General features: G+C 61.5%; 111 protein-coding genes (1 of these 111 only partly in view). 76 read left to right on the top strand and 35 right to left on the bottom strand.

Annotated features, from left to right (window positions below):
- Positions 1-361 precede the first annotated feature (361 nt).
- On the bottom strand, positions 362-1378 hold the full coding sequence (locus tag AB4Y87_RS09645; protein ID WP_442004129.1) for a LacI family DNA-binding transcriptional regulator: 1017 nt from the start codon (positions 1376-1378) through the stop codon (positions 362-364).
- 211 nt (positions 1379-1589) lie between these two features.
- Here AB4Y87_RS09645 and AB4Y87_RS09650 point away from each other — a divergent pair, with 211 nt between their 5' ends.
- The 19 genes from AB4Y87_RS09650 (at position 1590) to AB4Y87_RS09740 (ending at position 24362) form a co-directional block, all read left to right on the top strand.
- Positions 1590-2435 (top strand): sugar phosphate isomerase/epimerase family protein, encoded by an 846-nt coding sequence (locus AB4Y87_RS09650; protein WP_442004130.1) that lies wholly within the window; start codon positions 1590-1592, stop codon positions 2433-2435.
- A gap of 51 nt (positions 2436-2486) precedes the next feature.
- Positions 2487-3494 (top strand): Gfo/Idh/MocA family protein, encoded by a 1008-nt coding sequence (locus AB4Y87_RS09655; RefSeq protein WP_442004131.1) that lies wholly within the window; start codon positions 2487-2489, stop codon positions 3492-3494.
- A gap of 244 nt (positions 3495-3738) precedes the next feature.
- Positions 3739-5274 carry an ABC transporter substrate-binding protein gene (locus tag AB4Y87_RS09660; protein WP_442004132.1) on the top strand — a complete coding sequence of 512 codons (1536 nt, stop codon included), beginning with the start codon at positions 3739-3741 and terminating at the stop codon, positions 5272-5274.
- A gap of 6 nt (positions 5275-5280) precedes the next feature.
- Positions 5281-6222 (top strand): ABC transporter permease, encoded by a 942-nt coding sequence (locus tag AB4Y87_RS09665; protein ID WP_442004133.1) that lies wholly within the window; start codon positions 5281-5283, stop codon positions 6220-6222.
- Positions 6219-8123: a dipeptide/oligopeptide/nickel ABC transporter permease/ATP-binding protein gene (locus AB4Y87_RS09670; RefSeq protein WP_442004134.1), complete on the top strand. Its 1905-nt coding sequence runs from the start codon at positions 6219-6221 to the stop codon at positions 8121-8123. The genes AB4Y87_RS09665 and AB4Y87_RS09670 overlap by 4 nt, the downstream gene beginning before the upstream one ends.
- Positions 8120-9007, top strand: coding sequence for an ATP-binding cassette domain-containing protein (locus AB4Y87_RS09675; RefSeq protein ID WP_442004135.1), 888 nt, complete (start codon positions 8120-8122; stop codon positions 9005-9007). The genes AB4Y87_RS09670 and AB4Y87_RS09675 overlap by 4 nt, the downstream gene beginning before the upstream one ends.
- Positions 9008-9069: 62 nt before the next feature.
- Positions 9070-9930, top strand: a complete 861-nt coding sequence (locus AB4Y87_RS09680; RefSeq protein ID WP_442004136.1) for a sugar phosphate isomerase/epimerase family protein — start codon at positions 9070-9072, stop codon at positions 9928-9930.
- A 44-nt stretch (positions 9931-9974) separates the two neighbouring features.
- Complete coding sequence (locus tag AB4Y87_RS09685; protein ID WP_442004137.1) at positions 9975-11141, top strand: Gfo/Idh/MocA family protein; 1167 nt, start codon at positions 9975-9977, stop codon at positions 11139-11141.
- Between the two features lie 76 nt (positions 11142-11217).
- Positions 11218-12264, top strand: a complete 1047-nt coding sequence (locus AB4Y87_RS09690; protein ID WP_442004138.1) for a LacI family DNA-binding transcriptional regulator — start codon at positions 11218-11220, stop codon at positions 12262-12264.
- Between the two features lie 93 nt (positions 12265-12357).
- A complete protein-coding gene (uxaC, locus tag AB4Y87_RS09695) occupies positions 12358-13764 on the top strand; it encodes a glucuronate isomerase (RefSeq protein WP_442004139.1) in 1407 nt (468 codons plus the stop codon).
- Positions 13761-15125: a mannitol dehydrogenase family protein gene (locus AB4Y87_RS09700; RefSeq protein WP_442004140.1), complete on the top strand. Its 1365-nt coding sequence runs from the start codon at positions 13761-13763 to the stop codon at positions 15123-15125. Before uxaC ends, AB4Y87_RS09700 begins: the two co-directional genes overlap by 4 nt.
- A gap of 138 nt (positions 15126-15263) precedes the next feature.
- Positions 15264-16493: a D-mannonate dehydratase ManD gene (gene manD, locus AB4Y87_RS09705; RefSeq protein WP_442004141.1), complete on the top strand. Its 1230-nt coding sequence runs from the start codon at positions 15264-15266 to the stop codon at positions 16491-16493.
- Positions 16483-17013, top strand: a complete 531-nt coding sequence (locus AB4Y87_RS09710) for a gluconokinase (protein ID WP_442004142.1) — start codon at positions 16483-16485, stop codon at positions 17011-17013. Before manD ends, AB4Y87_RS09710 begins: the two co-directional genes overlap by 11 nt.
- A gap of 321 nt (positions 17014-17334) precedes the next feature.
- Positions 17335-18459: a multiple monosaccharide ABC transporter substrate-binding protein gene (gene chvE, locus AB4Y87_RS09715; protein ID WP_431117898.1), complete on the top strand. Its 1125-nt coding sequence runs from the start codon at positions 17335-17337 to the stop codon at positions 18457-18459.
- A gap of 114 nt (positions 18460-18573) precedes the next feature.
- Positions 18574-20103, top strand: coding sequence for a multiple monosaccharide ABC transporter ATP-binding protein (gene mmsA, locus AB4Y87_RS09720; RefSeq protein ID WP_442004143.1), 1530 nt, complete (start codon positions 18574-18576; stop codon positions 20101-20103).
- A gap of 5 nt (positions 20104-20108) precedes the next feature.
- Entirely contained in the window at positions 20109-21392 is a 1284-nt protein-coding gene (gene mmsB / locus AB4Y87_RS09725) for a multiple monosaccharide ABC transporter permease (protein ID WP_442004144.1), read from the top strand.
- 157 nt (positions 21393-21549) lie between these two features.
- Positions 21550-22575, top strand: a complete 1026-nt coding sequence (locus AB4Y87_RS09730; protein WP_442004145.1) for a LacI family DNA-binding transcriptional regulator — start codon at positions 21550-21552, stop codon at positions 22573-22575.
- A 5-nt stretch (positions 22576-22580) separates the two neighbouring features.
- Positions 22581-23165: an orotate phosphoribosyltransferase gene (pyrE, locus tag AB4Y87_RS09735; RefSeq protein ID WP_216922127.1), complete on the top strand. Its 585-nt coding sequence runs from the start codon at positions 22581-22583 to the stop codon at positions 23163-23165.
- A gap of 60 nt (positions 23166-23225) precedes the next feature.
- Complete coding sequence (locus AB4Y87_RS09740; RefSeq protein WP_442004146.1) at positions 23226-24362, top strand: alpha/beta fold hydrolase; 1137 nt, start codon at positions 23226-23228, stop codon at positions 24360-24362.
- A 40-nt stretch (positions 24363-24402) separates the two neighbouring features.
- Here the strand turns inward: AB4Y87_RS09740 and AB4Y87_RS09745 are convergent, their stop codons facing one another.
- Together AB4Y87_RS09745 and AB4Y87_RS09750 are read right to left on the bottom strand one after the other, a co-directional pair.
- Entirely contained in the window at positions 24403-25134 is a 732-nt protein-coding gene (locus tag AB4Y87_RS09745) for a tyrosine-protein phosphatase (protein WP_442004147.1), read from the bottom strand.
- A 17-nt stretch (positions 25135-25151) separates the two neighbouring features.
- A complete protein-coding gene (locus AB4Y87_RS09750) occupies positions 25152-25982 on the bottom strand; it encodes an HAD-IIA family hydrolase (protein WP_223935648.1) in 831 nt (276 codons plus the stop codon).
- A 116-nt stretch (positions 25983-26098) separates the two neighbouring features.
- Here AB4Y87_RS09750 and AB4Y87_RS09755 point away from each other — a divergent pair, with 116 nt between their 5' ends.
- The 8 genes from AB4Y87_RS09755 (at position 26099) to AB4Y87_RS09790 (ending at position 34496) form a co-directional block, all read left to right on the top strand.
- A complete protein-coding gene (locus AB4Y87_RS09755; RefSeq protein WP_442004148.1) occupies positions 26099-26626 on the top strand; it encodes a PadR family transcriptional regulator in 528 nt (175 codons plus the stop codon).
- Positions 26623-27327, top strand: coding sequence for an ABC transporter ATP-binding protein (locus AB4Y87_RS09760; RefSeq protein ID WP_442004149.1), 705 nt, complete (start codon positions 26623-26625; stop codon positions 27325-27327). Before AB4Y87_RS09755 ends, AB4Y87_RS09760 begins: the two co-directional genes overlap by 4 nt.
- Positions 27324-29543, top strand: coding sequence for an FtsX-like permease family protein (locus AB4Y87_RS09765; protein WP_442004150.1), 2220 nt, complete (start codon positions 27324-27326; stop codon positions 29541-29543). Before AB4Y87_RS09760 ends, AB4Y87_RS09765 begins: the two co-directional genes overlap by 4 nt.
- Positions 29544-29800: 257 nt before the next feature.
- Positions 29801-31036, top strand: a complete 1236-nt coding sequence (locus AB4Y87_RS09770; RefSeq protein WP_442004151.1) for a hypothetical protein — start codon at positions 29801-29803, stop codon at positions 31034-31036.
- 46 nt (positions 31037-31082) lie between these two features.
- A complete protein-coding gene (locus AB4Y87_RS09775; RefSeq protein WP_442004152.1) occupies positions 31083-31790 on the top strand; it encodes a TrmH family RNA methyltransferase in 708 nt (235 codons plus the stop codon).
- 143 nt (positions 31791-31933) lie between these two features.
- Positions 31934-32866, top strand: coding sequence for a hypothetical protein (locus AB4Y87_RS09780; RefSeq protein ID WP_442004153.1), 933 nt, complete (start codon positions 31934-31936; stop codon positions 32864-32866).
- Positions 32867-33054: 188 nt separating this feature from the next.
- A complete protein-coding gene (gene fbaA / locus AB4Y87_RS09785; RefSeq protein WP_431117919.1) occupies positions 33055-34074 on the top strand; it encodes a class II fructose-bisphosphate aldolase in 1020 nt (339 codons plus the stop codon).
- Positions 34074-34496 carry a DUF3151 domain-containing protein gene (locus AB4Y87_RS09790; RefSeq protein WP_223935654.1) on the top strand — a complete coding sequence of 141 codons (423 nt, stop codon included), beginning with the start codon at positions 34074-34076 and terminating at the stop codon, positions 34494-34496. The genes fbaA and AB4Y87_RS09790 overlap by 1 nt, the downstream gene beginning before the upstream one ends.
- 95 nt (positions 34497-34591) lie before the next feature.
- Here the strand turns inward: AB4Y87_RS09790 and AB4Y87_RS09795 are convergent, their stop codons facing one another.
- Positions 34592-35224 carry a uracil-DNA glycosylase gene (locus AB4Y87_RS09795; protein WP_431117920.1) on the bottom strand — a complete coding sequence of 211 codons (633 nt, stop codon included), beginning with the start codon at positions 35222-35224 and terminating at the stop codon, positions 34592-34594.
- A gap of 269 nt (positions 35225-35493) precedes the next feature.
- On the opposite strand from AB4Y87_RS09795, the gene AB4Y87_RS09800 reads away from it, so the two are divergent.
- The 6 genes from AB4Y87_RS09800 to AB4Y87_RS09825 all read left to right on the top strand — a co-directional run bounded on the left by AB4Y87_RS09800 (position 35494) and on the right by AB4Y87_RS09825 (position 41320).
- Complete coding sequence (locus tag AB4Y87_RS09800; protein WP_442004154.1) at positions 35494-35832, top strand: hypothetical protein; 339 nt, start codon at positions 35494-35496, stop codon at positions 35830-35832.
- 170 nt (positions 35833-36002) lie between these two features.
- Entirely contained in the window at positions 36003-36731 is a 729-nt protein-coding gene (locus tag AB4Y87_RS09805) for a SipW-dependent-type signal peptide-containing protein (RefSeq protein WP_442004155.1), read from the top strand.
- A gap of 48 nt (positions 36732-36779) precedes the next feature.
- A complete protein-coding gene (locus AB4Y87_RS09810) occupies positions 36780-37346 on the top strand; it encodes a signal peptidase I (protein WP_442004156.1) in 567 nt (188 codons plus the stop codon).
- A gap of 7 nt (positions 37347-37353) precedes the next feature.
- Positions 37354-38088, top strand: coding sequence for a hypothetical protein (locus tag AB4Y87_RS09815; protein WP_442004157.1), 735 nt, complete (start codon positions 37354-37356; stop codon positions 38086-38088).
- Positions 38085-39827, top strand: a complete 1743-nt coding sequence (locus tag AB4Y87_RS09820) for a choice-of-anchor G family protein (protein WP_442004158.1) — start codon at positions 38085-38087, stop codon at positions 39825-39827. Before AB4Y87_RS09815 ends, AB4Y87_RS09820 begins: the two co-directional genes overlap by 4 nt.
- Positions 39828-40030: 203 nt before the next feature.
- Complete coding sequence (locus AB4Y87_RS09825) at positions 40031-41320, top strand: adenylosuccinate synthase (RefSeq protein ID WP_442004159.1); 1290 nt, start codon at positions 40031-40033, stop codon at positions 41318-41320.
- Between the two features lie 89 nt (positions 41321-41409).
- Here the strand turns inward: AB4Y87_RS09825 and AB4Y87_RS09830 are convergent, their stop codons facing one another.
- On the bottom strand, positions 41410-42651 hold the full coding sequence (locus AB4Y87_RS09830) for an MFS transporter (RefSeq protein WP_442004160.1): 1242 nt from the start codon (positions 42649-42651) through the stop codon (positions 41410-41412).
- Between the two features lie 97 nt (positions 42652-42748).
- On the opposite strand from AB4Y87_RS09830, the gene AB4Y87_RS09835 reads away from it, so the two are divergent.
- Entirely contained in the window at positions 42749-43324 is a 576-nt protein-coding gene (locus AB4Y87_RS09835) for a TetR/AcrR family transcriptional regulator (RefSeq protein ID WP_442004161.1), read from the top strand.
- Positions 43325-43352: 28 nt separating this feature from the next.
- A complete protein-coding gene (locus tag AB4Y87_RS09840) occupies positions 43353-44282 on the top strand; it encodes an NADP-dependent oxidoreductase (RefSeq protein WP_442004162.1) in 930 nt (309 codons plus the stop codon).
- A 62-nt stretch (positions 44283-44344) separates the two neighbouring features.
- On the opposite strand, the gene AB4Y87_RS09845 is transcribed toward AB4Y87_RS09840, so the two are convergent.
- The gene (locus AB4Y87_RS09845; protein ID WP_442004163.1) at positions 44345-45220 is read right to left on the bottom strand and encodes a nucleotidyl transferase AbiEii/AbiGii toxin family protein; all 876 of its coding nucleotides are present in this window, start codon (positions 45218-45220) and stop codon (positions 44345-44347) included.
- Positions 45217-45819, bottom strand: coding sequence for a type IV toxin-antitoxin system AbiEi family antitoxin domain-containing protein (locus tag AB4Y87_RS09850; protein ID WP_442004164.1), 603 nt, complete (start codon positions 45817-45819; stop codon positions 45217-45219). The genes AB4Y87_RS09845 and AB4Y87_RS09850 overlap by 4 nt, the downstream gene beginning before the upstream one ends.
- A gap of 252 nt (positions 45820-46071) precedes the next feature.
- On the opposite strand from AB4Y87_RS09850, the gene AB4Y87_RS09855 reads away from it, so the two are divergent.
- The gene (locus AB4Y87_RS09855) at positions 46072-46446 is read left to right on the top strand and encodes a MarR family transcriptional regulator (protein ID WP_442004343.1); all 375 of its coding nucleotides are present in this window, start codon (positions 46072-46074) and stop codon (positions 46444-46446) included.
- The gene (locus AB4Y87_RS09860; RefSeq protein ID WP_442004165.1) at positions 46443-47705 is read left to right on the top strand and encodes an MFS transporter; all 1263 of its coding nucleotides are present in this window, start codon (positions 46443-46445) and stop codon (positions 47703-47705) included. Before AB4Y87_RS09855 ends, AB4Y87_RS09860 begins: the two co-directional genes overlap by 4 nt.
- Before the next feature lie 2 nt (positions 47706-47707).
- Here the strand turns inward: AB4Y87_RS09860 and AB4Y87_RS09865 are convergent, their stop codons facing one another.
- From AB4Y87_RS09865 to AB4Y87_RS09885, 5 genes are all read right to left on the bottom strand, one after another.
- Positions 47708-49057, bottom strand: a complete 1350-nt coding sequence (locus AB4Y87_RS09865) for an MFS transporter (RefSeq protein ID WP_442004166.1) — start codon at positions 49055-49057, stop codon at positions 47708-47710.
- A gap of 322 nt (positions 49058-49379) precedes the next feature.
- Positions 49380-50339, bottom strand: coding sequence for a carbohydrate kinase family protein (locus tag AB4Y87_RS09870; protein WP_442004167.1), 960 nt, complete (start codon positions 50337-50339; stop codon positions 49380-49382).
- A 113-nt stretch (positions 50340-50452) separates the two neighbouring features.
- Positions 50453-51247: an ATP-binding cassette domain-containing protein gene (locus AB4Y87_RS09875; RefSeq protein ID WP_442004168.1), complete on the bottom strand. Its 795-nt coding sequence runs from the start codon at positions 51245-51247 to the stop codon at positions 50453-50455.
- Positions 51244-52290: an ABC transporter permease gene (locus tag AB4Y87_RS09880; protein WP_442004169.1), complete on the bottom strand. Its 1047-nt coding sequence runs from the start codon at positions 52288-52290 to the stop codon at positions 51244-51246. The genes AB4Y87_RS09875 and AB4Y87_RS09880 overlap by 4 nt, the downstream gene beginning before the upstream one ends.
- A gap of 18 nt (positions 52291-52308) precedes the next feature.
- Complete coding sequence (locus AB4Y87_RS09885; RefSeq protein ID WP_442004170.1) at positions 52309-53421, bottom strand: substrate-binding domain-containing protein; 1113 nt, start codon at positions 53419-53421, stop codon at positions 52309-52311.
- Positions 53422-53598: 177 nt separating this feature from the next.
- On the opposite strand from AB4Y87_RS09885, the gene AB4Y87_RS09890 reads away from it, so the two are divergent.
- The 5 genes from AB4Y87_RS09890 (at position 53599) to AB4Y87_RS09910 (ending at position 58251) form a co-directional block, all read left to right on the top strand.
- Positions 53599-54597, top strand: a complete 999-nt coding sequence (locus AB4Y87_RS09890) for a LacI family DNA-binding transcriptional regulator (protein WP_442004171.1) — start codon at positions 53599-53601, stop codon at positions 54595-54597.
- 39 nt (positions 54598-54636) lie between these two features.
- Positions 54637-54930 (top strand): putative quinol monooxygenase, encoded by a 294-nt coding sequence (locus AB4Y87_RS09895; protein WP_442004172.1) that lies wholly within the window; start codon positions 54637-54639, stop codon positions 54928-54930.
- 30 nt (positions 54931-54960) lie between these two features.
- Positions 54961-56046, top strand: coding sequence for an App1 family protein (locus AB4Y87_RS09900; protein WP_442004173.1), 1086 nt, complete (start codon positions 54961-54963; stop codon positions 56044-56046).
- Positions 56047-56192: 146 nt separating this feature from the next.
- A complete protein-coding gene (locus tag AB4Y87_RS09905) occupies positions 56193-57161 on the top strand; it encodes an alpha/beta hydrolase (RefSeq protein ID WP_442004174.1) in 969 nt (322 codons plus the stop codon).
- 91 nt (positions 57162-57252) lie between these two features.
- Positions 57253-58251, top strand: coding sequence for a helix-turn-helix domain-containing protein (locus AB4Y87_RS09910; protein WP_442004175.1), 999 nt, complete (start codon positions 57253-57255; stop codon positions 58249-58251).
- An 86-nt stretch (positions 58252-58337) separates the two neighbouring features.
- Here AB4Y87_RS09910 and AB4Y87_RS09915 read toward each other — a convergent pair whose 3' ends face one another.
- The 3 genes from AB4Y87_RS09915 to AB4Y87_RS09925 form a co-directional block, all read right to left on the bottom strand.
- The gene (locus tag AB4Y87_RS09915; RefSeq protein ID WP_442004176.1) at positions 58338-58769 is read right to left on the bottom strand and encodes an SRPBCC family protein; all 432 of its coding nucleotides are present in this window, start codon (positions 58767-58769) and stop codon (positions 58338-58340) included.
- The gene (locus tag AB4Y87_RS09920) at positions 58766-59230 is read right to left on the bottom strand and encodes a hypothetical protein (RefSeq protein ID WP_442004177.1); all 465 of its coding nucleotides are present in this window, start codon (positions 59228-59230) and stop codon (positions 58766-58768) included. The genes AB4Y87_RS09915 and AB4Y87_RS09920 overlap by 4 nt, the downstream gene beginning before the upstream one ends.
- 68 nt (positions 59231-59298) lie before the next feature.
- Positions 59299-60396 (bottom strand): LacI family DNA-binding transcriptional regulator, encoded by a 1098-nt coding sequence (locus AB4Y87_RS09925; RefSeq protein WP_442004178.1) that lies wholly within the window; start codon positions 60394-60396, stop codon positions 59299-59301.
- 181 nt (positions 60397-60577) lie between these two features.
- Here AB4Y87_RS09925 and AB4Y87_RS09930 point away from each other — a divergent pair, with 181 nt between their 5' ends.
- The 6 genes from AB4Y87_RS09930 (at position 60578) to AB4Y87_RS09955 (ending at position 65911) form a co-directional block, all read left to right on the top strand.
- Entirely contained in the window at positions 60578-61444 is an 867-nt protein-coding gene (locus AB4Y87_RS09930) for an ABC transporter substrate-binding protein (RefSeq protein WP_442004179.1), read from the top strand.
- A 110-nt stretch (positions 61445-61554) separates the two neighbouring features.
- Positions 61555-62343, top strand: a complete 789-nt coding sequence (locus AB4Y87_RS09935; RefSeq protein WP_442004180.1) for an amino acid ABC transporter permease — start codon at positions 61555-61557, stop codon at positions 62341-62343.
- A 44-nt stretch (positions 62344-62387) separates the two neighbouring features.
- The gene (locus tag AB4Y87_RS09940; protein WP_442004344.1) at positions 62388-63173 is read left to right on the top strand and encodes an amino acid ABC transporter ATP-binding protein; all 786 of its coding nucleotides are present in this window, start codon (positions 62388-62390) and stop codon (positions 63171-63173) included.
- Complete coding sequence (locus tag AB4Y87_RS09945) at positions 63173-64216, top strand: Gfo/Idh/MocA family protein (protein ID WP_442004181.1); 1044 nt, start codon at positions 63173-63175, stop codon at positions 64214-64216. The genes AB4Y87_RS09940 and AB4Y87_RS09945 overlap by 1 nt, the downstream gene beginning before the upstream one ends.
- Before the next feature lie 47 nt (positions 64217-64263).
- Positions 64264-65376, top strand: a complete 1113-nt coding sequence (locus tag AB4Y87_RS09950) for an NAD(P)/FAD-dependent oxidoreductase (RefSeq protein WP_442004182.1) — start codon at positions 64264-64266, stop codon at positions 65374-65376.
- 94 nt (positions 65377-65470) lie between these two features.
- Positions 65471-65911, top strand: a complete 441-nt coding sequence (locus tag AB4Y87_RS09955) for an iron chaperone (RefSeq protein ID WP_442004183.1) — start codon at positions 65471-65473, stop codon at positions 65909-65911.
- A gap of 111 nt (positions 65912-66022) precedes the next feature.
- Here the strand turns inward: AB4Y87_RS09955 and AB4Y87_RS09960 are convergent, their stop codons facing one another.
- Entirely contained in the window at positions 66023-67495 is a 1473-nt protein-coding gene (locus AB4Y87_RS09960) for an aminotransferase class I/II-fold pyridoxal phosphate-dependent enzyme (protein WP_442004184.1), read from the bottom strand.
- 89 nt (positions 67496-67584) lie between these two features.
- Between AB4Y87_RS09960 and AB4Y87_RS09965 the strand changes: the two genes are divergently transcribed.
- From AB4Y87_RS09965 to AB4Y87_RS09980, 4 genes are all read left to right on the top strand, one after another.
- Positions 67585-69030: a M20/M25/M40 family metallo-hydrolase gene (locus tag AB4Y87_RS09965; RefSeq protein WP_442004185.1), complete on the top strand. Its 1446-nt coding sequence runs from the start codon at positions 67585-67587 to the stop codon at positions 69028-69030.
- A gap of 293 nt (positions 69031-69323) precedes the next feature.
- Positions 69324-69878, top strand: a complete 555-nt coding sequence (locus AB4Y87_RS09970; RefSeq protein WP_442004186.1) for an RNA polymerase sigma factor — start codon at positions 69324-69326, stop codon at positions 69876-69878.
- Positions 69875-70717 carry a hypothetical protein gene (locus AB4Y87_RS09975; protein WP_442004187.1) on the top strand — a complete coding sequence of 281 codons (843 nt, stop codon included), beginning with the start codon at positions 69875-69877 and terminating at the stop codon, positions 70715-70717. The genes AB4Y87_RS09970 and AB4Y87_RS09975 overlap by 4 nt, the downstream gene beginning before the upstream one ends.
- Before the next feature lie 9 nt (positions 70718-70726).
- A complete protein-coding gene (locus AB4Y87_RS09980) occupies positions 70727-71152 on the top strand; it encodes a CoA-binding protein (RefSeq protein WP_442004188.1) in 426 nt (141 codons plus the stop codon).
- 44 nt (positions 71153-71196) lie between these two features.
- Here the strand turns inward: AB4Y87_RS09980 and AB4Y87_RS09985 are convergent, their stop codons facing one another.
- The gene (locus tag AB4Y87_RS09985; RefSeq protein ID WP_442004189.1) at positions 71197-71511 is read right to left on the bottom strand and encodes a hypothetical protein; all 315 of its coding nucleotides are present in this window, start codon (positions 71509-71511) and stop codon (positions 71197-71199) included.
- Positions 71512-71554: 43 nt separating this feature from the next.
- Here AB4Y87_RS09985 and AB4Y87_RS09990 point away from each other — a divergent pair, with 43 nt between their 5' ends.
- The 6 genes from AB4Y87_RS09990 (at position 71555) to AB4Y87_RS10015 (ending at position 76910) form a co-directional block, all read left to right on the top strand.
- Positions 71555-72127 carry a polysaccharide deacetylase family protein gene (locus AB4Y87_RS09990; protein ID WP_442004190.1) on the top strand — a complete coding sequence of 191 codons (573 nt, stop codon included), beginning with the start codon at positions 71555-71557 and terminating at the stop codon, positions 72125-72127.
- A gap of 128 nt (positions 72128-72255) precedes the next feature.
- The gene (locus AB4Y87_RS09995) at positions 72256-72666 is read left to right on the top strand and encodes an MmcQ/YjbR family DNA-binding protein (protein ID WP_442004191.1); all 411 of its coding nucleotides are present in this window, start codon (positions 72256-72258) and stop codon (positions 72664-72666) included.
- A gap of 115 nt (positions 72667-72781) precedes the next feature.
- On the top strand, positions 72782-73408 hold the full coding sequence (locus AB4Y87_RS10000) for a hypothetical protein (protein WP_442004192.1): 627 nt from the start codon (positions 72782-72784) through the stop codon (positions 73406-73408).
- Positions 73409-73585: 177 nt separating this feature from the next.
- Positions 73586-74995, top strand: coding sequence for an N-acetylglucosamine/diacetylchitobiose ABC transporter substrate-binding protein (gene ngcE / locus AB4Y87_RS10005; protein WP_442004193.1), 1410 nt, complete (start codon positions 73586-73588; stop codon positions 74993-74995).
- Positions 74992-76017, top strand: a complete 1026-nt coding sequence (locus tag AB4Y87_RS10010) for a carbohydrate ABC transporter permease (RefSeq protein WP_442004194.1) — start codon at positions 74992-74994, stop codon at positions 76015-76017. Before ngcE ends, AB4Y87_RS10010 begins: the two co-directional genes overlap by 4 nt.
- Positions 76017-76910 (top strand): carbohydrate ABC transporter permease, encoded by an 894-nt coding sequence (locus AB4Y87_RS10015; protein ID WP_442004195.1) that lies wholly within the window; start codon positions 76017-76019, stop codon positions 76908-76910. Before AB4Y87_RS10010 ends, AB4Y87_RS10015 begins: the two co-directional genes overlap by 1 nt.
- Positions 76911-76992: 82 nt before the next feature.
- Here the strand turns inward: AB4Y87_RS10015 and AB4Y87_RS10020 are convergent, their stop codons facing one another.
- From AB4Y87_RS10020 to AB4Y87_RS10045, 6 genes are all read right to left on the bottom strand, one after another.
- A complete protein-coding gene (locus tag AB4Y87_RS10020; protein ID WP_442004196.1) occupies positions 76993-77517 on the bottom strand; it encodes a flavin reductase family protein in 525 nt (174 codons plus the stop codon).
- Position 77518: 1 nt separating this feature from the next.
- Positions 77519-77890, bottom strand: a complete 372-nt coding sequence (locus AB4Y87_RS10025) for a cupin domain-containing protein (protein ID WP_223947844.1) — start codon at positions 77888-77890, stop codon at positions 77519-77521.
- A gap of 2 nt (positions 77891-77892) precedes the next feature.
- Positions 77893-79380 (bottom strand): 4-hydroxyphenylacetate 3-hydroxylase family protein, encoded by a 1488-nt coding sequence (locus tag AB4Y87_RS10030; RefSeq protein WP_442004197.1) that lies wholly within the window; start codon positions 79378-79380, stop codon positions 77893-77895.
- Positions 79377-80063: a DUF2848 family protein gene (locus AB4Y87_RS10035; protein ID WP_442004198.1), complete on the bottom strand. Its 687-nt coding sequence runs from the start codon at positions 80061-80063 to the stop codon at positions 79377-79379. Before AB4Y87_RS10035 ends, AB4Y87_RS10030 begins: the two co-directional genes overlap by 4 nt.
- Positions 80064-80115: 52 nt before the next feature.
- A complete protein-coding gene (locus tag AB4Y87_RS10040) occupies positions 80116-80910 on the bottom strand; it encodes a carbon-nitrogen family hydrolase (RefSeq protein ID WP_442004199.1) in 795 nt (264 codons plus the stop codon).
- Between the two features lie 90 nt (positions 80911-81000).
- Positions 81001-82344, bottom strand: coding sequence for an MFS transporter (locus AB4Y87_RS10045; RefSeq protein ID WP_442004200.1), 1344 nt, complete (start codon positions 82342-82344; stop codon positions 81001-81003).
- 204 nt (positions 82345-82548) lie between these two features.
- Between AB4Y87_RS10045 and AB4Y87_RS10050 the strand changes: the two genes are divergently transcribed.
- Complete coding sequence (locus tag AB4Y87_RS10050) at positions 82549-83190, top strand: GntR family transcriptional regulator (protein ID WP_442004201.1); 642 nt, start codon at positions 82549-82551, stop codon at positions 83188-83190.
- 51 nt (positions 83191-83241) lie between these two features.
- Here the strand turns inward: AB4Y87_RS10050 and AB4Y87_RS10055 are convergent, their stop codons facing one another.
- Complete coding sequence (locus AB4Y87_RS10055) at positions 83242-83535, bottom strand: DUF503 domain-containing protein (protein ID WP_442004202.1); 294 nt, start codon at positions 83533-83535, stop codon at positions 83242-83244.
- Positions 83536-83664: 129 nt separating this feature from the next.
- Here AB4Y87_RS10055 and AB4Y87_RS10060 point away from each other — a divergent pair, with 129 nt between their 5' ends.
- From AB4Y87_RS10060 to AB4Y87_RS10075, 4 genes are read left to right on the top strand one after another with little or no spacing between them, the layout of a single operon-like run.
- Entirely contained in the window at positions 83665-84099 is a 435-nt protein-coding gene (locus tag AB4Y87_RS10060; RefSeq protein ID WP_442004203.1) for a SipW-dependent-type signal peptide-containing protein, read from the top strand.
- A 34-nt stretch (positions 84100-84133) separates the two neighbouring features.
- Positions 84134-85312: a diguanylate cyclase gene (locus AB4Y87_RS10065; RefSeq protein ID WP_442004204.1), complete on the top strand. Its 1179-nt coding sequence runs from the start codon at positions 84134-84136 to the stop codon at positions 85310-85312.
- Positions 85309-85812 (top strand): hypothetical protein, encoded by a 504-nt coding sequence (locus AB4Y87_RS10070; RefSeq protein WP_442004205.1) that lies wholly within the window; start codon positions 85309-85311, stop codon positions 85810-85812. The genes AB4Y87_RS10065 and AB4Y87_RS10070 overlap by 4 nt, the downstream gene beginning before the upstream one ends.
- Positions 85809-87293: a putative bifunctional diguanylate cyclase/phosphodiesterase gene (locus AB4Y87_RS10075; RefSeq protein WP_442004206.1), complete on the top strand. Its 1485-nt coding sequence runs from the start codon at positions 85809-85811 to the stop codon at positions 87291-87293. Before AB4Y87_RS10070 ends, AB4Y87_RS10075 begins: the two co-directional genes overlap by 4 nt.
- Positions 87294-87377: 84 nt before the next feature.
- On the opposite strand, the gene purL is transcribed toward AB4Y87_RS10075, so the two are convergent.
- Genes purL through purS form a run of 3 tightly spaced genes read right to left on the bottom strand, consistent with a single transcriptional unit; the run spans position 87378 to position 90710 of the window.
- On the bottom strand, positions 87378-89687 hold the full coding sequence (gene purL / locus AB4Y87_RS10080) for a phosphoribosylformylglycinamidine synthase subunit PurL (protein WP_442004207.1): 2310 nt from the start codon (positions 89685-89687) through the stop codon (positions 87378-87380).
- Entirely contained in the window at positions 89684-90457 is a 774-nt protein-coding gene (purQ, locus tag AB4Y87_RS10085; RefSeq protein ID WP_442004208.1) for a phosphoribosylformylglycinamidine synthase subunit PurQ, read from the bottom strand. The genes purL and purQ overlap by 4 nt, the downstream gene beginning before the upstream one ends.
- A 1-nt stretch (position 90458) precedes the next feature.
- Positions 90459-90710 (bottom strand): phosphoribosylformylglycinamidine synthase subunit PurS, encoded by a 252-nt coding sequence (gene purS, locus AB4Y87_RS10090; protein ID WP_011773385.1) that lies wholly within the window; start codon positions 90708-90710, stop codon positions 90459-90461.
- Between the two features lie 272 nt (positions 90711-90982).
- On the opposite strand from purS, the gene AB4Y87_RS10095 reads away from it, so the two are divergent.
- Positions 90983-91168, top strand: coding sequence for a hypothetical protein (locus tag AB4Y87_RS10095; protein WP_442004209.1), 186 nt, complete (start codon positions 90983-90985; stop codon positions 91166-91168).
- Between the two features lie 125 nt (positions 91169-91293).
- Positions 91294-91584 (top strand): DUF1540 domain-containing protein, encoded by a 291-nt coding sequence (locus AB4Y87_RS10100; protein ID WP_089593595.1) that lies wholly within the window; start codon positions 91294-91296, stop codon positions 91582-91584.
- Between the two features lie 85 nt (positions 91585-91669).
- On the opposite strand, the gene AB4Y87_RS10105 is transcribed toward AB4Y87_RS10100, so the two are convergent.
- A complete protein-coding gene (locus AB4Y87_RS10105) occupies positions 91670-92608 on the bottom strand; it encodes a phosphoglycerate dehydrogenase (protein WP_442004210.1) in 939 nt (312 codons plus the stop codon).
- Positions 92609-92717: 109 nt separating this feature from the next.
- Between AB4Y87_RS10105 and AB4Y87_RS10110 the strand changes: the two genes are divergently transcribed.
- Together AB4Y87_RS10110 and AB4Y87_RS10115 are read left to right on the top strand one after the other, a co-directional pair.
- Positions 92718-95744, top strand: coding sequence for an exo-alpha-sialidase (locus tag AB4Y87_RS10110; RefSeq protein ID WP_442004211.1), 3027 nt, complete (start codon positions 92718-92720; stop codon positions 95742-95744).
- 259 nt (positions 95745-96003) lie between these two features.
- Positions 96004-99171 carry a S8 family serine peptidase gene (locus AB4Y87_RS10115; protein ID WP_442004212.1) on the top strand — a complete coding sequence of 1056 codons (3168 nt, stop codon included), beginning with the start codon at positions 96004-96006 and terminating at the stop codon, positions 99169-99171.
- A 62-nt stretch (positions 99172-99233) separates the two neighbouring features.
- Here AB4Y87_RS10115 and AB4Y87_RS10120 read toward each other — a convergent pair whose 3' ends face one another.
- The 4 genes from AB4Y87_RS10120 to AB4Y87_RS10135 form a co-directional block, all read right to left on the bottom strand.
- Positions 99234-99623 (bottom strand): serine protease inhibitor, encoded by a 390-nt coding sequence (locus AB4Y87_RS10120; RefSeq protein WP_442004213.1) that lies wholly within the window; start codon positions 99621-99623, stop codon positions 99234-99236.
- A gap of 64 nt (positions 99624-99687) precedes the next feature.
- On the bottom strand, positions 99688-100554 hold the full coding sequence (locus tag AB4Y87_RS10125; RefSeq protein WP_442004345.1) for a 3-methyladenine DNA glycosylase: 867 nt from the start codon (positions 100552-100554) through the stop codon (positions 99688-99690).
- A 34-nt stretch (positions 100555-100588) separates the two neighbouring features.
- Positions 100589-101224 carry an SSI family serine proteinase inhibitor gene (locus tag AB4Y87_RS10130; RefSeq protein ID WP_442004214.1) on the bottom strand — a complete coding sequence of 212 codons (636 nt, stop codon included), beginning with the start codon at positions 101222-101224 and terminating at the stop codon, positions 100589-100591.
- A gap of 22 nt (positions 101225-101246) precedes the next feature.
- On the bottom strand, positions 101247-101513 hold the full coding sequence (locus tag AB4Y87_RS10135) for a helix-turn-helix domain-containing protein (protein ID WP_223947860.1): 267 nt from the start codon (positions 101511-101513) through the stop codon (positions 101247-101249).
- A gap of 65 nt (positions 101514-101578) precedes the next feature.
- Here AB4Y87_RS10135 and map point away from each other — a divergent pair, with 65 nt between their 5' ends.
- Entirely contained in the window at positions 101579-102349 is a 771-nt protein-coding gene (gene map, locus AB4Y87_RS10140; RefSeq protein WP_442004215.1) for a type I methionyl aminopeptidase, read from the top strand.
- A 161-nt stretch (positions 102350-102510) separates the two neighbouring features.
- Here the strand turns inward: map and AB4Y87_RS10145 are convergent, their stop codons facing one another.
- Positions 102511-102999, bottom strand: a complete 489-nt coding sequence (locus AB4Y87_RS10145; RefSeq protein ID WP_442004216.1) for a MarR family winged helix-turn-helix transcriptional regulator — start codon at positions 102997-102999, stop codon at positions 102511-102513.
- Positions 103000-103085: 86 nt separating this feature from the next.
- Between AB4Y87_RS10145 and AB4Y87_RS10150 the strand changes: the two genes are divergently transcribed.
- From AB4Y87_RS10150 to AB4Y87_RS10165, 4 genes are all read left to right on the top strand, one after another.
- Complete coding sequence (locus tag AB4Y87_RS10150; protein ID WP_442004217.1) at positions 103086-103310, top strand: hypothetical protein; 225 nt, start codon at positions 103086-103088, stop codon at positions 103308-103310.
- Positions 103311-103559: 249 nt separating this feature from the next.
- Complete coding sequence (locus AB4Y87_RS10155; RefSeq protein ID WP_442004218.1) at positions 103560-103760, top strand: hypothetical protein; 201 nt, start codon at positions 103560-103562, stop codon at positions 103758-103760.
- A gap of 862 nt (positions 103761-104622) precedes the next feature.
- On the top strand, positions 104623-105564 hold the full coding sequence (locus tag AB4Y87_RS10160; protein ID WP_442004219.1) for a hypothetical protein: 942 nt from the start codon (positions 104623-104625) through the stop codon (positions 105562-105564).
- A 272-nt stretch (positions 105565-105836) separates the two neighbouring features.
- Positions 105837-106178: a YegP family protein gene (locus AB4Y87_RS10165; protein ID WP_442004220.1), complete on the top strand. Its 342-nt coding sequence runs from the start codon at positions 105837-105839 to the stop codon at positions 106176-106178.
- Positions 106179-106232: 54 nt separating this feature from the next.
- Here AB4Y87_RS10165 and AB4Y87_RS10170 read toward each other — a convergent pair whose 3' ends face one another.
- A complete protein-coding gene (locus tag AB4Y87_RS10170) occupies positions 106233-107915 on the bottom strand; it encodes an amidohydrolase (RefSeq protein WP_442004221.1) in 1683 nt (560 codons plus the stop codon).
- 78 nt (positions 107916-107993) lie between these two features.
- The gene (locus tag AB4Y87_RS10175; protein ID WP_442004222.1) at positions 107994-109319 is read right to left on the bottom strand and encodes an MFS transporter; all 1326 of its coding nucleotides are present in this window, start codon (positions 109317-109319) and stop codon (positions 107994-107996) included.
- 132 nt (positions 109320-109451) lie between these two features.
- Between AB4Y87_RS10175 and AB4Y87_RS10180 the strand changes: the two genes are divergently transcribed.
- From AB4Y87_RS10180 to AB4Y87_RS10195, 4 genes are all read left to right on the top strand, one after another.
- Complete coding sequence (locus AB4Y87_RS10180) at positions 109452-110345, top strand: LysR family transcriptional regulator (RefSeq protein WP_442004223.1); 894 nt, start codon at positions 109452-109454, stop codon at positions 110343-110345.
- A gap of 542 nt (positions 110346-110887) precedes the next feature.
- A complete protein-coding gene (locus AB4Y87_RS10185) occupies positions 110888-112219 on the top strand; it encodes an MFS transporter (protein ID WP_442004224.1) in 1332 nt (443 codons plus the stop codon).
- 62 nt (positions 112220-112281) lie between these two features.
- A complete protein-coding gene (locus tag AB4Y87_RS10190; RefSeq protein ID WP_442004225.1) occupies positions 112282-113370 on the top strand; it encodes an LLM class flavin-dependent oxidoreductase in 1089 nt (362 codons plus the stop codon).
- Positions 113371-113484: 114 nt separating this feature from the next.
- Positions 113485-113898: the start of a flavin-dependent oxidoreductase gene (locus tag AB4Y87_RS10195; protein WP_442004226.1), read on the top strand. The gene runs 831 nt beyond the window's last position; 414 of the gene's 1245 nt are visible here — the first part of the coding sequence; its start codon is at positions 113485-113487; the stop codon falls past the right edge of the window.

Below are 113898 nucleotides of genomic sequence, written 5' to 3' on the forward strand. Positions count from 1 at the left end.
AGGGCTAGGGCTGGTACAACCGCCGCCGACCAAACCGCCGCGCCGGCGGCGTCCCACCAGCCACAGCCCACGCAAACCACCACACCAGCGCCCAGGAACCCCTGGCCGCCTAACCAACAACAACGAGAACTGTCTCAAAAACTTGACGAGCGCAAACCGCCCAAAACCGGCGGGACGTGAGAGGGGAACCGTCCGAAACGGGCAGGACGTGAGAGAGCAACCGCCCGAAACGGGCAGGACGTGAGAGCGGAACCGCCCGAAACGGGCAGGACGTGAGAGAGCAACCGCCCGAAACGGGCAGGACGTGAGAGAGGAACCGCCCAAAACCGGCAGGATGTGAGAGAACGATCACCCGTGGTTGCTAGGCCGGGACGGGGCCTGTGGAACCCCGGACCGTGAGATGGGTGGGCATGACGGAACGGCTCCGGTTACCGCCCCCCGCCAACGGGTTCAGCTGGGCCAGCAGCATGGACACGGCCACACGGCCTGCTTGCTCAATGGGTGAGCTCATGGTGGTGAGCGGGGGATTGCAGAAATCAGCCCCAAAGATATCGTCACAGCCCACTATGCTCATATCTTCGGGCACGCGCAGGCCGCGCTCGCGAAGCCGCTGCAGCATGCCGATCGCTATGAGGTCGTTGAACACAATGCAGGCAGTCACTCCACTGTGGACTGCCGCATCGGCAGCGGCGGCGCCGGACTGTGTCTTCGGCGCAAAAGGTCCGAGGCTGCGGACGTCCACCCCACGGTCCTCGGCGGCTTCGGACAATGCCACCCAGCGTCGGGCGCTCGATTGCGAGACTGCAGGTCCGGCTACGTAGGCCACGGATGTGTGCCCCAGCGAAATAAGGTGATCCAACGCCTGCGGCATGGCCGATGGAGTATCGATGATGACTGCAGGAACGCCGCCGACGTCCCGGTTCACCGTGACCATGGGCATCTTGGCGGCGGCAGCGGCGAGTGACTCGTCATTCAAGCGGGAGGCTGCAACGATCACGCCGTCAGCACTCTTGCGCAGCTGCTCAAGGGTGCTGGCCTCCACTTCATCGGATTCCTCGGTGTCCACCAGTAACTGCGTGTACCCGGCAGCCTTGAGTTGCAACTGCGTGCCGCGAATGAGATCGAAGTAGAACGGGTTGGTGATATCCGGCACCAGCACGCCCACTGCTCCGGTCCGGCCTGAGCTCAGCGCCTTTGCCTGGGAGTTTGGCGTGTAGTTAAGTTCGACGGCGGCAGCTTGGATCCGCTGCCGGGTGCGGATATTGACGCGGTCCGGATTGGTGAGTGCCCGGGAGACAGTGGACGCCGCGACTCCGCACAGTGCGGCAATGTCATGGATGGTGGCGGGCCGGTTTGATGCCACGGGTTGCGTCGCCATGGGTRTTCCTCTCTGAACAACGGGTCATCCGGCTGTGATTGCTGCCACACCGTTTATCAAGAATGCCACAGGATGGCAGATTATGGCAATCGGTTGTCATGAGGATGCCAAGTTAGCTAAACTCAGGGGACAACACCGCCTGTGAACTATGTCACCGCACCCTGCGGCGGCGTCAGGAACAAGCCGCCACAGGCACTATCTAGGAGATTTCGTGACTCAACCCAATGCCGTGTGGAGCCTGTCCGGCTTCGGTGATGAGATAGACCCCGATCCCGCAGTCCAGGCCGCTGTACTCTTGGCCCTGGGCGCCAGCCACATCGAAGTCCGCAGCGCCTGGGACGTCAACGTGTCCGAACTCGAAAAGGAAGCAGTAGAGCGACTCAAGGGGATTTTTGACGAAAAAGGCCTCAAAGTCTCAGCTGTTGCCAGCCCCATAGGCAAGGTGGACGTCAGCCTTCCCGTGGAGCATGAGGTCAGCCGGCTCCGCCAGATCATCTCCGTGGCCAAGGGCCTTGACGCCAAGTACGTCCGGATCTTCTCCTTCTACCGCGCGGAAGGCCAGGGCCAGGAAGAAATCCGGGATGACGTAATGGAACGCATGAGGGCATTGGCCGCAGAGGCTGAAGCCAGTGGAATCGTTCTGCTCCACGAAAACGAAAAAGGCATCTACGGCGATACGCCCGAGCGGGTCCTGGACATCATGGAGACTGTGGCCTCCCCGGCACTCCGCGCGGCGTGGGATAACGCCAACTTCGTACAGGTAGGCGTCAAGCCCTACACCGAGGGCTATGCCATGCTGCGTCCGTACCTTGAGTACTTGCAGGTAAAAGATGCCCTGGCCGATACGGGCGAAGTGGTTCCTGCCGGGCAGGGCGACGGCGAACTTGATGCCACAATTGCCGCACTCCAGGCCGACGGTTTCACAGGCTTCGCGTCCCTGGAGCCGCACCTCGACAACGCCCACGAGCTGGGTGGGTACTCCGGACCCGTAGCCTTCGGCATCGCCGCGCGGGCTTTCGCAGCCCTGGCAGCCAGGAATGGCGTCGAACTGGTCTGACCGCCGGATCGACCGCAAGCCCACCAGCACCATCCTTCAAAGGAGCAGGAAATGCCTACAGCGGCAGTCATCGGTTGCGGTGACATCTCAACGATCCACTTTTCGGCGATCTCAACCTTGGACGACGTCCAACTGGTGGCGGTATGCGATACCGATCCAGGGCGGTTGCAAGCGGCGGCAGCCGCCCACAGCGTCCCGGGGTTCACGGACTACCTGGACATGCTGGAGAAGGCGCGTCCCGACGTCGTACATATTTGTACCCCGCACCACCTCCATGCGTCCCTTGCCGCCGACTGCCTGGAGCGAGGCGTCAATGTAATCGTCGAGAAGCCCCTCGCGCACACGCTTGAAGAAGGGAAGCGGCTCATTGAAGCGGCTGAACGGAGTCAGGCGAAGATCGCCGTCTGCTTCCAGAACCGCTACAACGTGACGTCGCAGGCAATGCGGAAAATGCTCGACGGCGGCGGGCTGGGTCGGGTAATCGGCGCATCGGCCACTGTCATGTGGCATCGGAACGGTGACTACTACCGTGATCGGCCTTGGCGCGGCACCTGGCTGGAGGGTGGGGGTGGGCTGATGATGAACCAGGCAATCCATACTGTCGATTTGCTTCAGTGGTTGGTGGGCGATGTTGCCAAGGTGGAAGGCCGGGCGTCGACCCGCTCCCTGGGCGGCGTGATTGAGGTGGAAGACACCGCGGAGTTTGTTGCCGAGCATGTGAACGGTGCCCGCAGCGTCTTCTATGCAACTTTGGCAAACGCGGTCAATGCGCCGGTCGCGCTGGACATCGTGACCGAAAAAGCGACGCTCAGCCTGCGCGGCGACCTCACTGTGACTTACGACGACGGCACGGTGGAGGTCATCCCGGAGCGGGTGGCGGAAACGGGCGGCAGGTCCTACTGGGGCGTCTCGCATGAGCTGTTGATCAAGGACTTCTACGCCGGACTCAAGAACGACGGACCTTTCTGGATTGGTCCTGCAGAGGCAGGAAAGTCGCTCCGGATCGTCAAGGACATCTATGCACAGAGCTATCCGGACCAGTTGGAACGGGTGAGCTGAACGCAGCAGTGCCTGCCGGCGATTTCGGCCGGGAGCCATTGGGGGTTTCCGGCCGTTTTCGTCTCCAATTCAGGGAACCCCGCCCAGGATCCTGGCAACTTGGCAACATTTTCAGAAACTTTTGACAATCGGTTGCCAAGCCCGGATTACTTCCGTAATGTAAGTCCCACACCCACAAAAATGTGGTTCACACCACACCCTTCGTTCTGATTCGCATCAGGCCAAGATTCAGTAGGAGCCGACAATGAAGTTAGGTCCAAAGGCGGCAGCAGCCGCCCTCGTACTCAGCGCCTCCCTGGCGCTCACCGCATGTGGCGGCGGAGGCGCCGGAGCCGGTTCAAACGCTGGTGGCGGAAAGACTGTCACAGCCTTGACGCTGGGCACGCTCCGTGACATTACTTCGTGGGATCCTGCCCAGGCTCACGTCGGCCACGCACTGCAGCCCTATCAAGCAGCCTATGACTCCCTGATCCTGCGCGAACCGGATGGCAAGCTCAGCCCCATGCTGGCCACGGCGTGGAAGTACAACACCACCAACACCAAGCTCACCGTGGACCTCCGGAAGGACGTCACGTTCAGCGACGGCGCCAAGTTCGACGCCACAGCAGCCAAGGCCAACCTTGACCACTTCAAGAAGGCCAACGGCCCGCAGATGGCCCAGCTCGGATCGGTATCGGACATCGCCGTGGTGGACGAGGACACCATCGACATCAACCTCAGCGCTCCAGAGCCGGCCTTGGAGTATTTCCTGAGCCAGGCCGCCGGCCTGATGGGCAGCCCCGCAGCGCTCGGCACTGATGCGATCAAGACCGTACCGGTTGGTTCGGGACCCTACGTGATGGACAAAGCGGCATCGGTGAAAGACTCCCAGACGGTCTTCACTGCCCGCGAGGGATACTGGAACAAGGACCTGCAGAAGTACAAGAAGCTCACCCTGAAGATCCTCACCGATCCAACGGCCCGCACCAATGCCCTGGTTTCCGGCCAGATTGATGCCACGCTCCTGGATCCCAAGAACGGCAAGCAGGCAGAGGGTGCCAAGATGAAGCTGGAAACCAACCAGGTTGACTGGTCCGGTTTGCTCCTTCTGGACCGGGACGGCACCAAGAACCCGGCACTTGCCAACGTCAAGGTCCGTCAGGCCATCAACTATGCGTTCGACCGCAAGACCATTCTGGACCAGGTCATGCTGGGCCAGGGAACGCCCACTTCGCAGCCGTTCGGCAAGGAAAGTGGTGCCTGGACGGAGGAGCTGGAGAACTACTACAGCTACGATCCCGCCAAGGCCAAGCAACTGTTGAAGGACTCCGGTTTCGAGGGCAAGGTAACCCTTGACGTTCCCACCCTGCCTGGAGCTGAAACCCTTATCTCGGTCATGCAGCAACAACTCGCAGACGTTGGAATCACCCTGAAACCGGGCGCCGCCATCACCAACACGTTCACCGCGGACGTCGCGGCACAGAAGTACCAGGCGCTCTTCTTCAACCTCTTCCAGGGTGAGCCCACCGTTGCGATCGACCAGATCGTCTCCACCAAAGCGTTGTACAACCCCTTCAAGAACACCACGCCTGAGCTTGAGGCGAAGATTCAGGCTGTGCGCACCGGTGGCGATGAGGCCGGCAAGCTGGCCCAGGAAGTCAACAAGTATGTTGTGGAACAGGCATGGTTCGCCCCGCTCTTCCGCGTGAACCAGATGTACTACCACAACGACAAAGTGAACGTCACCCCGCAGGTACAGCAGGCCGTTCCGTCCATCTATAACTACTCGCCCGCCAAGTAGGAACCCATGATCAAGTTCATTGCGAAAAGGCTGGGCAGCGGACTGGTGGTGTTGTTCGTAGTCTCGGCTCTCACCTTCATCCTGCTGTACACCTCCAGCGGAAGCATCGCCCAAAATATCCTGGGTGACCAAGCCACACCTGAACAGGTGGCCATGAAGGAACAGGAGCTCGGTCTCGACCAGCCACTTGCAACGCGCTATTTCGCCTGGTTGGGCGATGCCTTGAGCGGAAACCTTGGAACCTCGTGGTTCACGTCGGAGCCGGTGGCCAACTCCTTGGCCACTCGGATCCCGGTGACCATGACCATGGTTTTCTCCGCAATGATCCTGATCGCCATCTGCGCAGCTCTGATCGGCGTTGCTGCAGCCGTCAAGCGCGGCTGGGTGGACAGGGCGGTCCAGGTGGGCGCCATCATCGGCGAYTCCATCCCCGGATACGTGATCGGCGTGTTCCTTGTGACTATCCTTGCCATCCAGCTGGGCCTCTTCCCGGCCACCAGCACTATCTCGCCCGAGGTGGGACCTGAGGCCTGGGTGTACTCCATGACACTTCCGGTCATCGCCCTGCTCATCAATGGAGTCACCGGCGGGGCTCAGCAAATCCGCAGTGCCGTGATCAAGCAGCTCGAGCGTGACTACGTCCGCACATTGCGCAGCCGGGGGATTGGAGAGCGCGAAATCCTCTTCAAGCATGTGCTCCGCAGCGCCGCTCCGGCCGGCCTCACCGTATTGAGCCTGCAATTGATCGGCATGCTGGGAGGCGTGGTGATCATCGAGCAGATCTTCGCCCTCCCCGGAATGGGTCCCCTCGCAGTTACTGCAACAGGCCAGTCCGATCTTCCCGTAGTCATGGGAGTGGTGATGTACACCGTAGTGGTGGTCATCGTGGTGAACCTCCTGGTGGACATTCTCAATGGTTGGCTCAACCCGAAAGTACGTGTGTCATGAGCGATTCCGTAGATTCAGCGGCAATTTCCGCAAGTCCCGACTCCAGGGGTGTGGCAGCGAAGGTCCCCGATGGACAAAGCGGTACCGTGGTCCGCTCCGGCGTGATGCGCCGCCTCATCAGGAACCCCCTGGGTATCGCTTCGCTGGTCATCCTGGGCAGCATCGCCTTGTTGGCTATTTTCGCCCCGGTCCTGGCTCCCTTTGAGGAGAACTTCGCCAACATCTCCAAAACGTTGGCCGCTCCGGACTCGGTGAATATCCTGGGTACTGACAGCGCAGGACGAGATACCTGGAGCCGCCTGCTCTTCGGCTCCCAGCTCACCCTGGTGTCCGCCCTGCTGTGCGCAGGTGTAGCCATCGCCATCGGCCTCCCCGCGGGCCTGATAGCCGGCTACTACGCAGGCAAGTTCGAAGCGGTCTCCAACTGGGTAGTGAGCATCCTGATGAGCCTGCCCGGCCTGATCGTCTTGCTTACCATCCGCGCAGCCTTCGGCCCGTCCGTGTGGATTTCCATGATTGCGTTCGGCGTCCTCATCAGCCCGTCCTACTTCCGGTTGACACGCACAGCGGTCCAGTCTGTCCGCAACGAGCTCTACGTCGATGCCGCGCGTGTCTCCGGCCTTTCGGACCTGAGCATCATCGCCCGCCATATCTTCTCCGTGGTCCGCGCACCCATTATCATCCAGACCGCAGCAATCGCGGGCGTGGCCATCGCCATCCAGTCCGGCCTTGAATTCCTGGGACTTGGGGATCCCACCAAGGCAACCTGGGGCGTCATGCTCTCGGAAGGCTTCAAGAACGTCTATCTGACGCCGACCCTGCTTCTCTGGCCGGCACTTGCCATGGCACTCACCATCGGTGGACTCGTCCTGCTTGGCAACGCCATCCGCGACGCCCTGGAAGACGGCGAAAAGATCAAGCACCGCAAGAAGAAGGCCGCCAAAGCTGAACGTAATGCTGCAGAACGCACGACGACGGAACCCGCCAAGGCGCGCCAGTCACGTAAGTCCGTGGCCGCCGTCGAGACCGGAACCGAACACCACCTGGTCAAGGTGACCAACCTCGGCGTCGGATATCCGCAGGCTGATGGTTCCATCAAAAAAGTAGTGGACGACGTCTCGTTCCACGTGGACCGCGGCGAAATCCTGGGCATTGTGGGTGAATCGGGTTCGGGCAAGTCCCAGACCGCGTTCTCCATCCTGGGCCTGCTGCCGGACAACGCCAGGATTGTGGGCGGCTCCATCCAGTTCGACGGCAACTACACCGTTGCCCCGGGCGAGGACCGCGTCAGCCAGGAGCGGTTGTCCAAGCTGCGCGGTAAGAGGATCTCCTACATTCCACAGGAACCCATGAGCAACCTGGACCCGGCCTTCACCATTGGCTACCAGCTGGTCACCCCCATGGTCCGTGTCTTGGGAATCTCGAAGTCCGAAGCCCGCCAGCGTGCGCTCAAGCTCCTCACCGACGTCGGTATTGCCAACCCGGAACTAACCTTCAACGCTTACCCGCATGAAGTTTCCGGTGGCATGGCCCAGCGCGTGCTCATCGCCGGTGCCATCAGCTGCGAACCGGACCTGGTCATTGCTGACGAACCCACCACGGCGTTGGACGTCACCGTCCAAGCGGATGTGCTGGACCTGCTGCGCGAGCTGCAGCAGCGACTGAACATCGGCGTGATCCTGGTGACCCACAACTTCGGCGTCGTCGCCGATCTCTGCGACCGTGTTGTGGTCATGCAGAACGGCCGGCTCGTGGAAGAAGGAACCGTCCGGGATATCCTCCGAAACCCGAAAGAGCCGTACACCCAGACCCTTCTTGGGTCCATGCTCGAAGGAAAGACCCCCATGACGATGCTGGTATCCAAGCCTGGATCAGCAGCACAGAAGGAGCCGGTGGCATGAGCATCTCAGTTACATCACCGCAAAGCGCCCCGTTGCTCTCCGTAGAGAACCTGGTGGTCGAGTATCCCAGCAAGCGGTTCCGGGCCAAGCCTTTCCGGGCGCTGACGGACATCAACATCACCATCGGCCAAGGCGAAACCCTTGGTCTGGTGGGGGAGTCCGGCTCGGGCAAGACCACCTTGGGCAGGGCTGTTCTGGGCCTCGCGCCCGTCACTTCCGGAAAGGTGATTTTCGAAGGCAACGACATCAGCAACGCCTCGCGCAAGGAACGGCGAACGCTGAGCCGGGACCTTCAAGTGGTGTTCCAGGACCCCTACACTTCGCTGAACCCGGCACTGGAAATCGGCGACATCCTGGCTGAACCGCTCGGCGTGCAAGGCATGGAATCCGCAGCGGCCAAGAAGCGCGTCAAGGAACTGCTGGACCAGGTGGGCTTGCCGTCGGACGCGATCCACCGACTACCGCGTGAGTTCAGTGGCGGCCAGCGCCAGCGTGTTGCGATTGCCCGGGCTTTGGCGCTGTCACCCAAACTCATTGTCTGCGACGAACCGGTCAGTGCTTTGGACCTCTCCACCCAGGCCCGCGTTCTGGACCTCTTCCTGCAGATCCAGAAGGACACCGGGGTTTCGTACCTGTTCGTCTCCCACGACCTCGACGTCGTACGGCACATCAGCCACCGCGTAGCCGTGATGTACCACGGCGAAATCGTGGAGCAAGGCCCCGCCGAGGTGGTCACCCGCGATCCCGATCACCCCTACACCCAGCGACTGTTGCTCGCCTCGCCCGTGCCCGATCCTGACCGCCAGGAACAACGGCGGGCAGACCGCCATCGTTTGCTCGCAAACCAACACAGCCAAATCGAACAGCAAGGTGCCGTGGCCTGAACGGCCAGGCATCCCATGACACATCCAGGGCCCGGAAGGGCCCGGAAACCCCGGAGGAAAAAGTGGCCACAATAGGCGTCCAAGCCATGATGCTGAAGGACAGTTTTGCTGATGTGGGAGCATTCGAAACGCTCCGCAAGGTCAGTGCGATCGGCTATAGCGCCGTCGAAATTTCCCAGATCCCCATGACCCCGGAGAATGTGGGTGAGCTGGACCGCTCCCGCACGGAGCTGGGTATGGATATCGCCGCGCTTTCGGTCAATATTGAAGGCCGCAAGGGCATGCCCGTGGAATCACTGGCGGACGACTTCGACAAGATCGTGGACGATGCCAAGCGCCTGGATACCTCGTTGCTGCGCATTGGCATGCTTCCGTTCGGGGCAATGAAGTCGTTGGATTCGGTGGTTGAATTCGCCAAGCAAGCCAACGGTTATGCCGAAAGGCTGCAGGAACAAGGCATCAGCCTTTACTATCACAACCACCACGTTGAGTTCGCGAAGTTCGACGGCAAATACATGCTGGACATCATCGCCGAAAACTCCCCGGCCATGGGTATGGAGATTGACGTCCACTGGGTGCAGCGCGGCGGCCTGGACCCCGTCCGCGCCCTCCAAAAGTACGCTGGCAAGACTGCCATGGTGCACCTCAAGGACTACAGGATCGGTCAGATGCCGGAATCGTCCTTCGGGCTCCTGGAGAAGGGCGACTTCCCCGGCTTCATGTCGGAGTTCCGGAATGTAGTGCAGTTCGCTGAAGTGGGCGAAGGCAACCTGGACTTCCCATCCATCATCCCTGCCGCCATGGCGGCTGGTGCCCGGTATCTCCTGGTGGAGCAGGACGAACTGTATGGACGGACCGTCTGGGATGCACTCCAGACCTCGTACGACAACCTGGTGGCCATGGGCCACGCCGACCTTTTCTAGATTTCAACACAGGTTCTAGATTTTCAATACAGGAGATTGCATTCATGAGCACGAAAGTACGCCTCGGCATCATCGGCCTGGGCCAGCAAGGCGGCGCCTACGCCAAGTTCATCACCGACGGCTTGGTCCCGAATATGGAGATCGGCGCCATTTGCGACGTCGATCCTGCCAAGAAGGAACTTGCCGCATCCCAGTACCCGGATGTCCCGTTCTACGACGACTACATAGCCCTGCTGGAAAGCGGTTCGGTTGATGCTGTTATCACCTGCGTGCCGCACTTCCTGCACCCTGAGATGGGCATCGAATCACTCAAGCGAGACATCCATGCGCTGGTGGAGAAGCCTGCCGGGGTCTACACCAAGCAGGTCAAGGAGCTGAACGAGTTCGCCGCTTCGAAGCCTGAGCTCTCCTTCGGCATCATGTTCAACCAGCGCAACAACCCGCTCTACAAGAAGCTCAAGGAAATCGTCGATAACGGCGAGATTGGCAAGATCCGCCGCTCCAACTGGATCATCACCAACTGGTGGCGGCCGCAGGGTTACTACAACTCCAGCGAGTGGCGCGCTACGTGGGGCGGCGAGGGTGGCGGCGTTCTGGTCAACCAGGCGCCGCACCAGCTGGATCTGTGGCAGTGGATCTGTGGCGTCCCGCAGTCCGTCTACTCCAAGGTGGCGTACGGCTTCCGCCGCGACATCGCCGTCGAGGATGAAGTCACCGCAGTAGTGGACTATGGCGACGGCGCCACCGGCGTTTTCGTGACAGCCACCCACGACATCGTGGGAACAGACAGATTCGAAATCCTGGGTGACCAGGGCAAGATCGTGGTGGAGGACAGCAAGGTGGCCACAGTCACCCGGCTGGTCAAGCCGGAGCGGGAAATCAGCGATTCCATGGGCATGGATGATGTCCGCAAGCTCTTTATGGGCCAGCTGAACCGCGAGGAGTTGTACAGCAGCGAGATTATTGAGTTCGAGTCTGCGTGGGGCGGCCAGCACGCCGGCGTCCTGGAGAACTTCGCGGCCAACATTCTGGATGGCACTCCTCTGCTTGCTCCGGGCTCGGACGGAATCAACGGCGTCCGCTTGGCCAATGCCATCCACCTCTCCAGCTGGACCGGCAAGGAAGTTTCGCTGGACTTTGACGAGGATGAATTCCTCCGGGAGCTCAACAAGCGCATCGCTGAAGAGGGCAAGTTCCCCGAGCGTTCTTAACCAGGCTGGGCCGGTTGCCACGATTAATGAATGGCAACCGGCCTGATTTTGTTGCCAAAAGGTCTACGATGGAGCGGTGACCGACGTGACGAACTCCGGAGCAGCCACTACCCCCACCAAACGCGGCCGGGGGGAGAAGTCCTCACCCACCATCTACGACATCGCCAAGCTTGCAGGCGTCAACCCCTCCACGGTGTCCCGTGCCTTGAGCAAGCCCGGGAGGGTGAGTGCCAAGACGCAGAAGATCATCGAGGATGCAGCCGAGCAACTGAATTACCAGGTGAACCCGTTCGCCCGCGCGCTTCCAACAGGAAGGACGCAGACCATTGGGTTGATCGTTGCAGATATCACCAATCCGACCTTCTTTGACATCATCCGTGGCGCTGAAACCACTGGCTCGGCCCGTGATTACACCCTGGTCCTGGCTGAATCCGCAGAGTCGCCAGAGACGGAAGTCACGGCAGGTCGTCGCCTGCTGAACACCGTGGACGGCCTCATCCTGGCCAGCCCCCGCATGGATGACGACCACATCCGCGCGCTGGCTGAGGACAAGCCGGTAGTCGTTATCAACCGCGAGGTCCAAGGCGTCCCATGTGTGGTGCCGGACGTCAACAAGGGCATCAGCCAAGCGGTCAGAAGCCTCGCCGCCAATGGCCATGAGAACCTCGCCTATGTTGCGGGTCCAAAGCAGTCCTGGATGACGGCTCGCCGCTGGGAGGGCGTTAAAGCGGCATGCGATTGGTCAAAGCTGGGTGCAGTCCGCCTGGAATCGTCCAAACCCACAGTCGACGGCGGCCGCCAGGTAGCGCGCGACGTCCTGGAAAGCGGAGCGACCGCGGTCATCACGTACAACGACCTCCTTGCCATCGGCTTGATGCAGGAACTCCAGGCCGGTGGGATGCGGGTTCCAGACCAGATCAGCATCGTGGGCTTTGATGATATCTTCGGCGCGGACTTCACTACTCCAGCCTTAACCACAGTGCGCTCACCCCTTGGGGAGTGCGGAACCCGTGCAGTCACCATTCTGTTGGACATGCTGCAAGGCCACGATGCCCCCAGCGAAGCCGTGAGCGTGGAGACCGAGCTCGTGGTGCGCGGGTCCAGCGGAAGGCTGCTGAGCTAGTCCTCAGTGTTCAGGCAAATTGGCTGTTGCACTGAATTGGCAATTTTTGGCAACCGGTTGACAAAATGGCAAGCTGAACCGCAAGATTGACCTATGTCACAGTCCATCGCAGCACACCCCGACAGGCTCCTGCCCGCAGATCCCGGCACGCGCAGCATCGCGCGATCCTTGCTGGAGCGCGTCCAGGACCTGCCCATCATTTCTCCGCACGGCCACGTTGACGCCGCTGTCATTGAACAGAACACGCCGTTCCCTGATCCTGCAGCGCTCCTGGTCAGCCCGGACCACTACGTCACCCGCCTGATCCACGCCAATGGTGTTCCGATGGATCAGCTGCTGACAGGCACGGCGTCCGCGCCCGATTCGCGGGAGATTTGGAGGCAGTTCGTCCAGGCCTGGCCGCTGTTCGAGGGCACAGCCTCCGGGTACTGGCTGCGCACCCAGTTCAACGATGTCTTCAAACTCGGCGCAGACCTCGGCGACATGCCGGCCGATGCGAGCTACGACGACATCGCCGCGAAGTTGGTGGAGCCGGACTTCCGTCCCCGGCAGCTTTTCAAGGATTTCAACATTGAGGTCCTGGCCACCACGGATGATCCCTTGGACAACCTCGCCAGCCACAAGGCCCTCACCAATGACCCCAGCTTCAACGGCCGGGTGCTTCCCACGTTCCGACCGGATGCATATCTGAATGTGGCGCATCCCAGTTGGAGCACCAACGTTGACCGTTTGATCGAAACTGCGGGCGACGGCGCAACCGGCTATGCCGGATACATCGCCGCCCTGGAAAACCGCCGTCGGTACTTTTTGGAGCATGGCGCAGTATCCGCAGACCACGGCGTGCGCGCACCTGCCACGCTCAAACTGGATGCCGCAGAAGCTGAAGCGCTCTTTGAACTTGCCCGTGCCGGCAAGGCTACCGCGCAGGATCGGGATGCGTTCGAGGCCCACATGATGTACCAAATGGCGCGCATGTCAGTGGAAGACGGACTGGTCATGACCATCCACCCTGGCTCGTACCGCAATCACCACGGGCCCACGTTTAACAAGTTCGGCCCAGACACCGGTCACGACATTCCGTTCGCGGTGAACTACACCGAGGCCATCCGCCCGTTGCTGCAGGACTTCGGCACGGCCAAGGATTTCCACCTGGTGCTCTTCACGCTCGACGAGACCGTGTTCTCCCGTGAACTGGCGCCGCTGGCTGGTTTCTACCCGTCCGTCTTCATCGGTGCGCCGTGGTGGTTCCTGGATGCACCGGATGCCATGTTGCGCTTCCGTTCTGCAGTTACAGAAACCGCCGGTTTCTCGCGGTCCTCCGGCTTCATCGATGACACCCGCGCGTTCTGCTCCATTCCCGCACGGCACGATGCCTCCCGCAGGATCGAAGCGTCCTTCCTCGCGCGTCTCGTAGCCGAGCACCGCGTGACTGAAGCCCGCGCGCACGAGCTGATTCTCGACGTCGTTGATTCCTCGCCACGCAGGGTGTTCAAACTATGAGCGTGGATGGGCTCCCTCGATTGAACCGTGAGGTCAAAGCGGCTGAAAAGGCTCCCGTGCGCATTGTGCACCTCGGACTCGGGGCCTTTCACCGTTCGCACCAGGCCTGGTACACGCAGCATGCAGGGGACGCAGGGGATTGGGGCATCGCCTCCTTCACGGGGCGTCGTCCGGATGCCGCAGCAGTTCTGGCGGAACAGGACGGCCTTTTTACCGTGGTGGAACGATCCGATGCAGGGGATTCCTTCGAGGTTGTAGGCAGCGTTGTAGAAGCCATCGATGGCGCCAACGTTGGACGATTGACCGAACTCGTCGCAGCACCGCAAACAGCGGTGATAACTCTGACCATCACGGAAGCAGCATATGCGCACGGCGCGGATGACCTGCCGCGGCTGGTGGCGGGGCAGCAACCCACGACGCCGTTGGGACGCTTGGTCCTTGGCCTCGCCGCCCGCAGGGACGCCGACGCCGGACCCCTCGCCGTGGTTTCCTGCGACAACCTCTCGGACAACGGAAACGTGGCCCGTGGGGGCGTAGCGGAAATCGCCCTGGGCTTCGACGCCGGACTTGCCGACTGGATCGACCACAACGTCAGCTTTGTCAGCACCTCGGTGGACCGCATCACGCCCCGAACCACAGCCGACGATGTTGCTCTGGTCAGTGAACAGTGCGGGTACCGGGACGAAGCTCCGGTAGTCACTGAACCGTTCCACAACTGGGTGCTGAGCGGTCATTTCCCCTCAGGGCGTCCACGTTGGGAAGACGCCGGAGCCGTTTTTGTGGATGACATCGAACCTTACGAAAACCGCAAACTTTGGCTCCTCAACGGCGCGCATTCCATCCTGGCTTATGCCGGGCAGTTGCGCGGCCACACCACAGTGGCGCAGGCCTTGGGTGACGCCGTATGCCGTGAAGCTGTTGAGGAATTCTGGGACGAAGCTGCCAGGCACCTTTCCGGCGAGGAACTCCGCATCCCCGAATACCGGACTGCCTTGCTTGATCGCTTTGGGAACTCCCGGATCGCACACCATCTGGCCCAGATCGCTGTGGACGGCAGCACCAAGCTCCGAATGCGTGCACTGCCGGTGCTTCGTGCGGAGCGGGCCGCAGGGCGAAGCGGCACAGCCGCGGCGAGAATGATCGCGGTGTGGTCCGCCTACGCCGCCGTCAATCCTGAGCTGCAGGATCCCAGGGCTTCAGCCATTGCAGCTGCCAACGGGCTCTCTGGGAGTGCGCGGGTCGCAGCGTTGCTGAGGCTTTTGGATCCGGACCTTGCCACCGAACCAGAAGTGGCAGAGCTGGTGCAGGAGCTGAGCTCGGATTGGGCCACTGCCCGTGCCGGGACAGGAACTGCAGCGTAGGGGTTTTCCAATCCGTAATGGCAACCGATTGCCAAAAATTGCAAACAATTCTAGACTCAATTTCAGTACCTGTGGTGAACATCGCGTCGAGGCGAGTAGGAACCCTTTCAACCCAGCCCAATCCCGAAAGGAAAAGCTGTGAAAATCATTGCCGCTGAAGTCTTCGTGACCAGCCCCTCCCGGAACTTCGTCACCCTGCGCATCACTACGGAGGACGGTGTAACGGGCATTGGTGACGCGACGCTCAACGGCCGGGAACTCGCCGTCGCCGCGTACCTTAAGGAGCACGTGGCGCAGCTGCTGATCGGGAAGGATCCGCACCGGATCGAAGACACGTGGCAGTTCCTGTACCGCAGCTCCTACTGGCGCCGTGGGCCCGTGACCATGGCCGCGATTGCCGCCGTGGACATGGCGCTGTGGGACATCAAAGGCAAGGTGGCCGGCATGCCCGTCTATCAGCTGCTCGGTGGTGCATCCCGGAACGGGCTGCGTGCCTATGGGCATGCCTCGGGTTCGGACATTCCCTCGCTGTTCGACTCAGTGCGTGAGCACCTGGAGCTGGGTTACAAGTCCATCCGGATCCAGACCGCGGTCCCAGGCATCAAGGCCGTCTATGGAGTTGCCGCCCAGGCCCAGGCATCTGGCGAACGCTACGACTATGAGCCTGCCGGCCGGGGTAACTTCCCGTTGGAAGAGGACTGGGACACCCGTGCCTACCTGCGGCACCTGCCTACCGTGTTTGAGGCGGTCCGGAATGAGTTCGGCCCGGAGATCCCGCTGCTTCACGATGGCCACCACCGGATGACTCCGATCCAGGCGGCGAAGCTTGGCAAGGCGCTGGAGCCGTACGACTTGTTCTGGTTGGAGGACTGCACTCCGGCCGAGAACCAGGAGGGCCTGCGCCTGGTCCGCCAGCACACCACTACGCCGCTGGCCATCGGCGAAATCTTCAACACGGTGTGGGACTACCAGACCCTCATCAAGGAACAATTGATCGACTACGTCCGCGCGGCCTCCACGCACTTCGGTGGGATCTCGCCTTTGAAGAAGGTCATGGACTTCGCCGCTCAGTACCAGATCAAGTCAGGCTTCCACGGGCCCACGGACATCTCCCCGGTGGGCTTCGCCGCCCAGTTGCACGTTGGCCTGGCCATCCACAACTACGGCATCCAGGAATACATGCAGCACTCGGACAAGACCAACGAGGTCTTCCAGCAGTCCATGACGTTCAAGGACGGCTACCTGCACCCGGGGGACGAGCCCGGTATCGGCGTGGAGTTCAACGAGGAAGCAGCCGCTGCCTTCCCGTACCAGCAGGCTTACCTGCCGTACAACCGTCTTGTGGACGGCAYCGTCCATGACTGGTGATTCCGGTTTTGCGGCCAACGCCCATCCGCACATTGTGGTGATGGGCGTGGCCGGTTGCGGCAAAAGCACTGTCGGCGCAGCCGTCGCTGAGCGGCTCGGAGCCGAATTCCTCGACGGCGATTCGCTGCACCCTCAGCGGAACATCGACAAGATGGCCTCGGGTACTCCTCTCAATGACGAGGACCGCGCACCCTGGTTGGCCGAAATCGGCAGGCGATTCACGGCGTCGAACTCTGCTCTTGTCATAGCGTGCAGCGCGCTCAAGCGTTCTTATAGGGACATCATCCGCAGTGGCGATCCGTCAGTGGTGTTCGTTCACCTGCACGGCACGCGTGAGTTGCTGAATGAGCGCATGAACGCCAGGCCCGGCCACTTCATGCCGGCGTCCTTGCTGGATTCGCAACTCGCAACGCTTGAGCCGTTGCAATCCGATGAAGCCGGCTTGGTAGTGGACATCGACCAGCCCGTGAAGAAGATCGTGGACGACGCGTTCTCAGCACTCGAAGGAGCACTGTCCTAGCTCGTTGCACTGGAACGTCCGGCACTGCCCACAAGGCGGTGCCGGGCTCTTCTTATTGGTGCAGAATGCATGAAATGGGAAAGTGTGAACGCTAACAACGTTGTAAATCAAGACTTCCGGACGAGGTTCCCACCTGCAATCATTTTGTGATCCAATCCACTTGACCGGCGGTATTGTTAGCGTTCACAATGGCAGTCGTATCACCTTGAAGTAGCCTGTGCCGCCCCCAGCGCACAGGCAACCCAGCTTCACCGTGCCGGACGCGCAGATGCTCCGGCTGCATCAGAGTTCGCGGCAAAGCTGCCGCGGAAGGAGAGCATCGTGAGATTAAAGAAACTCCTGGGCGCCGTAGCGGTTGTCCTTACCTTGACCGTGGGAGCCACGGGCTGCGGTAGCCGCGGAGGAGCTGCAGAATCCAGCAGCACCGCCAAGCCCAGCGATTCGCTGGTCGGYATTTCGATGCCGACGCAGACGTCCGAGCGGTGGATTGCCGATGGCGCCAACGTTGAGAAGTCCTTGAAGGACCTTGGCTACAAGACTGACCTTCAGTTCGCCAACGATGACATCCCTACGCAGGTTTCCCAGATTGAGAACATGCTGACCAAGGGCGCCAAGGCCCTGATCATCGCAGCAATTGACGGCACCACGCTGACCGACGTCCTGGCCAAGGCCAAGGAACAGAACGTCAAGGTCATCGCCTACGACCGCCTCATCAACGGAACCCCCAACGTTGATTACTACACCACCTTCGACAACTACACCGTGGGTGTCCAGCAAGCTACGTCACTGCTCACCGGCCTTGGCCTCGTGGACGCAAGTGGCAAGAAGGTTGATGGCAAGGGCCCGTTCAACGTGGAGCTCTTCGCCGGAAGCCCGGATGACAACAACGCCAACTTCTTCTGGACTGGCGCCATGGACACCCTCAAGCCGTACCTGGATGCAGGCACCCTGAAGGTTCCCAGTGGCCAGACCAAGTTCGAGCAGGCAGCGATCCTGCGCTGGCAGGCACCCGTTGCCCAGAAGCGCATGGAAGACATCCTGACCTCGGCTTACAGCTCCGGCACCAAGCTGGACGGCGTGCTCTCCCCGTATGACGGCCTTTCCATCGGCATCATCTCGGCCCTGACCAGCACCGGTGGCTACTCCACCGGAAAGCTGCCGGTAGTTACCGGCCAGGACGCCGAAAAGGGCTCCGTGAAGTCCATCATCGCCGGCGAGCAGTACTCCACGATCTTCAAGGACACCCGCCAGCTCGGCGCGCAGGCCGTGAAGATGGTTGACGCCGTGCTCAAGGGTACGGAACCGGAAACCAACGACACCAAGACCTACAACAACAAGGTCAAGGTTGTTCCGGCCTTCCTCCTGAAGTCCGTCATCATCACCAAGGACAACTACAAGAAGGAACTCATCGACTCGGGCTACTACAAGGAATCCGACGTCAAGTAAGCATTTCCTTCGGGTTGTGGTCCCGCTTCTGAAGCGGGGCGGGGCCACAACCCACCATGAGCCGGCCGAATCCCCGGCCAAGCAAAGTTTCCAACCAGTCAGTGGGAATTGACGATGAACGTACCCATTCTTCAAATGCGAGGAATAACCAAGACCTTCCCCGGGGTCMAGGCCCTTCAGGACGTCACCCTGGATGTAAACCGCGGCGAAGTCCACGCCATCTGTGGAGAGAACGGCGCCGGGAAATCCACCCTGATGAAGGTGTTGTCCGGGGTGTACCCGCACAACTCCTTTGACGGCGACATCCTTTTTGAGAACGAACCCTGCGAATTCAACAGCATCTCGGACAGCGAGAAGCGCGGGATCGTGATCATCCACCAGGAGCTGGCGCTTAGCCCGTACCTTTCCATCGCCGAGAACATTTACCTCGGCAACGAACTGGCAAACAACGGCTGGGTGGATTGGCGAAAAACCAACCTCGAAGCCGCCAAGCTGCTTGCCCGCGTAGGTCTGAGCGAAAACCCCGTCACACCCATCCAGCACATCAGTGTTGGCAAGCAGCAGCTGGTGGAGATTGCCAAGGCGCTCTCCAAAGAGGTGAAGCTCCTCATCCTGGACGAGCCAACTGCTGCGCTGAACGATGAAGACTCGGACCACCTGCTGGACCTCATCCTGCACCTCAAGGGCCAGGGCGTCACCAGCATCATCATCAGCCACAAACTCAACGAGATCCGCAAGGTGGCCGATGCCGTCACCATCATCCGCGATGGCAAGTCCATCGAGACCCTGCGGCTGGACCAGGGCCAGATCACCCAGGAACGCATCATCCGCGGAATGGTGGGACGTGACCTTGAAAGCCTCTATCCGGACCGGACTCCGAACATCGGCGAGGAAGTCCTCCGCATTGAAGACTGGACCGTTCAGCATCCCCAGGACCACAGCCGCACCGTGGTGCACAATGCCAACATGAATGTCCGCAAGGGCGAAGTAGTGGGCTTGGCGGGCCTTATGGGCGCGGGCCGCACCGAGTTGGCCATGAGCGTCTTCGGCCGGACCTACGGACGCGCCGTTTCGGGCAAGGTCTACAAGTACGGCGAAGAGATCAACACTTCCACCGTTTCGGACGCGATCGATCACGGCATTGCCTACGCCACCGAGGACCGCAAGCATTATGGCCTGAACCTGATCGAGGACATCAAACGGAACATCTCCATGGCAGCGCTGAACAAGCTGGCCAAACGCGGATGGGTTGATGGCAACAAAGAAACCACCGTTGCCAACCACTACCGGAAGAGCATGAACATCAAGGCGCCGTCCGTTGCAGCCATCACCGGCAAGCTTTCCGGCGGTAATCAGCAGAAAGTGGTGCTGAGCAAGTGGATGTTCTCGGATCCGGACGTGCTGATCCTGGACGAACCAACCCGCGGTATCGACGTCGGCGCAAAGTTCGAGATCTACACGATCATCAATGAACTCGCGGCCGCCGGGAAAGCCGTGATCGTGATCTCCTCGGAGCTTCCGGAGCTCCTGGGCATTTGCGACAGGATCTACACGCTGTCCGCAGGGCACATCACCGGCGAGGTTCCCATCGCCGAGGCCACCCAGGAAACCCTCATGCACTTCATGACTCAAGAGAAGGAATAGCCAACATGTCCGCCCTACGAGAATCCCTTGGCTTTCTCACAAGCCGCCTCCGCCAGGTTGGCATCTTCGTCGCCCTGATCCTGATCGTTATCCTCTTCCAGGTCCTGACCAACGGCATCCTGCTCGAACCGCAGAACGTCAGCAACCTGGTGGTGCAGAACAGTTACATCCTGATCCTCGCCATAGGCATGGTGATGGTCATCATCGCCGGGCACATCGACCTCTCCGTCGGATCCATCGCCGGGTTCATCGGTGCTGTTGCCGGTGTGATGATCGTCCACTGGGGCTGGGCATGGTGGCTCGCCATCCCGGCTTGCCTCCTGGTAGGTGCCTTGGTGGGTGCCTGGCAGGGTTACTGGATTGCCTATGTGGGCATTCCCGCCTTCATCGTCACCCTGGCCGGCATGCTCATCTTCCGCGGCCTTACGCTCATCACCCTTAAGAACCAGCAGATCACCCCGTTCCCCAACGAGTTGCGGGCCCTCGGTGGAGGCTTCCTCCCCGATATCTCCGGCGGCACATCCGTACTTGAATGGTTGACGGTCATCCTGGGCGTTGGCGGCACCGCAGCCATCCTCTTCCAGGCCATCAAGGAACGCCGGGTTCGCCGCAAGTTCAACCTTGAGAATGAGCCGATGGCATGGTTTGCCGTCAAGAACGGCTTCATTGCCGTACTGATGCTCATCATCACGTTCCTGCTGGCCAGCTACCGAGGAACCCCGATTGTGCTGATCGTCCTGGCAGTCCTCGTGATCCTGTACTCGGCATTGATGAACAACAGCATCTTCGGGCGCCACACCTACGCCATTGGTGGCAACCTGCATGCAGCAGAGCTTTCCGGCATCAAGACCAAGAAGGTGACTTTCCGGCTGTTCGTCAACATGGGCGTCCTCGCCGCGTTGGCCGGCCTTGTGTTCACGGCACGACTGAACTCCGCCCAGCCTGCTGGCGGTACCGGCTTTGAACTGGACTCCATTGCTGCCGCATTCATCGGTGGCGCGGCCGTCCAAGGTGGTATCGGTACCGTTGCGGGAGCAATGATCGGTGGCCTCATCATGGGTGTCCTGAACAACGGTATGTCCATCCTTGGCTTGGGAACCGACTACCAGCAGCTCATCAAGGGCCTGGTTCTGCTCCTTGCAGTCGGCTTCGACATCTTCAACAAGAACCGGACCGGTGCTGGTGGAGGGTCCTCAATCAGCCGCCGCTTCAAGTGGAAGACAACGCCTCCGGCAACCGAATCTGCGCCAGCTGCCAAGACTGAACCTGTGCGGGTAGACGCCAAGTAGCAAAAAGCCTTGGGATTGGCCTGCATCCTGCTCCCAGCTGAGCTGACCTGCTCGGTGTGAAGAGCCGGATGCAGGCCAATCCTGCCCAAGCCCGCCATACGAATCCATAAAGTGAGGTGCGATGTCTCCCGGTGCACCATCAAGCAGGCCACCCGTTATGGGGGATGTAGCCAAGTTGGCCGGGGTCTCGCACCAGACCGTTTCCCGTGTCTTGAACAACCACCCCAACGTCAGCGGGAAGACCAGGGAACGCGTGGAATCGGCCATCGCCAGCCTTGGCTACCGGCGTAACACCGCAGCCCGCAGCCTGGTGACGCGGCGCTCCCGGACCATAGGTGTGCTGGCCTGCGAAACCGGCCAGTACGGACCGGCAAATACCTTGCTGGGCGTGGAGCAGGCGGGCCGGGAAGCAGGCTATTTCGTCAGCATCGCCAACCTCCGCGAAGTGACCGGCGACAGCATCAACGACGCCATCACGCATTTTCGCAACCAGGCTGTGGAGGGGGTAGTTATTCTGGTACCGCATCCGGATGTCCTGGCCGCCCTCCGTGACGTCGCCGTCCCGTTTCCCATGGTGGCCGTGGGCGCCGGAACCGGGAACCAGCTGACGGGTGCTTCACTGAACCAGCGTCTGGGAGCGCGGTTGGCCGTGGAACATCTCATCGGGCTCGGACACCGCCACATCGGACACATTTCCGGTCCGCCCCACTGGATCGACGCGGCTGAGCGCATCACGGGATGGCAGGAGGCACTCGGCAACGCCGGCTTGGAGGCCGACGTTCTCCTCCAAGGGGGATGGGACGCCGCCTCGGGATACGAAGCAGGCCTGGCGCTCATTGAACAGCGCAAACCAGACGATCAGCCCACTGTCACCGCCGTCTTCGTCGCGAACGACCAAATGGCGGTGGGAGTCCTTCGCGCCCTGCAGGAAGCTGGGTTGCGAGTTCCGGAAGACATCAGCGTGGTGGGATACGACGATCAGCCTGAAGCTGCGTTCTTCCTGCCGCCACTGACCACCATCAAACAGGACTTTGAAGAACTCGGCCGCCGTTGCATGTCCGCGGTACTCCATCAGTTGGAAAACGAGCCAGGCAGTGAGGAACAGATCGTCAATCCCAAGTTGGTTGTCCGTTCCACCACCGCGGCACCTGCGCTTCGCCCGGCTCCGTCCCCACTAAACTAGAAGCCATGACTTCCACCAGTACCCCCGCAGCAGACACTGCAACTGCCCGTGCCCGCCTTCTTGAACTCATTAAAGAGTTGGCGGTGGTCCGCGGAAAGGTGATCCTCTCCAGCGGCAAGGAAGCTGACTACTACATTGACCTCCGCCGCATCACCCTGCATCACGAGGCCTCCAAGCTGGTGGGTCAGGTTATGTTGGCAATGATCGACGACGCCGGGATCCCGGTTGAGTGCGCTGGCGGACTCACCATGGGTGCCGACCCCGTAGGTACCGCTGTCATGCACGCCGCTGCTGACGCCGGGCGCGCCGTGGACGCCTTCGTCGTCCGCAAGGCCCAGAAGTCGTACGGCATGGGCCGCCAGGTGGAAGGTCCCTCGGTTGAGGGCCGCAATGTGGTTGTCCTCGAGGACACGTCCACCACCGGCGGGTCCGCACTGACCGCCGTCGAGGGTGTCCGTAAGGCCGGCGGCAATGTGGTTGCCGTCGCCGTCATCGTGGACCGCGACACCGGCGCGAAAGAGAAGATCGAAGCCGAAACCGGCGTGCCCTACCTCTTTGCCTTCGGCAAGGATGAGCTGGGCCTCAACTAGGGAGTTTGCAGGCAAACTACGGGGCTGTAAGGCAGTGCCCGCGAAGCCTATGCTAGCTGCGTGGACGTTCAAGTAGGGAAGCTCCAGGCTCCGCCGGAGGTGAACGAAAACCTCCCGGGCCGGGGCTCTGCCATGCCCGGATCAGGAGCAGGGGATGCTGCCGGTCCGGCTGACTGGGCACGGATCCTGCCCCAGGTTTCCCGGATAAAGCGGATATCGCGCCGCGACTTCCTTATCACCGCAGGGGTTTCCGTGGCACTGGCCGGAGACATGCTGTTTACCCGGCGCGTGCAGGCGGAACGGCGGGCCACCAAGATCCTGCGCGTCCCGGACTCGTACTCGGATCTCTACTTTCCGAAGGCCAGCTGGATCCTGTTTCCCGGGTATAAAACCAGTTGGGAAGAGGCACAGTGGATCCTGAACTCACTGCGCCCTGCCCTGCACCAGCGCGGCCGCCTTGCCGCCGTCGGGTATTCCAACCTTGGCCTGGATGTTGATGAGGTGGTCCGCGAACTCGTTCTGCATGTGCGCGAACTGGGGCTGGAGAAGCTGTATTTCTACGGCCACAGCTTCGGTGGGATGCTCGCCACGCAAGTTGCCGCCCGTCTGCTGGAGCTGCATGGTGTGGAGACCCAGCTGATCGTCCTGGATTCCAGTCCCTTCAGCCGCGCTGATGTGCTGGATCAGAGCTGGTTCGACGGCGTGGTGTTCCTTTATGAGAACGGCTTCCGCATCCCTTCAGTCCTGCGTGGCGGCTATGAACTGGGGGAGCGGGTGGCGCACAAGGACGAACGCACCTGGCGGCAAATCCTGGACCAAAGCCTGGAGCAGCTCTCGCCGATTGCCCCCTCCAGCGTGCTGATCCAGACGGAGTCTGCATACATTTACCACTTCGATGGCCTGCGTCTCGCCGGCAAAATCGGCTCGGCCAAAATGGCGTTCCTGGGCAACTCCGAGGACAAGACCGTCAACTACGAGTCTGCTCGGGCGGCGTGGAGCAAGGTCTTCGCGGCGAACATGAAGCTCCCGGTGCTGAGTACGGAGGGTGCCCGGCCCGCCCATGCCAGCCCGCAGTGGAGTGCCGACATTTATCGGCCCCTGTTGGAGCGCGTCCAGAATGAGCTGGAACCGCTGCCGCCTGCACCCGAGGAGCCGTCGTACCAGGAGCCGAATGGACGGGTTATCCGGCCGGCGTAGGTTTTGTTGCTGGGCTTCCGCTCCATCACCCCGCAACGGTTCAGCCCCGCAGCGCTTCAACCTCGACGGCGGTTAGGCCGGCCTCGCGCAGGAAGCTGCGAGCATCCCCGAATTCCCGCGCGAAGCCCACCAGGAAATGCCGGATCGCGGCTTCAGGGCTCTGCAGGATCATGAGGTCAGGGCTGAAATACTGCGCGGGAGTGGACGGGACGTGGAGCCGCCATGTCTCGGCCATGACCTGAAGCAGGTTCGGAAGGTTGCGCGTGGTGGCCGTGTAGTCCTTCACCACGGCCTCGTCCGATTCACCCGCGGCCATGAGCGCGATCGCCGACACCACTCCAGTCCGGTCCTTGCCCAGCGAACAATGAACCAGTGTGCGTTTGCCTTCCGCGACAGGACGCAGGGCATCGGCAACCCAATCGGGCCGGACGCGGATCCAGCCCAGATACAGATCTCCCAGATCCTCCGGAGTCTCCACTGCCTGCAGCGACCCAGCCACCGTGTTGGGATCCAACGGATTATGGATGAGCTCGACGGCGGGTCCGACGACGGCGGTACTCCCGCCACCGCCGTCGGGCTTGTTCGAAGGAGAGGGGCCGCCCGGAACCAGCCACGGAACCAAAGACCGCTCGAGCTCGTTGCGCAGGTCCATGATGGCCTGGATGCCATGCTCCGCCAGGAACCCCGATGTCGCGGCAGCATCCAGACCAAACGGCTGGCTCCCCCTCAGTATCCGGCCACCGGCCAGAGGACGGAGGTTGAGCACAGCCATGACGGGACTCCTTTGGCTTAGATCTGGCTCTTGAGGTCGGCCACGGAGCTCAGGATCTGGTTGGGGCGGAACGGGAAGGACACGATTTCCTCGCGCTGGGTGATGCCGCTGAGCACCAGAACCGTGTGAAGGCCGGCTTCCATACCTGCCACGATGTCGGTGTCCATGCGGTCGCCGATCATGGCAGTGGTCTCCGAGTGGGCGTCGATCTGATTCATGGCCGAGCGGAACATCATGGGGTTCGGCTTGCCCACGATGTACGGCTCGCGGCCAGTGGCCTTGGTGATCATTGCCGCGATTGCGCCCGTTGCCGGCATGGGGCCGTCCTTGGAAGGGCCAGTGGCATCAGGGTTTGTTGCGATGAAACGGGCGCCGGCAAGGATGTGGCGAACGGCCATGGTGATCGCTTCGAAAGAGTAAGTGCGGGTCTCGCCGAGCACCACGAAGTCTGGTTCCGTGTCCGTGAGGATGAAGCCGGCTTCGTGCAATGCAGTGGTGAGGCCGGCCTCGCCGATGGTGTAGGCGCGGTTGCCGGAATCAGAGGATTGGACCTGGTCCTTGAGGAACTGGGCTGTGGCCAGCGCGGACGTCCAGATGTTCTCTTCCGGAACTTCAAGACCGGAGGCCCGGAGGCGGGCGGCGAGGTCGCGCGGGGTGAAGATGGAATTGTTGGTCAGGACAAGGAAGCGCTTGGACGTATCCACCCAGCGCTGGATGAGCTCGGCTGCACCGGGGATCGCCTGGTTTTCATGAACCAGCACGCCGTCCATGTCCGTGAGCCAGCATTCGATTTCGTGGCCGTTCCGGTAAACCGATGCGGACGTGTGGGGCGTGGATTCTTCTGCCATATTTGCCTCCGGCTGGGATTGGTCATGCACTGCCTCCCAGTCTTTCATTATTCGCAGCTGGAGACATCCCGTGGTCTCGATGGCGTTAACTATAAACTAAGTGTATAGATGGAGCTGTGAACAACTCACTCACCCTTCTGGGCCTTTTGAATCGCGAGCCCAGCTACGGCTACGACCTCAAGCACTCTTACGACCGATACTTCGGAGCAGGCAAGGCGCTGGCCTATGGACAGGTGTATTCCACGCTGGCGCGCATGGTCCGTGATGAGTTGATCCGGGCTTTGGGCGAAGAGACCGGGGGAGGTCCTGATCGAAAAAAGTATGCGATTACCGACGCCGGAGAGGCCACGGTGCGCGATTGGCTCTTCACTCCCGACATTCCCTCGGAATCCCTGCAGAGCAACCTCTTTGCGAAAACCGTCATCGCACTGCTGCTGGATGACGATGCCGAGCGGTTGCTTGACGTGCAGCGCAGCCAGCACATGGCCCGGATGCGGGAACTGACGCGCGCGAAGAAGGAAGCAGGCCTGCTGCAGGTACTGATGTGTGACCACGGTCTGTTCCACATCGAAGCGGACTTGAGATGGATCGACCTCACGGCCGCCCGCCTGTCCCAACTCAAAAAGGAGCTTCAGAGCGCATGAGCATCCAGACACCCATCCTCAGTGCCCGCGGGTTGCACCACTCCTTTGGCCCGACGGAGGCGCTCCGCGGAATAGACCTGGATGTCCATGCCGGGGAAGTATTGGCCGTCATGGGTCCATCAGGTTCCGGGAAGTCCACGCTGCTGCACTGCCTGGCCGGGGTCCTCGTGCCCGACCGCGGGACGGTGACGTACAACCCCGTTGACGAAGTGCCCTTGCAACTCAACGAACTCAAGGAGACCAAGCGGGCCCGGCTGCGGCTGACGGACTTTGGATTCGTCTTTCAATTCGGGCAGTTGCTGCCGGAACTCAGCGCGGTCGATAACGTCAGCATCCCGTTGCTGCTTAAGGGGATCAAACGACCTGAAGCGCTGGAGCGATCCAGAGACATGCTGCAACGTCTTGGCTTGGACGGACTGGGCGAAAAGCTGCCTGGCGAATTGTCTGGTGGCCAAGCCCAACGTGTCGCTGTTGGCCGTGCCTTGGTGACGTCCCCTGCGGTGTTGTTCGCAGATGAACCCACTGGCTCGTTGGACTCCCTCGCCTCGGAAAACGTACTGACCTTGATGCTCGATCTTGTCCGCGAAGCCGACACGACCGTGGTGATGATCACCCACGATGCCCGAACCGCTGCCTATGCAGATCGGGAAGTCATTGTGCGCGATGGTGCTCTGGGCGCCGGATACCGGGTGTCCACGTGAACTGGGGACTTTTCCGCCTGGCTGTGGCCGGCAGCCGCTCCGCCTATGGCAGGTTGACTGGAATCGCTGGAGGAGTCGCCGTCGGGGTCTGTCTTTTGTCGTTGCTCTGGGGTGGCGCCAACGGATTGCAAGCCCGGGACGACCGTGGCGCCTGGCTGCGCGAAACGGGGCATCCGTCCGTATCAGATTCGGTAGATGCTTCGGGCCTTGCCGCTCCCATCCCCTTGACTCCGGAAACGGTGCTCATGAGGAGCAACGGGCTGGAGATTTTCCGGGATCAACTCATTGAGCGCCGCGATTTCGCTGCGCTTCCGTCTGCGACCGTGAACATCCCGGGAATTGGTAGCCCGCCGGAATCCGGGAGCTACTACGCCTCGCCGGCGCTACAACGCCTGATCGAATCGACGCCCCGGGATCAGCTCGGAGACCGGTTTGGGGAGTTTGCCGGCGTGATCAGCGATGCGGCGCTGCCCGGGCCCGATTCCATGGTTGCCATCACTGGGGCCTCTGAGGCAGAGCTCCGAAAGAGCGGAAACACCTCGTTGGTTTCGGACTTCACCAGCAACCCGTACGGAGGCAGCGCCGCCTCCTACACCACCGTGCTCCTTGTCGGAGCGATAGCAGTGTTCTTTCCCGTGTTGCTGTTGATCAGCATCGTCACAGATTTAGGAGCAGCGCAGCGACGGGAACGGTTTGCGACCCTGCGACTCATTGGGGCCTCACCCGGCACAGTCTCCCGGATTGCCGCCGTCGAAATTGCCATCCCCAGCCTGATCGGTGCCGCGATAGGCCTCGCCATGGCGGTGATGTTGACGCCTGCCACTGCCCAGATACCGATCAACGGCACCAGAATGTTTGCCGCTGATCTGCACACCGGATGGGCCGCCAATGTTGCGGTGGTGGCTGTAGTCGTGGTGGCGTCTGCACTTATCGCCGCCATTCGGACCGCACGCGCAGACGTTGGGCCTCTAGGGGTGACGAGGGTGGTTCACGAGAAGAAGCCAACAATTTGGCGAACAGTGCCGCTGGTTATGGGGCTCGCCTTCATGACTTTGGCGGTTGTTCTCATCCGTGTTCTGAATTTCCGGCTGCCATGGCTTGAGTCCCCGCTCTTGGTGGTCGGATTCATGATGGTTCTTGCAGGCATCGTTGTGATCGGCCCGTGGCTGACTCGAATGGTGAGCCGGATGGGCCAGCGACAGGCACGAAGCGCGGCCGCAATCGTTGCCGCAAGCCGTATTCAAAAGACTCCGGCGGCTACTTTCCGGTCCGTATCGGGGCTTGTGATTGCAGTGTTTGTTGTCTCGGTTTTCGCCGGCGCATCCAGCATCCTGGAATCCACCGAGAGTCCACAGCCGCGCCCCGGGTTGATGCAGCCCACCAGCCTCCACGCAACTGTGGGGTCTGGAGAAACACAGGTCCGGGTAGGGAAAGCGGCTTTAGCTGCGAAGGAATTGCCCGGAATTCTCAGTGCCACCATTGGCTATGGCTCGGCTGTGCTTTCGGACCGGGGCGCCGGACCCGAGCTCTACTTCCGGGCCTCAGAAGCTCGGGCCTTGGGGTTCGAGGACATTCCGGCAGCAGAAACTGTCGCAGTGGACAGCGCCTTCCTCTACTTCTGGACGGCTCAGCCTCTGGCCTTGACACCGTCCCCCRACGGGACTCTGGCGGGTCTTGTTCCGGTTGTCATAGTCGTGGACACCGACGGCACTCCTGAGGCCATGGACCGCGCCCGGACTGCGTTGAGCCGCTCGGGCGTCACGGCCACCCCTGCGTCCTCCCCCTCTGACTTTCACTTGCAATCATCCAAACGCCTGATCCAGGGCCTTGCCGTGCTTGCGTACCTCGGAATGTTCGTTGCCGTCGCCATCGCCGGGCTTTCCCTCGCTGTGGGGACGGCCTCGGCCATCCTGGACCGGCAAAGGGTTCTTGGGCTTATGCGCCTTATGGGGATGCCAGCATCAATTCTGCGTCGAATCATTGCCCGGGAGGCTGCAGTTCCCCTCCTGAGCGTGCTGCTGCTTTCCATCGGCCTCGGGTTCCTCACGGCCTGGCTCATGGTCACCGCAATCAACGACGCATACCAACTCTCGTGGCCGGAGCCCGGATATTTCATCGCCTTGGCGCTGAGCCTGGTCCTGGCGCTCAGCGCCGTCATCGCCACCTTTGGCCTGATCCGGCGAAGTACTTCTGTGACGGCTACCCGCTTCGAATGAAACTGCGGTTCGAAGGGTGACATCCCGTGGTGTGCCTATGTGGGTAGTTCTGCCCATGTGGATACTCGGCTTTGACTTGCGTTGGGCGGCTCAGCCTCGACTACGCTTGTCCCGGCGCAGGCGTGCCACCACCGTGGGTCGGGGGATCGACATGGTGGATTTTTTGTGTCGCCGCACTTCAGCAGGTCCCCAGTACTGGATCGACAACCGGATATCCCCAGATACGCCGGTACTCAACACGTTTGAAAGGGCCTGTCATGAGCAACAACAATGGAGTGCCGCAGCCTCCGTACAATCCCGACTGCCTGCCGCAGCCGCGCTACGACACCGGCCAGGAGCAGTATCGGCAGTATCAGCCGGGCCAGACCCAGCCGATGTATCAGCCGGAAGCGCAGTACCAGCCGGAAGCGCAGGGGCAGGAGGGCCAAACTCAGGCTCTCCCCACACAGCCGGCTGTGACCCAGATTTTCCCCACGCAACAATTCCCGACCCAGCACGGTCACCCTGACGGTGAGTTCGCGGAAACCGTCCACCGATACCCGGAAAGTCAGCCGGGTCAGCCCGGGTTCACCCCGCCGGGCAGCGGTTACCCCGGTCAGCCCGGCTACCCCGGCCAGCCCGGCGGACCCAGCCAGGGCCCGGGCGACCACAACAAAAAGGCGCTGTTCCTGATCCTCGGAGGGGTCGCCGTCGTCGTGATCATTGCGCTGGTAGTCGTGTTCGCATGGTTGATTCCTTCGGTGACCAAACCCGTGGCCGTAGAGAGTCCGGTGTCTTCGGCCAGTGCCTCGGACGAAGCCTCCGACGCAGCGTCCGAACCGTCCGCAGAGCCGTCTGGCGAGGCAACCGCTTCCTCGGAGATTCCGGAGGGTGCTATCCCGCTGCCCAGCGTGTGGGAAGAATTTGCCGGCCCGACGAATGTTCCGGCCGACGGCGATCCGCTGTTCAGCAAGTGGGTAACGGGCGAATCTTCCTTCCAGTACCTGGCCGAGTGGACGCATGACGAATCTTTCGGGATCACCAAGGACCCCACCACCGGTGAAGAAATCCAGAAGAAGGCCCAAGGCACGGTGGAGGCGGATGGCGACGGCATTGCCCTCGCTTATGCATTCTTCGCCGAGTCCGACGAAGGCAAGTTCGGCAAGGATCCGAAAGAGATCAAGGCCGCGATCGAAGATATCGAGGCCCGGTACAAGGGCATGACCGCCACGGAACTGCCCCAGAACCTGGTGGGCCACAAGTGCACCTCGGACTTCAAGACCTCGATGCCCGAGATCCGCGAATTCCGCCGTGGCGCAGCAGTGGTCATTGGCTTCACCTGCACCAACGCGCGCGGCGAAGAAATCCAGGCAGTCAACCTGTTCTCGGTTACGCCGTGGGGAACTCCGCAGATGCTGGGCGTTAGCGGGCACAAGACCTACTGGGATGCCCACCCCGGCCTGATGGAGCAGCTGGCCAACTCGTACCGCATCAACAAGTGGAAGATGGTCTAGGCGCTCGGGCAAAGAGGCAAAGACCGGGCAGGGCTAAAGTTGAGGGGTGACTGACCTTCCCCCCAACACAGCCCTGCCCACCTCTGCCCACACCGCAGCAGACGCTGACGGAACGGCGGCAGAAGGCTGGACTGAAGCGAAGCCGGAGGTCGGGGTCGGGCCTTGGGAAGGCGAATGGCCGGTAGGCGAGCACTGGGACCCGGACCTGCTGAGGGACGGCGACCGCCGCAATGTGGTGGACCAGTACAGGTATTGGAAGCACGAGGCGATCGTCGAGGACCTGGATTCCAAGCGGCACGAATTCCATATCGCGATCGAGAACTGGCAGCACGACCTCAACATCGGCACGGTTGTGCGTACCGCGAATGCCTTTCTCGCCAAAGAGGTCCACATCATTGGTCGACGGCGGTGGAACCGTCGCGGGGCGATGGTCACCGACCGCTATCAGCACGTCCGCCACCACCCTACTGTTGAGGAATTCGTCCAATGGGCGGAGGGGGAGGGGCTAGCCGTGATCGGCATCGATATCTTCCCTGATTCCGTGCCGCTGGAGACCTACGACCTCCCGGAAAAGTGCGTCCTGGTCTTCGGGCAGGAAGGCCCCGGCCTGACGCCCGAGGTGCACGAAGCCGCTGTTGCTACGTTGTCCATTGAGCAGTTCGGCTCCACGCGTTCCATGAATGCTGCCTCGGCTGCCGCGATCGCGATGCACGCGTGGGTTCGCCGGCACGTGTTCCAGCAGCCTGTGCGTTAGCCCCACTTCCCTTTCCGCCGAGTTGACACATAATGACAATCCCAGGGCCCGGGATTGTCATTAAGTGCCATCACGGCGAGAGGTAGGCGGCTATGGCTGTGGATAACCCAGCCGGGTGCTCAGTGGAGAAGCCAGAATGGGGCATGCGCAGAAAAGAACTACCGGAGCATCTCACAACCGGTTCATTCTCTGTGCGCGCATCGGACAAGGCGGGCGTATCGCGGTCCCGGACCCATGCCAAGGACTTGGTGCTGGTTTCCCGGGGAATCCGTGTGCCCGCCGGGTCCGATGCTTCCGGAGCTTCGGCTTTGCGCGCCTACACGGACCTCGATGACAACTCAGTGCTGGCTTCCCTGAGTGCGGCAAGGATCTGGGGTATGCCGCTGCCCGCCAACGTCAGCGGGGATTGGCGCATCCATCTCGCACGACGCCGGGGATTCAGCTTTCCCCGAAGGGTCAACGTGGTGGGCCACCTCCTCACCCTTCAGGCCGAGGAGACGGTTGAGCACGACGGCGTCAGACTTACCTCGCCTGACCGGACCTGGCTGGACTTGGCCCCACTCATAACCGTGGAAGACCTCGTTGCCGCCGGCGATCACCTTGTGTGCTCCCACGGTCCGGAGTTCCCTGTCCCGAAGACCGCCGTATGCAGCACAGATGAACTAGCGGAGACCGTGCGTCGCCACCCTGGCATGCGGGGAGTGCGAACGGCGCGGGCAGCTTTGGAACTCATCCGCGTGGGGGCTGATTCTGCTCCGGAAACCATGATGCGGTTGGCTCTGATCGACGCGAACRTCCCCGAGCCCGAGTTGAACCTTGTGGTGCGCAATCACATCGGCCAAGCGGTGCTGTGGCCGGACGGAGCGTACCGCGAATTCAAGATCTCGCTCCAATACGACGGCCAGCACCATGGTGGGTCCGAGCAGCATCTGCGGGACATTGAACGCCAGGAACGTTCCCTGGCCCATGGCTGGCTGGAGGTCCGGATCTCCAAGCGGGACCTTGAAGGCGACAGACCCGCCGTCGTTCATAAGGTGCGCCGGGCCCTCCTCAGCCGAGGCTGGTCACCGAAATGACAGTTAATCGCAATCCCGGGGCTCAGGACCATCATTAAATGTCATCTCGCGCCATCGAAGCGGAAGTGTTAAGAGCTCCAGTGACCCGAAACACGGCGTCCCGGCGGATATCGCTAGGATGGGAGCTAGCCGTAAGCGGTCTACTCCAGGGTTACCAACCCACAGACGAATTCAGCATAGGAGTCACCATGCCCATTGCAACCCCAGAGATTTACTCCGAGATGATCGACCGCGCAAAGGCTGGCGGATTCGCTTTCCCCGCGGTCAACGTGACGTCGTCGCAGACTCTGAACGCTGCGATCCGCGGTTTCGCCGAGGCCGAATCCGACGGCATCATCCAGGTTTCCACCGGTGGCGCAGCCTACTGGTCCGGCGCTTCGGTCAAAGACATGGTTGCCGGTTCCCTCGGTTTCGCCGCGTTCGCCCGCGAAGTTGCCAAGAACTACAACGTCAACATCGCCCTGCACACGGACCACTGCCCGCAGGACAAGCTTGCAGACTTCGTTCTTCCGCTTCTTTCTGCTTCCGAGGAAGCCGTCAAGGCCGGCAAGGACCCCATCTTCAACTCGCACATGTGGGACGGCTCGCACGAGACCCTCTCTGAGAACCTGCGCATCGGCCGCGAACTGCTTGAGCGCGCAGCTGCAGCGAAGATCATCCTCGAGGTCGAAATCGGCACCGTCGGTGGCGAAGAAGACGGCGTTGAGAACGAAATCAACGAGAAGCTCTACACCACCACCGAAGACGCTCTCGCTACCATCGAGGCCCTGGGTGCCGGCGAAAACGGCCGCTACCTCACCGCCCTGACCTTCGGCAACGTGCACGGCGTGTACAAGCCGGGCAACGTCAAGCTCCGCCCGGAACTGCTCAAGCAGATCCAGTCCGAGGTTGGCGCCAAGATCGGCAAGGACAACCCGTTCGACCTCGTGTTCCACGGCGGTTCGGGCTCCAGCGAGCAGGAAATCGCTGACGCCGTTTCCTACGGTGTCATCAAGATGAACATCGACACCGACACCCAGTACGCGTTCACCCGCCCGGTTGCCGGCCACATGTTCTCCAACTACGACGGCGTCCTGAAGGTCGACGGTGAAATGGGCAACAAGAAGACCTATGACCCCCGCGTCTGGGGCGCTTCCGCCGAAGCCGGCATGGCCGCGCGCATCGTCGAAGCCGCACAGCAGCTCGGATCGGTCGGCAAGACTTTCTAATGTCCGACGAATTCCGGAAGAACCTGATGGGGCCGGAGCCCACGCTCCTGCCCGCCGAAACCGAGGTCTACCAGCACCTGGCTCTCGGCAAGGAAGCGCTGGACCTTGTGGAGAAAAACCCCACGTCGTCACTTCTGTGGGCAATCCTTGCCGAGGAAGCCTGGGCTGAGGGCCGCACCATCGACTCTTACGCTTACGCCCGCGTGGGCTATCACCGGGGACTGGACTCGCTGCGCCGCAACGGCTGGCGCGGTGTGGGACCGATCCCGTGGGAGCACGAGCCCAACCAGGGCTTCCTGCGCGCACTCTACGCACTGGGTCGTGCCGCCGCAGCAATCGGCGAGCCCGAAGAGCCCGAGCGGATCGAGAAGTTCCTGAACGACTCAGACCCCAAGGCCAAGGCAGCGATCGAGGCCAGCTAAGGTCTGCGCCGCTAAAGCAAACGACGACGGCGGCCCTCACCAAAAGGTGGGGGCCGCCGTCGTTAGCTCGTTGCGGACTGCAACGAAGGGGGAGACTAAGCCTTGCGCGGGATGCCCGTGCGCGCCATTGCCTCGGCATAGGCGCCGTGGATGGCGTCCAGGTATTCCTGCTGGCGCGCGGGTGTGCCTGCGAAGGAGCGGCCACCAAGGGAGCGGACTTTGAAGGTCTTGAAGCCGCGGCGGGCGATGCTGGCAGGGGCGGCCTTCATCAATTGGTCGGCGAGGCGGTGTGCCTCATTGCCGTGTGCCACGAGGGCGGACGTGCGCGGCAGGATCGCGAGCAAGCGCAGGAGCGGCTTCAGGCCTTCGGTGATGTTGGCTGGCGTCAGCTTGCCCGGTTCCTCGTTGGGCTCGATCCACGGGTACGCGTTCCACGGCATCATGAGCTCCGGGCGGAGACCCAGCTGCCACTGCATGCCGAGCATGCGGGTGGCTGCTTCTTCGTCACCCGGGTTGATGAATCCTTCGCCGGAGTTGGTGCGCTGATTGGAGAAAAGGCTGACGATGCGGCAGTCATCCATGCTGTGGGCGGGGTCGATGTAGAGGACCTCGCTGCCCGGCTTCTGCTCCTTGATGGAGTCGCACAGCTCGTTGACCTCGGCGATGTGCGGTTCGTAGCGGCGGTTCCAGAGGATTTCTTCGGGTGATTCAGTCGCCAGTTCTTGCATCAGGGGTTTGGTCTCCTAGGTGTTACTGCGCGCACCTTTCCAAGGGGCCGCGGGCATGCCGCTGCCGAACCTCAAAGGGTGCTGTTGGGGGCTAACTAACCTTACCGGACTATGGGCGCTGCAGCACCCTGTTTCGGCGCGCCCCCAAATGAGACGCGGCGTGTTGCCCCGGAAACGTGTCTGGAATCTCGACGGACCGCGCAACTCCGGCCTCACCTCTGCGGCGCAGCCCTCGACGCCGGTGCGTCATTTCCGGCAAGATGCCCGGTATGGAGAAACAAGAATCGCCCGCTGCCGCCGTTACTGCTTTCCAGGAGCTGGGTTCGGAGCTCGCATCCGCAGGAGTGGTCACAGGGAAAATGTTCGGCGCCAGCTCGCTCATGCTGGACAAGAAGGCGCTGGCCTGTTTGAACGGGGACAAAGTGGTGTTCAAACTTGGCAAGGAGACTCCCGAACATGCGCGTGCCCTGGCCCTTCCCGGGGCCGTGCTTTTTGATCCGTCCGGCATGAAGCGACCGTTCAAGGACTGGGTGGAAGTGCCTTTCAGTTCGCGCTCCCAGTGGCCCGCGTTCGCCGAAGCGGCCCTTCGATTCGTGGCCGGCGGGTAAGGCGCCCAACGTCCTCCGCGCCGACGTCGAGAGCTGCCGTTAACCCTAAAGTGCACCTCCGCCGGAGGGCGCTTTTCCTTCCCCGGATAATGACGGTGAAACCACTGGTTTCGGGGGAAACCGTTCGGCCTCCCCACCAGCTCAGCATCATCAACCGTGGGGGTTAGACAATGGTCGCAAAGACGTCAACGAATAAAGCAACGAAGGTTCGCGCGCTTCTTGCGGGCGGGCTTGTCCTGGGCGTAGGTGCCGCGTTCACGCTGGCCGCCTGGACGGACAACGAGTGGGTTTTCGGTAACTCCGGTGGGGACAAAGGCCCGGGCACGCTGACCTACCACATGGAGCAGAACACGTTCAGCAACACCAACGGCACGGGCGCCGATGCGTGGAGCGACAAGCCGAACATTCCCACGGTGCCGAGCTCGACCACCGATGGCGCACTCACCTTCGGCGCCATCTCGGCCGCGCTGAAGCCCGGAGATACGGCCTATGCGCCCATGCAGCTGCGGGCAGCAGCGGGTTCCGAAGCCCTCACGGCCACTTTGGCGGAGGCAGTCAAGCTCGGCGGGACAGCCCCCGCGGCTGACACCACCACCAATTCCCTGGCCCTCTACAACGCCCTGACGTACCGCGCTGTCCAGGGTGTGACTCCGGCGAACTGTGCGGCAGGCACCCTGACCGGCGGCACGGACATCGTTGGTTCCGCTGCGGCAGGTGTCCCGTTGACAACCAACTCCAACACCCCCATTTCCCTGCCGAAGGGCGCCGATGCTGCAACGGCCGGCATGGCAGTGAACATTTGCTTCGCCATCACCCTCCCGTCCGCCGTGACCGACGTGACCTTGCAGGGTAAGCAGACGGTTCCGCTGTGGAGGTTCACCAGCATCGTCAGCTCGTAATACGGTTCTGTGACAGAGCCATTGACCCGGACCAGGAGCTCGTCCCCATTGCCCCCTTCGGCCCCTGCCTTAGGAGGGACGGGCTTCTGGGCCGTCTTGTCCCGCATCCTCAACCTCTCCCGTGAGATTGCCCTGACATTGGTGGCCGTGCTCGGGTTAGTGTGCATTGTGGCGCTGCTCCTGGGCTTCGCCTACAAAGCATCTTTCGTGGTGTTCAGGACCGGATCCATGGAGCCCATCTATCCGGTGGGAGCCTTGTCCCTCACAGTCCAGGTGCCAGCGGCGGAATTGATCCCGGGCGACGTCGTATCGGTCAAGCGTTCAGAATCCGGGGTCCTGGTCACCCACCGCGTGGTGTCGGTGGAACCGGCCGGTTCCGGGGCTTCCTTGCGCCTGAAGGGTGATGCCAACAGTTCGGAGGATCCTCTGCCGTACCAGGTGGAAACCGCCAAAAAAGTACTTGCAACGGTCCCTGCGGTGGGTTCGTGGGTGATGGCTATGAGGGGCCCGGGTTTCATTGGCGCCGCCTCAGTCGCGGTGGCCATGCTCGTAGTGTGGGCGTACTGGCCCAAACGGGCGGCACGTCACAAAGGTGTGGTCTCAACAGGGAGGTGAAATAGCCGTGAAGCAGCGGTTCCGAAAGGTGCGGCCCGCAGCGGCGGTGTGTGTCGCCGTCGTCAGCGCCTTGGCCTGCGCCGTTCCCGCCCAGGCTGCCGACAATCTCATCCCTGTTCCCCAGACCGGAACGCCAGGGCTGCTGTGGCTTTCATCCTCGGTTTACCCGCTGGAGTTCCCGCAACTGGCCCCCGGTGATTCGTTCGTCTGGCAGATCGGACTGTCCTTGGAAAAGCCTGAAGCCACCTCGGCCCTCCAGCTCACGGCAACCGGCGGGCTGGCCGCGGCGGGTGGCTACTCCATCAGTGTGGACGAGTGCGCAGCGCCGTGGCAGGGCGACAGCGGGCTCAACCAGCAGTTGGATTGCCCGGCAGGTTCAACGTCCAGAATTGCGCCCACCCGCCTCAGCGACTGGGATCAGGGTGTCCGCGTCCCGCTCAGCAACCTCCGGGCAGGGACGTCGCCGTACCTGCGTTTCACTCTTTCAGGACTCGCCGACGCCGCTCCTCCCCAGGGTGCCGCACTCACCTTGGGGATCGGGATCGCCGCCATGGGAGACGACGACGGCGGAAGCGCGCCCTCGCTGCCAGCGACGCCCGGTGGCGGAAACAAGGAGCCCCTGGGAAACACGGGGGCCATGTCCCTTCCGGCATTGTTTGCCGGTAGCGGGCTGCTGATCCTTGGAACGGCGGTCCTGGTGTTGCTGAAGCGTCCGCGTGAAACCCGGGAGCAGGGCGCATGACCGCCCGGCGCTCCCTGAGCCACTCTCTTCGCCGGGCATTTTTCAGTAGGCCAAGCCGCTCAATCCTGGTGGCAGCCGTCTCAGCCATCACGTTGGCAGCCACCACCAGTCTGACCACCGCTGCCTGGACGGACAGCGAATGGGTGAAGAGTTCCGTGGGGGTGAGTTCCCCTGGTGATTGCAGCACCAACACGATGTTCACCAACCAGGCCTGGGCCAGGCAGCTTTACGGGTCGGTGTTGAACACCCGCCTGGACACCGTGGCGGGAGTCCAAGGACTGAGCGTGGTCAACAACGGCACTTCAGCTTCACCCACGCCAGTCTCCGCCGTGCTCGTGCCCGGCACCACGGATGCCTACGTCACCAAAGTCCCTGCCACCGCCCTCGGTAGCAGCCCAGTTTCCGTGGGGCTGGGACTGGGCGCTCCGGTTGGCGGGTTGGGGACGTACACGCAGTGGGCGCGCTCGCAGAAGAGCGGGCAGGCGCAGGGAGCGTCGGGCCTGGTGTCCGATCAGAGCGGTGCCGTGGACGTGGCTGGCACAGCGAACGGTGCGGCTACTGCGCCAAAGTCGGCCAGTATTTCGCTGGGAAACATTGTCCCGGGATCCCTGGCAGGCGTCACCTTGGATGTTGGAGCCGTGGCGTCATCTTCGGCGCTTGATGCCTGCGTGATGACCAACGGCTGGCCGATGCTGGACACCACCCCTACGGTTCAGCGTCAATATGCGATTGCGGGGCTGGATCTGACTGCGGCGATTCCGGCGGTGGGTACGTTGTCCACGCAGGGCGCTTCGCTGGTGGGAGCTGTGCCGGCGCAGCTGAACGCGTTGCTGGGAACAGGTGGGTTGACTACAGGGATCTCTGATGGAATCTCCGCATTTATCAATCCGCTGCTGGGATCGTTGTCGCTCGGATCCATCAGTACTACGGCAACGTTGTCAGCCCCGGATCTGACCGGGGTGACCGCGATGATGACCGAGTCCATCAGCGACGGAATCGTCACCATCAACCTCGGCACAGGGACGGTCAAGGTCAACATCGCCTCGCTTGCCGGGAGCACCACCGGTTTGAACGGCATGGAACCCAATCACGCCGTAGTCCTGGACGCGGCCATGACTACAGCGGTGACCAACAGGGTCACGGCCTTGCTGGATTCGTGGAAGAACCGGGTGCTCGCCGCGCTCACCACGGCGCTTCGCTCGATCACGCTGAACGCCACCACCAACATCACCTTGAAGCTGGCGACCATCAACGCGGCCACCATCGGCGTCAAGATGGGGCCGTCCACCTTGGGGCAGTTCCTCGACGGGAGCGCCGGGGCCCCCGTGGTGACCGCCGACGTCATCGAGCTTGACCTCGGAGGTGAGGTGACTGGACTGCTGAGTCCCATCAGGTCGGCCCTGCTCACGGGCAGCAACGGCGTGGTCAAGAACGTCCTGAATGCCACCATCTTCAATGCCGGATTGATCCCAACCCTGGGCACGAACCTGCAGTTGGTGATCACCCCGGTGATCAACGCCGTCGGGCCTGTCCTGACAGGAGTCCGGACGCTGGTGGCCATTAACGTCAACGTCCAACCGGACCAAAGCTGGGCCGGTACCAAACCGGCGGACGTCACAGCCGCTGTGGGCGAGTACAAGGTTTCGGCGATACGGGTGGGACTGGTGGGCAGCGCGGGTCTGTTGAGCCTGCACCTGGGCAGTTCCTCGGCGGGTCCTGCCGCCTTGAAGATTCCTTGACTTCTCCACAACTCCATGCCAACAGGGGCCAAACACCGGAGAAACCGTTGCCATCGGCTAAACTTGGCTGGTAAGAGCCCCGAAACTCTTGCGTACGCTGCCGTCCGCGGCAGGCTGCACCGGTAAGTCGGGGCATTCTCATGTACGGCGTCGAGTCCTGGCCATCCGGCTTGGTCTCGCCCGAAAGAATGGGGGAGGATCCCATGCCCGCTATCGTGATCGTCGGAGCCCAGTGGGGCGACGAAGGCAAAGGCAAAGCTACCGATCTGCTCGGTGGCCGTGTTGACTACGTGGTTAAGCCCAACGGCGGCAACAACGCCGGGCACACCGTGGTGGTTGGCGGTGAGAAGTATGAGCTGAAGCTCCTTCCCGCGGGCATTCTGAGCCCCAACGCAATTCCCATTATTGGCAATGGTTGCGTGGTGAACCTCGAGGCACTCTTCCAAGAAATCGACGGCCTTGAGGCCCGTGGCGCGGACACCTCCCGCCTGCGCGTTTCGGCCAATGCGCACCTCGTCGCCCCTTACCACCAGGTCTTGGACAAGGTCACGGAGCGCTTCCTCGGCAGCCGCGCCATCGGTACTACCGGCCGCGGCATCGGTCCGGCTTACATGGACAAGGTGGCCCGCCTGGGCATCCGCGTCCAGGACGTCTTCGATGAATCGATCCTCCGCCAGAAGGTGGAAGGTTCGCTGCGCCAGAAGAACGAACTCCTGGTCAAGGTCTACAACCGCCGCGACATCGTGGTGGACGAGATCGTGGACTACTTCCTCTCCTTCGCTGAGCGACTGCGGCCGCTGGTTATCGACAGCACGCTGGAGCTGAACAACGCGTTGGACGAGGGCAAAGTTGTGCTCATGGAAGGCGGCCAGGCAACGTTCCTGGACGTTGACCACGGCACGTACCCGTTCGTCACCTCATCCAACCCGACGGCGGGTGGCGCGTCCGTCGGCTCGGGCATCGGTCCCACGCGTATTTCCCGTTCCATCGGCATCATCAAGGCTTACACCACACGTGTTGGCGCCGGTCCGTTCCCCACTGAACTGTTCGACGAAATGGGTATGTACCTGCAGAAGACCGGTGGCGAGTTCGGTGTAAACACCGGCCGTCCCCGCCGTTGCGGTTGGTACGACGCCGTGCTGGCCCGCCACGCTTCCCGCGTCAACGGCTTCACGGACTACTTCGTGACCAAGCTGGACGTCCTCACGGGCATCGAGCAGATCCCGGTCTGCGTAGCCTATGACGTCGACGGCGTTCGCCACGACGAAATGCCCATGACGCAGACCGAGTTCCACCACGCGGTGCCGATCTTCGAGTACTTCGACGGCTGGACCGAGGACATCACTGCGGCTCGCACCCTGGAGGACCTCCCGGAGAACGCCCGCAACTACGTGCTGGCCCTGGAAAAACTCTCCGGCACGCGCTTCTCGGCCATCGGCGTCGGCCCCGACCGGGACCAGACGATCGTGGTACACGACCTGATCAACGACTAAGTTTTACCGCAATTTACGACGACGGCGGGTCACCCCCGGTTCCATGTTGAACCGGCGGGTGGCCCGCCGTTTTGGTCACGCCGTTTTGGTCACGGTAGGACTGCGACGGCCTTCTGTGCAGCATCCGCCCTCAACCTAGCTGCCTGGACGATGATGCCCACTGCGGCAGCAGCCATGATGACCACTCCGTAGGCCTGCAGTGTGGGCACAAGTCCCCAGATGGGCGCGAGTAGGCCAGCAATGATGACCGGCACGCTGAACGCCAGATACGCCGCCGTATAGATGGCGGAGAAGACTCCCGCGCGTTGATGGGGTTGGATATGGGGTGCGATCAGGCGAAGCTGCCCTCCAAAGGAGCCGCCGAATCCGAGACCGCCAAGTACGGCGCCGATCCAGACGGCGGCAAGCCATTTTTCACTGACTCCCAGGAGGACCGCCACTATCCCCAGCAGGATGAGGGACACTCCAACAAGGGAGCCATGCCGGGCAGGGTGCCGGGCGAACAAGAGCCCTGCAATGGCGGCGGAGAATGGACCCAGAAATGCGGAGAAACCTGCCACCAGTCCCCCATCCAGTGCAAAGTGCAGCCGGAGCAGTGGGGGGAAGAGCCCTAGGAAGAAAGCAGGGAACATCCAGCCCGCAATGTGAACCGGGATGCCCGCGGCAAATTCTCGTCGGATGCCAGCGGGAAGACTGAGCCGGGGTGTGAGGGATCGAGCTGCCCCGGGGCGTTTTGGCGTTGTTTCTGCTGTGAAGCTGACAAAAACGATGGCCAGGATCATGACGCCCGTGAGAATGGCGAAAACGAGCAGGTTGGCGTCCGCTGTGAACTGAACTGCGGCGCCCGTTACGAGGGCTCCGATGCCAAGACCCCCAGCCACCGACGCACCCGCAAGGCCGCCAGCGAGTTTCTTGCGGTGTGACGGTGCTTGCTCGGCGATGGCTGCGTTGAAGGCGCTTGTTGCAATGCCGGTGGCGATTCCTTGCAGGGCCCGCGCGATGATCATCCAGGTAATGGTGGATGCAACCATGAACGCGATCATGGAAATCAGCTCGGTGTACAAGGCAATCAGCATGACTGGGCGCCTGCCCAGATGATCCGAAAGTGAGCCTCCCACCAGCAGCGCTGCCAACAGGCCTATTGCGTAGATGGCGAAGGCGAGGCTAAGGGTGGCCGCCGAAAAGCCCCACTCCTGCTGCCGGAGCGAGAGCAAAGGCGTGGGTGCCCCTGCCGCGAAAAAGAATGCGGCGAAGACCACGGCTAGCCCGGGGAAAGCCGCTTTGGCCGGGAACGTGCGGGGTGGCCGGGATGGTGACAAGGTACGGGACAAGTGAAGCTCCTTAGACAGAACGGTCTAATCCCAGTTAGACAGGTCGGTTCAATAAAGTCAAGAAATTTTAGACAGATCTGTCTGATATGCTTAGTGCATGGCCTCCACCAAACTTCCGGCTCGTCAGCGTCTCCTCGATGCTGCAGACAAGTTGTTTTATGCCGAGGGTGTCCACACTGTTGGCATTGACCGCCTTATCGAAGAGGCAGGCGTAGCCAAGGGCTCGCTCTTCTACAATTTTTCGGGCAAGGATGATCTCGTTGCCGCCTACCTGGAGGGTCGCGACCATCAACGGCGCGAACGCATAGCCAGGTTCCAGCAGGGCTTGGATGATCCTGTCGACAAGCTCTTGGCCATCTTTGATGCCCTGCAGGAAACGGTCTCGTCTCCCGGATGGAGGGGATGTCCCTTTGCCAATGCCAGCGCAGAGGCACTTCCCGGAAGTGTGGAGGCCGAGGCACTCCGGGCCTTCCGGGACTGGCTTTCAAACGCGATGCTTTCCCTCTGTGAAGAAGCAGGCTTTGTTGAACCGGCAGGTGTGGCCGCCCGGCTCCGGCTGCTCTACGACGGAGCTGTATCGAATTCAAATCTCGATGCGCAGCCAGAAGCTGTGGGCTGGGCCAAAGAGCTGGCCGCGAAAGTTCTGCACGACTCACCTCGCGCGTCGGAATAGCCTCGCGGGGAGGGTAGTTGTCCGAAGAATGAAGGCAATTACCTATAGCGAGTATGGAAACCCGGACGTCCTTGAGCTGACCGAGCAGCCAATGCCTAAAGTGGGGCCGGGCATGGTCCTGGTGAAGGTGAAGGCGGCATCGGTGAATCCTGTCGACTGGAAGATTATGGCCGGCTACCTGGACTCCTTCATGGATCTGCAATTCCCGGCTATTCCCGGCTGGGATGTAGCGGGAGTGGTCGCTTCTGTGGGAATCGACGCACCGCATTTCAAGCCCGGCGACGAAGTTATCTCTTATGGCCGCAAGGATTACGTCCACGGCGGCAGCTTTGCTGAATACATTGCGCTCCCGGAGCGGCTTCTTGCCAGGAAGCCGACCTCCCTGGATTGGAACCAGTCGGCCGGGCTTCCTTTGGCCGGTCTCACGGCTTTCCAGGTGCTCAATCGTCTAGGGCTCAAGGCGGGCGAGACGGTTTTGATCCACGGCGGTTCTGGCGGTGTCGGATCCCTCGGCGTTCAGATCGCCGTGGCGCTCGGCGCACGGGTCATCGCGACCGCGTCGGAAAGGAACCACGAATTCCTCAAGTCCCTCGGAGCCGAAGCTGTGGCATATGGTGAGGGGCTGTCCGACCGCGTGCGTACTCTGAGTCCTGCCGGAGTGGACGTAGTGGCCGACTTTGCGGGTGGAAACCTCGAGGCGACGCTGGATGTCCTGTCTGAAGGAGGCCGGCATGCATCCATTGCAGACAGTGAGGTGGAGGCACATGGCGGAACCTGGATGTGGGTAAATCCTGTTGGTGCCGAACTGCAGCAGCTCGCTGACCTGGTGGACGAACACAAGATCCGGGTAGAGGTGGCGGACACACTTCCCTTGGCCAAAGCAGCGGATGCGTTCCGGCTCAATATGGAAGGGCGCACTCGCGGAAAGATTGTGCTCACGGTGGGCGGCGAGGATTGATCAGTATGGCTGCACGCACGACGGCGGGGCGTCACCTCGGTGGATTGACGGGCGACAGACCCCTAGGACCATGATCGCGTGCCAGGGTTCCAGCTGTGGTGATCGGCCGCCGTGCCGTTGAAGACTGGCTCGATAAACGTCAGCACAAGTTCGACCTGGGCCTCCAGGTCGCGCTGGCACATCTCCTCAAGCTTCAGTTTCCGGCGCCACGCCGCCCATTTTGCCTGCCTGCCATCCTGGCCGTAGCCACCGAGCAGGCCGCGGAGTGGGGCGAGATCGACGCCTCGATGTTGAGCAACTTGAATTGCCGCTTGCCTTACCTCCCGAGCCTTGAACTCGAATCGCTCAGAGAGGAGTGCGACATCGAGTAGATCGCGCCAGCGGGTGCTGGCCGTTCCGCGCTGGAGCATCGTCACTGTTTTCTCAGCAATTACGGTGAGGAGAGGATGGCCCTGCATCTTCACGAACCCGGAAAGCAGTGACGGAATTTTGATGAGCTCCGGCGCGGGCCAGATGGGGTCGCCTGTGCTGATGTCGAGTTTGATGACGATATTTGCGCGATACAACGTCGCAGGTAGGGCCACCCGTAGACCGCTGTATTCATCCTCGTCCCGAATCTGCTCGGTCGTCAGATCGTCGGTGTTGAAAACCAGGCCGTCGTCGACGACGACGTCGGAAACCGTTTTGACCACTTCGGTGATACGAGTTACGTCGAGTTGGAAGTCGAGGGCCTGCATATCGATGTCGCGCGTGGGTCGGCGAAGAGCATGAGCTGAGAGCAGGACCCCGCCCTTGAGGCAGAAATCACCAGCATGACGGGTGTCGCTGAGCCGCGCAAGAAATCGCTCCAGTGCGTATAAGACGAAAATCTCCTCCGATGGCCGACCCCTTTTGCGCGCAACGGCTTGCAGTTGCCGGTAGATCTCGCTGGAGCTCATAGAAGGACCTCCATGGCCACACGAAGGGGTCCTTTGGATCGAGGAATAGCCGTGGAAAGCTCCATGAGTCGTGCCGGTTGTGATCCAGGGCGCTTGAGCCAATTTCTCAAGGCTTCGATGCCCGTTTCATATCCGGCGCTGGCTCGAAGGCGGAAGGCGTCAACTATGGATCGTTCGGCCGAATAGATGCCTATGCGGGCATCTTCCACGCCTTCAATCGGGACCAGGGTGCGGTCGAGATCGAACGTTGCTTTGTCGAACTGATGCCAAGTGATTGGTCCCGCGATTTTCGGAGGCGTCTTACCGCGCGGTAGGGCCAAGTCAATTGTGGAAGGGATCTCGTCGATGAGGCCGTGCCTCGCAAGTGCGCTGCTGAGGCAGATGGTAGCTAACGGCGCCTTATATGCAGCCTCAAGCAGATCCAAGTCGGCATCGAGACTCCGGCTCAAAAAGTACAGCCCTGGTCCTAGTTGATCGATAACGCCCGAGTCGCGGAGCCGATACAAGCTCGCCTTTGGTACCCCCAATCTAGAGGCCTCATTGACGGTGAAGGGAGAGCCCTTGGGGAGCTTGTCGATGAGCGGACTGCGATAGACCATGGATAAATTGTACGACAGATAAGTTTATGTGTCGTAGAAAAGATCCATTGCAGCTTAAGCGAGCGTTCCTGCTGTGCTGCACCATTGCGTGGACAGCCTGCCGGGCGAGGAGCATAATAGTTAGCGGAGCTAATTAGCACTGCTAACTATTATGCCAACCTCAGGAGGCGCCTCCCAGTGACCGCAGCTATTAACGACGGACCGGCGGAGATTCAAGCTGACGTTCTTGCCATTGATCTTCGAACCGCGGTGATGCGGACATCCCGCAGGCTGCGCATCGAAGCCACTGGCGAGGTTATTACTCCCGGGCAGTACACGGTGCTCGCCCACCTAAATTCCGGTTCGCAGACGCTGCGGGAATTGGCCGAGCTGGAGCACGTCCAGGCACCGTCGATGACCCGGATCGTGAACGCCTTGTCCGGGCAAGGCTTCGTGTCACGGCAGGCCCACCCCGAAGACGGCAGGCAGGTCCACATCAGCATCACTTCCGCTGGCCAGGAAGTTCTGGCCGAGGCCCGCAGCCAACGGACTGCTTGGCTGGCCCAGCGGGTAGCAGGACTCAGCGAGGAGGATCGGCTGACACTCAGCCGGGCCGCACACATCATGCAGGAGATGAGCGGCAAGTGAGTGCCATGTTCCGTGCCCTCGAGAGTCCCAATTACCGGCTCTGGGCTGGTGGTGCACTGGTGTCCAACGTCGGCACCTGGATGCAGAGGGTGGCCCAGGACTGGCTGGTCCTGACGGTCCTCACCAATCACTCCGGAACGGCTGTGGGCATCACCACGGCCTTGCAATTCCTGCCTATGCTCCTGCTCGGGCCGTATGCGGGCGTCCTGGCCGACCGCTATCGCAAGCGCGTGATCCTCCTCTGGACGCAAACGGCCATGGGAATCTGCGGGCTGATCGTTGGCCTTCTGGTGGCAACGGGTGTTGCCCAGTTGTGGCACGTCTATCTCGCCGCCCTTGCCTTGGGGTTGGCTGCGGCCATCGACGGCCCGGCCCGGCAAGCGTTCGTGTCAGAACTTGTTGGCCCTGACAGGCTCTCCAATGCCGTGGCCCTGAACTCGGCGTCCTTCAACAGTGCCAGGCTGACCGGCCCGGCCATCGCCGGTGTGCTCATTGCATGGATCGGGACGGGCCCGGTGTTCCTTCTCAACGCCGCGAGCTTTGTGGCCGTCATCGTTTCCCTCTGGCGGGTTAAGGCATCGGAGCTGGAGCCAGCAACGCCAGTGGCCCGCGGCAAACACCAATTGACCGAGGGCCTCCAGTACGTGCGTCAGCGCCCGGACCTGGTCCTCATTTTGCTGATGGTGGGCCTCCTGGGCGCCTTTGGTATGAACTTCCAGGTAACGAATTCGTTGATGTCCACGGCGGAGTTTGGCATGGGGCCGGAGGCGTTTGGCCTCCTGGGATCCATCATGGCCGTGGGAACGCTCGCGGGTGCGTTGCTTGCCGCCCGCAGGTCCGGCCCGAGGCTCCGTTTCATGCTGGGCGGCGCGCTGAGCCTCGGCGCTTTTACCGTCCTGGCGAGCATCTCGCCGTCGTTCTGGATTTATGCGGCAGTACTTGTTCCAGTAGGGCTGGCGTCCATCACGTTCCTGAACAGCTGCAACACCACCATCCAGTTGTCCGTTGAGCCCCAATTCCGTGGACGCGTCCTCGCGCTGTACCTGGCCATCCTGCAAGGCGGGACCGCAATTGGAGCACCCCTTATGGGCTGGATCGGCACGGAATTCGGGGCCCGCTGGGCTGTCGCATCAGGCGGGGTGGTGGTCTTGGTGACCGCCGTCGCTTGCGTGATCCTGGTCAGCCGCCGAAGCCAGAAGACGCTCCGTGAACATGTGCGCAGTGCATGGCTGCGGAGACGGGCAACCCAAGTGTCTTGAGGCTAGCGGACCTCAAGCTCCTCCAGCGTCTTTCCCTTGGTATCCGAAGACAAAAGGGTGGCCAGCGCCGAGACAAGGCAGATGCCCAGAGTGGTCAGGCCGATGACCATGGGGATGTTCGCAGATCCTGGGGGAGCGATGGCCGTGAACAAGCTCGGGAAGAACGAGGCGATCATGAGGCCGATGTTTTGTGAAACTGCGAAGCCCGTCACCCGCATCCGCATAGGGAACTGCTCCTGGAAGAACGTGGCGAAAGTGGCGTTCCACATCTGGAACAGGATGCCCTGGACGATGACAACGCAGACGAAGATCAGCGGCAGGCTGCCCTGTTCGATCGCCCACAGGTACACCATGGTCAGCAAGCCGCCAGCTATGCCGCCTGCAACCATGAGTGTCCGCCGGCCAATCCGGTCTGACAATGCCCCGAACAACGGGATAGTTACCACTGCGGCTACGTTTGCTGCCATGGTCACCCAGAGGAATTCACTGCTTGAGAAGCCGTTGCCGTAGCTCTTCTGGGTAGCGAAGGACACGCCGAAGATCAGGGTGGCCATGCCGATGACGTTCGTGAACGTCATCGCAACGCATCGGACCAGGACCCACGGGTGGGTGCGCAGGAGGTCTGCAAGGGGGAAGCGGCGTTTGGTGCTTGGCTCTTCCGACTGCGCCAGGTAGGCGGGGGGCTCCTGCACGCGGCGGCGAATGATGTAGCCGGCCAAAATCACGACGGCGCTGAGAAGGAACGGCACCCGCCAGCCCCAGGAATGGAACTGATCATCAGGCAGGAGGGCGGCGAGCGGAATGAGGACAGCAGTGGCGAGGATCGAACCCACCTGCGTGCCTTGAAGGCTGAAGCTAGCGAAGAAGCCGCGCCTTGCATCGGGGGAGTGCTCTACGATCATCGCGCTGGCACCACCGAGTTCGCCAGCGACCGCGAAGCCCTGGATCAAGCGGAGAATCACCAGCAGGACGGGCGCAAGAAGCCCCACCTGCCCGTAGGTTGGCAGGAGTCCCACTGCGAAAGTAGCGAACCCCATGAGCAGCATCGCGAAGACGAGGACCCTCTTGCGTCCATGCCTGTCACCGTAAGCACCCAGGACCACTGCGCCGAGCGGGCGGGAAACGTATCCCACGGCATAGGTGGCCAGGGAGGCGATGATGCCTACGGTGGGGTTCTCCGTGGGGAAGAAGATCGTGGGGAAAAGCAGCGTCGCGGCCAGTGAATAGAGCGCGAAGTCGTAGTACTCCAGCGCGCTTCCGATCCAGCCGCTCATTGCGGCTTTCTTCGGGTCCTTCCGGCCGATGGTGTCGTCCTGGGTTGAAGGGGTATCCCTCCGGTGCGTGACGGTCATTCGCCGAACTCCTTTGTCGTCGTTGGCAAGGAACAAAAACTCTTCCAATCCAGGACTGAACAATGCGGTGCTCATTCAGCATGAGGAAGGTTACCTGTGGTTGATCCCACTCTTGAATCGATTCATTAATCATACGATGTGACCTGCGATACGTCAAAGGATCGCTGTCGGAAGAGTTGTTCAGGGAGACGCAACGGAAAAACGCACGACGGCGGCAGGTCGCCCCGGCACCCAAAGAACCGTTGGTTCGTCGGAACCGAAAGGCGAGCTGCCGCCGTCGTGATTTGATCAGGAAATCAGGCCATTCGGAGAAAGGCCCTGGTTAAGGCGCAACAGCAAGTTTCGCACTGAGGGACATGCCCAGCCGTGCCTGCAGTTCTGAAACGGTGGGCGGGTTGGCGCCGGAGCGGCTGACCGTGATGGCCGCGGCCATGGAGGCAGTTTTTCCGATGGTTTCCAGTGCTCCCGGCGCAAATCCTTCTTCGCCCTCTGCCAAAAGGCCGAAGATGAGGGCGGACATATAGGAGTCGCCCGCGCCGATGGTGTCAGCAACCTCGGTTTTCACGGAGGGGATGCTGAGCTTCGCGCTTTGCGTTGCGAGGAGGGCGCCGTCGGCGCCCATGGTGATGACGGCCAGGCGCGCCCCTTGCTCGAGCAGGCGGGACGTGACCTCGTCCGGAGACGCCGTCGGGTAGAGCCAGTGAGCATCTTCGTCGCTGAGTTTAACCACGTCCGTGAGCGGGAGCAGGTCCTCGAAGATAGTCTTTGCCTCGGCGTGGCTACCAAGGAGGGCGGGGCGGATATTGGGGTCATAGGTGACCAGGCACGACTTGTGGCCTTGCTCAAGAAGGGAGCGAACAGTGGAGGCTCCCGGGGCCAGGAATGTGGCGATGGATCCGGTGTGCAGGACTTTCGGGATCATGGCCGGCGCTACTGGAGCCAGTTCCCAGGCGATATCGAACTCGTAGCTGGCCGAGCCATCTGCCGCCAACGTGGCAGTAGCGGTGGCTGTGCGTTCAAGGGACGTTGAACCAGGAAGAAGCCGGACGCCTGCGCTCTGGAGGTGGTTGGCGATGGCGGTACCGTGTTCGTCTTCGCCGATTGCTGTGAGCAGCCCCGTGGATACGCCGAGCCGGCCAAGGCCGTAGGCCACGTTCGCCGGCGATCCCCCTGGATAGCTGATGGTTCCTTCGAGCGTGTTAACGATGTCGATCAGGGCTTCGCCGATAACAACAACATCCAGCTGGTCGTGGGCGGAGGTGCCCGGGGCAGGCTTATGCATCTCGGTTCTTTCGTCGGTACCGGCTGGACGGCCGGGTGTGGATCCGTCCGCGGACCTGTGGGCAGGTCCGCGGACGGAGAAGGGGGTTCCGTTGGCACGGAAGGTGCGGCCTGTCAGGCTTTGGCAGCACCTGTCATGATGGCGACGGCGTCGGTCATGGTGTGGGATTGCGGTGTGATGGTGGCCGCGCATTTGCCCAGGCGCTGGATGTGGATCCGGTCTGCCACATCGAACACGTGGGGCATATTGTGGCTGATCAGGATGACGGGCAGGCCACGGTCGCGAAGGTCGCGGACCAACTGCAGTACCTGGTTGGATTCACGAACGCCAAGTGCCGCCGTCGGTTCGTCAAGAACAACCACCTTGGATCCGAATGCCGCCGCACGGGCGACGGCGACTGCCTGGCGCTGGCCGCCGGAAAGGTTTTCCACGGGCACAGTGACGTCCTGCAGGGTGGAAATGCCCAACCGGGTCAGCTCTTCCTTGGCCTTTTTACGCATGCCCTTGGTATCGAGCATCCGGAAGATGCTCCCCAGGGGCCCGGGAAGGCGCTCTTCACGGCCGAGGAACAGGTTCGAAGCGACATCGAGGGCCGGCGAGACGGCCAGGTTTTGGTAGACCGTTTCGATGCCGTGGACGCGGGCGTCCTGTGGCCGCTTGAAGTGGACCTGCTGTCCGGACACGAAGATTTCTCCTGTGTCCGGAACTTCGGCGCCGGTGAGGCACTTGATGAGCGTGGACTTACCGGCACCGTTATCGCCGATGATGGCCAGGACTTCGCCGGGGTAGAGATCCAGGTTGACGCCGTCGAGGCCAACCACGCGGCCGAACGTCTTCACGAGGTTCCTGGCTTTGAGGATGGGCTCGCGGGTTTCGGTGTGTGAGGCTGTAAATTCAGTCATGGTCATGACTTGACCTTTCGGATCCACTGATCGACGGATACGGCGATGATGATCAGGATGCCCACCGCGAGGGTCTGGTAGAGCACGTCCAGGCCAGCGAGGGAGAGGCCATTGCGGAAGACGCCGACGATCAGCGCTCCGAGCAAGGAACCCCAGATGGAGCCGCGGCCACCGAAGAGGCTGGTTCCGCCAATCACGACGGCGGTGATGGAGTCCAGGTTCAGATCGACGCCGGCATTGGGGCTTGCGGCGTTGGTACGGCCGATCTGGATCCAGGCGCCGACGGCAAGGACGGCTCCTGCAGCCAGGTAGACACTCATCAGGACGCGGTTGACGGGAATGCCCGCCAGGCGGGCCGCTTCCTTGTCATCGCCCACGGCGTAGAGGTGCCGTCCCCAGGCGGTTTTGCCCAGGATGAAGGCGACGACGATGTAGAGCACGAGCATCATGACGACACCGGTGGAGATCCGGACGGGCCCGATCGGGAAGGTGCTTCCCAGCCAGGTGAGCACGCCAGGCATGGCGGATCCGCGGACGGTGCTGCCACCGGAGTAGAGCAGGGTCAGGGCGATGAAGATGTTCAGGGTTCCCAGCGTGACGATGAACGGCGGGAGCCGGAAACGTGTCACGAGGAAACCGTTCAGTGCACCTGACGCAAGTCCCACGATCAAACCTGCGATGAGTGCCAGTGGACCTGGGACACCACTGCCGACAGCCATCTGCGCGATCACCATCGAGGACAGGATCATGACTGCGCCGACGGAAAGGTCGATTCCGGCGGTCAGGATGATGAGCGTCTGAGCGATGGCCAGGGTTCCAACGACGGCGACCTGCTGGGTAATCAGGGAAAGGTTCTCTACCCGAAGGAAGCGGTCGTTGAGGAGTCCGAAGACCACCACGGCGATCAGCAGGACAATGGCCGGGCTGAGGGCGGGGTAGCGGTGGAGGATGTTGCGGATTCTGCTGAGGGGTGTTTGGCGGTCGAGGAATTCCTCGGCCAGGTCAGCGTGCCCCGCGCTCGGGGGGCCGGCGGTCTGTTGCTGGGTCACTTTAGGTTGCTCCTGAACTTACTTGCCCCAGCAGATCTGGGAAGCGTCGGTGGTGGTGATGCTCTTCACGCCGTCTACGGGCTTGTCCGTGACGAGCTCCACTCCGGTGTTGAAGAAGTCCAGGCCCTCGGAGTTGGCAGGCTTCTTGCCGGTCTTTGCGAGGTCAACAATGGCCTTGACACCAAGCTCGGCCATCTTGACCGGGTACTGCTGTGCCGTGGCACCGATCACACCGGACTTGACGTTGTTTACGCCTGAGCAGCCACCGTCAACGGAGACGATCAGGGCGTCTTTTTCCTTGCCCGCGGATTTCAGTGCTTCGAACGCGCCGGCAGCAGCAGGCTCGTTGATCGTGTAAACGACGTTGATGTTGGGGTTCTTGGCCAGCAGGGTCTCCATGGCGGTACGTCCGCCATCTTCAGCGCCCTGGGAAGCCTGGCTGCCGACGATTTCGTACTCGCCACCCTTGCCGCCGGTGTACTTGCCCGTCTTGGCTTCGTCGCCGTTCTTCTTCTTATCGGCGGTGTCGATGCCCAGGCCGGTCAGGAAGCCTTGGTCACGGTTATAGTCAACGGACACCACCTTGTCATCGAAGAGGTCCACAAGTGCGATCACAGCTTTCTTGCCCGCCAACTGCTGGGCAGTCCACTTGCCGATCAGCTCGCCGGCGGCAAAGTTGTCAGTGGCAAACGTGATGTCAGCGGCATCGGCCGGGTCCGGCGGGGTGTCAAGGGCAATAACGAACAGGCCAGCGTCCTTGGCCTTCTTCAGGGCATCCACTACGGACGGGCCGTTGGGGGTGATGAGAATTCCCTTGTCGCCCTTGGAGATCGCGTTTTCAATGGCCTGGATCTGGGTGTCCTCGTCGCCGTCGGCCTTGCCTGCGGCAAGCTTGAGATCAACGCCGTCCGCCGCGGCAGCCTTCTTGGCGCCATCCTGCATCGACACAAAGAACGGGTTGGAGGTGGTCTTCACGATCAACGAAACGCCGATCTTTTCGTCACTGCTCGCGCTAGACGACGGCGAGGAGCCGCCGCCGCAGGCAGTCAGGCTTAGTGCGCCCAGCGTCAGGACTGCGCCGGCGGCAAGAAGACGGGTCTTTGCCGACCTCGAGGCTTTGGAACTCAACATTGAAACTCCTGTTTTTTGTGGCTGCTCATGGCGAGTGATTCCCCCATGACAACGTTGTCAGGTAACATGTAACCAAGCTCACACAGTGCAGTCAAGTGTTAATTGAAGTTGAGGAGCAATTCGTTGACAACGATGTCTAATCGTTACCAAGCCGACCCTGCGCGCAAGCCCCCCACGATGAAAAACGTCGCTGATCTTGCCGGGGTTGGCATCAAGACGGTCTCAAGGGTGGTGAACGACGAACCAGGCGTTTCGGAGGAAACCCGTCAGCGGGTCCTGCGGGCAACGGAGCAACTCCAGTACCACCTGGACATCACAGCCGGCAGTCTGAAGCGGTCCGGCCGCAAGACCCAATCAATCGGACTGTTGCTTCCGAGCGTGTCCAACCCCTTCAGCGGTGAGATTCACCGCGCGATGGAGGATGCCCTCGGTGAGCGGGGAATTGCTGTCTTCGCCTCGAGCCTGGATGACGACCCGGACCGGGAAAGGAAGTTGATTTCGGCTTTCCTGGGGCGTCGCGTGGATGGTCTTGTGCTGACCACGATCGCGAAGAGCCAGGCCTACATGATCCCCGAACACTCCCGTGATCTGCCTTTGGTGTTCATCGACCGTGAGCCTGTGGGTATCGAGGCAGATGCGGTGGTCACGGACAATGAGGTGGGTGCCGCGGCGGCAGCCGCGCATCTCATCAAGCATGGCCACACCAAATTGGCTTACCTCGGGGACCGGACCGATATCCAGACCGCCGTGAAACGCCGCGCAGGTTTCCTGGACGAGGTCGGCAGGTCCGGGATCGCCACCTCCACCGTTGCGGTCCGGGAGAATCTTCACGACGAGGAAACGGCCCTCAAGGCTGCGCACGAATTGCTCACATCGGAGAACCCGCCAACCGCGATATTCTCCAGTCAGAACCTGGTAACTTTCGGTGCCATGCGGGCGCTGAAATCCCTCGGTGAGCAGCACAAAGTTGCTTTGGTCGGATTTGACGACTTCACCCTGGCCGACATGATGGAGCCGGGAGTAACCGTGGTTGCCCAGCACCCTGAACGCATCGGAAAGCTCGCTGCAGAACGGATCCTTGCAAGGATCGACGGCGACAATCGCTCACCACAGACGTATATCGTCCCGACGGAACTCATCCCCAGGGGCTCCGGCGAGATACTGCCCCAGAACTAACCAGAAGCAATCCCGATTCAATCGATCAAAGGACCGGACATGACCAAAACTTTGTACGCAGAATTCACCGTCAAGGAAGGCAGCGAAACCAGGGTCGCTGAAATGATGACAGAACTCGCAGGGCACGTGCGCCAGGAACCAGGCAACGTTACGTTCCTGCCCTACACGCGGGAAACCAATCCGCGGGAATATTTCGTGTTCGAGGTCTACCGCGACGAGGAAGCCTTCCAGGAGCACATTGGCGCAGAATACGGCCGAAAGTTCAACGCGGAGTTGGCTGATCACATCGAAGGCGACGGGTCCGTCCTCACCTGGCTCACGCCCGTATCGTAGCCTTCCGCCCGGCCATGCCAGACTGGACGCATGTTTCCCCGTCCTGAGAAACCGCGCACTTTGTCCAAGAGCGACCATTTGGCTGTCAGGCTCGACGACGCGTGGCTGAGGTTCCAGACGCGCCTCGCCATCCGGAGGGGTCGAGTGGAAACGGTCATCCCGTACACCGGATACGGCACTACTTCCTGGGTCCGGGTGCTGGCCAGGGTTGTTCGCAGCGACCCCCGGGACGCCGCCGGCCATGCCAACCCCTTGCAGGAGAGCATGCGCGGCTGGCGGAACTTCATTAGTGCGCCCGTCGCTCATGCAGCCGTACGGGTGACCATTGCAGGCACAGTCCATGACGTCGAAGCCGACCGTGGGGGCGTCGTCGATGTCCGCATTGAAGCAGCCCTGGATCCCGGCTGGCACACGATCACCCTGCAATCCAGGAGTTCCGGAATCGTCGAGGCTCCCGTGGAAGTCGTGGCGGACGACGCAGACTTCGGTGTGGTTTCCGATATTGACGACACCGTGATGGTGACAGCCCTTCCCCGACCGTTCCTGGCGGCCTGGAACACGTTCGTTCTCAATGAGCATGCGAGGACACCGACGCCGGGCATGGCAGTCCTCTACGAGAGGATCGCCAGGACGGCACCCACGGCGCCGGTGCTCTACCTGTCCACCGGGGCCTGGAATGTGGCGCCCACACTGTCACGGTTCCTGTCCCGCAATCTGTACCCCGCAGGGCCCAAGCTGTTGACCGACTGGGGACCGACGCCGGATCGATGGTTCCGCAGCGGCAGGGAGCACAAGCGCACTTCGCTGGAGCGCCTGGCAGAGGAGTTCCCCCGCATCAAGTGGCTGCTCGTAGGCGACGACGGACAGCACGACGAAGCCATCTATTCCGAATTCGCACATCGCCACCCGGAGAACGTCAGGGCGATCGCCATCCGGCAGCTCTCCGTCGGCGAAGCGGTGCTCGCCGGCGGTAGGTCAAAGTCCGGGGGACAACCGACGCCGGGAATCCCATGGATCTATGCTCCGGACGGTGCCGGGATGTCAGCGCAGCTCGAGGAACTCGGCATCATCCAGAGCAGTGTGCGCTCAGCGGACGAGCCGGAGCAAGGCGACTGAGGTAGCTGTGAAAACACGTCGCTGAGGACCGCCACATGGCGGTCCTCGCCGTTCCTTTTGAGGGCTTTTGGCGGTTAGCTTCGTGGTCGGGCGCACCTAGGCTTGCTTCAGGTCACGACGAAGTGGCCGAATTTATGGAGGTCAAGATGAAATCGGTACATAAAGCGCCACCTTTTGATCCGGAGCTTGGGGCGACACTTGTGGCATTGGGTGATCTGATCACTCCCACGCTGACACCTGACATGATCGAAGGCATGCGGCAGTCCTTCGTAGCGACTCCTATCGAGGATCTCTTGGCCGGTCGCCCAGTAGAACATTTTGAACGGACCATTCCAGGGCCCGTAGGGGCTCCAGATCTCATCGTGTCCATTTTTCGGCGGATAGACCACGAGCCTGGCGGACCCGGAATCTTCCACATTCACGGCGGCGGAATGGTCATGGGCGATCGGTTTCTTGGCGCGGATTGGCTCATTGAGTGGGTAGAGCTTTTGGATGCCGTGGCTGTCTCTGTCGAATATCGTCTTGCCCCTGAAAACCCGGACCCGGCGCCCGTGGAAGACTGCTACGCGGGTCTGGAATGGGTGGCCGCGAATGCTGCAGAGCTGGGCATTGATCCTGGTCGCCTCATTGTTGCCGGTGCGAGCGCAGGTGGAGGGCTTGCTGCCGGTGTTGCCCTGCTGTCACGCGATAGGGGTGGCCCTGAACTGGCCGGTCAGCTCCTGATCTATCCAATGCTCGATGACCGCAATGACACGATCTCCAGTCGCCAAATTGATGGCATCGGCGTGTGGGACAGGACGAGCAACGATACCGGCTGGGACGCGCTCCTCGGCGACCGTCGGAAGACAGAGGACGTTTCCATCTACGCGGCGCCGGCCCGGGCTGAGGATCTTTCAAACCTTCCTCCCACTTTCATCGATGTGGCCTCCGCAGAGGTTTTCCGCGACGAAGACATTGCCTACGCTTCCACCATTTGGGCCTGCGGGGGTGACGCGGAGCTTCACGTGTGGCCCGGCGGTTTCCATGGGTTTGATATTTTCTTTCCCCAAGCAGCGCTCTCCGTCATGGCACGGGAGGCCCGCACCCAGTGGCTTCGACGCATTCTGGATGCCTGAACCCACGTCCGGCTGCCCGTCATGCATTGCCGCAGCAGCCGGACTGGGCCACCATTAACTTCTCGAAGACCAAAGGTGGCGGGCGATAGTTATGCAAGGACTCGTGTGGCGCCTCAAAGCGCTCGATCCCCAGGCCTCGGAAAGCCTCAAGGTCATCACGTATTTCGACGCGCTGGTCAACAGCCGGGCGAATGCAGAAATGCTCATCCGCGGGGCGGCGGTACTGTGTGACTGTTCAGTTGGCTTTGCCATGGATGGCCGTTCCATGTGCGTTGATGCATCTGGACAGAGGATGCCGGAACAACAAGGTGAGTGGCCTTCCAAGGAGTTTGGTGCCGACGGGCGGGCATGGATTGAGCGCGCCAGCCCCGGGTTCGTCAATGATGAATTGATCCTGGAACGGCTCGCGATTGCACTGGGCATCTTTTGGGATCGAACGAGTCCCGTAGCAGCCACGCGACGCGCAATTGAGACGATCATCAGCAGCGAGTCCTCATTGGAAAGACGCATGGAGGCGGCAGCCCTTCTGCACTTGGAGCGCACTGGCTCATACAGGGTTCATACAATCCCTGCGGTGATGCCAATGCCCGGATCGTCAGCGGTAGTTCACACGGAATTCGGTGCAATCCGGGCATTCATTCGCCCGTCCATGGCGACTGCGCCACAGGATACGAGGGCAGGAATCGGCTTGGCCACCGTCCCCCAGGAGCTGGACAGATCTTGGCAGACAGCACTCCTGGCCCTCAGACTTACCAGCCCACACCGCCCGATTCACAATGCCGACGATCTTGGGAGCCTCATTGTCCTTGCTGAAAGGGCAAGCGAGGCCACTCACGAACCGGCTGACGTTACGGCCTTGAAGCTGCTGATCGCAGAACAGCCTAAGGCATGGCGAATGCTCGAAGCCATTGCTGAATCAGGCAGCCTGCGCGCCGTGGCCGGTCAACTCAATCTGCATCACTCGAGCGTCCAGAACCGCGCAAGCGAGTTCACGTCCGCCCTGGGCTTCGACATCCGAACGCCCTCCGGCCGCGTGCGCCTTACGCTGGCGCTTACTTTGTTCCTGCTTGCCACCAACAGATTCGACTAAGGAAGTAAACCTCGACGGCGGTGGCAGCCCCGGGTGGGTGACTAGCCGACGTCGTGGTTTTACGAAGCGGACCGCGAAAGCAGCCGTCAGGATTCCAGCACGCGCTTCAGGTTCTGGACAAAGACCTTGTTTCGCCGGGGAACCATGTACGCCATCATCGGGGTCATGAGAACCTTGAGCCCGCTTGGTTGCATCTCCACGCCTCGAGTGAAGCGGGCGCCTTCCCCGGCTGCCTCCACCGTGTAAGTGATGCGTGGCTGCAATCCTGCGAAGTCGGCTCGATATTGCAAGCGCGAGCCGGGCCTGACATCCACGGCTGTGAATGTGCCGTCGGTCTTGCCCATGAAGGGTTTGAAGTTCAGTGGGTAGGTCTTGCCGACGATTGGGACAGGGTCGGTTTGGTCAGGCACGCTGGCAATGTCAACGTGCCAGTTCGGTTCGTTGCGAAGGTCCGCCACGTACTGGAAGACCTCTTCCGGTGTCCGGGCGATGACAACGCTCTCTGCAGATTTGATCATGGCTCCGTGGCGCCTTTCGCTTCCAACTTTTTCAGGCCCATTCGCAGTGAGCTTGCCACCGGCGCGCCCCGGGTCACGACGATCATGAAGGCGGCCAGGCGACCCATGAAACTTGTGGGCTTACGGTTCCAGGTAACGTGAATGCGTGAACCGCCAGACTCGTTGGGTGTGATTCGCGCATTCACGTAGCTTCCCGGCGCGCAGAAATTACTCTCCTGGACAGTCCACTTCACTTCGTCGGGGTTTGCCCAGTCGTAGTGTTCCTTGGCCCAGATCACGCCACCGGGAGCTTTGCTTCCTTCTCTGATGTCCGCGAAGGTATCGCCCACCTGGTAAACCTCGTACATGAGTGGGTAGATGCCTGGCCAGATCTCCGGCCGTCGTGGGCTAAAGTCCAGCAAGGCCTCCCGTACCTTCCCCGGCGGGACGACCGAATCCACGTCCACTTCCACTTTTGGCATGTCAGCTTCCTCACCTGATGCTTCCAGTGTGGTCGTTTCCCGCAGCCGCGCAAGGGTTTTGGTAGTGGCTAACCGCCCGCCTGACTTAGCACGGCGACGTCCTTCGGCGACCCCACTGAGCCGCGGCGCACGAGTCGCGCCTCCAACGGCGGCCCGGCAGGCAAGGAAGACTTCCTGCCCTCAATCTGCCGGATCAGCGCGGTAGCGGCAGCCATTCCCATCTCGTAGACGGGCTGCGCGATGACGGTGAGCGGGGGAGTGGTGAGGCGGGTCCAAGCGAAATCGTCGTACATCAGGAGGGACACATCCGAGGGGATGGAGAGGCCGGATTCCTGGATGGCCTCCACAACGCTCAAGGCGATGAGGCCATCGGAGGCAATGATGGCAGTGGCAGCATCCGGCCCCGTCAGCAGGTCACGGGTGATTCGCATGATGGAATCGGCGTCGCCGGCGTCAAGGCGGACCAGGTCTATCGGCTGGTTGAGGCCCTCGTCTTCGAAGGCGCGGCGGATGCCCTCAAGGCGGTCCGAGATTTGCGAAGAATCCAGCGTCATCCCCGCCACGTAGGGTCCGTCTGTCCGAACGGTCGAGACGAACGCGATGCGTCGATGGCCTGCCTCGATAAGGTACTTGGTGGACTCGTAGGAGATGGCGCCCATGTCCACGGCGAACGTCTCGACGTCGACTCCTTCGGCGGCGCGGTCCAGCAGGACCAGGGGCCGGCCGGAGTCGCGGACCTCCTTCAAGTGCGAGGTTTCCACGGATGAAGCGGGAGCCACGATCAGCCCGTCAACGCGCTTGTCCAAGAGCACCTGGACGGCGTCCACCTCGGCGGCCCGTTCTTCATCGGTGTTGATCAGGATGACGTTGTAGCCGCTCTTCTTCGCGGTGTCGGTGATGCCCCTGGTGGCCAGTCCGAAGTGCGGGTTTTCGATATCGCCCACCACCACGCCAATGGTGTTGGATTTGCCCGTGTTCATGCTGCGCGCAAGCTCGTTGGGGCGGTAGCCAAGCCCTTCGGCAGCGGCGAGAACCCGCTCCCGGACGTCCTCGCTGACCGCGCCATAGTTGCCAAGGGCGCGTGCGGCTTGGGCCTTGGAGACTTGCGCGGCTTTGGCGACGTCGGCAACTGTCACGTCCCGCCGTCGGGATCCATCAGTACTCATGTTCACCTTTCTGAAGTGGTGTTGACGCGGCCTGTGACTTCCGCTACATTTTCAATCAATCGATGTGAGTCCGGTCTCAATCCTAGGGGCTGAGACCGGACTCAACAAGACCCCGCATCGAGTAAGACCCCAAAAGCGGCCCAGACAGCACCGCTGGCCCTCCCCACGATTGGACAACGCTGTGATCAAACTGAACTTCCGCCCGGCAGCGCTCGCAGCAGCAGCCTTGGCGGCCCTCCTCGCCCTCTCCGGCTGCGGTGGATCCTCCGCCGGCACCTCGAGCTCGGCTCAGAACCCCTACGGCCTGATCGAACCCGGCACGATCCGCGTCGCCAGCCTTGGCGATTCGAAGCCCTACACCTTCACGGACGGCTCGGGTAACTTCACCGGCTTCGATGTGGAGCTCTTCAAGGACGTGGCCCACCGCGCCGGCGTGGACAAGGTTGTCTTCACCGGACAGGACTTCTCCGGCCTGCTCGCAGCCGTGGCCAATGGCCAGTTCGACGTCGGCGTCGCGGCCATTGGCATCACGGACAAGCGCAAGGAAACCGTTGACTTCTCCGACGGCTACCTGGCCGGCTACCTGACGGTCATCACCACCAAGACCTCAGGCATCAAGGACGTCAACGGCCTCTCTGGTAAGCGCCTGGGCGTTGTCCAGGGCACGCTCCAGGAAGCCTACGCGGTCAAGAACTTCACCTCCGCCCAACTGGTCCGCTTCCCGGACAACAACACCGCAATCTCCGCCGTCAACAGCGGCGCAGTGGACGCCCACTTCCTGGACTACGAGGCAGCCAAGGCGTACCAGGAGCAGTTCGGACTGGTCAGTGCAGCTGACATCCCGTCCTTCGACGCCCCGGCAGGGTTCGCCATTGCCAAGAACAAGCCTGCCTTCAAGGAAGCCTTGAACAAGGGCCTTGCCGCGGCCATGGAAGACGGCACCTGGAAGAAGCTCTACCAGAAGTGGTTCCCGGGCTCGCCGATGCCTGAGCAGTACCTGCCCAAGGCGGAGCAGACCTCCAGCCCGTCGCCAACGGCTGCCAAGTAGGGCAACCGCCTAATCAACAACACCGCCTAATCAACAACACCGCCGGGCGGGCCACATCCCGTAGCCCGCCCGGCCATCCCGAAAAACCAACAAACGTCTGAGAGCACCAAATGGATTGGCTCAATACCATCAGCCGCACGTTCTTCGATGTCGATTCGATGATCGAAGTACTGCCCCAACTCCTGGGAGTTGGACTCCTCAACACCCTGATCATCTCCATCGCAGCAACCATCCTCGGCGTAGTGATGGGCATGGTGGTGGCAGTCATGGGGATCTCGCGGTCCAAGTGTCTGCGAATCCCGGCGCGGATCTACACGGACCTTTTCCGTGGCCTGCCCGCAATCCTCACCATCCTCCTGATCGGCCAGGGCTTTGCCCGGTTCAGCCAGTCAGTGTTTGGACCCTCGCCTTACCCGCTGGGAATCATCGCGTTGAGCCTGATCGCTAGCGCCTACATCGGAGAAATCTTCCGTGCCGGCATTCAGAGCGTGGACAAAGGCCAGGGCGAGGCGTGCCGTGCCCTCGGCATGAGCTACTCAAAGTCCATGGCCCTGGTAGTGGTACCGCAAGGCGTACGCCGTGTGCTGCCAGCCCTGGTGAACCAGTTCATTGCAATCGTCAAAGACTCTTCATTGGTCTACTTCCTGGGCCTGCTGGTCAGCGAGCGTGAACTGTTCCGTGTGGGCCAGGACGCCGCAGTGCTCTCAGGCAACCTCTCACCGCTGGTCATGGCAGGAATCTTCTACCTGGTGATCACCGTGCCACTGACCCACCTGGTCAACTACTTCGACAACAAGTTCCGCACCGGTCGCCGCCGTCCCACTGCCCCAACCAGTGGGCTGAAGGAAGTCAAGGAACTCGACGCGGCATCGCCGCTCATCACCGGGAGCAACACGTGAACCTCACAAGCAGCAGCAACACTGCCAGCAGCACCGGCACCAACATGTCAACGGCCAAGTCAACCGCCAAGGACAAGCCAGCCGCAGCCGACGTCCAGACGTTCCACGGCTCCAGCCTGGAACTGCGGGACCTGACCATGGCCTATGGCGACGTAGAGGTACTCCGCAACGTCAGCCTGAACGTGGCTCCGGGCACAACCACGTGCATCATCGGCCCGTCCGGTTCCGGCAAGTCCACCCTCCTACGCGGCGTCAACCGCCTGCACGAACCCAAGAGCGGCGACGTGCTTCTGGCCGGCGAAAGCGCCCTCAAGGTCAAGCCGGACATCCTCCGCGCCCGCATCGGCATGGTGTTCCAGCACTTCAACCTCTTCCCGGACCACACAGCCTTGGAGAACGTGGCCCTCGCTCTGTGGAGCGTCAAGGGAATGTCCAAGAAGGAGGCACGGGAACGCGCTCAGCGTCGGCTCGCCGAAGTGGGCCTCGCCGAACGCGCCGACCACCGGCCGCGCGACCTCTCCGGCGGTCAGCAGCAGCGTGTCGCTATCGCCCGGGCGCTCGCCATGGAACCGGAAGTCATGCTCTTCGACGAAGCCACCAGCGCGCTGGACCCGGAACTCGTCAAGGGTGTCCTGAACCTCATGGCAGGCCTCGGCCGCCGCGGCATGACCATGCTGGTGGTCACGCACGAGATGGGCTTTGCCCGCAAAGTTGCTGATCAAGTGGTCTTCATGGACGAAGGCGAAGTGGTGGAGGTCGGCACCCCTGCCGAGCTCTTCGACAACCCGCGCAGCGAACGCCTGCAGCGCTTCCTTTCGGAGGTCCTGTGATGCGTCAGGTAACAGCGGCACCCATCCGGACTGCCGTCGTCGGGTTTGGCGTCTCAGGCAAGGTCTTCCATGCCCCGCTGATCGCAGCAGATCCGAACTATTCGCTGGACGTCATCGTGACGGCGGACCCGGAGCGCGCCCGCGAGGCCGCGCGGCTCTATCCACAAGCGCGGATAGTGCCCACTCCGGAACACATGTTCGCCCTTGCCAGCGACCTCGATCTGGTGGTGCTGGGAACGCCGCCGCTCACGCACCTCGAGCTCGGTGCCACGGCAATCGCCTGCGGCTTGAACGTTGTGGTGGACAAACCTTTCGTCACCAGCGTGGCCCACGGTGAGGAGCTGGCCGCACGCGCGTCCGACGCCGGTGTGCAGCTCACGGTCTTCCAGAACCGCCGGTGGGACGCCGACTTCCTGACGCTGCGCAAACTGCTGCAGGAAGGGGCACTGGGCGAAGTACGGACTTTTGAGTCACGTTTTGAATGGTGGCGGCCCGAAGGCTTCGGGAACTGGCGCGATACATCCACGCTGGCCGAGGGCGGCGGAATCCTTCACGACCTGGGCGCCCACCTGATCGACCAAGCCATCCAGCTGTTCGGACCTGTGGAGGAGAGCTACGGCGAAACCGCAAATCATGGCCCGCATCCCGACGCGGCAGACACGGAGGCCTTCGTGTCCCTGCTCCACGAGTCAGGCGTACGGTCCCGGCTGTGGATGAACGGCATGGCGGCGCAGGTTGGCCCGCGGTTCCACGTCCTCGGATCAAAAGCCGGGTACACCAAGTGGGGACTCGACGGTCAGGAACCTGCGCTCGCAGCCGGTGTCACGCCGTCGGACGCTTCTTATGGAATCGAACCCCAGGAGTCTTGGGGGCTTCTGGGAGTTGACGGTTCAGCCACACCGGTACCTGCAGAAAAGGGCGCCTATCCGCAGTTCTACGCAGAACTGGCAGCCTGCCTCCGTGGCCAAGGGCGCCTTCCGGTAGCTCCGGCCGAGGCGCTTGAAACCCTCAAAATCATCGAAAGTATCCACGCCTTCGCGTAAGCGCAAGGGCGTCCCAAGCATCACAAACACGAAAGAAAGGGAGAGCTATGTCCTCCACCAAGCACGTCGCCGTCATCGGGGGCGGCATCCTGGGCGTTTCCACCGCCGTTCACCTGCTCCGCGGGGGAGCTTCCGTGACGCTCCTGACCGAGCAGGGCCTGGCCAGCGAGGCCACGGGCCGTTCACTGTCCTGGCTCAACTCAGCCGGCGAACGGTCCACCCCTTACCACCAGCTGCGGCTGGCCGGCGTCGATCGGTATCGCACGCTGTTCGCGGCGGATCCCACCCGCGAATGGCTGCAGTTCGGCGGAGGCCTCATGTGGAACGCTGCCGGCCAGCGCGAGGTGACCGAAGCCCGCCACGCTTACGAGCAGTCGATTGGCTACGACTCCAAGCTTCTCGCCCCTGAGGAGATCGCATCGGTGACGCCCGGCATCGACGCCGGCGCTGTTCCCGAGAACGCCATCTTCAACCCCGGCGAGGGCTGGGTCAGCCTGCCGGACCTGGTCAACTTCCTCATGGAGGAGTTCCATGCCCTCGGCGGTCAGCTCGTCCTCAACGCGGGCAAAGTCCAAGTGACGCTCGACGGCGGCCGGGCCAACGGCGTCGAGACTGCCTCCGGCGAGACCTATTCAGCCGACGCCGTCCTCGTCGCTTGCGGCGCGGCGACGCCCGCCGTCGTGAAGCCGCTCGGGGTGGAAATCCCCAATGGTTCCCCGGTTTCCATGCTGGTGGTCACCAAGCCTGTGGAGCACCAGGTGAAGGCAGTGATGAATACGCCACGTGCTGCCGTTCGTCCGAACCCGGGTAACACTTTCGCCCTGGACCACGACTGGTATGAGGACCGGATTACCGAACACCCAGATGGTTCCTTCAGCATTCCTGATGACGTTGTCCAGGAACTGGCCGATGAATCCTCCAAGCTGATTGCAGGCAACCCAGAACTCAAGCCCGCCTCCTGGAAGATCGGCTACAAGCCCATCCCCGGCGATGGTGAGCCCGTCTTCGGTGAGCTCGGCCAAGTGCCCGGCTGCTTCGTAGCGTTCACGCACTCGGGTGCCACGTTGGGACTCATTGCGGGTGAACTGCTGTCCGGAGAGATCCTGACAGGCAAGAAGCACCCCATGTTGGCAACGTTCCGGCCCGGACGTTTCTCCTAGATGCTGATTGAGCAGTATTGAAGAAGCTCGGCGATCGGCCCCGGATCTATCGTTGAAATATCCGAAAGATTTCCAGCAGCGAGAGGGGCCTGCCATGACTGAGACCGGAGCTACCAAGTCCTACGAGGGATTCACCGAGGACGAACGCGCCGCCATGAAGGAGCGTTCGCAGGAGCTCAAAAGGACCAAGAAGGCTTCCCAAGCCGACGGCGAGAGCGATGTCCTGGCGAAGATCGCAGAGATGCCGCCGGCAGATAAGGCCATTGCGCAGCGACTCCATGCGCTGATCAGGGAGCACGCACCGGAGCTTTCCCCGAAGACCTGGTACGGAATGCCGGCGTATGCCAAAGACGGGAAGAACATCGTGTTCTTCAAGAGCGCCGACAAGTTCAAGAGCAGGTATGCCACGCTCGGCTTCGAAGAGAATGCGATGCTCGACGACGGCAGCATGTGGCCAACATCGTATGCCTTGACTGAGCTCACCCCGGAGCTTGAAGACAGGATCGTCGAGCTCATCAAGATGGCAGTCGGTTAGGGGGGCGGGAACGGCTCAGGTTCGTGAGTTGGAGGAAGCGTCATCATCTCTCCTTTGGAACTCGGTGTTGGTCTTTTTCAGCCTAGTGATTATGTGGGGAGAGTCCAGAGCTTACTGGTCGCGCTGATGTGCCACTACCCTGATGGTTTTCATTGAAGGGTCCGCCGGGTCCGGCAAAACCATTCCGGCGGCTACTCCGGTGCGAAGATAATCGACGACGGCCTGGTTGATCCGTTCGCCCGGAAGGATTGCCGGGATGCCGGGCGGATACGGCGTGATCTGCTCGGCTGCGACCCGACCTGCGGCTTCTTCTGCCGGGACGTTTTCCACGGGTCCGAAGAAGGCATCCCGCGGTAGCATCACCGTTGGCGTCTCCAGATCTTCCGGATCCGGGAGCTGAACAGGCGTCGGTTCCGGCATTTGCGGTGCCGCCTGAATCAGCTGCTGCAGGCTGGACAGCAAGCGCTCTGTTGTTTCCTCATCGTCGGATTGGGACAACGTGGCTTCTATCCTCCGGTGATCATTGAGCCCAACGTCAAGGTGACAGTTGGCACGCAACCAGTCCGCCGCCTGGTAACCGCTGATGCCCAAACCCGCGACGTCGATCAGCACGTGGAGGGGATCCAAATCATGGGAGGCCTCGGCATGGATCAGCTCCGGCCCGAGGACGTGGAGTCCGGTCATGGAATCGATATCGCTGCGGACGCTCTCGGCCAGGTTCAAGGCATTGTCCAGCAGCACCTCGCCCTCCTGGACCATGTGGCGCCGCCAGCCGTCGATCGCCGCATAGATCATGACGTTGGCGCTGGTGGTGGAGAGCAGATCGGCGCACTGGCTTAGCCGGACCGGATCCACCAGGCTGCCCTGGAGGTGGTAGATGGATCCTTGCTCGAATCCCATTCCCATTTTGTGGACGCTGACCACGCAAATGTCTGCGCCGGCATCCATTGCCCATGTGGGGAGCCTGTCATTGAAGGGCAGGTGCGCGCCCCACGCTTCGTCGATGATCAGCGGCTTGCCCCTGGAGTGGCAGATCTCGGCAATTTTCTCGATATCTGCACACGTGCCATAGGGTGTTGGGCTGGTGATCAGGGCTGCGGCAGCATCCGGGTACCTTTGCCACATCTTCTCAACTTCTTCAGGGCTCGGCGGGTGGGCAATGTGCAGTTCCCTGTCCCACCGCGGGCTGATCCATCTGGGCTGGAGTCCGGAAAGGATGATGCCAGCCACCACGGATTTGTGTGCATCCCGGCCAATCAGCAAATCGCCACTTCCACGGGTGACGGCAAGGATGGATGCCTTGACGGAGAGTGAGCTGCCGCAGGTCGAAAAGAATGCCTTATCAGCTCCGACGGCTTCGGCCATGAGCTCCTCGGCCTTGCTGAGAAAACCGCCTGAGGACTTTCTGTCATCCAGTCCTGCCGTGGAAAGCACATCGGAGCGAAACGTGTCGGCACCCAGAACCTCAAGGGTTCGCGGATCGGCACCCCTGCCTTGACGGTGCCCCGGAGGCGTGTACCCGTAGCGGTTCAGCCGACGGTACTCGGCCAACGCGTCGAGCAACGGTGCTTCATTTTGATCCACGAGGCTCTCCTTGATGGATAAGTAAACTTACAATTCCTTACATCGATCTCGTCTTCCATGTACCCGTCAAGGCGCAAGGTGAATCACGCGTGAAGTTCAATGAGCATCTTCCACAAGCCCACCTTCCACCGGCCGCCCTTGAGGCACTCGCCGCCGCGGTGGATGCAAACATGGCCCACTACGTGACCGTCCTGGCCGACCTGGTCAGCGTTCCCGGCGTCGCCTGGCCCGGATTTGATCCCCACGCCTTGGATCTCAGTGCCGATCGGGTGCACGAGCTGTTCCTGGCACGCGGCTTCACCGACGTATCCGTCATCCGGGGCACGGATCAAACCGGGGCAGACGGAGCCCCGGGAGTGCTGGCGAGGCGGCCTGCCGTGCAGGGTCTTCCCACTGTGCTGCTCTACGCCCATCACGATGTCCAGCCGGCAGGGCCGCTTGACGCTTGGAATTCGGAGCCCTTCTCCGCAATGGAGAAGGACGGACGTCTTTGGGGACGTGGCGCTGCCGATGACAAGGCCGGCATCGTCATGCACCTCGCTGCGATCCACGCCGTTGATTCGGTTCTTGGCCCGGACCACGGGCTGGGCCTCGCTGTGTTCGTTGAGGGTGAGGAAGAGGCCGGCTCACCTAGCCTTCAGGCCTTCATGGCGGATTATGGACAGGAACTCCTTGCTGACGCCGCCATTGTTGCGGATTCAGGCAGCTGGAAGATCGGGATCCCGGGCCTGACTACCAGCCTCCGCGGCCTGGTGGACGGGACCATCCGTGTTCGCGTCCTTGACCATGCTCTGCATTCGGGGACGTATGGAGGACCGGTCGTTGATGCGCTGACAGTCTTGGCCCGCCTGATGGCAACCTTCCACTATGCTGACGGTTCGGTTGCTGTGGAGGGGCTGGTTGAGGGCCCTGCTGTGGGCCTTGATATGGACGAGGAGACATTCCGGCGGGACGCGGGTGTGCCGGAAGGCGTGCAGCTGGCTGGAACCGGATCGCTCACTTCACGCTTATGGACCAAGCCCGCACTCTCCTTCGTGGGGCTGGACTCCCAACCCATCGGGACAGCCGGGAACGTGTTGCTGCCCGAGGCCACGGTGAAGTTCAGCCTTCGCTTGCCGCCGGGGAACCACCCCGACCAGGCAATGGAATCTGTGCGGCGCCATGCACTGAAAAATGTTCCTTTCGGGGCGGAGGTCACCTTCACCCCCGGGTCCAAAAGCATGCCCTTCATGGCTGACTCCAACCACCCGATGGTTCAGGCGGCACTCTGGTCCCTGGAACAGGCATGGGGAGCACAACCAGTGTCCATGGGCGTTGGTGGTTCCATCCCGTTCGTTGCCGCACTCGCCGCTGCCCAACCGCAGTGTCCCATCATCATTACCGGAGCGGAGGATCCGGACTCCCGGGCTCACGGGGCAAACGAGTCCGTCCATCTTGGGGAACTAAGGAACGCGATCCTGGCCGAGGCGCTGTTCCTTGCGGCACTTCAGGGCGGTGCCCCACCCAGGACAAGCCACAAGGAAAGCCTGGGGTGACGACTCGGATCACCCAGAAACCGGCTCCCGAAAAAAGTTTCAAAAAAGTTCGTACCTCGCGTAACCCTTTGGCGTACCCCGACGATTACGTCTTTGAAAGGGCCGAGCTGGAATTTGTCCCCCATCATGTTCCAGCTCGGCTCTTCTCTTTCCTGAAGAGATTTTGAGGGACATGATGGGCCTTCCTTGGGGCCGCCCGGTTGAGCAGATACCCTTGGTGGGTTGCCCGTCGAGCAAAGGCGGACGACCTGGCTCCAAGCCCGGACCTGCCGCCGATCGAAAGTCTCTTAACTGTGACCGACGCATTGACCGACGAAGCGCTTCATGCACTCAAGGGCAATAACGCGGAACTGTTCAGCGCCGTCTACCAGGCATACGCTGGACCGGTTCTCGGCTACCTGACGGCTAAAGGCGTATCAGATCCCGAGGCCATCACACAGGACGTGTTCCTTGCTGTCCTGCCCCGGTTGGACGACATCCAGGGAGGAGCAGGCGGATTACGGACCTTTGTTTTTTCGGTCGCCCATGCCCGCATGGTAGACGAGCATCGGAAACAAAGCAGGGCCCCGGAACACCACGAGTTCGAGCCCGAGCGCGATCCCCGCGAATCTGGTTCTGCAGAATCAGAGGCAATGGGCCTGCTGGCTCCCCACGAGGTCATGAAGCTCCTGGACTACCTCGGGGACGATCAACGGGAGGTCCTGGCACTCCGGATCGTGGCAGGCCTGACCGTGGAGCAGGCAGCCGACATCATGGGGAAATCCGCCGGCGCAGTAAAGCAACTGCAGCGCAGGGCTTTGATGACGCTCCGTGAGCATTCGGCAGTAAAGGAATACGTGTCCTCATGACATACAGGGATATGGAACGCGAAGATATCGTCGACGAGCTCCTGCTCGACGCCGGGCCCACTGACGCGCCCGGCCTTCGGCAGGCACTGCTCTCCCTGCGTTCCTTCGCGGACCGCCCGGCACCTGCTCCGAGCGAGGCGCTGGCCGCGATGTTCGCTGGACCTCACGATGAACTCAGCAAGCGTCGTTGGCGACACAAGCACCGTACGGCTGTGGTGAGTGTGGCCGTGGTTGCGGCCATGGGACTCGGCGTCAGTGGTGTGGCCGCTGCCAGTTCCGGTTTCACCCGTACGCCCACGTTCGTCGATGAACTGCTGGGAAATTTCGCTCCGCAACCTTCATCCGCAGCGCCCGCGCTGCCCACGCCCGATGCTCCGAAGGTCAGCACCGAACCAGCGCCCTCAGTGTATCCCGCAGCAGTACCGCTGGTTACCGAATCCCCTGCGGCGCAGGGCGGGCAAGACGATGAGGCTTCTGGCACTGCCATGCCGCATGTCAAGGCACCGGCGCACCAGTCAGCGCCTGAGGCGGAGGCGGTCGACGTCGGAAACGTCCCGGCTTCAGGCGCGGTCGGCGAGCCTCCCCGTACCGACCAAGCGAAGCCTGCCGAGCCTCGGGAGGCAAAGCTTGAGGCAAAACTTGGACAGTCCGGACTTGAGCCAACGCTCCCCGACGTTGTTAAACCAACCGCAGAACCGACTACAACGGCCAAACCCGCCCCCGCCCACGGAAATAAACCAAGCCAAGCACTCCCACTCCTGAACGAGAAGCCGGCTCACGAACCTTTCCAGTCCTTCATGGACAAGCTGAAGCAATGGCTGAGGGGCGAGGGACACTAAGCTTGCTTCATGATGCATGTCAACGATCCGGCCGTGGTGGAACGATTGATGCGAACAAAAGGATGCTGGGCAATCGTTGGACTCAGCAACAATGAGTGGCGCTCCGCATACGACGTCTCCCTGTACGTTCGCGACCGCATGGGTATGGAGATTATCCCCATAAACCTCAAGGGCGAGGACGTCCATGGGGAACAGGGATACAAGTCCCTGATGGATATTCCTGCGGAGAAACACCCCATCGACGTGGTCGACTGCTTCGTTAACTCCCAACGAGTGGGCGCTGTTATTGATCAGGCAATCGCCATCGGTGCCAAGGCTGTGTGGCTGCAGCTGGGCGTCTTTGACGACGACGCCGTCCAGCGGGCCAGGGATGCAGGTTTGGACGTCGTGGTCAATTCCTGCCCGGCGCGCGAAGGCTGGCATTACGGCCTGTAATCACCAGGTCGATTCCTTTGCTAATCTGCAGCTGACTCATTCTTTTAGCCATAGGGGACGGCCATGTGTGGCGACCATTCAGCGGTGCCCATTTCCGCACCAGCTTCCACACCAGCCAGGCGGGCCGTCTTAGGCGTGTTCGGCGCTTCCCTCCTCGCAGGTTTGACTGCCTGCGCTGCATCAGAAAGCACAGCGCCTAAAAGCACGACGTCGGAGCTGCCGCCTGGTTCCGCGTCTGCCTCGCCCGAGGTGCCGGGCGCGAACGGTGGGCTGTCGGCCGGGGGTGAGGTGCCGTCGTCGTACATTTCAACACCAACGCCTACGCCCACCGCCACGAAGCGGATCCGGCGAACGTTCATCCCCGATTACCAGCTGCCGCCGATAGTTGGCGGGCTGGCGCCCGTGATCACCAAGATCGAGACCAAACACCCGGTAGTGTTCCTGACGATTGATGACGGCAATATCAAGACCCCGGAGTCGGTCAAGCTCATGACTGACCACGACTACCCGGCTTCCCTGTTCCTGACCAAGAACACCATCGCTGACAACCCCGCCTTCTTCGACGCCTTCAAGGCGCAAGGCAGTCTCGTCGAGAACCACACCGTCACCCACAACATCAACATGGTGYGGCAGTGGGGGTACCAGCAGCAGTTGAACGACATTGTGGGCATGCAGGAGTATGCGTTTCAGCATTACGGCCGACGTCCCACGCTGTTCAGGCCCCCGGGCGGAGCCTACTCCAACGCCATGCGCCAGGCGGTTGCCGCTGCCGGAATGAAGGCGATCATCACATGGGAGGCCAAGGCGAACGCCGGGAAGATGGACTACCAGGTTGGTAACTCACTGCGTCCCGGCGACATCGTGCTGATGCATTTCCGCGCAGAGTTCGCCGCGGACCTCGCTGCCTTCCGTGCTGCACAGTTGGCCGCGGGCCTGGAAGTGGTACTGCTGGAGGACTTCCTGGGGGTAGCGTAGGGCTGCCCGTTTGCCCATTTCGATGAGGCGCTGCGGACCATGCCGTTCGCACGGCCTTGCGCGCAGCGGGCCATCGAAACGGGGACGAAGACGGCGCCGAAAAGGAGGGGCCCGGTAAGCTCATCTCCATGGATGTTTCCCAGCTCCGCGAGATCTGCCTGGGCTTTCCCGGTGCTTTTGAAGACTTCCCGTTCGGACCTGAAACGTCCGTGTTCAAGGTGCGTGCCGCCGTCGCGGGTGGAGCACGGCACGAGGCCAAGATGTTCGCGCTTTCCGCCATGGATCCCGACAACTGGTCCGTGAGTCTGAAGTGCGAGCCCGCCTTGGCCGAGCAACTCCGCGCAGCGAATCCCGAGATCACTGGTGCCTGGCACATGAACAAGACCCATTGGAACGGCGTCCGGTTGGATGGAGCCCTTCCCGATGACATGATCCGGGACATGGTGGAGGACTCCTATGATCTGGTGGTGGCCACGCTAAGCCGCAAGCAGCAGGAACAGCTCGGCTGGGCACGGCTCGTCAACCGCCCTGGTCTCTGAAGCCGGCCCGCCGGGTCTGACACGCCCTCGCACCCTCTCCCCACGCCGCTGACATGGGGCTACATTGATAGTGCAAGCCAACGGGCGCAGCTGAGGGCTGGTCAGGAGCGGGTTGATGCTGGATCAGGGAACTTTGGACCACCTATGGAACTTTGGCGATCCGGCAGCGTCCGAAGCCAGGTTTCGTGCAGCAATGCTGGAGGAAATCTACGACGCCGATGAGCGGGCTGAGCTGGCAACCCAGCTTGGGCGGGCCATCGGTCTGCAGGGCCGGTTGGAGGAAGCCGATGCCCTTCTGGACGGAATCGACGGCGACGAACCCACCGTTGGCGTGCGCGTGCTCCTGGAGCGCGGCCGGGTTTTGAACGCCGGCGGGCGCCCTGAGATGGCAGTGCCGCTCCTCGAGCAGGCTGCGGAGTTGGCTGACCACCTTGGTGAGGAATTCCTGGCCGTGGACGCACTGCACATGCTCTCCGTCGCGGACGTCGCCCACGCCGAACCCTGGATGCGCAGTGCCCTCGAATATGCCTCGACGGCCCGCCATGAGCGAACCAAGCGATGGATGATTGCTTTGCACGCAAGTCTCGGGTGGTTTCTGCACGGTAACGGGCGCTTCACCGAGGCCTTGGTGGAGTTCCAGTTGGCCGAACAATGGGCGGAACGACTGGGAACTGAGCGGCAAAAGCTGCTCGCGCGGGAAGCGATTACTGAGTGTGGAAAAGCCCTTGCAGAGGGTCCTTAGGAAGATCACGCTTTGACAAATGTTGATCGAAAGTGCCGAGAAATATTGATTTTCGATCATTCGTGGTGAAGTATGTCACACGAAGGTTGGCGCTGCAGAGTGGCCAACCCAGACTGTCCGACTTTCCGGCCGCCTGCCGCAACAGTCGACATTACGAGTCACTGGAGGGTTACGAAAATGAACGTTCAGCACCAGTCCCTTGGCCGCCGCGGATTCCTCCGCGGGGCACTCGCAGCTGCGGTGCTCGTCCCCATGGGGGGAACCATTGCGTCCTGTGCCGCAGGTGGTGGCGGTACCACTGCCGGCCCCACGGGCGCCGTCTCCGACACCAACCCCTTTGGCATGGCGGACAAGTCCACCGTTGATGCCGTGATCTTCAAGGGTGGCTACGGCATCGACTACGTCGATTTCGCAGGCAAGGCCTTCGAAAAGGCCCATTCCGGTTCCACCGCCAAGATTGCCCCGTCCACGGATATCGCGCAGGAGCTCCAGCCGCGCTTCGTCGGTGGCAACCCACCGGACCTGATCGACAACTCCGGCGCGAAGGCCATTGGCTTCAGCACCATCCTTGCCCAGCTCGAGGACCTCACCAGCGTGGTGGAAGCCAAGAACCTCGAGGGCAAGGTTATTAAGGACACCCTGTACACCGGCGTGCTCGCTCCCGGGACGTTCGAGGGCAAGCTCGCCGCCCTGAACTACGTGCTCACCGTCTACGCCATGTGGTACTCGGACTCCCTGCTCAAGGCAAATGGCTGGACCGTTCCCAAGACCTGGGACGAAATGTACGCACTGGGCGAGCAGGCCAAGGCCAAGGGCAAGTACCTGTTCCTCTGGGGCAAGGAAGCTGCAACGTATTACCAGGAAATGGCGATCGCTTCCGCTATCAAGGAAGGTGGCGACGACGTTCGGCTGGCCTTGGAGAACCTCAAGGCAGACTGCTGGTCGCACCCGGCCATACAGTCCGTCTTCACAGCTTTGGACAAGATCGTCAAGGCGGGGTACTTCAAGCCCGGCGGTTCCGGAACGCAGTTCACCGCAGCCCAGGCCCAGTGGAGCAACGCCCAGGAAGCGGTGTTCTACCCGTCCGGTTCGTGGATCGAAAACGAGATGAAGGACCAGACGAAGGCGGACTTCAAGATGACGGGCGCCCCCGTGCCTTCAGTGAGCGCCAGCCCCAAGAAGCCGTACGCATCGCTGCACAGTGCAGCGGGGGAGCCTTACGTGGTTCCCTCCCAGGGCAAGAACGTTGCCGGCGGCAAGGAGTTGCTCCGCGTCATGCTCTCCAAGGAAGCTGCTACCAACTTCGCCAAGACCAAGCTTGCTCCCACCATCGTCAAGGACACCGTCCCGGCCGATGGCTTCGGTTCCACGGCCTTGGTCTCGCAGACAAAGCTGCTCAGCGATGCAGGCGAGAACATCTACACCTGGAACTTCATCGACCTTTACGGCACCAACAAGGACCAGCTCGTCGTCTGGAACACCTTCCTCGATGGCAAGTCGGATGTCGCCACGCTGACCTCCGCCCTCCAGAACATCACCGACAAGGTCCGCAACGACAGCTCGGTCAAGAAGATTGAAGTGAAGTGACAGTAGTGAAAACCAAGCAGAGCCGGAACGACGACGGCCTGGCCGCCGTCGTTCCGGCCATGGCCCCACCGGTTGTGGTGAGGCGCCGGCGCAAGCCGCTGACGTGGGACAAAGTCAGCTTTTTCGCGGTGTTCCTTGGCCTGCCGCTGGCGATTTATCTCTTGTTCGTGATCTGGCCGTTCATCCAGGCCTTTGGGTATTCCTTGACGGACTGGTCGGGTTTTTCGCCCACACAGAACTTCATCGGCTTTGAGAACTACGCCAGGATCTTCTCGGACGACATCTTCATGAAGGCCATGGGGAACAACATTCTCCTGGTCATCGTGCTGCCCATCGTCACCATCATCCTGAGCCTGGTGCTCGCCACCATGGTGACCGTTGGCGGGAGCAGCAAGGGCCAGATCAAGGGCCTGCGCAATTCCAGCTTCTACCGCGTTGTGTCGTTCTTCCCTTACACAATCCCCGCCATCGCCATCGGCATCATGTGGGGCCAGATCTACGATCCTTCAGGGGGCTTGCTCAACGGGATCCTCACCAGCCTCGGCCTTGACCAGTTCAAGAGCTTCGCGTGGCTGGGCGATAAGAACACGGCCATGACCGCCACCATGTTCGTGATTGTGTGGGGCTTCGTTGGCTTCTACATGGTCCTTTTCGTGGCCGGTATCAAGGGCATTCCTGCTGAGCTGTTCGAGGCCGCAAGGATCGACGGCGCCGGAAGGCTCCGTACCGCCGTCTCCATTACCATCCCGCTCATCAGGGACAACATCCAGACCGCTTACATCTACATGGGTATCCTGGCGCTCGATGCGTTCGTTTACATGGCGGCACTGAACTCCGGCGGTGGTCCGGACAACTCAACGCTTGTGATGGCACAGCAGTTGTTCTTCACAGCTTTCAGCAAGGGCCAATTCGGCCTGGCCAGCGCCATGGGCGTTGTCCTGGCTGTGGCGACCCTGATCTTCTCCGGCCTGGTGTTCGTGATTAACCGGCTCACTGGTGGCGACAAGGACGTGAGCATCTAATGACAACAAAAGTCTCAACCCCTGAAATGAAGTCGCTGCATTTCCAGCCGCGCAAACCCGCCACTACGCCCGGGGACAAACTGGTGGGGGCTGTTTCCCACACGGCACTGACCATTTGGTCACTCATCGTGATCCTGCCGTTGTTGTGGACGTTCATGTCGTCCTTCAAGACGTCCAGCGAGATCTTTGCCTCGCCGTTCGCGTTGCCTTCAGTGTGGCGGTTCGACAACTACGTGAAGGCCTGGAGTGAGGCCGGGATCGGGAACTACTTCCTGAACTCAGTGGTTGTGGTGGGTTCGGCACTGGTGATCGTTATGGTGCTCGGTGCAATGTGTGCCTACGTCCTGGCGAGGTACACGTTCCCGGGCAGCCGGGCTATCTACTACCTCATGCTGGCCGGCCTGACGTTCCCGATCTTCCTCGCCATGGTCCCGCTGTTCTTTGTGCTGAAGAACATCGGACTGCTGAACACCCTGCCGGGCCTGATCATCGTGTACGTGGGTTTCGCGCTGCCGTTCACAGTGTTCTTCCTGTTCTCCTTCTTCAAGTCGCTGCCGCACGAAATCACTGAAGCAGCAGCACTTGACGGCGCAGGGGAGTGGCGGACGTTCTTCCAGGTCATGCTGCCGATGGCCAAGCCGGGCCTCGCCTCGGTTGCCATCTTCAACTTCCTGGGCCTGTGGAACCAGTTCCTCATCCCGGTATCCATCAACGCCGCCGGGCCGCGCGTTCTCTCGCAGGGCCTGGCCGCCTTCGCTGGCCAGATGGGGTACGCCGTGGACTTCGGGGCACTCTTCGCGGCAGTCACTGTCACGGTGGTTCCGGTGCTGATCGTCTACGTCATCTTCCAGCGCCAGCTGCAGGGTTCGGTCTCGCAGGGCACCTCCAAGTAGAAGCAACGCGGGGTCACCTACGGCCCATCCCAAGGGGATTTATGGGCCGTAGGTGACCCCGCGTTGCTTTAAAAGGCGGGGGTTAGAACCTCCAGGGGATCTCCGCGTGGCCGAAGTCGGAGAATGAGCCGAAGCGGCCCGCCTTGAACGCGAGCACTTCGCCGTCCCGGTCCCGGCACGTCGTGACCTGCCCGAAGAAGACCTGGTGATCTCCGACGTCGTACTGCTGCACAACGGTGCAATCCGCCTGGGCGAGGGCTCCCTTGATGACAGGAAGTCCATTCTCGGTCATGTCGAATTCGCCGTCGCCGAACCGGTCGCCGCCTCGCACCGCAAAGCGTCGGGCCATCGACTCCTGCTTGGCCCCAAGGATCGAGACGGCGAACTTGCCGCTCTCGATCAATGCCTCGCCGGTCCGCGTTCCGAAGTTCAGCGAGATCATGAGGATGGGCGGTTCCAGGCTGATGGAGGTCAGCGAGCTGATGGTCATCCCGTACAGCTCATCCTCGTGCTTGGTGGTGACCACGGCGACGCCGGTGAGGAAGCGGCCCATGGCGCGACGCATTCCCATGGCATCGGGAACAGTGAAGAGCGGTGCGAGGCTCATGTCAGTTGCTCCGCTCGGCTTGTACTGGATCGGCGTAGTACCGGACCTCGAACATCTTGGCCCCGGTCTCAGAAACCCACGGCCCGTGTTCCATGCCCGGCGGGCGGGTGGCCCAGTCGCCGGCTTTGAAGGTCTTGCCGAGGCGCTGGTCCACGAACGAGCCCTCGAAGATGAAGACCTCTTCCCAGAAATCGTGGGTCAGGACGCCGTTGGGCGAGGTGTCCGTGCCGGGCTCGAACTTGAGGATGCGCGTGACACTGTCATTGTCTGAATCCCGGGCAAGGATGGCCTCGGACAGGCCCTCAATGTGCGGGTTGCAGGGTGCGAAGTCCACCGATGAGGTGGGGGTGAACTCGAATTCGGGCTTTGCCATGGCTATTCTCCTTCCATGCCGTTGATGCTGCCGTCTACTGGGCCGTTGATGCCGTATGAACCAAGGTACTTGTCCAGCTCAGCAACCAGGGCGTCGTAGCCGTAGTTCCGGTAGGTGTACGCCCCACGGACCACGAACGGGGCGCCGGCGTAGAACATTTCGTACTGCTGGTGGCGGCCGGCGAATTCGGAGCCGATGATGTCCCAAGCCAATTTGAACAGCTTTACGCGCTCTTCGCTGGCAACACCGGGGGACTGCACGTAGCGTTCCATGTCCGGACGGGTCACACTGCTGGTCATGTCGGCAACGCTGGAGGGCAGCTGAAGCACGCCACCACCAACAAGGTCGCGAAGGATCGAAATCACCCGCGGGTACGTCTCGGACTGAAGACCCATGGCCCCGTAAAGGGCGCTCTTCCCGGGAACCACCATGCCGGCGTCGTCAACCGTGGCTGTGTATTCGGCCGCAAGAACTGCCGATTCAACGGACTGGACGATCGCGGCGAGCTCGCCGAGCTTCTCCTGTACTCCTGGGATCTTGTCCGTGCCGTTTACCTGGGTGACCTTGCGGGCAACAGAAGCAATGAACTTCAGCTTGGTGGAGAACCGGATCTGGGCCTGCCAGTTTCCCAGCGCGTGGGCACCGGTATCGAAGAACTGCCGGCGGAGGGTATCGATGTTCCGGTTGATGAAGACGCGGTCCCAGGGGATGAGCACGTCATCGAACACCACAAGTGCGTCGGGCTCGTCGTAGTGGCTGGTCAGCGGGTAGTCGAAGTCGCTGGTGGCTGCCGGCGCGAACGGACGGCGGCAGTACAGCTTCAACCCGTCAGTTGCCACGGGAACGGCGAAGCTGACGGCAAAGTCCACGTCATCCGGACCCAGCGGCTTTATGCAGGTGACGAACACTTCGTCCGCAATCGCTGCGCCCGTGGCAAGCATCTGCGAACCGCGGACGATGATGCCTTCCTCGGTTTCACGCACGACGCCGACCTGCAAGTATTCGCCTTCCCAACCGGACGCCGTGGTTGCGCGGGAGACCTGCGGCGGAATGATCGCGTAGGAAAGGTACAGGTTCTCGGAAAGGATCTTCTTGTAGTACCGCTCCACGTTGCCGGCGAAGTCGTGCTCGTCATTCTTGAACACGTCCGCGTGGGAGCCGAAGGCGGCGAAAAAAGTACCCACGTGGTCGGGGCTGCGGCCTACCCAGCCATGGGTGTGCTTGGCCCACTTTTCAATGGCGTGCCGCCGGAGGACCAGCTCTTCCTGGGTGCGCGGAGCAGCGAAGGTGCGGTTCGCGGGTCCATCAATCTCTTCCGAATGGAACTGCATGCCGTTGCTGGGATCGGCTGCGATGTCGAACAGCTCAGCCATGGTCTGGGCGACCTTCGCGAATGCCGGGTGTTCCAGGACGTTGCCAACTACCTCGCCATCGAGGATCACCGTCCGGCCATCGTTCAGGGACTTCAGGTATTGCTTTCCGGTTCTCATCGAAGTGAGCCTTTCTTGATTTTGTAGTTGTGTTCGATTCTCGTCCCATCGGGGAACGAGAGCTCTACTTTCCAGGAAGTTCCGTCAACGAAATTTCCCTTGAGGAGTGGCAGAGTGCCACCCAGGCACATGAAGTCGGCGTCACCGATGTCCGTCCGCGCCAGGAGCTTTTCGACGACGTCCGCCGGCTTGCGCAGGCCCGCCAACGAACCCTCTTGGTACAGTTCGCCGTCCACCCACGAGCGGGCTGTGCACTGGTCAAGGTCCAGGTCTTCAAGTGATTCGACTTCGATGACCTCGGTTGCGACGGGCTTGGGGCATGCTCTCTTGGAATCGCCAATATCCTGGGCCTCGATGTCCCTGTCCGTGTGGTCGGAACCGATGCCGAGGTAGAACTTGCCGTTGTGGCGAATATAAAGAGGCTCAATCTCGCCGGAGGTCAGGTTGTTGCTGGTGTCGTGTTCGCCTGATGTATCGAACAGTTGCGAGTCCATCCGGTAGAACATGGGCACTTCCGGCGGTGGAGCTACGCCAATCGCTGCCAGCTCATCGATGTGATGCTGCACGGCCTTGGGATCCCTGCCGGTATAGCCGGCCACTACTGCGTGGAAGTCCGAGACCGTGATGGTCTTGTCCGTGCCCACCACCCTGAAGGTGAGTGGGACTTGCCTTGTTGTTTCCATTTACGTCTCCTTGAATGATGCCTAAATCGTGGTGTTCAAACGGTCGGATTCCTCAAACGGCGAGTGCGTCGTAGGCCGCGAGCCGATCGTCAATGACGGGGAATTCGGTGCGTACTGCCTTGACCCGGTCGGGATCGATGTCCACAATGAGCACCGATTCCCCGGCGCCGGCTTCGGCGAGTACGTTGCCGGCCGGGTCCACCACCCGGCTGTGTCCTCCGAGCTCCACGCCTTCCTGAGTGCCTGCGGCGTTGCAGGCAATCACGAAGATCTGGTGCTCCAGTGCCCGGGCAGTTGTGAGCAGCCGCCAGTGTTCGCGACGCGCTGCGGGCCAGGCTGCCGGGACGATGACGATTTCTGCGCCCCGCGTGCTCAGCTCCATCCACAATCCCGGGAACCGGAGGTCATAGCAGGTGATCCCGGCCGTTGCTCCGAACGGCAACTCCACCACCGGTAGGGAGGATCCCGCCGTCAGGAGGCTGGCTTCCTTGGACTTGTAACCAAAGACGTGGATCTTCCGGTACGTGTGCAGGATTTTCCCGTCCGGTCCCAGCAGGATGGACGTGTTGCTGAGGCGTCCGTCCTCGCCGGCCTCGATGATGCTCCCGACGTGAAGGTACACACCAAGCTCTGCCGCCACCCGTGAGCACATGGAGACCGTGGGGCCAGCGAGGGTCTCGGCCAGGGCCTGGTACTCATCGAAGTGGAAGTATCCGGCGCTCCACAGTTCGGGGAGGACGATCAGTTCGGCACCCTCGATGCCGCGAAGAATCGCTTCAACGCGATCTATCCGCTGACCACGGGTTTCCGAATCCGGGCTGGCCACCTGGACGAGTGCGACTTTCATGGTTGTTTCCTTACTTTCAGTGGTGCCGAGATGGCACTTCGCGCCCATGTTTGGGGCAAATATGGGTGTGAAGTGCCATCTCGCGGGTGCTTACTTGGCGGGTTCGTCCAGGTCGCTGAGCCGCAGGCCCTTGGTCTCCTTGGCGAACATGACCGAGACCATGGAGATCAGGCCCATCGCTGCAAGGTAGATGCCGATTGCGTAGCCGGTGCCGAAGGCGCTGTAGAGAGCCAGGGCGATGATGGGCGATAGCGAACCGGCGATCAGCGAGGCGAGGTTGTACGCAACCGAGGTGCCGCTGTACCGGACATCCGTGGGGAAGAGCTCGGAGAAGAACGCACCGATCACGGAGCTGTAGGCGGCGAAGATCAACAGGCCACCGACGGCGGCGGCAATGATGCCCCACACCTGGCCAGTGTTCAGCAGGGCGAAGAACGCGAACGCCCAGATGACGGTGGCGATAGAAGCGCCGATCATGATCGGCTTCCGGCCCACCTTGTCCGCGTAGAGCGCCAGGATGGGAATAGCGACGACGGCGACGCCCTGGCCGATCATGACGGCGGTGAGGCCGGTCTGCCGTTGCAAGCCCATGATCTGGGTGACGTAGGTGATGATGAACAGCGAGTAAATGTAGAATCCTGCGTTCTCACCCATGCGGCTGCCGGTGGCGATGAGCAGTTGGCGCCAGTTGCGGCGGAACAGAATGGCCAGGGGCAATTTCCGTTCCTTGATGGCTTCGGCCTCGCGCTTCAGCTGTGCTTCCTTGAACAGGGGAGTCTCCTGAACGTAGAGACGCAGGACGAGGCCGATGATCACCAGGAGGGCGGACAGCCCKAAGGCGAGACGCCAGCCCCAGGCAAGGAATTCACTTTCGGGCATGGTCGCGGCGAGGATTGCCAGCACACCTGCGGCCATGAGGTTGCCCAGCGGCGGACCGATGTTGGGCCAGGATGCCCAGAACGCCCGCCGTGCACTGTCATTGCTGTGCTCCGAGACGAGGAGAACGGCCCCGCCCCATTCGCCACCCAGTGCGAATCCCTGGATCAGGCGCAGCAGCAAGAGCAGCAAAGGTGCTGCAATGCCGATGGCTGCATAGGAAGGGATAAATGCAATAAGCGTGGTGGCTACGCCCATGAGCATGAGGCTGGCCACCAGGGTGGCGCGACGGCCATGCTTATCGCCCAGATGTCCCAGGACGATGGCGCCCAGGGGGCGGGCAAGGAAGCCAGCGGCAAATGTTCCGAGGGCCAGCATGGTGCCCACAAGCGGGTCAGAGGTTGGGAAAAAGAGCTTGTTGAAAACCAATGCGGCAGCGGTGCCGTAGAGAAAGAAGTCGTACCATTCGACGGCCGTGCCGGCAAGTCTCGATGCAGCGACAACCGGCAGGCTGGAATGCTTCTGCTGCCTCAGTTCTGCTTTCTTCAAATCGGTCATGGTGGGGATCCTTTTGCGGTTGGGAGGCTTCGGTGAGGCGATCCCAAGAAATTGAGGGGTTCCAAATGCGTGAGCGGAGTCACTGAACAACACTGTAGACTAGTTGTATACAACCAGTCTACATCTAACGAAGAAGTTTTTCGTGCGTGTCCGGGTCCGTCCTGAATGCAACTCGTATACTGGGCTTCGCGAGAAAGGCTCTTCATGATCCAGATGACTCCCACTGCTCAATCCCAGCCCGAAGTGGCCTATCAGTGGATGAAAAGCTATATCGCTGCCCTGCCGCGGGACGAGGAGACCTTCCTCAACGAGGCGGTCCTCGCCAAGTCCACCGGTACGTCGCGCACACCAGTCCGTGAGGCATTGTTGCGCCTCGAAGCCGAGGGTTTCGTCAAGCGGATCCCACACAAAGGCGCTTACGTTCCGCCAATCTCGGACCCCGATGTCCGAGCCATCCTGCAGGCCCGCTCTGTGGTGGAGAAGTGGGCCGTCTCAGCACTGGACAGCATGCCGGATGGGCAGATTGACGCGTTCCAGCGCATCATCGACCAGCAGCACGAAGCCAAGGACGACCCCGCCCGGTTCATTGAGCTGGACACCGAATTCCACACGCTCATGGTCCGTGCGGGAGGAAATCCAATCCTGGCCGATTTCTACGCTTCCCTTCGGCAGCGGCAACTCAGGATTGGTGTCCGTGCTGTCACGCAGGGGACAGACCGTGCGGGGGACGTGCTGCGCGAGCATCAGCTGATTGTCGATGCCCTTCGAAGCCGGAGCCTGGACGCTGCGCACCAAGCGATCGATGCCCACCTGGACTCAACGCGGCTGGCGGTCATCGGCTACTAACCCTCGGGCTGGAGTACGCCTAGTCTTCGCTGTGCCTAGTCTTCGCTGTACCTAATCTTCGCTGTGCAGCTCGCGTTGCCTTGCGCTGAGCAGCTCAAGCTCGGGCCGGGCGGCAACGAACCGTTCAACGGCGTCGAGCACTTCCTTGAGGTGCGCGCGGTCAGGCGCCACCAGTGCCGCACCCAACAAGGTCCGGCGATATTGGTCCTGCATTCCGGTCTCGGCTGCGGACACCTCGAAGCGGCGTTTGAGTTCGGCAATGACGGGCCGCACGAGCGAGCGTTTCTCCTTCAGGCTATGGACATCGCCCAGGAGCACATCGAATTCAATCCAACCGATCCACATGGTTCATTATGAGCACGTCTCCGGCCCCCAATCCTGAGCCAATCTTGAGGAAATGTCGCACCGGGGTTGATCCAGCGCGGTCAGACTGGAACCACAGCAAGGCCAGAAGCAGCTAAGGGGGCGGGCGGCATGAGCAAGAACCATACCTGGCGCGCACTCGCGGGCGTAACCGCCGGCGCTGTTTCCATGATGGCCGGACCGGCCGCCGCACTTGCCGCTTTCTCTGACACCGGGAATGCCACCCCGCAGTACTCGGCCATGCGTCTCCTTGCCCCTGCGAGTGCCGACGTGATAATGACGTGTTCGGCGAATGGTGCCAAGGTTGCCGTGGATGTGAATTCCTTCTCGGAAGTTTCCGGCGCGAACTATCACGAGATCGACTTATACAACCCGTCCGGCACGTTGGCATTCACCGGCGACCTGGGCAAAAATGCCGGAAAGTCCTACAAGTCAGGAAATCAGCCCGTGGGTACCTGGACCTATGAGATCCGCGGGTATTACAAGGTTCCCGGCACGGCCAACATGTGGAGAGGCTCCGCTTTGACAGGAACCCTGACATGTTAGAAATTGGCGTGGGACCAATCGGCAGGAGCGAACAATGGTGCTCGACTCGTTTTCGGTGAGGATTGCCCTCGGAGTGGTCACGTTGACGCTCTTTGCGTTGTTCCTCGCCTCGTACCGCCGCACGAGGTCACCGTACGCGGGCTGGTGGAGCCTGGCGTTGCTGCAGTTCATGCTGGGAAACACGGCGTTCCTCCTGAACGGCACACCCGCGCAGCACTGGGCCAACCCTTTCGGCAACGTCCTGGTGGTGGCCGGAGCGTTCAGCGTTTGGGCCGGCGCCCGTACTCTGCGGGACCTTAAAGCGGCACCATGGCAGCTCGCCGTTGCTCCTGTCATCACGGCGGTCGCTTCCGTCCTGGAAAGTCCCGGCTCCAATGTGTGGTCCGGCGGCTTCGTGTACCTGGCCATGATGACCCTTGGCATCGCATTGGCGGCCCGTGACTTGTGGTTCATCAAGGCGACCCACTCGCAAGTGCACAAAGCCCTTTCCCTGGCTGCGGGACTCCTGGCGATCTACTACCTGGGCCGTTGGGTAGTTTACGCATTGGAAGGCCCCGGCGGCGCAACATTCCGGGCGTATTTTGGTCCCGCGCCTTCCGGCCTGGTGTCCTTGGTGCTGCTGGTGACGGTGTCTTTCAGCATGACCACGTTAAGCAGTGACCAACTGATCAAGGGCCTGAAGGAACGGGCCACCAGGGACCATCTGACAGGTCTCCTCAACCGGGGAGCCTTCCTGGACCTGGCATCTACGGAACTCAAACGATTGCGGGCCGACGAGTCCGGTGCTGCAGTTGTCCTGGCTGATTTGGACCACTTCAAGCTGGTCAACGACGCCCACGGGCACCGCGCAGGGGACGTCGCTTTGAAGGCTTTCGCCGAAGCCTGCACGTCCTCGGTCAGGTCTACAGATCTCATTGGCAGGTACGGTGGGGAAGAATTTGTTCTCTTCCTGCCCGGAGCCACGCAGGAGCGGGCCCAAAGCATCGCGACCGAGATCAGCCGCCGCATGGCTTCCACTGAGGTTCCAGAGGGCGTCTCCTTCCCCACCATCAGTTACGGAGTTACGGCAAGCACCCACGCTGTCCCAGACCTCATTTCGATGATCGAGGTGGCAGACGCAGCCCTGTACAGCGCCAAAGCACAGGGAAGAAACCGGATTGTAGGAGCCGACCGCCTCCAGGCGGCCACTATCGCTGACGAGGCACGATCATGACAATCAATGAACTCACCACCCGCATCCAGATCCAGCACAACCAGGAACTGAGTGCCTTCCGTCAAGACATCACCAGTGCTCCGTACCAGGCTGGAACACCAGCAGCCTTGAATGTGGCCCGGCGTTCCGTGCGCATGCAACCCGTCCAGTCCGTAGGTGATGACAGCGCAAACCTGACCATTGTGGCCGATGTCGAGGGTCTTGCATGGTTCACCGCCGATAAGGGACTCCTGGGCAGTTGCATTACGGTCTCCATCGCCGGGCATCGGCGGAACACCGGAACACGTGTACCCCTTCCCTTGGCTGAATGTGATGCGTGGATCGAAGCCATCCTGGGCGGGTCCTGGATTACCCACGTGTACCGCGCCGGGACTCCGATTGAAGGAGACGGCAGGCTCGATGTCGCCTCGTACCGCCTTTTCCTCGACGAACGCCGCAATCCTGTCGCCAAACCCAGTGCGGTAGCGGACAATACCCTGCGGCGCATGGAAGCGTCGTGAGCGGGGCCCAGCCCAGCGGAACACCACCCAGCGGGACACCACCCAGCCGGACACAGCCCAGCCGAATCCAGCCCAGCCGCGCCTTTCCCTCTGACATTGACGCTCGGATCGGAAAACTGGAGCGGCATATCACCGCGTTGATGGAGGAGCTTCACCAAGCACGCCACGAACAGCGGCGGGAAGTCTTCACGGATGCCCTCACCGGGCTCGGCAACCGACTGGCTTTGGTGGATGCCTTCATTGAAGCGCAGGAGGCTGCTGCGCGCGGCGCCCTCCCAGCCGCACTCCTCCTCCTCACCCTGGATGGCTTCAAGGGACTCAAGAAGTCCGCCGGCTACGCGTCGGCGGACCAGATACTGGTCATTGTCGGGATGCGGATCCGCTCGGCGGTGAGGGAGAACGACGTCGTTACCCGCCTTGGCGGCGACGAATTCGCCGTGCTGTTGCCCGCCACACCGCAAAACCGGGCGGCCGCCGTCGGAAACCGTATCCTTGCGGCGCTGGAACCCAACATCGACCTCGGGAACAGCAGTGTCCGCTGTGGTGCCAGCATGGGCCTTCGGATTGCCGAGCCGCACCATAGCGTCGAGGACCTTCTCCAGGAGGCCGATATGGCGATGGAGGAGTCCAAGAGCGAGGGCCGGAACAAGCTCAAGTTGTTCGATCCCTCCACGCTTCATGCCCGGCAACTCCAGCGCCAGATCGTGGGGGAGCTGCGGGAAGCCATCCGCTCGGATCAGTTGGCCCTCTTCTACCAGCCGATCGTTGACCTGGCTACCGGCCGGATTGAGGGCAGCGAGGCCTTGGTCCGCTGGAACCACCCTGTGCGTGGACTCATCATGCCGGATCACTTCATTCCCGTTGCAGAGGCCACAGGCTTGATCGCCGAGTTGGGCCGCTGGGTCCTGCGAGCGGCCGTGGAGCAACTGCGCCAGTGGCGGGAGAACTCTGTCACGGCCCAACACGATTTCACGATGCGAATCAATGTCTCTGCTGCAGATCTGCAAAGTCTGGAGTTCGTGGACGACGTGCGGGACGCATTGGCCAAAACGGGACTGCCGCCGGAATCACTGGTTCTGGAACTCACGGAGAGTGCCATCATCCAGAACGACGAGCTGGACCGTTACACCTTGGCGAGCCTGCACCGCTTGGGCGTCGGGCTGGAGATCGACGACTTCGGCACAGGCTACTCGTCCATGGGATACCTGCGAAAACTCCCCGTGGACTGTGTGAAAGTGGACCGGCAGTTCGTCCAGGAACTGAGCAAGGACAGTACGCAGCTGGGCTTCCTCGCCGCGATCCAACAGGTTATCCGCTCGTGTGGACTGAAGGGTATCTGGGAGGGGATCGAAACGGCGGAACAGGCCGAAGCGCTGCGGAGCATCGGGTGCACGAGTGGACAGGGCTATTACTTCGGACGCCCTCTTCCCGGACCGGAATTCACGGACCAGCTCTCCCGGCAACAGACTTGGCCCGCTTAAAAGAGCAACGCGGGGTCACTTATGGCCCATCCCGAGGGGATTTATGGGCCTTAAGTGACCCCGCGTTGCTTTAAGCGGGGAGGACTAGCCGAAGTACTTCGGCAAGGTGGCCTCGTGTGCTTCGCGGAGAGCGTCCAAGGACAGTTCGTCCACGCCGTTGATCTCCAGCTTCGCACTGGCAGCATCGACAACTCCGATCCGGAGGTGGGCGAAGCCGCGGGCGGTGCACATGTCCTTGAAACGGACTTCCTCGGAGCGCGGGACCGAAACGATTGCCCGGGCCTGGGACTCGGAGAACAGTGCGGTGAACAAGTCCACGCCGTCGCGCTCCATGAGTTCCTCAAGGGCGATGCGGGCACCGACGCCGTAGCGCAGTGACGACTCAACCAATGCAGCTGCAAGGCCGCCTTCGGAGAGGTCGTGTGCTGCGTCAACCATGCCGTCACGGGAAGCGTTGATCAGGATTTCGCCCAATGCACGCTCGGCTGCGAGGTCGACCTTCGGCGGCAGGCCACCGAGGTGTCCACGCAGGTTGGACCATTCCGAACCATCCAGTTCTGCTGCAGTGGTGCCCAGCAGGTAGATCGCCTGGCCGTCCTCGCGCCAGCCCGACGGCGTGCGGCGGGCGACGTCGTCGAGCTTGCCCAGGACTGCCACCACAGGGGAGGGGTGGATCGGCGTGGTGCCGGTCTGGTTGTACAGGGAGACGTTGCCGCCGGTGACGGGAATGCCCAGTTCCATGCAAGCATCCGAGAGGCCACGGATGGCTTCGGCCAGCTGCCACATGACGTCCGGGTCCTCGGGCGAACCGAAGTTCAGGCAGTCGCTGACGGCCATCGGAACAGCGCCAGAGGTAGCAACGTTGCGGTAGGCCTCGGCCAATGCAAGCTGTGCACCCTGGTACGGCTCAAGGTAGGTGTAACGGCCGTTGGCGTCGGTAGCCAGGGCAACGCCCAGGCCGGTTTCCTCGTCAACGCGGACCACACCGGAGTCATCGGGGTAGGCCATGGCAGTGTTGCCGCCGACGTAGCGATCGTACTGGTTGGTGATCCAGTCCTTGCTGCACATGTTCGGCGAAGCGACCAGTTCAGTAACGGCTGCTGCCAGTTCCGACGGAGCGGAAGGACGGTCGGCGTCCTCAACGGAACCAGTGAAGGAGTTCGCCTGGACCGAGTCCTGCCATTCCGGGCGTGCAAACGGGCGGTCGTACACCGGGCCGTCGTGCGCAACGGTGCGGGGATCGACGTCGACGATTACGTCGCCTTCCCAGGTGATGATGAGGCGACCGGTATCGGTGACCTCACCCAACCAGGAGTACTCCACGGCCCACTTGTCCATCACAGCTTCGAAAGCTTCGATGTTCTCCGGGGTGACCACGGCCATCATGCGTTCCTGCGACTCGGACATGAGGATCTCGCCCGGGGTCAGCGTGGGATCGCGCAGCAGGACGGAGGTCAGTTCGACCTCCATGCCGCCGTCGCCATTGGAGGCGAGCTCGGACGTGGCGCAGGAAATACCAGCAGCGCCGAGGTCCTGGATGCCTTCAACCAGCGAGCCCTTGAAGAGCTCGAGGCAGCACTCAATGAGGACCTTCTCAGCGAAGGGGTCGCCCACCTGGACGGCGGGGCGCTTGGAGGGCTTGGTGTCATCGAAGGACTCCGAGGCCAGCACCGAAGCGCCGCCGATGCCGTCGCCACCGGTGCGCGCACCGAACAGGACAACCTTGTTGCCCTTGCCGGAGGCGTTTGCCAGGCGGATGTCCTCGTGGCGCATGACGCCTACGGCGAGTGCGTTCACCAGTGGGTTGCCCTGGTAGACGGAGTCGAAGACCATTTCGCCACCGATGTTCGGCAAGCCGAGGCAGTTGCCGTAGCCACCGATACCGGCAACGGCACCGTGCATGACGCGGGCAGTGTCCGGGTGGTCGATCGCGCCGAAGCGCAGCGGGTCCATCACGGCAACCGGTCGTGCGCCCATGGAGATGATGTCGCGGACGATGCCACCGATGCCGGTAGCGGCACCCTGGTAAGGCTCAACGAACGACGGCGAGTTGTGGGACTCGATCTTGAACGTCACGGCCCAGCCGTCGCCAAGGTTGGTGACGCCGGCGTTCTCGCCGATGCCCACCAGCATGTCCTTCTTCATTTCCTCGGTGACCTTCTCGCCGAACTGGCGGAGGTGGTTCTTGGAGGACTTGTAGGAGCAGTGCTCGCTCCACATGACGGAGTACATGGCCAGCTCGGCGCCGGTGGGGCGGCGGCCCAGGACCTTGACGATTTCGTCGAACTCGTTCTGCTTCAAGCCGAGCTCGGCCCACGGGAGTTCCGTGTCCGGGGTCTTGGCAGCGTGCTCAACAGTATCGATGTTGAACTTCTTGGTGGTTTCCGTGGTCACTTGTCGCCTCCCACAATCTTGTTCAAAACGGAGGTGAAGAAACCCAGGCCGTCGGTGTCGGAGCCGCCGATTCCATCGAGCGATTCCGGTCCGAAACCGACCTCAACCGCGTGCTCCGGGTGCGGCATGAGGCCAACCACGTTGCCCGCGGCGTTCGAGATGCCGGCGATGTCGCGGCGGGAGCCATTCGGGTTGAAGCCCACGTAGCGGAACACCACGCGGCCCTCAGCCTCAAGGGCGTCCAGGGTCTTCTCGTCAGCGATGTACTGGCCGTCCTGGTTCTTCAGCGGCACAGTGATTTCCTGGCCGTTCTGGTAGTCCAGGGTCCAGGCAGTGTTGGCGTTCTCCACGCGCAGGACCTGGTCCCGGCAAATGAACTTCAGGTGGTCGTTCTTGATCATGGAACCCGGCAGTAGGTGCGATTCCGTCAGGATCTGGAAACCGTTGCAAATACCCAGCACGGGGAGCTTCGCCTCGGAGTTGGCAGCGTCGATGATCTTGGTCATCAGCGGCGCAAAACGCGAAATAGCGCCGGCACGCAGGTAGTCACCGTAGGAGAAACCACCGGGGATGATGACTGCGTCAACATCTCCGAGTTCGGTATCTGCGTGCCAGAGCGGCACCGCCGTGGCGCCTGCCAGCCGCACTGCACGGGCGGCGTCGCGGTCGTCAAGGGTGCCGGGGAAGGTCACGACGCCGATTTTGGCACCGGCCAAGCGGGGCTCAGCGGCGACGGCCACGGCCTCGCCAATCAGGGGGATCGATGTCATATCAGGCCTCGACGACCTCGACGTTGACAACATCCTCGATCACCGGGTTGGACAGGAGGGTCTCTGCGGCCTCACGGGCCTGGGCCAGGATAGCGTCGGTCACCTCGCCGTCAACCGTCAGTTCGAAACGCTTGCCCTGACGGACTGCGCTGAAGCTGTTGAAGCCGAGGCGGGGCAATGCACCCACGATGGCTTTCCCCTGGGGGTCCAGAATCTCGGGCTTGGGCATGACGTCAACGACGATCCGGGGCATCCGGTAACTCCTGTGCGTGAGTTGGGTGAACCTTAAATAAGGCTGCCGCGGAGGTTGCCGTCTCACGCCGTTCAACTGGGTTTCTACAGCACTGTGTTTCTACAGCGTGGGGGCGCTCCGCGAGCTTGCACCCCTATCTTACCGGGACCGGAGCGCATACCCTATTCAGCCGGATTCCGCGAGGACCCCCCGCCGATCCCCACTAAATTCGGGGCAATGAAAGCCCGACGGCGGCACTCGCCGGGCGTGGCGCCCGTCACTAGGATTGTGGCATGGCGGAGAAACCGAGGTCGATGGTGCTGGGCGTCGTAGCCGCAGCTGTTTTTGCGGGTCTGGGACGAATGGTCATCCAAAAAATCAAGGCTGACAGGGCGGCGAGGGAACACCACGTGACAGCCCCTGTGGATAAGGAAACGCGCGAGAAGATCAGTCACGCGCTCCGAACGCCAGGCAAATAACGGGGTATTAGCGCACGTCCAAATGCGCTATTCCTTCGGGTTAAATCCGGCAAAGGCGGCGTAGTTTAGGGACTACACGCAGGGTCCAGGCCCTTCGTTAAATCCAGGTCCAACCAGGAGGAACAATGACCGAACACATTGCCGAAGTATCCGCCTGTAGCGTTGGCAGCTGCGGCTTCAACCACGATGGATGTACTGCCTTTGGAATCACCATTGGTGGGTCCCAGGACCACGCTTCCTGCGCCACGTTCATCGACACCAACGCAATGGGCGGCCTTCCCAAGGTCCTTGCCCACGTAGGTGCGTGCCAGCGGTCCGAATGCGTTCACAACAACAACCTCATGTGCGAGGCCCATGACGTCAAGGTTGGCCCTGGCCGCGAGGCTGCAGACTGCCTGACCTACGAGCACGCCTGACTCTTATCTTTCACGAAAGTGGGTCCGTCCTCCCGGACGGGCCCACTTTTTCGCGCCTTCTTGGCTCGCGCCGCTTGGCTTCGCTCTAGCTGGAAACCTGGTTGGTCAATGCCCGGCCTTCCCGGAGGGCTGAGATGTTGGCAAGGACAAGCTTGGCTGAACCTTTGGGGCGGTTTCCCGCCACGTGCGGGGTGATGATGACATTTGGCGCCGACCAGAGTTTGGAGTCCGCAGGCAGAGGCTCTTCTTTGGTGACGTCCAAGGCAGCGGCGCGCAGGCGACCCTCGTCCAAGGCGGCAACCAGTGCGTCTTCATCAACGGTTGCCCCGCGGCCTACGTTGACGAAAATTGCGGTCTCTGGAAGTGCACGCAAGAGCTCGTCATTAAGGGCGTCGGTGGTCTCGGGGGTTGCGGGGAGTATCGATATCAGCACATCCGTGGTTCGCAGTATTTCGGGAAGTTCGTCCGCCGCAGCGACTGGAAAGCCATAGCGCTCTCCCCGTGAGCTGGCTACCCCGGTGACGTTTGCCCCCAGTGCGGCGAGCATGGGAGCGAGTCGACCCGCGATGGAGCCGAACCCCCAAATGGTGACATTCGCGCCGTCGAGCGTGTAAAGCTGTTCCGTTTCTGCACTGGCCTGCGCGGCATTGTAGGCGTGGTCCCACGAGGCTGCCTTTTGGGATTCGAAAAGAAGGTCCAGCCGCCGCACGGCGGCGAGCGTGAGAGCCAAGGCATGCTCGGCCACTGGGCCATCGTGAAGTGAGCGACCCGAGGCGATAAACACGCTGGCCGCAAATCCTGCCGCCAGCACGGAATCGGGTCCGGCTGCCAAGGTCTGTACGAGTTTGGGCCGGCTCATCCTTCGGGCGGCATCGGCCAGATTCTCCGAGGTGTTCTGCCATGCCACGAGGACCTCCGCGTCAACGTGCTCGTCCGGAACAGGTTCATCCGCCTGGTAAACGAACACGTCCTCGCCTGAGCCAGAGAGATCCAGGGCGATGGTGTGGGGGACAAGGATTTTCACTGCAACTCCATCGTTGAAAAGGTTTCCCGGTATGTGCACGAGGTTAGCGTTTCTCCTCGCGAAGGCGCGGCTCCAACTTCATCCCTAGCAATGTGAGGGCGAGCACTCTATGGTTGTAGGACGTTCGACGTCGAACGTAGCACAAGCGTCAAACGTTCCCTTCCGCAGCAATGAAAGGACGCCCGATTTGAGACCCTCAAGCGCCACCCCATCGCTCATTCGCACCGTAGTTACAGGCGCTCTGAGCCTGTGCCTCATGGCCGGACTCGGCCTCCCTGCCACAGCAGCCCCCATCCCGCCCAACGACCCCACGGCCGCCCCTGGCAGTTTCACCGAAGCAAACATCGCCGCTGACCGGACGGTCGCAAACTTCTTCTATCGGATCCCGGCACTGACGTACCTGGGCAATAACGTGGTGCTCGCTGCCTGGGATGGGCGTCCGGGCTCAGCCGCAGACGCTCCCAATCCGAACTCGATCGTCCAGCGCCGCAGCACGGACGGCGGCCAGACGTGGGGACCGGTCCAAGTCATCGCCGCAGGGCACGTGGCCGATACAAACGGCCCGAAGTACGGCTACAGCGACCCCTCATACATTTATGACGCCGAAGCTGGCAAGGTCTTCGCCTTCTTCGTCTACTCGAAGGATCAAGGCTTCGGCGGCAGCCAGTTCGGCAGCGACGACGCCGATAGGACAGTGATTTCGTCAGCGGTCATCGAGTCCTCGGATGCGGGCGTTACCTGGAGCCAGCCCCGCCTCATCACGAACGTCACCAAGCCCGGCACCAGTAAGACCAACCCCGTGGCCGGCGATGTCCGCTCGAACTTCGCCTCTTCCGGTGAAGGCATCCAGCTCAAGTACGGTCCGCACAAGGGCAGGCTCATCCAGCAGTACGCAGGTGACGTCCGCCAGACTGATGGCACCAACAAGATCCAGTCGTACAGCGTCTACTCGGATGACCACGGCGCCACGTGGCAAAAGGGCGCCAACGTGGGCGACAGGATGGACGAGAACAAAACCGTCGAACTCTCCGACGGTAAGGTCCTGCTCAACTCCCGTGACAACGCCAACCAGGGGTACCGCAAAGTAGCCATCTCCACCGATGGTGGCGCCAGTTACGGTCCGGTGGCCCAAGATACAGAGTTGCCGGATCCAGCAAACAACGGCGCCATCGCACGGATGTTCCCCGACGCAGCCCAGGGTTCGGCCGATGCCAAAAAGCTCATCTTCACCAACGCCAATTCCAAGACCGGCCGCGAAAACGTCTCCGCCCGGGTTTCCTGCGACGACGGCGCCACGTGGCCCGGCATTCGCACCATTCGGTCCGGCTTCTCCGCCTACTCCACTGTGACCCGCTTGGGGGATGGCAAGTTCGGCGTTCTCTACGAGGGCAACTACACGGATAACATGCCGTTCGCGAAGTTCGATGACGCCTGGCTGAACTACGTCTGCGCCCCGCTCTCCGTCCCCTCTGTCACTACCGCACCCGGCGCCACCCAGCCGGTTGCCGTCACCATCACCAACCAGGAGGCCGCCACACTCACTGGAGCCAACGCGACGGTGTACACCCCGAGCGGCTGGTCCGCCACAACGGTGCCAGTGCCGGACGTCGCCCCCGGCGCCTCCGCTACTGTCACCGTAGCGCTGACCGCGCCACCGACCGCCAGTGGCCCGCAGAATCTGAACGCAGCATTTACGACGGCGGATGGCAGGGTTTCGCAATTCACTTTCACGGCAACAGTCCCGGCGGCACCGCAGGTGGGGCTCACCATCACGGGTACGGCACCGGTGCGTGATGTGAGCGCCAGTCCCTATCAGGTGGGCGACGTCTTGAACTATTCATTCAGCGTGAAGAGCACGTCGAACGTCACTGCCAACGCTGTACCTGTTTCCGGCACCTTCGACTCCGGTTTCCTGCCGCCGTCGGCCCCCAACTGCCGGTTCAACAACCTGGCCGCTGGCGCCAGCTACAACTGCACCACCGCCAAGCATGTTGTGACATCCGCTGACTTGGACCGCGGCTACTTCCTGCCGGAGGCGAGCTTCACCATCACGGCCAGTTCGACGCCGTCGCTCACCAAGACGGTCCCGTTCACCGGCGCTGCAGTCGCCTTGCGCGATGGTTTGGTGGCAGCCGAGATCAGCGGGGCGCGTGCCGACGTCGGGCGTGACCTCGCGGCCCAGCCTTATGCGGCAGGTGACCTGGTCCCGTACACGTTCACCGTGAAGAACACGAGCCAGTTGGTGGAGAAGGTAGTCCCGACCACCGGAAACTTCAGCCCCTTCCTTCCGGAAGGTCCGGGCAACTGCAGGTACCTGTCGCTGCCAGCCGGCCAGAGTTACCAGTGCACTACGCCGCGGCACGCCGTGACTGCCGAGGAAGCCGACCAGGGCTTCTTCGTCCCCAAGACCACATGGGAAGTCAGCGCTGCGGGCCAGAGCGCCAAGAGCTATCAAGTGGATGGTGGAGAAGTGGACCTCAAGATCCGCGAAGCGAAACTTGAAGCCACTGTTTCGGCGGAGTGGAAAGACGCCGACGGCGACCGGTTCGCCAGTGCAGGCGATCCCGTCATCTATACCTACACGGTGGGCAATGCCGGAAACGTGTCTTTGACCGGGCTTGAAACTGAACAAGCTGGGATCTCCCAGGCCTCCCTGCCCGCCGGAGAAACGGCGACGGCAACCCGCAAACGTGTGTTGACCGCTGCCGACGTCGCGGCCGGAAGCCTTGCCGCCGTAACTTTCGAGGCGACGGCGCACAACGGCACCAGAGAAGTGGCCGTCACCGCCGAAGGCGGCGCATTGGCGCTCAAAGTCCAGCCCGCCAAGCCGGAGACCCAGCCCGCGCTGACTGTCCAGGACTTCGATGGCCAAACGCCGCCGTTTGATCTGGGCACGTGGGAGAAGTATCGCAATGGCCAGAAAGTGACCTTGAAGGGCTTGGAATACGGGCAGTGGTACTACCTGTATCTGAACAAGGACAGTTACCGGCTCGGGTGGATCTTCCCCACCACGGATAACACGGTGGAATTCATTCTTCCCTCGGACGTGAAGAATGGCCGTGACGATGCTGTGGTCCTGGATGCGGACGGTGCGCAGGTCTCGTTCGATCGCCTGCAGGTGACGCCGAAGGGCTGACGAGAGCGCTCGGGTAAAACAGCGGACCGCAGAATGTTTCCTGCGGTCCGCTGTTCGTCGTCATGTGACGGGAATTTGGTGCGGAGACAAGACAAATTCCCCGAAATGTGCTGTATGTCATATTTTGCTATCAGTCTGTACTCTGTGACTCGACTGGTTGCGCATTTTTGACAAGAACTGTCACGAACGCGGCCATTCGCATGTTGACAGGCCTTGGCGATGGAGCCCGGGCCTCACTCAGTGAAAGGTGCTATCACTCGTGAAATCACAAGGAAAGAGCTTCGTCAGAAGCGGGGGGCTTCGAAAGGCAGCGGCTCTCGCCGTGGGCTTGCCGTTGCTGCTCTCTTCCGTGGCGTTGCCGGCCCAGGCAGCTCCCTCGCCGGAGACCGTGGCCGGAAATCTGGCGGGCGTGGCCAAGAAGAACCTTGACCCCAGCGCCTACAAGGACGGCCGCTACATGGTTGTCCTGGCAGAAAAGCCTGCGGCTACATACGACGGCGGTACGCCGGGTCTTGCGCCCACCAAGCCGGAAGAGGGCAAGAAGCTCGATTCCGGCAGCGTGGAGGTGAAGAAATACCAGGAACACCTCCAACAGGCGCAGCAGGAAGTCGCGGAGCAGGAAAACGTCACCATTGAACGTGACTTCACCACTGCCGTTAACGGCTTCAGCGCCAACCTGACGGCAGAGCAGGCCATCAACCTGGCTAAGGACTCCAAGGTCCTGATGGTCGCACCGGATACACAGTACGCACCTGACTACTCCACCACTGATTTCCTGAAACTTAGCGGCCCCAATGGCACCTGGGCCACGCAATATGGAGGCCAGGAGAACGCTGGCAAGGGCACCGTGGTTGGCGTCATCGACACCGGATACACACCCTCCAATCCCTTTTTCGCAGGCGATCCCGTCGGCCCCCTGGTCGGGAATCCCCAGGTGGGCGTCCCTTACCGGACCGCTGATGGCAAGATCGCCATGCTGAAGGCAGACGGCGATACCTTCATCGGCGAATGCCAGCCCGGTACGGACACCGGCGCCAGCTACGACGGCAGCGCGTGCAACTCCAAGGTCCTCAGCACGCACTACTTCGCGGATGGATTCCTGGGAAGTGTCCCCCCGGAAAACCGTGCCCCCGGGGAAGTCATCTCGCCCGTGGACGTGGACAGCCACGGCACCCACACCGCAAGCACAGCGGCAGGCAACGGCAACGTCGACGCCGTAGTGGACGGCCGCAGCTTCGGCATCACCAGCGGCATCGCTCCTGCCGCCAAGCTCTCCATCTACAAGGTCTGCTGGGAAGACACAGATCCCACAACGGGCGGCTGCTACGGCTCGGCTTCCGTGGACGCCATTGAACAGGCCATCCTCGACGGCGTGGATGTGCTGAACTACTCCATCTCCGGTTCCACCACGTCCACCACCGATCCCGTGTCGCTGGCTTTCCTTTCCGCTGCTTCGGCCGGGATCTTCGTGGCTGTCTCGGCTGGCAACTCGGGTTTCACTCCCGGAACTGTGAACCACGGAGCACCTTGGCTAACCACAGTCGCTGCCACCTCTTTCTCGCAGGAACTGCAAGGCACCGTTGAATTCTCCGATGGCAGCAAGTTCCGCGGAGCGAGCATCATGAACCACGAGGTGAGCGGGGCCGGCGTCGTGCTTTCCACCAACGCTGCAAGCGGTGAAGGAAACGCAGCGCTCTGCGCTCCAGGTTCCCTGGACCCGGGAAAGGTCGCCGGCAAGGTTGTTGTCTGTGACCGTGGCGTGGTTGACCGCACCGCCAAGAGTGCGGAGGTTCTTCGAGGCGGTGGCGTCGGAATGATCCTGGTGAACCTGACGGAATCGTCGCTGGACACGGACAAGCACGCTGTTCCCACTGTCCACGTGAACCCTCCTGCCACGCAGGCCATCAAGGACAAGGTGACGGCCAACCCCACCATCATTGTGTCCCTGCTGAACCACGACACCACCGGCCTGCCTGCCGAGGCGCAGCCGCAGATCGCCGGATTCTCGTCCCGCGGGCCGTTGCTGGCAACGGATTCAGACCTCCTGAAGCCTGACGTATCAGCACCCGGCGTCGCTATCCTCGCAGGCGTTTCGCCCATCGGAACAGGTGGAGACAACTTCGGCTTCCTGTCCGGAACGTCTATGGCTTCCCCGCACGTGGCCGGTTTCGGCGCCTTGATCCTGGCCAGGAATCCGCAGTGGTCCCCGGCAACCGTGAAGTCGGCCATGATGACCACTGCCGGTCCGGTGAAACTGGCCAACGGGGCGGTCAACAAGGATGTCTTCGCCACGGGCGCAGGCCAGGTTGATCCCGCCAAGGTCCTCAGCCCCGGCTTGGTCTACGACGCCACCACGGAGGACTACCTCAAATTCATTCAGGGTACGGGGATGGACCTCGGCATTGAGGGACTGGGCACAACGCAGCCGCGGGACATGAACGTCCCCTCGTTTGCGCTGGGCAACCTGGCTGGAAAGATCGAGGTCACGCGCACTGTTACGGCGCTGACCCCGGGCCTGTACCGCGCCTCCGTCAACGTTCCCGGCGTCAACGTCAAGGTCACCCCGTCCGTGCTGAACTTTGGCGCTGCGGGTGAAAAGAAGACCTTCAAGGTGCAGTTCGAGAACAACAAAGCAGCCTTGGGTAAGTTCGCCATGGGTTCACTTAGCTGGCAGGGCGCAAACAAGACCGTCACCTCGCCCATTGCCGTCCGTCCGCAGTCTGTCATCGCGGATAAGGCCATGGCATTCACGGGTACGGGCCCCAACGGCTCAGCAGCCATCAACATCGTCTCCGGCACCAACGCGCCGGTGGGAGTCACGATTGATGGCCTGTCCAAGGCGGATTCCTCGGCAGTTGAACTGGTCCCGGGTCCCYTCGCCGGTGAGACCAACGCCTCGAACTTCGTCAAGAAGGTGACGGTGGGGGAGAACAGCGCCTTGGCCAAGTTCTCGGTCGTATCCTCGGACGAAGCCGCGGACTTCGACATGCTCGTTCTGACCCCGACGGGTCAGCAGCTCCCGTCCGCGACGGGCTCGGCCAGCGAATCCGTCACCGTGCCCAATCCCGACGCGGGCGACTACTACATCTTCGCCAACCTTTACGCGAGCCCCAACAACCAGCCCACCAAGGCAACAGTTGATGCCGCGGTCCTGGGGGCCAACGAGGGCAACGCCACGGTGACGCCCAACCCGATCCGCCTCGCCAATGGTAAGGCGGGGACCATCTCGCTGAACTGGACCAAACTGACGCCCGGTTCCTACATCGGGCGACTGACGTTCGCGGGCACCAGCGAACCCAGCTTCGTCACGGTGGTGGTGACTCCTGGCGGTGCCGCGGTTGTTCCGGATGAGGAAAACCCAAAGAAGGGCAAGAAGAGCAACAAGATCCGCGGAGACGAGCCAACGCAAAGCAATAACGCGAGCTAGCTCGTTCGTGGAATGTGTGGACAGCTGACGCTCTCTTAAGGGCGTCAGCTGTCCACAGAAACTCAGATGGCGCCGGTGGATCCTTCCGCGCCGCCCAGGAGTGGTGCCATGGCGCGCCAGCGTGCGATCTCGCAGCCATCGGTCCGGCTGAGCTTGCTGTGGACTTTCCGCCCACGGAACCAACCTGTCACCAGGGCCACTTGCGGGCCCCCGTACTGTTGCGTGCAGATCCGGTCCGGACGCGGAACCGGGAAGAAGACTTCCTCGCCAAACTGCTCGACGGCGGCAAGGGCTGCGGTCGCGTCCGGAAGGTTCGAGTCGATCGAGTCCGGCTCCGGAGACAGGATGCCTTTCGCCGACCGCAGGTAGAACTCAGTGGGCGCGGCGCCAGGTGCCTCTGTCAGCGTGACGGTGAGGTCGACGTCGTACTCGCTGTTGTCGGGAGAGACCATGGTTACCTTTCGCTGGTGGCGGCGGGTGCTTGCGGCAGGAGTCCCGAAGGACGATTCGAATGCTCTAAAGGAGCGGTTCGATTGCCTGAAGCACGCGGGCCCGCAGCGTCTGGGATTCGGCCGCAAAAGCCCGCTGGTACTCAACGTACTCGGCCTTGCCCTGCGGTGTCTCGATCCTGATGGGCGGGTAGCCCCATTCTTCGAGGTTGTAAGGGGAGGCCTGCATGTCCATGGTCCGGATCCGCCATGACAGTTCGAAGCAGTCCATCACCAACTCGCTGGGCAGCGCCGGAGTCAGTTTGTAGGCCCACTTGTAGAGGTCCATGTTGGCGTGCAGGCAACCCGGTTGTTCCATGGTGCGCTGGTTCTCACGGGTGGGCGTGAGCTCGTTCAGCGGGATGGCGTCCGGCGTGTAGAAGCGGAAGGCATCGAAGTGGGAGCAGCGGATACGGTTCTGCTCCACCACGGTGTCAGTGCCGTCCCCGCCGAGCCGCAGTTTCAAGTACTCGTGCCGCAACTCGAATTTCTCCTGCCGGTACACCATGGCCCACTCATGGAGGCCGAAGCAGCCGAACTGACCCGGGCGCATCGCGGTGCCTTTGAGGATAATGCCGGCGAAACTGACGGCTTCGGCGCGTTGGGCCATGAAACTGTCGCGATCAAAGCTGACCGCGGGCGTACCTGCCGGCAGTCCGACGGCGGCAAGGTCGCCGTCGTCGAGCATGCGGTAGAACTTCCAGTTGGCGCGCTCAAGGGCACGCTCGCCACTTAGCACCACGCTGTCGCCCGGATGCCAGCGCAGCAATTGGCCAGGTTTCTGGGTGTAGTACGTGAAGAGGAAGTCCTCCACGGGATGTTTCTTTCCTGCCGAGCGGCGGGCCAAATACGGATCCGCGTACCGGGCGACGCGTGCATGATGGGCGGCCTCCATCCCGAGCCAGTGCTCTTGGGGGAGGTGCTGGGGCCTAAGCTGCTCCACCACTGGAACCGATGATGGCGCTGGCCGCGTCCCACAAAGCGATTTGGCAACCGTCGGTGCGGCTGAAGGAAGCGGAAACTTCCACGCCGTCAACAGCGCCGGTCACCTTGGCTGTTTGCGGACCGCCAAATTGTTGCGTGCAGGCTTGGTCGCTCTTGATGGGCGCCTGGCTCAGCAGCGAAGGATTGTTCTTCAGTGCCGTGCAGGCCGCGCTCGCGGTGGGGTGTTTGCTTTCGGCTGCCGGGGCACCGTCTACGCAAACGAGCGTGTAGTTCTGCGGTGCTGCGTTGGCGGACTCCAGCACCGTGATGGACAGTTCGGCGTTTCCCTGTCCCGGCGTGGGCTTCGCTCCCGGGAGGCTGGGGTCCGGTGTCGTGTCTTCGGGGCCGAGGGTTGTGGGCACCTGGGTGGGTGTTGGCTTGGAGGGCGTGGGGCTTGTTGGCACGGTGCTGTCGCTGGGACTGACGGACGACGACGGCGCGGAGGCAGCGCTGCTCGACCCACCCGGTGCGGGGGTGCCCGAGCAGCCGGCCAGGCCAGCGAGGGCCAGGACGGCTATGAGGGGCCGGACTCCCATGTGGGGCCGGACTCCTATGAGGGGCCGGACGAGGCGCGAGCGCATGGAATCTCCTTGGGCTGCCATTTTATGCCGGTGCGGCAATGCTTTCGGGCTGGCTGATCCCTGCCCACACCTCATCGAGGGACAGCCCGAGGACATCGGCTATCGCTGCGATGGTCTGGAATGCCGGGGTTGCCACACGTCCGGACTCAATCTTCCGGAGTGTCTCCGGTGAAACCTGGGCCTCGAGCGCAATCTCCAGCATGGAGCGCCCTCCCCGGGCGCGACGCAACATGGCGCCGAGACGTTGTCCGCGCTCGACCTCTTCAGCTGTAAGTGGCAATCTGACCATGGCTCCAATTCTAATACCGGGATAATATGGCCGGGATAGTTATTGGTTAAACGGAAAGGCGCCGCATGATCGAGACTCTGAATCGCACCGAACTGCATCGGGCAAAGGAGGCCGGTGCCCTGGTTGCCGACATCCTTCAGGCAATGAAAGGCCGCAGCGCCGTGGGCGTGAACCTCCTGGAGATCGATCAGTGGGCTCAAGCCATGATCACCGATGCCGGGGCCCAATCCTGCTACGTCGACTATTCGCCCTCCTTTGGGCGCGGTCCTTTTGGGCACTACATCTGCACGTCCGTCAACGACGCCGTACTCCACGGACTGCCTCACGACTACGCGCTTGCTGACGGCGACCTGGTGTCCCTCGACATCGCCGTTTCCAAAAACGGGGTCGCGGCAGACTCTGCCATCAGCTTCATAGTGGGCGATTCAAAGCCTGCGGAGAGCCTGGCAATGATCGACGCAACGGAGCGGGCCTTGAGCGCAGGGATAGCCGTGGCCGGACCCGACGCCCGCATCGGCGATATCTCCCACGCCATCGGCTCGGTCCTCAGCGAAGCGGGATATCCGATCAACACTCAGTTCGGCGGTCATGGCATCGGATCGACGATGCACCAGGACCCGCACATCGCCAATACAGGACGGCCGGGCCGTGGATACAAATTGCGGCCGGGACTACTGCTGGCGCTGGAGCCTTGGGTTATGGCGGACACCGCCGAGCTGGTCACCGATGCTGACGGGTGGACGCTGAGAAGCGCGACGGGTTGCCGTACCGCACACAGTGAGCACACGATCGCCATCACCGACGACGGGGCTGAGATTCTCACCTTGGCGCGTTGAGTGCTCGTGCGCTTATAGCTGGTGCTCAGTGGCACGTTGCGCTGGGTTGCCGTTCGCTGGGTGGCCGTCCGCTAGTTTGGCGTCCGCTGGGTTGCCGTTCGCTGGGTGGCCGTCCGCTAGTTTGGCGTCCGCTGGGTTGCCGTTCGCTGGGTGGCCGTCCGCTAGTTTGGCGTCCGCTGGGTTGCCGCGATGAGGCCGGTCATAGCTTGGTGGAGTTCGGCCACTTCCTGGCGACTGAGCTGCAGGCGCTCCCGGATCGCACCAGGAACCGCCGTCGCCTGATCCCGAAGCGCGGCTCCCTTTTCCGTCAGCTTGACGGCAAGCGCGCGCTCGTTGCCCGGCACGCGCTCGCGGGTGATGAGCTGCGCTTCCTCAAGCCGGCGCAGGAGCGGGGATAAGGTGGCGGGCTCATGGAGGAGGCTGTCGCTAATGTCCTTAAGCGTCCTGGGGCTCCGCTCCCAGAGTGCAAGCATCACAAGGTACTGCGGATGGGTCAGCCCGAGTTGTTCGAGAATGGGCTTGTAGATGCCCACGACGCTCCTGGATGCAACGGTTAGCGCGAAGCACAGCTGGCGCTCCAAAAGGAGGTCGTCAGTTTCGCTGGTCCGGCTTGCTTCACTGGTTTGGGTTGTCTCGCTGGTCTGGGTCATGGTTGCCTTCCCACCCGATTAGTTAGTGCACTAATTGTTAGCGTACTATGAACTTGTTGAACCGTCTAAAAGAGGAGTCGATCCGCATGGCAAAGGAATCCTTTACGCAGAAGTTCATGCGCGCTACGGGAAAGCTGAGGGTCATCTTTGGGCCCGCACACAGCAGCTCGATCGATCACGAGATGACCGCGGACAACCGCAGGCTCCTGGCCCAACGCGAAGCGGAGACCCAGCAATGGGAAACCCTTCGTCGCCCCGATGGCAGCACGTACGTGGTTCCCCGTAATCCGGACGATAAGTCGCTGCGCTAGAGGCGCGCTGCATCCGTATCGCTTTCTACTCCGGTGCCTACCCCCGCGGCCCCTTCTGCAAATGCGCATGCAAAACACCGCGGCCCCGAGCACCTAGAACCCAAGAAAGCACCCGACGGCTGGTTCCCGGACGTCAGTGGCATCCAACCATGAACCCGACCCGTGATCAGGCTGCAGCGAAGCAACTGAGATGAAGCTTCCAAATATGCCACAGGCTGTGGCACATTTGCCGATCGAAAGGGTGGAACGATGACTTCTTCAGAAATTGACCTCCCTGCAGGCTACGACCGGTTGCTGGAGTCCCTGAAGACGCGGGTCCACGGTGCCGGACCCAGGCGCATGGACCGTCAATACGTTACTGATCGAGCTCGCCGCATCCGGCGGCAGTTTCGGGGAACCATGGTCATCGCCGACGCCGAGCGGAGCCTTCCCAGAGTGGGAACCGGGTAGGCCCGTCCTGGCGAGTGAACACCCCATCATCACGATGGTCCGTCATGCACACGACATTGATTCGGCGGACGATGAACTCCACTTCGCTGAGGTGTACATCCTAGTCCGGCACCTCCCAGAGGCGGACTCTTTGGCACCCGACAGACGAGAGGTCTTGTCTTCCAAGGTCGGCGGATGACACTGAGGGACGCATTACAGTCGGTGTCGTCGTACTTTCGTCGCATCATGGTTGGAATGAGGTCACCGTAGTGTCGCCGCGAATGTTCCTGTCGACTTGTCACCAGCCGAGCTTCGAATTGACCTCGCACGGGCGAGTTACGGGTTGTGGCTCCGACTTCGAGTGCCTACCGGAACACATCTTTGGAAATCAAACATGGACTTCGCGCAGCGGCCTGCTGCGCGAAGTAGGGACGGCCTCGAAGACGATGTAGAACTGAACCTGCGGCTCGGCTTGGCGCACCCATGAAATTCCAGGACTGGTTCCGGCCCCTTACCGAGGCCGCTGTCCCTCCCTGGGTTCGCTGAAGTGGAGTATCCACCCCCCCGATGCCCTGATAACGCCGATAAGAACCCATATGTTCGGTCAACCCAAGCGTGTAGGTTTACGCGTTTGAAGGAGCCGACGGCATCCTAGCCAACAGGGCTGCTCAATTGGAGCGCATTCGAATGTGATGCAGGTCGCGCTCACGCACTATACTGACGAGTCGCGAATGCGGCGAAGAATCGCAGGAGAGACAAGATGACTGAAGAAGGGTTGCAAACCGATTCGTACGATAAATTGCATGGTCTTCTGCTCCAAGCACGTCCCGTAGTTGAACAACCCAATTTCCCGGATCTGTTGAGATCCACAATTTTTGCTGAGTTGACTCAGGATGGGTGGAAGCTTCTGGAACGCTTCCTGACCCATCCTGTCGTCACTGCTTATGACCGTGAAATAGCCGAGCTTCGTCGGCGACCGCAACCGTTCCCGGCGCCTTTCATCGACTGGCTTGATGGTCTGGGTGCAATCGAAACGCGGGCGGGTCTAAAGGCAGTAGTGGACGCGTCCTCAGACAAAGGCCGTCTCGATTACCAGCATGTGCGAACTCTTCGAAGTGGACTCAAAAAGTTGATGGAGGAAGTCAAGGACGCTGCCTCATCGGAAACTGCGGATAGGGCGGGGGCTGCGGCGGTCACGGGCATCGCCGACGAGATCGCACGCGACCTAGCAAGGACTTCGCAGCGCGAGGTTGACGCTCTCGTCGACGAAGCCGCTGTCGGTGTGGCCAACATATCGAAAAGCGAGGAGATAGCGGAGAAGACGCTTGGCAAGATCGGAGATCTTGAGCTCGCTTCGTATTACATCGAGTTTGCGGAAAAAGAAGCCGCATCCGCGAACAATTTCCGCAAACTGACAGTGTTGATGGTTCTTCTTGCTACGGGGACAACCCTTGGCTTCGTCGTTGCCCCTTCAACCGGTCTCAATTGGCTAGACGTACCTGCTGGCGACTACGTTCACCTCATCCAGCGAGCCATTTTCTTGGCAGCCGTTTTTGCGCTGGCGGGATATTTTGCCCGTCAAGCAAATCAGCACAGGACTTTGGCCAACTGGGCAGGATCCCTCGCAATACAGTTGCGGACATTTGATGCTTACCTGGCAGCCATCGAAAACCTCGAGGTCAAGGATAGGCTCCGGGAGACATTTGCAGCGCGGGTCTTTGGAGACCATCCCACACTGAAGGGCGAGCCGTCCTTAACCCCGTCGGCTACGGCTATGGATACAGCCGCAGGCGTAGTTGCGCGGTTGTCGGGTGCTGGAAAATAAGTGCACTGGATTGGTCCGCCAGACTCGTCAGCCAGGGCGGTTCCGCAACCGCTATTGCCTCCGAGTTGAACTTGAGAGCTGGGGATCACTTCGACTGGATGCAGGCTAAGCATTGCGCTGGCAGGCGTCGCTGCGAAACACTCGGGTATCGCATGCTGAATTCGATGGAAATTTGGATGGCGGGATTCCAGGCAAGACGGAGGCAATGATGCCTGGTGCCTGGCTGGCGGCAAAGATGCGGCCTCAAGATCCCGCAGACCGAAAGGATCGTTATGGCAGGAATGTTCGAATTATTTGTCGACCCGGAATCAGCGTTTAGGTTCCGACTGACAGCGCCCGACGGCACCATTATGGCAGTTTCCAAGCCCTTCGATACCAAGATGGATGCTGTTGCCGGCATCGCGGCTGTGCGCGAGTACGCCGGCATGGGACTGATTGCCGACCAGTGCACAACATCCACAAATGCCGCAGCGCCAGCAGCCTGCGATGATTCTGCAGGTCAACCCGCCGATGCCCAGAGGGTTCCCAAGATCGACTTCCACACTCGCGCGAGGGCTGTCCGCCGCGCCGTGTCCGGCCCCCGCTGGGCCGGGGCAATCCACAACCTCTCGTAAGCAAAGGGAGGGCTTGTACGTGGTGTAGCTGGATGTTAACGCCCGACCTGCAGTTCATTTGATCAAAGCAACTTGATTCCCGTCAGGCATCTCTTCGCCGATCAGTCCGTCATCGAATACCACGTTTCCGCCGATGACGGTCGTTCCTACAGTGACGTTTCTGATGGTTTCTTCGTGGACTGTGAACAGGTCATCGGAGAGGGCTACAAAGTCTGCCAGTTGCCCTGGCCGGAGAGTGCCCTTGTCCAGTTCCTGCCCAACCGCGTAGGCGGAGCCGTACGTGTATGCACGTACGGCTTCCTTGATGGTGAGTCGTTCATTTGGGCCGAGGATCGCGCCGGAGCTGGTGCGTCGGTTGACTATGTCGTGGATGGAGACCAGCGGGTTGGCATCGGAGACGGGCGAGTCCGAGGAACCAGGCAGGACCATGCCGGCGTTCAGGAGTGACTTCATGCGGTAAATCAGCGGGGCCAGTTCTGGTTCGACTGCTGCCATCATCCCATCGCCAAAATCTGAGATGAATACACCTTGTGGAACTGCGGTTAGTCCTAGGGCAGCCGCTCGGGAAACCTGATCATTTGTGGCGAGGGCGAAGTGCTCGATTCTGTGCCGCACGTCCGGTCGATGTAGGCGCTGTTGGGCTTCGTGGAAAGCGTCCATCGCGTGGTCGATGGCCGCGTCGCCGATGGCGTGCGTGGCGACGGTCCATCCGGCTTCGTGGGCGCCGACGATTATCCTGCTTAGTTCGTCTGGATTGACCATTAGTACGCCATGGTTGTCCGGCTCGCCGTGATAGCAGCGATGCATTGCTGCGGAGCGACCGATGAAGGATCCATCAGCAACCACCTTTACTGGCCCGACTCGCAATCGGTCGTCCCCCAGCCCTGTGCGGATTCCTAGGTCGAGTCCGAACCAGCCCCGGTCCTTAAAGCCTTCCAGTTCATGCAAGGTTGTGCAGAACGGCATTAGTGTCACGCGGGTGGAGAGCACGCCGTTTTCCACTGCCTGTTGGTATGAATGAAAGTCCACAGGCGAATTGCCGACCATTTTGTAGTCACCAATACCTGGTTCTGTCACGGAGGTCAAGCCGTACCGAAGGGCTTGTTCGCCGGCGAGGGAGAGATTGCGCTGGACTTCGTCGAGCTTCAAGGGCCTGACCAGTTCGTAGATGAGGGTCATGGCTTTTTCCTGTAGGAGGCCTTCTGCGCGACCGTCGGGCATTCGTGCCACGTGTCCTCCGTCAACATCTGGGACTCCGTTGCGTCCGGCGTACCCCGCGAGTTCGAAAGCACGGGTGCTGACGGTGATCATGTGTGCGCTGACGTGCTCTAGTAGGACGGGCCGGCCACCTGCTGCGGCATCGAGGCGTTCCGCGGTGGGGTGTCCGCCAAGGAAGTTCTGATCGTAGCCAGAGCCACGGACCCACGCGTCCGCGGGCAGCTCTCTGGCTCGGCGTGCTACGGCTTCGTAGAGGGCTTCGATGTTGGGGATGACATTTGGTCGCAGATCCAGTGAGGCAAGGCGTGCTCCTGTGATGGAGATGTGGTTATGTGCGTCGTGAAAGCCTGGCAGGACGGGTGCGCCCTTGAGGTCGACGACGTTGCGGGCGCTGACGCCATCGAGATCTGCGTCGAGGCCGACTATGCGGCCGTGCATGACCCCGATGCGGTTGGCGTGAGGCCGCGCCGGGTCCATGGTTCGAATGCGCCCGTTGATGAAGATAGCGTCGATGCGCATTGGAAGTCTCCTTTGAGTGACCGAGATGGACCGTTGGAACATGCCAGATAAGGGGTCAATGTGGTTTCGTGGGTGGGTCTAGACGGTCGCGGCGTGGGTTGGCTGCGCGGCGGCATCGGCACGAGACGTGGCAAGCCGGTTGAGTGCCCAGGTACCTGCGATGGTGGCGAACAGCATTGCAGTAAAGAACGCTGCGACGCCCCAAGGCGAACCTCCTGAGGAAGTAAGGATCCATTGGGCGATCAGGGGTGTAGAGCCGCCGATAAGGGTTGCGCAGAGTTGGTACGCCAGCGAGACGCCCGTGTATCGGATGTTGGAGGGAAAAGCGTTGGCGAGGAAGTGGGCCAACAGTGCGTAGTAGGCCGTGCCGCCGATGATGGCGACAGCGAGGGTGCCGGCGATGTACGTCGGGTTTGCCGAACTGATGGCCAGGAAGATTGGAACTACCATGACCACGCACAAGGTGAGGCCCCAAAGCATGACTTTCAATGTGCCGACTTTCTCGGCGATGAGGGCAGCGATCGGCTGCCAGATGAATTGGAGGATGGCCAAGCCCAACAGGACGTTCAACATGGTTTGGCGGTCAATTTTCAGCGGGCCAGTCGTCCACGCGAGGACGAAGGTGTTGGTGAAGTAGGCCAGCGAGATTCCCATGATGGATGCCGCTACGCCAAGGAAGACAACACCAGGGGCAACGCGGAACACCTCAACAAGCGGAGTCTTTACCAGGGCATGGCGGTTGCGGTTCTCGACAAAGTCCTGTGATTCCTCGACTTTGTTGCGGATGACCAGGCCTACGATGACGAGAGCCGTTGACATGAGGAAGGGAATGCGCCACCCCCACGCAAGAAACTCGTGGTTTGGCAACGCACCGACAATCGTGAACATGACAGTGGCAAGAATGGCTCCCGCGGGTGAGCCTTGCTGGACCCAGGCACCTGCCAAGCCCTTCTTCTTGTCGGTGGCATTCTCCGTAGCCATCAGTACCGCGCCTCCCCATTCACCACCGACCGCTATGCCTTGGAGGGCGCGGAGAGCGATCAGTATCACTGGCGCCCACACTCCGATGGTGGCGTAGCCAGGCAGAACGCCAATGAGGGAAGTGGCCATTCCCATCATGAGCAAGGTGATGACCAGGACGTTTTTCCGGCCCAGTTTGTCCCCGAAGTGGCCGAAGATCATCCCGCCGATTGGCCGTGCAAGGAAGCCGACCCAGAACGTGGCGAATGACGACATGAGTGCGGACGCAGGGTCAGCTCCTGGATAGAAGACCTGGCTGAAGACCAACGCTGCGGCGGTGCCGAAGATGTAGAAGTCGTACCACTCGATAGCGGTTCCGACGAACGCGCCAATCGTGGCGCGGCGTTGTCGTGCCGTTTGGGCGGCAAGTGAGGTTTGGGACACGGGTGGATCTCCGAAATGTGATTGAGCTGGGGGTGGAACGAAGCTTCACTGCGACTAGTAACACTTAGTATTAAGTGCGGGAGTATTACTGTCTAATGCTTTTTTTGCAGTCAGGTATAAGCTGAAGTCATAATGGATTCGAGATCTTTGGCCTATTTTCTTGCCGTCGCAGAGACTGGCTCAGTTAGCTCCGCGGCGCAGTCCTGCTTCGTTAGCCAACCTGCAGTCTCACGGCAAATCGCCGCACTTGAGCGTGAGGTTGGCCTCAAGCTTTTCCGGCGAACGGTCAGCGGGATGCAGTTGACGCCTGCTGGCGAGCGGCTCCGGACCATGGCCAAGGACATTCAAATCCGCGTTGAACGGGCCGGCCATGCCATGGCAGCTATGCGGGCGGGACGCCAGACCTTCACCGTCGCCTGCCCGGAAACAACCGGCAATTACTTCATCGCCCCCTACATGGCTTCAGGAGCGCCCATTTCTGAAATCGTGCCGGTGCGACCGGCCGCAGTCTACGATCAGCTGGCAGAGGGAGCGGATCTCGCAGTCAACACCTCGCCACCGCCACCGGGACTTGCCGCGCAGGAACTACTCTCCTTCGGAATCCTGATCCAGAGTCCAGACCCGAAATGGCTTCGGAGCAAAGCGAAAAATGGTATCGAGTTGGCCGCGATGGGTCAGGAAGCAGTCTTGGTCCCGGGTTACGGCAGTGCAGTCGAACGGATCGTAAAACGAGCCGCACTAGAAGCAGAATTGACCCTTGAAGGCCTGCGAATTACAACCAACGGGACTGTGGCGCAAGCTTTGGCGGCCGCTGGACAAGGTAGCGCCCTGGTCATCGAACATCCGCGGTTCGGCCTCCACGGTGTCCCCTTGCTTCACAACGGAAAAGCCCTCCAGATCAGCCTCTACGCAGGTTGGGAGCCAGACCACTACGCCGCAGAAGAACTTTCCGGTCTTGCCAGCCATATGTCAGCGTGGACGCGGCAGCACTGGCAAAAGAGCCGCGGCGGGACGCTGTACACCTAAACGGACAAGTAGGAGAATTCCCGCGAAATATTCAGACACGGCTTCTGGGCGGCGCCGGGAAGACGCCGCTTCCATGCGAGCCGGCGAGGTAACGCTATCCCAGGCGTCGGCAACGCCGGGCGAGGAACGGCCTGGGGCCAATCTTTTCCACGAGACTGATTCGGAAGGACAGCGGGACGCGGGAGGAGAACAGGAGGACAGGCCCAGGGGAGTGTGGCGGGGTCCTCGAGTGGAGAACACGTTCTCTGCGGTCATACATGAAGGGTTTGGAAAACTCGTTGATCCATGCAAAGGATACCGGGACCATGAGTCCTATGAGGTGACGCGAATCTACGAGCTGGCTGGGTTTCTTCTGTGAAGAAGTTTTGTCCGGGCCGCCTGTGGATCAGGCACGATTGCCTAGCTGGACGCCTCATTCGGCCAAAGCGCACAACGTGCCTCTCAAAGCGGAGGCGACGCATCTGGATCCCTTCTCCTCTTGGAGAAGAGCCCCATATCATCCGGGAATCCCACATTCACTAATGAGTTCGAAGGAGCACTCAGTGACCCAAATTCCAGACCAAATAGTCACCTCAGACACTCGGGCCTCAATACCTTCTCGTCGACGAGCTCTCGCACTTGGGTCAGTTGGCAACGTTTTCGAGTGGTACGACTTCGTGGTGTACGGATTTCTCGCACCGCACATCGCTGCCACATTTTTCCCGTCAACAGACCCACTGGTTGGGCTACTTTCGACTTTTGCTGTCTTTTTCATCGGGTTTCTCTCGCGACCGCTCGGTGCGCTGCTCTTGGGCAGGCTCGCCGACCGGAAGGGGCGCAAACCCGTGATGCTCCTTTCGATGCTGCTGATGTCCGCCGGTGTGCTCCTTATCGCAATTGCACCGGGATACGCGGTCGCGGGCAGCTTCGGGACGGCAGTTGTCATCCTCGGGCGGCTTTGCCAGGGTCTCTCTGCCGGTGGAGAACAGGGCGCATCCGGCGTTTTCCTCGTCGAGTGGGCAGGCAAGAGCCAAAGGGCCTTCTACGGGAGTTTCCTTAACTCCGCGGCGACCACAGGCGTTTTGCTAGGGGCGTTGCTTACCGCAGTTCTGACTTCGGCTCTCGGAGCGGGCGCGATGTCTGCCTGGGGATGGCGGATTCCCTTTTTCTTCGGCGCTGTGCTGGCGGTGATAGTCCTGATCTCTCGGCGGAATATCGAAGAGACACCGGTGTTTCGTGAGCTGAAGGCGGCGCACGAACTGACGGCGCAGGATACTGGCACCGAGGGAACCCTGACTGATAAGCGAATGGGCAATGGAACCGCGTTTTTTATTTCAGTCGGCCTTATCGCACTGTGGACAAACACGACCTTCGTCACGATTACGTATATGCCCACGTTTGCCTACTCTGTGGTCAAAGTAGATGCCTCGGGCGCTTTGTGGGCCACCGTGCTTGGTGCAGCAATGACGGCCGGACTGATCCCGGTCGCTGCCATGATTTCCGACCGGATCGGACGCAGGCCTCTTTTCCTCTTTACCGCGATCGGCTATCTCGTACTGACAATTCCGCTCTTCTCGCTGATCATAACGACCAAGGAATTCTGRTCTGTGCTCCTGCTCGAGTTCGTGCTCGCTTTCTTTTCAGCCGCCATCGGAGGCCCGGCGGTTGCGACCATTGTGGAGATGTTCAGCGGGCGTCGCCGCGGTTTCATGGTCACCATCACTCTGGCCCTAGGCGTCACGATCTTCGGCGGTTTGGCGCCCTACATCTGTACGTGGCTGATCAGTGCGACGGGACAACCGATCTCGGTTGCCTTCTGGGTCATGGGTGCTGCGGTAATCACTTTCATTGCCGCCCTCTTCGTTCCACGGGACCTGCATAAGCGCGACCTCTGATGAGCCGTGCGTCAGCATGACGAAGTAGCGACGGTAAAAAACAATTGTAGAGAGACACACAAATGCTGAGTAAGAACACATTTCAACTGGGGCTGTTCGCCCTAAACTGCTCCAACGGCATGACCATGACCAAGGCGCCGGAGAGATGGCAGAACACTTGGGACAACAACGTTCACGCGGCACAGCTCGCCGATGAAGCGGGGCTGGAGTTCTTGCTTCCCGTCGGAAGATGGAAAGGCTACGGGGGAGAAACCAACAGCCAACGCAGCAATTTCGAGCCCATCACTTGGGCAACCGGCATTCTCGGTCAGACAAAGCACATCCGCGTCTTCAGCACGACGCACTGCGCTCTGATTCACCCGGTTTTCGCGGCCAAGCAGATGACGACGGCCGACCATGTCGGACACGGGCGGTTTGGGCTCAACATCGTTGCTGGCTGGAACGCATCAGAGTTTTCCATGTTCGGGGTGTCTCTTAAAGAACATGATGATCGGTACGCCTACGCACAGGAGTGGATCGATGTCGTCAAGAAGGTCTGGCATGAGCCGGAGCTCTTTGACCACCACGGCGACTTCTTCGATCTCGTGGGCGTGGAAGGACATCCAGCGCCCGTCGAGGAGCCGGTCATCATGAGTGCAGGTTCTTCTGCCAAGGGCAGCGCCTTCGCGGCCCGCAACGCCGACGCCTTGTTTATGGTCATCAATGATCTCGAAAGTCTGGCCACGCAGGTAGCTGAAGTGAAGGGCAAAAACCCCGGACGCAAATTCGGCGTCTTCGCCAGTAGCCATCTCGTCTGTCGCCCGACCCGTTTGGAGGCTGAGGATTATTACCGCTACATCGTCGACGAGATGGGTGATTGGGAAGCCGCCGACAACATGGCCGCCGGCCGCTTGACCGCTCAGTCTTCTACAGCGGAACAACTGCAGCAGCACGAGATGAAGCGGCGCAACATCGCTGGCTCTGGGACATGGCCAGTCGTTGGCAGCTACGACGACGTCGTCGACATGTACGCCCGACTTAGCGAGAGTGGACTCCAAGGCGTCGCAGTCGGATTGGTCAACTACATCGACGAGTTCCCGCACCTCAGGGACGAGGTACTCCCGCGCATGGAGCGTCGAGGCTTGCGGCTGCCATTCTCCATCGACGACTAAGACAAGGTCTGCGAAATGAGGCCGGGGGAGTCGAAGGGTTGGACCCGGACTCCCCATCACGAACAAAAAAGTTTCGAGGCTTGGACCTGGGAACACCAGACAGAGGAGTCAAACTTGAAAGCGTTGGTAATCGGCGGCGGCATCGGCGGTCTGAGCCTGGCACTGTCCCTCAAAGCCCGCTTCGACGACATGGAGATTCATGTCTACGAAGCCGCATCGGAATTCAAACCCCTCGGGCTCGGTATCAACTTGATGCCCCATTGCGTCCGCGTCCTAACGGAGCTCGGTCTGCAGAATAATCTGAAGGAAGTGGCTGTCGAGGCGGAAGAGTTCGTATTTGCAACGCATAACGGGCAGATCATTTATCGAGAACCGACTGGACGATATGCAGGGCACGAATACCCGCACTTTTCGATTCACCGCGGCGATCTCCACTCGGTTCTCCTCCAGGCCGTTATCGAGAGGCTAGGCGCCGACCGGGTACACACCGGTCATCGGCTCGTCGAGTTCTCTCAGGACGACGCAGGA

The organism is Paenarthrobacter sp. RAF54_2 (genome assembly GCF_052113945.1).
Lineage (GTDB): Bacteria > Actinomycetota > Actinomycetes > Actinomycetales > Micrococcaceae > Arthrobacter.

Excerpts from the sequence above, each read along its gene's own strand:
- AB4Y87_RS09645 (WP_442004129.1), bottom strand. The coding sequence starts at position 1,378 with ATGGCGACGCAACCCGTGGCATCAAACCGGCCCGCCACCATCCATGAC.
- AB4Y87_RS09655 (WP_442004131.1), top strand. The coding sequence starts at position 2,487 with ATGCCTACAGCGGCAGTCATCGGTTGCGGTGACATCTCAACGATCCAC.
- AB4Y87_RS09660 (WP_442004132.1), top strand. The coding sequence starts at position 3,739 with ATGAAGTTAGGTCCAAAGGCGGCAGCAGCCGCCCTCGTACTCAGCGCC.
- AB4Y87_RS09670 (WP_442004134.1), top strand. The coding sequence starts at position 6,219 with ATGAGCGATTCCGTAGATTCAGCGGCAATTTCCGCAAGTCCCGACTCC.
- AB4Y87_RS09675 (WP_442004135.1), top strand. The coding sequence starts at position 8,120 with ATGAGCATCTCAGTTACATCACCGCAAAGCGCCCCGTTGCTCTCCGTA.
- AB4Y87_RS09685 (WP_442004137.1), top strand. The coding sequence starts at position 9,975 with ATGAGCACGAAAGTACGCCTCGGCATCATCGGCCTGGGCCAGCAAGGC.
- uxaC (WP_442004139.1), top strand. The coding sequence starts at position 12,358 with ATGTCACAGTCCATCGCAGCACACCCCGACAGGCTCCTGCCCGCAGAT.
- AB4Y87_RS09700 (WP_442004140.1), top strand. The coding sequence starts at position 13,761 with ATGAGCGTGGATGGGCTCCCTCGATTGAACCGTGAGGTCAAAGCGGCT.
- AB4Y87_RS09710 (WP_442004142.1), top strand. The coding sequence starts at position 16,483 with ATGACTGGTGATTCCGGTTTTGCGGCCAACGCCCATCCGCACATTGTG.
- mmsB (WP_442004144.1), top strand. The coding sequence starts at position 20,109 with ATGTCCGCCCTACGAGAATCCCTTGGCTTTCTCACAAGCCGCCTCCGC.
- AB4Y87_RS09730 (WP_442004145.1), top strand. The coding sequence starts at position 21,550 with ATGGGGGATGTAGCCAAGTTGGCCGGGGTCTCGCACCAGACCGTTTCC.
- pyrE (WP_216922127.1), top strand. The coding sequence starts at position 22,581 with ATGACTTCCACCAGTACCCCCGCAGCAGACACTGCAACTGCCCGTGCC.
- AB4Y87_RS09745 (WP_442004147.1), bottom strand. The coding sequence starts at position 25,134 with ATGGCTGTGCTCAACCTCCGTCCTCTGGCCGGTGGCCGGATACTGAGG.
- AB4Y87_RS09750 (WP_223935648.1), bottom strand. The coding sequence starts at position 25,982 with ATGGCAGAAGAATCCACGCCCCACACGTCCGCATCGGTTTACCGGAAC.
- AB4Y87_RS09760 (WP_442004149.1), top strand. The coding sequence starts at position 26,623 with ATGAGCATCCAGACACCCATCCTCAGTGCCCGCGGGTTGCACCACTCC.
- AB4Y87_RS09770 (WP_442004151.1), top strand. The coding sequence starts at position 29,801 with ATGAGCAACAACAATGGAGTGCCGCAGCCTCCGTACAATCCCGACTGC.
- fbaA (WP_431117919.1), top strand. The coding sequence starts at position 33,055 with ATGCCCATTGCAACCCCAGAGATTTACTCCGAGATGATCGACCGCGCA.
- AB4Y87_RS09790 (WP_223935654.1), top strand. The coding sequence starts at position 34,074 with ATGTCCGACGAATTCCGGAAGAACCTGATGGGGCCGGAGCCCACGCTC.
- AB4Y87_RS09795 (WP_431117920.1), bottom strand. The coding sequence starts at position 35,224 with ATGCAAGAACTGGCGACTGAATCACCCGAAGAAATCCTCTGGAACCGC.
- AB4Y87_RS09800 (WP_442004154.1), top strand. The coding sequence starts at position 35,494 with ATGGAGAAACAAGAATCGCCCGCTGCCGCCGTTACTGCTTTCCAGGAG.
- AB4Y87_RS09805 (WP_442004155.1), top strand. The coding sequence starts at position 36,003 with ATGGTCGCAAAGACGTCAACGAATAAAGCAACGAAGGTTCGCGCGCTT.
- AB4Y87_RS09820 (WP_442004158.1), top strand. The coding sequence starts at position 38,085 with ATGACCGCCCGGCGCTCCCTGAGCCACTCTCTTCGCCGGGCATTTTTC.
- AB4Y87_RS09825 (WP_442004159.1), top strand. The coding sequence starts at position 40,031 with ATGCCCGCTATCGTGATCGTCGGAGCCCAGTGGGGCGACGAAGGCAAA.
- AB4Y87_RS09835 (WP_442004161.1), top strand. The coding sequence starts at position 42,749 with ATGGCCTCCACCAAACTTCCGGCTCGTCAGCGTCTCCTCGATGCTGCA.
- AB4Y87_RS09840 (WP_442004162.1), top strand. The coding sequence starts at position 43,353 with ATGAAGGCAATTACCTATAGCGAGTATGGAAACCCGGACGTCCTTGAG.
- AB4Y87_RS09845 (WP_442004163.1), bottom strand. The coding sequence starts at position 45,220 with ATGAGCTCCAGCGAGATCTACCGGCAACTGCAAGCCGTTGCGCGCAAA.
- AB4Y87_RS09850 (WP_442004164.1), bottom strand. The coding sequence starts at position 45,819 with ATGGTCTATCGCAGTCCGCTCATCGACAAGCTCCCCAAGGGCTCTCCC.
- AB4Y87_RS09855 (WP_442004343.1), top strand. The coding sequence starts at position 46,072 with ATGCGGACATCCCGCAGGCTGCGCATCGAAGCCACTGGCGAGGTTATT.
- AB4Y87_RS09865 (WP_442004166.1), bottom strand. The coding sequence starts at position 49,057 with ATGACCGTCACGCACCGGAGGGATACCCCTTCAACCCAGGACGACACC.
- AB4Y87_RS09870 (WP_442004167.1), bottom strand. The coding sequence starts at position 50,339 with ATGCATAAGCCTGCCCCGGGCACCTCCGCCCACGACCAGCTGGATGTT.
- AB4Y87_RS09875 (WP_442004168.1), bottom strand. The coding sequence starts at position 51,247 with ATGACCATGACTGAATTTACAGCCTCACACACCGAAACCCGCGAGCCC.
- AB4Y87_RS09885 (WP_442004170.1), bottom strand. The coding sequence starts at position 53,421 with ATGTTGAGTTCCAAAGCCTCGAGGTCGGCAAAGACCCGTCTTCTTGCC.
- AB4Y87_RS09890 (WP_442004171.1), top strand. The coding sequence starts at position 53,599 with ATGAAAAACGTCGCTGATCTTGCCGGGGTTGGCATCAAGACGGTCTCA.
- AB4Y87_RS09895 (WP_442004172.1), top strand. The coding sequence starts at position 54,637 with ATGACCAAAACTTTGTACGCAGAATTCACCGTCAAGGAAGGCAGCGAA.
- AB4Y87_RS09900 (WP_442004173.1), top strand. The coding sequence starts at position 54,961 with ATGTTTCCCCGTCCTGAGAAACCGCGCACTTTGTCCAAGAGCGACCAT.
- AB4Y87_RS09905 (WP_442004174.1), top strand. The coding sequence starts at position 56,193 with ATGAAATCGGTACATAAAGCGCCACCTTTTGATCCGGAGCTTGGGGCG.
- AB4Y87_RS09910 (WP_442004175.1), top strand. The coding sequence starts at position 57,253 with ATGCAAGGACTCGTGTGGCGCCTCAAAGCGCTCGATCCCCAGGCCTCG.
- AB4Y87_RS09915 (WP_442004176.1), bottom strand. The coding sequence starts at position 58,769 with ATGATCAAATCTGCAGAGAGCGTTGTCATCGCCCGGACACCGGAAGAG.
- AB4Y87_RS09920 (WP_442004177.1), bottom strand. The coding sequence starts at position 59,230 with ATGCCAAAAGTGGAAGTGGACGTGGATTCGGTCGTCCCGCCGGGGAAG.
- AB4Y87_RS09925 (WP_442004178.1), bottom strand. The coding sequence starts at position 60,396 with ATGAGTACTGATGGATCCCGACGGCGGGACGTGACAGTTGCCGACGTC.
- AB4Y87_RS09935 (WP_442004180.1), top strand. The coding sequence starts at position 61,555 with ATGGATTGGCTCAATACCATCAGCCGCACGTTCTTCGATGTCGATTCG.
- AB4Y87_RS09940 (WP_442004344.1), top strand. The coding sequence starts at position 62,388 with ATGTCAACGGCCAAGTCAACCGCCAAGGACAAGCCAGCCGCAGCCGAC.
- AB4Y87_RS09945 (WP_442004181.1), top strand. The coding sequence starts at position 63,173 with ATGCGTCAGGTAACAGCGGCACCCATCCGGACTGCCGTCGTCGGGTTT.
- AB4Y87_RS09950 (WP_442004182.1), top strand. The coding sequence starts at position 64,264 with ATGTCCTCCACCAAGCACGTCGCCGTCATCGGGGGCGGCATCCTGGGC.
- AB4Y87_RS09955 (WP_442004183.1), top strand. The coding sequence starts at position 65,471 with ATGACTGAGACCGGAGCTACCAAGTCCTACGAGGGATTCACCGAGGAC.
- AB4Y87_RS09975 (WP_442004187.1), top strand. The coding sequence starts at position 69,875 with ATGACATACAGGGATATGGAACGCGAAGATATCGTCGACGAGCTCCTG.
- AB4Y87_RS09980 (WP_442004188.1), top strand. The coding sequence starts at position 70,727 with ATGATGCATGTCAACGATCCGGCCGTGGTGGAACGATTGATGCGAACA.
- AB4Y87_RS09985 (WP_442004189.1), bottom strand. The coding sequence starts at position 71,511 with ATGAACGTTCGCCGGATCCGCTTCGTGGCGGTGGGCGTAGGCGTTGGT.
- AB4Y87_RS09995 (WP_442004191.1), top strand. The coding sequence starts at position 72,256 with ATGGATGTTTCCCAGCTCCGCGAGATCTGCCTGGGCTTTCCCGGTGCT.
- AB4Y87_RS10000 (WP_442004192.1), top strand. The coding sequence starts at position 72,782 with ATGCTGGATCAGGGAACTTTGGACCACCTATGGAACTTTGGCGATCCG.
- ngcE (WP_442004193.1), top strand. The coding sequence starts at position 73,586 with ATGAACGTTCAGCACCAGTCCCTTGGCCGCCGCGGATTCCTCCGCGGG.
- AB4Y87_RS10015 (WP_442004195.1), top strand. The coding sequence starts at position 76,017 with ATGACAACAAAAGTCTCAACCCCTGAAATGAAGTCGCTGCATTTCCAG.
- AB4Y87_RS10020 (WP_442004196.1), bottom strand. The coding sequence starts at position 77,517 with ATGAGCCTCGCACCGCTCTTCACTGTTCCCGATGCCATGGGAATGCGT.
- AB4Y87_RS10025 (WP_223947844.1), bottom strand. The coding sequence starts at position 77,890 with ATGGCAAAGCCCGAATTCGAGTTCACCCCCACCTCATCGGTGGACTTC.
- AB4Y87_RS10030 (WP_442004197.1), bottom strand. The coding sequence starts at position 79,380 with ATGAGAACCGGAAAGCAATACCTGAAGTCCCTGAACGATGGCCGGACG.
- AB4Y87_RS10035 (WP_442004198.1), bottom strand. The coding sequence starts at position 80,063 with ATGGAAACAACAAGGCAAGTCCCACTCACCTTCAGGGTGGTGGGCACG.
- AB4Y87_RS10040 (WP_442004199.1), bottom strand. The coding sequence starts at position 80,910 with ATGAAAGTCGCACTCGTCCAGGTGGCCAGCCCGGATTCGGAAACCCGT.
- AB4Y87_RS10050 (WP_442004201.1), top strand. The coding sequence starts at position 82,549 with ATGATCCAGATGACTCCCACTGCTCAATCCCAGCCCGAAGTGGCCTAT.
- AB4Y87_RS10055 (WP_442004202.1), bottom strand. The coding sequence starts at position 83,535 with ATGTGGATCGGTTGGATTGAATTCGATGTGCTCCTGGGCGATGTCCAT.
- AB4Y87_RS10060 (WP_442004203.1), top strand. The coding sequence starts at position 83,665 with ATGAGCAAGAACCATACCTGGCGCGCACTCGCGGGCGTAACCGCCGGC.
- AB4Y87_RS10065 (WP_442004204.1), top strand. The coding sequence starts at position 84,134 with ATGGTGCTCGACTCGTTTTCGGTGAGGATTGCCCTCGGAGTGGTCACG.
- AB4Y87_RS10070 (WP_442004205.1), top strand. The coding sequence starts at position 85,309 with ATGACAATCAATGAACTCACCACCCGCATCCAGATCCAGCACAACCAG.
- purQ (WP_442004208.1), bottom strand. The coding sequence starts at position 90,457 with ATGACATCGATCCCCCTGATTGGCGAGGCCGTGGCCGTCGCCGCTGAG.
- purS (WP_011773385.1), bottom strand. The coding sequence starts at position 90,710 with ATGCCCCGGATCGTCGTTGACGTCATGCCCAAGCCCGAGATTCTGGAC.
- AB4Y87_RS10095 (WP_442004209.1), top strand. The coding sequence starts at position 90,983 with ATGGCGGAGAAACCGAGGTCGATGGTGCTGGGCGTCGTAGCCGCAGCT.
- AB4Y87_RS10100 (WP_089593595.1), top strand. The coding sequence starts at position 91,294 with ATGACCGAACACATTGCCGAAGTATCCGCCTGTAGCGTTGGCAGCTGC.
- AB4Y87_RS10110 (WP_442004211.1), top strand. The coding sequence starts at position 92,718 with ATGGTTGTAGGACGTTCGACGTCGAACGTAGCACAAGCGTCAAACGTT.
- AB4Y87_RS10120 (WP_442004213.1), bottom strand. The coding sequence starts at position 99,623 with ATGGTCTCTCCCGACAACAGCGAGTACGACGTCGACCTCACCGTCACG.
- AB4Y87_RS10125 (WP_442004345.1), bottom strand. The coding sequence starts at position 100,554 with ATGGAGGCCGCCCATCATGCACGCGTCGCCCGGTACGCGGATCCGTAT.
- AB4Y87_RS10130 (WP_442004214.1), bottom strand. The coding sequence starts at position 101,224 with ATGCGCTCGCGCCTCGTCCGGCCCCTCATAGGAGTCCGGCCCCACATG.
- AB4Y87_RS10135 (WP_223947860.1), bottom strand. The coding sequence starts at position 101,513 with ATGGTCAGATTGCCACTTACAGCTGAAGAGGTCGAGCGCGGACAACGT.
- map (WP_442004215.1), top strand. The coding sequence starts at position 101,579 with ATGATCGAGACTCTGAATCGCACCGAACTGCATCGGGCAAAGGAGGCC.
- AB4Y87_RS10145 (WP_442004216.1), bottom strand. The coding sequence starts at position 102,999 with ATGACCCAGACCAGCGAGACAACCCAAACCAGTGAAGCAAGCCGGACC.
- AB4Y87_RS10150 (WP_442004217.1), top strand. The coding sequence starts at position 103,086 with ATGGCAAAGGAATCCTTTACGCAGAAGTTCATGCGCGCTACGGGAAAG.
- AB4Y87_RS10155 (WP_442004218.1), top strand. The coding sequence starts at position 103,560 with ATGACTTCTTCAGAAATTGACCTCCCTGCAGGCTACGACCGGTTGCTG.
- AB4Y87_RS10165 (WP_442004220.1), top strand. The coding sequence starts at position 105,837 with ATGGCAGGAATGTTCGAATTATTTGTCGACCCGGAATCAGCGTTTAGG.
- AB4Y87_RS10170 (WP_442004221.1), bottom strand. The coding sequence starts at position 107,915 with ATGCGCATCGACGCTATCTTCATCAACGGGCGCATTCGAACCATGGAC.
- AB4Y87_RS10180 (WP_442004223.1), top strand. The coding sequence starts at position 109,452 with ATGGATTCGAGATCTTTGGCCTATTTTCTTGCCGTCGCAGAGACTGGC.
- AB4Y87_RS10190 (WP_442004225.1), top strand. The coding sequence starts at position 112,282 with ATGCTGAGTAAGAACACATTTCAACTGGGGCTGTTCGCCCTAAACTGC.